At 62.4% G+C, this 113,335-nt stretch carries 110 protein-coding genes, 1 tRNA gene and 2 pseudogenes (1 of these 113 cut by a window edge); 67 read left to right on the top strand and 46 right to left on the bottom strand.

The window, feature by feature from the left end:
- From NKJ67_RS25695 to lpxB, 12 genes are all read left to right on the top strand, one after another.
- Positions 1-203 (top strand): hypothetical protein (locus NKJ67_RS25695; RefSeq protein WP_352583895.1); only part of this gene is annotated, 203 nt, incomplete at its 5' end.
- 10 nt (positions 204-213) lie between these two features.
- Positions 214-936 (top strand): UMP kinase, encoded by a 723-nt coding sequence (pyrH, locus tag NKJ67_RS25700; protein WP_013531760.1) that lies wholly within the window; start codon positions 214-216, stop codon positions 934-936.
- A gap of 98 nt (positions 937-1,034) precedes the next feature.
- The gene (frr, locus tag NKJ67_RS25705; protein WP_013531759.1) at positions 1,035-1,589 is read left to right on the top strand and encodes a ribosome recycling factor; all 555 of its coding nucleotides are present in this window, start codon (positions 1,035-1,037) and stop codon (positions 1,587-1,589) included.
- A 34-nt stretch (positions 1,590-1,623) separates the two neighbouring features.
- Positions 1,624-2,358, top strand: a complete 735-nt coding sequence (locus NKJ67_RS25710) for an isoprenyl transferase (RefSeq protein ID WP_127327351.1) — start codon at positions 1,624-1,626, stop codon at positions 2,356-2,358.
- Complete coding sequence (locus NKJ67_RS25715; RefSeq protein WP_292335562.1) at positions 2,355-3,170, top strand: phosphatidate cytidylyltransferase; 816 nt, start codon at positions 2,355-2,357, stop codon at positions 3,168-3,170. Before NKJ67_RS25710 ends, NKJ67_RS25715 begins: the two co-directional genes overlap by 4 nt.
- 104 nt (positions 3,171-3,274) lie before the next feature.
- Complete coding sequence (gene rseP / locus NKJ67_RS25720; RefSeq protein ID WP_352583898.1) at positions 3,275-4,417, top strand: RIP metalloprotease RseP; 1,143 nt, start codon at positions 3,275-3,277, stop codon at positions 4,415-4,417.
- A gap of 217 nt (positions 4,418-4,634) precedes the next feature.
- The gene (gene bamA / locus NKJ67_RS25725) at positions 4,635-7,001 is read left to right on the top strand and encodes an outer membrane protein assembly factor BamA (RefSeq protein WP_352583899.1); all 2,367 of its coding nucleotides are present in this window, start codon (positions 4,635-4,637) and stop codon (positions 6,999-7,001) included.
- A gap of 75 nt (positions 7,002-7,076) precedes the next feature.
- A complete protein-coding gene (gene lpxD, locus NKJ67_RS25730) occupies positions 7,077-8,135 on the top strand; it encodes a UDP-3-O-(3-hydroxymyristoyl)glucosamine N-acyltransferase (protein WP_352583901.1) in 1,059 nt (352 codons plus the stop codon).
- The gene (gene fabZ / locus NKJ67_RS25735) at positions 8,128-8,595 is read left to right on the top strand and encodes a 3-hydroxyacyl-ACP dehydratase FabZ (RefSeq protein WP_027036657.1); all 468 of its coding nucleotides are present in this window, start codon (positions 8,128-8,130) and stop codon (positions 8,593-8,595) included. The genes lpxD and fabZ overlap by 8 nt, the downstream gene beginning before the upstream one ends.
- A gap of 13 nt (positions 8,596-8,608) precedes the next feature.
- A complete protein-coding gene (gene lpxA / locus NKJ67_RS25740) occupies positions 8,609-9,442 on the top strand; it encodes an acyl-ACP--UDP-N-acetylglucosamine O-acyltransferase (RefSeq protein WP_352583904.1) in 834 nt (277 codons plus the stop codon).
- The gene (locus tag NKJ67_RS25745) at positions 9,414-10,331 is read left to right on the top strand and encodes an LpxI family protein (protein WP_128364800.1); all 918 of its coding nucleotides are present in this window, start codon (positions 9,414-9,416) and stop codon (positions 10,329-10,331) included. Before lpxA ends, NKJ67_RS25745 begins: the two co-directional genes overlap by 29 nt.
- Entirely contained in the window at positions 10,324-11,502 is a 1,179-nt protein-coding gene (gene lpxB, locus NKJ67_RS25750; RefSeq protein WP_292679463.1) for a lipid-A-disaccharide synthase, read from the top strand. The genes NKJ67_RS25745 and lpxB overlap by 8 nt, the downstream gene beginning before the upstream one ends.
- A 61-nt stretch (positions 11,503-11,563) precedes the next feature.
- Here lpxB and gltA read toward each other — a convergent pair whose 3' ends face one another.
- Together gltA and gltX are read right to left on the bottom strand one after the other, a co-directional pair.
- Positions 11,564-12,892 carry a citrate synthase gene (gene gltA / locus NKJ67_RS25755; protein WP_127270290.1) on the bottom strand — a complete coding sequence of 443 codons (1,329 nt, stop codon included), beginning with the start codon at positions 12,890-12,892 and terminating at the stop codon, positions 11,564-11,566.
- A gap of 185 nt (positions 12,893-13,077) precedes the next feature.
- Complete coding sequence (gltX, locus tag NKJ67_RS25760; RefSeq protein WP_352583907.1) at positions 13,078-14,502, bottom strand: glutamate--tRNA ligase; 1,425 nt, start codon at positions 14,500-14,502, stop codon at positions 13,078-13,080.
- 102 nt (positions 14,503-14,604) lie between these two features.
- Here gltX and NKJ67_RS25765 point away from each other — a divergent pair, with 102 nt between their 5' ends.
- On the top strand, positions 14,605-17,067 hold the full coding sequence (locus NKJ67_RS25765) for a ComEC/Rec2 family competence protein (RefSeq protein WP_256746396.1): 2,463 nt from the start codon (positions 14,605-14,607) through the stop codon (positions 17,065-17,067).
- On the opposite strand, the gene lexA is transcribed toward NKJ67_RS25765, so the two are convergent.
- From lexA to NKJ67_RS25785, 4 genes are all read right to left on the bottom strand, one after another.
- Positions 17,061-17,801 carry a transcriptional repressor LexA gene (gene lexA / locus NKJ67_RS25770; protein WP_127272195.1) on the bottom strand — a complete coding sequence of 247 codons (741 nt, stop codon included), beginning with the start codon at positions 17,799-17,801 and terminating at the stop codon, positions 17,061-17,063. The two genes, NKJ67_RS25765 and lexA, sit on opposite strands and share 7 nt — an antisense overlap.
- A 409-nt stretch (positions 17,802-18,210) precedes the next feature.
- Positions 18,211-19,458, bottom strand: coding sequence for a kynureninase (gene kynU / locus NKJ67_RS25775; RefSeq protein ID WP_256746395.1), 1,248 nt, complete (start codon positions 19,456-19,458; stop codon positions 18,211-18,213).
- Between the two features lie 70 nt (positions 19,459-19,528).
- Complete coding sequence (kynA, locus tag NKJ67_RS25780) at positions 19,529-20,365, bottom strand: tryptophan 2,3-dioxygenase (protein WP_127327362.1); 837 nt, start codon at positions 20,363-20,365, stop codon at positions 19,529-19,531.
- Positions 20,362-21,987: an AMP-binding protein gene (locus tag NKJ67_RS25785; RefSeq protein ID WP_352583910.1), complete on the bottom strand. Its 1,626-nt coding sequence runs from the start codon at positions 21,985-21,987 to the stop codon at positions 20,362-20,364. The genes kynA and NKJ67_RS25785 overlap by 4 nt, the downstream gene beginning before the upstream one ends.
- 312 nt (positions 21,988-22,299) lie before the next feature.
- On the opposite strand from NKJ67_RS25785, the gene NKJ67_RS25790 reads away from it, so the two are divergent.
- A complete protein-coding gene (locus NKJ67_RS25790; RefSeq protein ID WP_352583912.1) occupies positions 22,300-23,130 on the top strand; it encodes a hormone-sensitive lipase in 831 nt (276 codons plus the stop codon).
- A gap of 48 nt (positions 23,131-23,178) precedes the next feature.
- Here the strand turns inward: NKJ67_RS25790 and NKJ67_RS25795 are convergent, their stop codons facing one another.
- From NKJ67_RS25795 to NKJ67_RS25815, 5 genes are read right to left on the bottom strand one after another with little or no spacing between them, the layout of a single operon-like run.
- Positions 23,179-24,384 (bottom strand): molybdopterin molybdotransferase MoeA, encoded by a 1,206-nt coding sequence (locus NKJ67_RS25795; protein WP_292454991.1) that lies wholly within the window; start codon positions 24,382-24,384, stop codon positions 23,179-23,181.
- Positions 24,384-24,866 (bottom strand): cyclic pyranopterin monophosphate synthase MoaC, encoded by a 483-nt coding sequence (gene moaC / locus NKJ67_RS25800; protein ID WP_127271357.1) that lies wholly within the window; start codon positions 24,864-24,866, stop codon positions 24,384-24,386. The genes NKJ67_RS25795 and moaC overlap by 1 nt, the downstream gene beginning before the upstream one ends.
- A gap of 2 nt (positions 24,867-24,868) precedes the next feature.
- On the bottom strand, positions 24,869-25,681 hold the full coding sequence (trpC, locus tag NKJ67_RS25805; RefSeq protein ID WP_127380125.1) for an indole-3-glycerol phosphate synthase TrpC: 813 nt from the start codon (positions 25,679-25,681) through the stop codon (positions 24,869-24,871).
- A 10-nt stretch (positions 25,682-25,691) separates the two neighbouring features.
- Positions 25,692-26,702 carry an anthranilate phosphoribosyltransferase gene (gene trpD / locus NKJ67_RS25810; protein WP_127397779.1) on the bottom strand — a complete coding sequence of 337 codons (1,011 nt, stop codon included), beginning with the start codon at positions 26,700-26,702 and terminating at the stop codon, positions 25,692-25,694.
- A complete protein-coding gene (locus NKJ67_RS25815; RefSeq protein ID WP_352583915.1) occupies positions 26,699-28,591 on the bottom strand; it encodes a SurA N-terminal domain-containing protein in 1,893 nt (630 codons plus the stop codon). Before NKJ67_RS25815 ends, trpD begins: the two co-directional genes overlap by 4 nt.
- A 145-nt stretch (positions 28,592-28,736) precedes the next feature.
- Between NKJ67_RS25815 and tpiA the strand changes: the two genes are divergently transcribed.
- The 5 genes from tpiA (at position 28,737) to NKJ67_RS25840 (ending at position 33,805) form a co-directional block, all read left to right on the top strand.
- A complete protein-coding gene (tpiA, locus tag NKJ67_RS25820; protein WP_027036641.1) occupies positions 28,737-29,504 on the top strand; it encodes a triose-phosphate isomerase in 768 nt (255 codons plus the stop codon).
- A 170-nt stretch (positions 29,505-29,674) separates the two neighbouring features.
- On the top strand, positions 29,675-30,145 hold the full coding sequence (gene secG, locus NKJ67_RS25825; protein WP_128364538.1) for a preprotein translocase subunit SecG: 471 nt from the start codon (positions 29,675-29,677) through the stop codon (positions 30,143-30,145).
- Between the two features lie 211 nt (positions 30,146-30,356).
- Positions 30,357-31,475 carry a L,D-transpeptidase gene (locus tag NKJ67_RS25830; protein WP_352583918.1) on the top strand — a complete coding sequence of 373 codons (1,119 nt, stop codon included), beginning with the start codon at positions 30,357-30,359 and terminating at the stop codon, positions 31,473-31,475.
- A 137-nt stretch (positions 31,476-31,612) separates the two neighbouring features.
- The gene (pyrG, locus tag NKJ67_RS25835) at positions 31,613-33,250 is read left to right on the top strand and encodes a CTP synthase (RefSeq protein WP_127810447.1); all 1,638 of its coding nucleotides are present in this window, start codon (positions 31,613-31,615) and stop codon (positions 33,248-33,250) included.
- 18 nt (positions 33,251-33,268) lie between these two features.
- Complete coding sequence (locus tag NKJ67_RS25840) at positions 33,269-33,805, top strand: DUF1697 domain-containing protein (RefSeq protein ID WP_352583920.1); 537 nt, start codon at positions 33,269-33,271, stop codon at positions 33,803-33,805.
- A 36-nt stretch (positions 33,806-33,841) separates the two neighbouring features.
- Here the strand turns inward: NKJ67_RS25840 and NKJ67_RS25845 are convergent, their stop codons facing one another.
- Positions 33,842-35,299, bottom strand: coding sequence for an NCS1 family nucleobase:cation symporter-1 (locus tag NKJ67_RS25845; protein WP_127268714.1), 1,458 nt, complete (start codon positions 35,297-35,299; stop codon positions 33,842-33,844).
- A gap of 241 nt (positions 35,300-35,540) precedes the next feature.
- Positions 35,541-36,443 (bottom strand): LysR family transcriptional regulator, encoded by a 903-nt coding sequence (locus NKJ67_RS25850; RefSeq protein WP_127397238.1) that lies wholly within the window; start codon positions 36,441-36,443, stop codon positions 35,541-35,543.
- A gap of 229 nt (positions 36,444-36,672) precedes the next feature.
- Here NKJ67_RS25850 and NKJ67_RS25855 point away from each other — a divergent pair, with 229 nt between their 5' ends.
- The 8 genes from NKJ67_RS25855 to NKJ67_RS25890 all read left to right on the top strand — a co-directional run bounded on the left by NKJ67_RS25855 (position 36,673) and on the right by NKJ67_RS25890 (position 45,248).
- Positions 36,673-38,187 (top strand): leucyl aminopeptidase, encoded by a 1,515-nt coding sequence (locus tag NKJ67_RS25855; RefSeq protein WP_127319989.1) that lies wholly within the window; start codon positions 36,673-36,675, stop codon positions 38,185-38,187.
- Positions 38,188-38,241: 54 nt separating this feature from the next.
- Positions 38,242-39,147 (top strand): proline iminopeptidase-family hydrolase, encoded by a 906-nt coding sequence (locus NKJ67_RS25860; RefSeq protein ID WP_352583923.1) that lies wholly within the window; start codon positions 38,242-38,244, stop codon positions 39,145-39,147.
- 19 nt (positions 39,148-39,166) lie between these two features.
- A complete protein-coding gene (locus tag NKJ67_RS25865; protein ID WP_024503325.1) occupies positions 39,167-40,828 on the top strand; it encodes an ABC transporter substrate-binding protein in 1,662 nt (553 codons plus the stop codon).
- Positions 40,829-40,867: 39 nt separating this feature from the next.
- Positions 40,868-41,884, top strand: a complete 1,017-nt coding sequence (locus tag NKJ67_RS25870; protein ID WP_128309592.1) for an ABC transporter permease — start codon at positions 40,868-40,870, stop codon at positions 41,882-41,884.
- Positions 41,884-42,855 carry an ABC transporter permease gene (locus tag NKJ67_RS25875; RefSeq protein WP_023813929.1) on the top strand — a complete coding sequence of 324 codons (972 nt, stop codon included), beginning with the start codon at positions 41,884-41,886 and terminating at the stop codon, positions 42,853-42,855. The genes NKJ67_RS25870 and NKJ67_RS25875 overlap by 1 nt, the downstream gene beginning before the upstream one ends.
- On the top strand, positions 42,852-43,811 hold the full coding sequence (locus tag NKJ67_RS25880) for an ABC transporter ATP-binding protein (RefSeq protein ID WP_352583926.1): 960 nt from the start codon (positions 42,852-42,854) through the stop codon (positions 43,809-43,811). The genes NKJ67_RS25875 and NKJ67_RS25880 overlap by 4 nt, the downstream gene beginning before the upstream one ends.
- A gap of 8 nt (positions 43,812-43,819) precedes the next feature.
- Positions 43,820-44,806, top strand: a complete 987-nt coding sequence (locus tag NKJ67_RS25885; protein WP_127267732.1) for an ABC transporter ATP-binding protein — start codon at positions 43,820-43,822, stop codon at positions 44,804-44,806.
- A gap of 139 nt (positions 44,807-44,945) precedes the next feature.
- Positions 44,946-45,248, top strand: a complete 303-nt coding sequence (locus NKJ67_RS25890; protein ID WP_127267728.1) for a DUF982 domain-containing protein — start codon at positions 44,946-44,948, stop codon at positions 45,246-45,248.
- 107 nt (positions 45,249-45,355) lie between these two features.
- Here NKJ67_RS25890 and NKJ67_RS25895 read toward each other — a convergent pair whose 3' ends face one another.
- Genes NKJ67_RS25895 through NKJ67_RS25905 form a run of 3 tightly spaced genes read right to left on the bottom strand, consistent with a single transcriptional unit; the run spans position 45,356 to position 48,013 of the window.
- The gene (locus NKJ67_RS25895) at positions 45,356-46,159 is read right to left on the bottom strand and encodes a DUF1194 domain-containing protein (RefSeq protein ID WP_352583928.1); all 804 of its coding nucleotides are present in this window, start codon (positions 46,157-46,159) and stop codon (positions 45,356-45,358) included.
- Positions 46,160-46,200: 41 nt separating this feature from the next.
- On the bottom strand, positions 46,201-47,031 hold the full coding sequence (locus tag NKJ67_RS25900) for a hypothetical protein (RefSeq protein ID WP_352583930.1): 831 nt from the start codon (positions 47,029-47,031) through the stop codon (positions 46,201-46,203).
- Complete coding sequence (locus NKJ67_RS25905; protein ID WP_352583932.1) at positions 47,015-48,013, bottom strand: DMT family transporter; 999 nt, start codon at positions 48,011-48,013, stop codon at positions 47,015-47,017. Before NKJ67_RS25905 ends, NKJ67_RS25900 begins: the two co-directional genes overlap by 17 nt.
- A gap of 151 nt (positions 48,014-48,164) precedes the next feature.
- On the opposite strand from NKJ67_RS25905, the gene NKJ67_RS25910 reads away from it, so the two are divergent.
- On the top strand, positions 48,165-50,147 hold the full coding sequence (locus NKJ67_RS25910) for a BTAD domain-containing putative transcriptional regulator (RefSeq protein WP_352583934.1): 1,983 nt from the start codon (positions 48,165-48,167) through the stop codon (positions 50,145-50,147).
- Between the two features lie 326 nt (positions 50,148-50,473).
- Positions 50,474-51,019, top strand: a complete 546-nt coding sequence (locus NKJ67_RS25915; RefSeq protein WP_352583935.1) for a succinylglutamate desuccinylase/aspartoacylase family protein — start codon at positions 50,474-50,476, stop codon at positions 51,017-51,019.
- A 122-nt stretch (positions 51,020-51,141) separates the two neighbouring features.
- Here the strand turns inward: NKJ67_RS25915 and NKJ67_RS25920 are convergent, their stop codons facing one another.
- Positions 51,142-51,870, bottom strand: a complete 729-nt coding sequence (locus NKJ67_RS25920) for an SDR family NAD(P)-dependent oxidoreductase (protein ID WP_127268213.1) — start codon at positions 51,868-51,870, stop codon at positions 51,142-51,144.
- A 95-nt stretch (positions 51,871-51,965) separates the two neighbouring features.
- Here NKJ67_RS25920 and NKJ67_RS25925 point away from each other — a divergent pair, with 95 nt between their 5' ends.
- Together NKJ67_RS25925 and NKJ67_RS25930 are read left to right on the top strand one after the other, a co-directional pair.
- Positions 51,966-52,388, top strand: a complete 423-nt coding sequence (locus NKJ67_RS25925; protein WP_127268214.1) for a winged helix-turn-helix transcriptional regulator — start codon at positions 51,966-51,968, stop codon at positions 52,386-52,388.
- A 733-nt stretch (positions 52,389-53,121) separates the two neighbouring features.
- Positions 53,122-53,448: a DUF736 domain-containing protein gene (locus tag NKJ67_RS25930; protein WP_352583938.1), complete on the top strand. Its 327-nt coding sequence runs from the start codon at positions 53,122-53,124 to the stop codon at positions 53,446-53,448.
- A gap of 30 nt (positions 53,449-53,478) precedes the next feature.
- Here NKJ67_RS25930 and NKJ67_RS25935 read toward each other — a convergent pair whose 3' ends face one another.
- On the bottom strand, positions 53,479-54,855 hold the full coding sequence (locus tag NKJ67_RS25935) for an aminotransferase-like domain-containing protein (protein WP_127268216.1): 1,377 nt from the start codon (positions 54,853-54,855) through the stop codon (positions 53,479-53,481).
- A gap of 142 nt (positions 54,856-54,997) precedes the next feature.
- On the opposite strand from NKJ67_RS25935, the gene NKJ67_RS25940 reads away from it, so the two are divergent.
- The 8 genes from NKJ67_RS25940 to NKJ67_RS25975 are packed head-to-tail and all read left to right on the top strand — an operon-like array spanning position 54,998 to position 63,996.
- Positions 54,998-56,317 carry a hydroxymethylglutaryl-CoA reductase, degradative gene (locus tag NKJ67_RS25940; RefSeq protein ID WP_352584015.1) on the top strand — a complete coding sequence of 440 codons (1,320 nt, stop codon included), beginning with the start codon at positions 54,998-55,000 and terminating at the stop codon, positions 56,315-56,317.
- A 3-nt stretch (positions 56,318-56,320) separates the two neighbouring features.
- The gene (locus NKJ67_RS25945) at positions 56,321-57,085 is read left to right on the top strand and encodes an ABC transporter permease (protein ID WP_352583940.1); all 765 of its coding nucleotides are present in this window, start codon (positions 56,321-56,323) and stop codon (positions 57,083-57,085) included.
- Positions 57,082-57,327 carry a hypothetical protein gene (locus tag NKJ67_RS25950; RefSeq protein ID WP_352583942.1) on the top strand — a complete coding sequence of 82 codons (246 nt, stop codon included), beginning with the start codon at positions 57,082-57,084 and terminating at the stop codon, positions 57,325-57,327. The genes NKJ67_RS25945 and NKJ67_RS25950 overlap by 4 nt, the downstream gene beginning before the upstream one ends.
- A 37-nt stretch (positions 57,328-57,364) precedes the next feature.
- Positions 57,365-58,381 (top strand): sugar ABC transporter substrate-binding protein, encoded by a 1,017-nt coding sequence (locus NKJ67_RS25955; protein ID WP_164749005.1) that lies wholly within the window; start codon positions 57,365-57,367, stop codon positions 58,379-58,381.
- 13 nt (positions 58,382-58,394) lie between these two features.
- The gene (locus NKJ67_RS25960) at positions 58,395-60,509 is read left to right on the top strand and encodes an ABC transporter permease (RefSeq protein ID WP_352583944.1); all 2,115 of its coding nucleotides are present in this window, start codon (positions 58,395-58,397) and stop codon (positions 60,507-60,509) included.
- Positions 60,509-61,615, top strand: a complete 1,107-nt coding sequence (locus NKJ67_RS25965; protein WP_352583946.1) for a hypothetical protein — start codon at positions 60,509-60,511, stop codon at positions 61,613-61,615. The genes NKJ67_RS25960 and NKJ67_RS25965 overlap by 1 nt, the downstream gene beginning before the upstream one ends.
- Positions 61,608-63,122 carry a sugar ABC transporter ATP-binding protein gene (locus NKJ67_RS25970; RefSeq protein ID WP_352583948.1) on the top strand — a complete coding sequence of 505 codons (1,515 nt, stop codon included), beginning with the start codon at positions 61,608-61,610 and terminating at the stop codon, positions 63,120-63,122. Before NKJ67_RS25965 ends, NKJ67_RS25970 begins: the two co-directional genes overlap by 8 nt.
- Positions 63,106-63,996 (top strand): hydroxymethylglutaryl-CoA lyase, encoded by an 891-nt coding sequence (locus tag NKJ67_RS25975; RefSeq protein WP_352583950.1) that lies wholly within the window; start codon positions 63,106-63,108, stop codon positions 63,994-63,996. Before NKJ67_RS25970 ends, NKJ67_RS25975 begins: the two co-directional genes overlap by 17 nt.
- Positions 63,997-64,508: 512 nt before the next feature.
- Here NKJ67_RS25975 and NKJ67_RS25980 read toward each other — a convergent pair.
- On the bottom strand, positions 64,509-65,345 hold the full coding sequence (locus NKJ67_RS25980) for an IclR family transcriptional regulator (protein ID WP_256746366.1): 837 nt from the start codon (positions 65,343-65,345) through the stop codon (positions 64,509-64,511).
- A 290-nt stretch (positions 65,346-65,635) separates the two neighbouring features.
- Here NKJ67_RS25980 and NKJ67_RS25985 point away from each other — a divergent pair, with 290 nt between their 5' ends.
- The 9 genes and pseudogenes from NKJ67_RS25985 to NKJ67_RS35200 all read left to right on the top strand — a co-directional run.
- Positions 65,636-65,941: a hypothetical protein gene (locus tag NKJ67_RS25985; protein ID WP_352583952.1), complete on the top strand. Its 306-nt coding sequence runs from the start codon at positions 65,636-65,638 to the stop codon at positions 65,939-65,941.
- A gap of 6 nt (positions 65,942-65,947) precedes the next feature.
- Entirely contained in the window at positions 65,948-67,183 is a 1,236-nt protein-coding gene (locus NKJ67_RS25990; RefSeq protein ID WP_352584017.1) for an aldehyde dehydrogenase family protein, read from the top strand.
- Positions 67,184-67,359: 176 nt separating this feature from the next.
- Positions 67,360-68,568 carry an aspartate aminotransferase family protein gene (locus NKJ67_RS25995; protein WP_352584019.1) on the top strand — a complete coding sequence of 403 codons (1,209 nt, stop codon included), beginning with the start codon at positions 67,360-67,362 and terminating at the stop codon, positions 68,566-68,568.
- 62 nt (positions 68,569-68,630) lie between these two features.
- Complete coding sequence (locus NKJ67_RS26000) at positions 68,631-69,800, top strand: NAD(P)/FAD-dependent oxidoreductase (protein ID WP_352583954.1); 1,170 nt, start codon at positions 68,631-68,633, stop codon at positions 69,798-69,800.
- A 39-nt stretch (positions 69,801-69,839) separates the two neighbouring features.
- Positions 69,840-70,601, top strand: a complete 762-nt coding sequence (locus NKJ67_RS26005) for an amino acid ABC transporter ATP-binding protein (protein ID WP_128289153.1) — start codon at positions 69,840-69,842, stop codon at positions 70,599-70,601.
- Positions 70,598-71,242, top strand: a complete 645-nt coding sequence (locus NKJ67_RS26010) for an amino acid ABC transporter permease (protein WP_127270812.1) — start codon at positions 70,598-70,600, stop codon at positions 71,240-71,242. The genes NKJ67_RS26005 and NKJ67_RS26010 overlap by 4 nt, the downstream gene beginning before the upstream one ends.
- Positions 71,239-71,898, top strand: a complete 660-nt coding sequence (locus tag NKJ67_RS26015; RefSeq protein ID WP_127327393.1) for an amino acid ABC transporter permease — start codon at positions 71,239-71,241, stop codon at positions 71,896-71,898. The genes NKJ67_RS26010 and NKJ67_RS26015 overlap by 4 nt, the downstream gene beginning before the upstream one ends.
- Before the next feature lie 38 nt (positions 71,899-71,936).
- Entirely contained in the window at positions 71,937-72,752 is an 816-nt protein-coding gene (locus NKJ67_RS26020; RefSeq protein WP_352583957.1) for a substrate-binding periplasmic protein, read from the top strand.
- A gap of 376 nt (positions 72,753-73,128) precedes the next feature.
- Positions 73,129-73,327: pseudogene (locus NKJ67_RS35200) on the top strand (DUF932 domain-containing protein); the annotation flags it as partial.
- 76 nt (positions 73,328-73,403) lie between these two features.
- Here the strand turns inward: NKJ67_RS35200 and NKJ67_RS26025 are convergent.
- Positions 73,404-73,517 (bottom strand): annotated as a pseudogene (locus NKJ67_RS26025) (conjugal transfer protein TraD); the annotation flags it as partial.
- A gap of 167 nt (positions 73,518-73,684) precedes the next feature.
- Here NKJ67_RS26025 and NKJ67_RS26030 point away from each other — a divergent pair.
- Positions 73,685-73,966, top strand: coding sequence for a hypothetical protein (locus NKJ67_RS26030; RefSeq protein WP_352583959.1), 282 nt, complete (start codon positions 73,685-73,687; stop codon positions 73,964-73,966).
- A gap of 176 nt (positions 73,967-74,142) precedes the next feature.
- A complete protein-coding gene (gene dusA, locus NKJ67_RS26035; RefSeq protein ID WP_352583961.1) occupies positions 74,143-75,141 on the top strand; it encodes a tRNA dihydrouridine(20/20a) synthase DusA in 999 nt (332 codons plus the stop codon).
- Positions 75,142-75,151: 10 nt separating this feature from the next.
- Here the strand turns inward: dusA and NKJ67_RS26040 are convergent, their stop codons facing one another.
- Positions 75,152-75,856 carry a TIGR02281 family clan AA aspartic protease gene (locus NKJ67_RS26040; protein ID WP_352583963.1) on the bottom strand — a complete coding sequence of 235 codons (705 nt, stop codon included), beginning with the start codon at positions 75,854-75,856 and terminating at the stop codon, positions 75,152-75,154.
- A 7-nt stretch (positions 75,857-75,863) separates the two neighbouring features.
- The gene (locus NKJ67_RS26045) at positions 75,864-76,097 is read right to left on the bottom strand and encodes a DUF1289 domain-containing protein (protein WP_027036625.1); all 234 of its coding nucleotides are present in this window, start codon (positions 76,095-76,097) and stop codon (positions 75,864-75,866) included.
- 197 nt (positions 76,098-76,294) lie between these two features.
- Here NKJ67_RS26045 and NKJ67_RS26050 point away from each other — a divergent pair, with 197 nt between their 5' ends.
- Complete coding sequence (locus NKJ67_RS26050) at positions 76,295-77,293, top strand: nicotinate-nucleotide--dimethylbenzimidazole phosphoribosyltransferase (RefSeq protein WP_352583964.1); 999 nt, start codon at positions 76,295-76,297, stop codon at positions 77,291-77,293.
- Positions 77,294-77,305: 12 nt separating this feature from the next.
- On the opposite strand, the gene NKJ67_RS26055 is transcribed toward NKJ67_RS26050, so the two are convergent.
- Positions 77,306-78,826, bottom strand: coding sequence for a sensor histidine kinase (locus NKJ67_RS26055; RefSeq protein WP_352583966.1), 1,521 nt, complete (start codon positions 78,824-78,826; stop codon positions 77,306-77,308).
- 75 nt (positions 78,827-78,901) lie between these two features.
- Here NKJ67_RS26055 and NKJ67_RS26060 point away from each other — a divergent pair, with 75 nt between their 5' ends.
- From NKJ67_RS26060 to NKJ67_RS26075, 4 genes are all read left to right on the top strand, one after another.
- Complete coding sequence (locus tag NKJ67_RS26060; protein ID WP_127810427.1) at positions 78,902-79,522, top strand: thermonuclease family protein; 621 nt, start codon at positions 78,902-78,904, stop codon at positions 79,520-79,522.
- A gap of 43 nt (positions 79,523-79,565) precedes the next feature.
- Positions 79,566-80,177 carry a glutathione S-transferase gene (locus NKJ67_RS26065; RefSeq protein WP_256746358.1) on the top strand — a complete coding sequence of 204 codons (612 nt, stop codon included), beginning with the start codon at positions 79,566-79,568 and terminating at the stop codon, positions 80,175-80,177.
- The gene (locus NKJ67_RS26070; RefSeq protein ID WP_127270833.1) at positions 80,117-80,797 is read left to right on the top strand and encodes a uracil-DNA glycosylase family protein; all 681 of its coding nucleotides are present in this window, start codon (positions 80,117-80,119) and stop codon (positions 80,795-80,797) included. Before NKJ67_RS26065 ends, NKJ67_RS26070 begins: the two co-directional genes overlap by 61 nt.
- A 108-nt stretch (positions 80,798-80,905) precedes the next feature.
- Positions 80,906-81,397, top strand: coding sequence for an Lrp/AsnC family transcriptional regulator (locus NKJ67_RS26075; protein ID WP_006205209.1), 492 nt, complete (start codon positions 80,906-80,908; stop codon positions 81,395-81,397).
- Positions 81,398-81,417: 20 nt separating this feature from the next.
- Here the strand turns inward: NKJ67_RS26075 and NKJ67_RS26080 are convergent, their stop codons facing one another.
- From NKJ67_RS26080 to moaA, 12 genes are all read right to left on the bottom strand, one after another.
- Complete coding sequence (locus NKJ67_RS26080; RefSeq protein ID WP_352583969.1) at positions 81,418-81,987, bottom strand: DUF3299 domain-containing protein; 570 nt, start codon at positions 81,985-81,987, stop codon at positions 81,418-81,420.
- Between the two features lie 114 nt (positions 81,988-82,101).
- Positions 82,102-82,806 carry a DNA alkylation repair protein gene (locus tag NKJ67_RS26085; protein WP_352583971.1) on the bottom strand — a complete coding sequence of 235 codons (705 nt, stop codon included), beginning with the start codon at positions 82,804-82,806 and terminating at the stop codon, positions 82,102-82,104.
- A gap of 8 nt (positions 82,807-82,814) precedes the next feature.
- Positions 82,815-83,684, bottom strand: a complete 870-nt coding sequence (locus NKJ67_RS26090; RefSeq protein WP_352583973.1) for an NAD(P)-dependent oxidoreductase — start codon at positions 83,682-83,684, stop codon at positions 82,815-82,817.
- Positions 83,685-83,792: 108 nt separating this feature from the next.
- Entirely contained in the window at positions 83,793-84,614 is an 822-nt protein-coding gene (locus NKJ67_RS26095; RefSeq protein ID WP_127810422.1) for an ABC transporter permease, read from the bottom strand.
- A complete protein-coding gene (locus tag NKJ67_RS26100) occupies positions 84,611-85,330 on the bottom strand; it encodes an ABC transporter permease (RefSeq protein ID WP_127270845.1) in 720 nt (239 codons plus the stop codon). Before NKJ67_RS26100 ends, NKJ67_RS26095 begins: the two co-directional genes overlap by 4 nt.
- Before the next feature lie 77 nt (positions 85,331-85,407).
- Positions 85,408-86,193: an ABC transporter substrate-binding protein gene (locus NKJ67_RS26105; protein WP_027036615.1), complete on the bottom strand. Its 786-nt coding sequence runs from the start codon at positions 86,191-86,193 to the stop codon at positions 85,408-85,410.
- Between the two features lie 157 nt (positions 86,194-86,350).
- Positions 86,351-86,860: a molybdopterin-guanine dinucleotide biosynthesis protein B gene (mobB, locus tag NKJ67_RS26110; protein WP_127810421.1), complete on the bottom strand. Its 510-nt coding sequence runs from the start codon at positions 86,858-86,860 to the stop codon at positions 86,351-86,353.
- Positions 86,857-87,483 carry a molybdenum cofactor guanylyltransferase MobA gene (gene mobA / locus NKJ67_RS26115; protein ID WP_352583976.1) on the bottom strand — a complete coding sequence of 209 codons (627 nt, stop codon included), beginning with the start codon at positions 87,481-87,483 and terminating at the stop codon, positions 86,857-86,859. Before mobA ends, mobB begins: the two co-directional genes overlap by 4 nt.
- A 55-nt stretch (positions 87,484-87,538) precedes the next feature.
- The gene (locus NKJ67_RS26120) at positions 87,539-88,459 is read right to left on the bottom strand and encodes a DMT family transporter (RefSeq protein WP_352583978.1); all 921 of its coding nucleotides are present in this window, start codon (positions 88,457-88,459) and stop codon (positions 87,539-87,541) included.
- Positions 88,460-88,685: 226 nt separating this feature from the next.
- Positions 88,686-89,045, bottom strand: coding sequence for a hypothetical protein (locus NKJ67_RS26125; RefSeq protein WP_127269771.1), 360 nt, complete (start codon positions 89,043-89,045; stop codon positions 88,686-88,688).
- A 114-nt stretch (positions 89,046-89,159) separates the two neighbouring features.
- Entirely contained in the window at positions 89,160-89,594 is a 435-nt protein-coding gene (locus tag NKJ67_RS26130; protein ID WP_352583980.1) for a hypothetical protein, read from the bottom strand.
- Between the two features lie 88 nt (positions 89,595-89,682).
- A complete protein-coding gene (gene moaA / locus NKJ67_RS26135) occupies positions 89,683-90,678 on the bottom strand; it encodes a GTP 3',8-cyclase MoaA (protein ID WP_128308539.1) in 996 nt (331 codons plus the stop codon).
- Positions 90,679-90,877: 199 nt separating this feature from the next.
- On the opposite strand from moaA, the gene NKJ67_RS26140 reads away from it, so the two are divergent.
- Complete coding sequence (locus NKJ67_RS26140) at positions 90,878-91,231, top strand: gamma-butyrobetaine hydroxylase family protein (protein WP_352583982.1); 354 nt, start codon at positions 90,878-90,880, stop codon at positions 91,229-91,231.
- Positions 91,232-91,304: 73 nt separating this feature from the next.
- The gene (locus NKJ67_RS26145) at positions 91,305-91,916 is read left to right on the top strand and encodes a pyridoxamine 5'-phosphate oxidase family protein (RefSeq protein WP_127398717.1); all 612 of its coding nucleotides are present in this window, start codon (positions 91,305-91,307) and stop codon (positions 91,914-91,916) included.
- Between the two features lie 18 nt (positions 91,917-91,934).
- On the opposite strand, the gene NKJ67_RS26150 is transcribed toward NKJ67_RS26145, so the two are convergent.
- Positions 91,935-92,387 carry a MarR family winged helix-turn-helix transcriptional regulator gene (locus NKJ67_RS26150; RefSeq protein WP_023813960.1) on the bottom strand — a complete coding sequence of 151 codons (453 nt, stop codon included), beginning with the start codon at positions 92,385-92,387 and terminating at the stop codon, positions 91,935-91,937.
- A 47-nt stretch (positions 92,388-92,434) separates the two neighbouring features.
- Here NKJ67_RS26150 and NKJ67_RS26155 point away from each other — a divergent pair, with 47 nt between their 5' ends.
- A complete protein-coding gene (locus tag NKJ67_RS26155; protein ID WP_127322532.1) occupies positions 92,435-93,343 on the top strand; it encodes an alpha/beta hydrolase in 909 nt (302 codons plus the stop codon).
- Between the two features lie 13 nt (positions 93,344-93,356).
- Here the strand turns inward: NKJ67_RS26155 and NKJ67_RS26160 are convergent, their stop codons facing one another.
- Together NKJ67_RS26160 and NKJ67_RS26165 are read right to left on the bottom strand one after the other, a co-directional pair.
- The gene (locus NKJ67_RS26160) at positions 93,357-93,752 is read right to left on the bottom strand and encodes a rhodanese-like domain-containing protein (RefSeq protein WP_127270856.1); all 396 of its coding nucleotides are present in this window, start codon (positions 93,750-93,752) and stop codon (positions 93,357-93,359) included.
- A 55-nt stretch (positions 93,753-93,807) separates the two neighbouring features.
- On the bottom strand, positions 93,808-94,422 hold the full coding sequence (locus NKJ67_RS26165) for a TetR/AcrR family transcriptional regulator (RefSeq protein ID WP_128364804.1): 615 nt from the start codon (positions 94,420-94,422) through the stop codon (positions 93,808-93,810).
- 98 nt (positions 94,423-94,520) lie between these two features.
- Here NKJ67_RS26165 and NKJ67_RS26170 point away from each other — a divergent pair, with 98 nt between their 5' ends.
- The 3 genes from NKJ67_RS26170 to NKJ67_RS26180 all read left to right on the top strand — a co-directional run bounded on the left by NKJ67_RS26170 (position 94,521) and on the right by NKJ67_RS26180 (position 98,432).
- Positions 94,521-95,267 (top strand): 3-oxoacyl-ACP reductase family protein, encoded by a 747-nt coding sequence (locus tag NKJ67_RS26170; protein ID WP_352583985.1) that lies wholly within the window; start codon positions 94,521-94,523, stop codon positions 95,265-95,267.
- A gap of 209 nt (positions 95,268-95,476) precedes the next feature.
- Positions 95,477-97,369: a L,D-transpeptidase family protein gene (locus tag NKJ67_RS26175; protein WP_352583987.1), complete on the top strand. Its 1,893-nt coding sequence runs from the start codon at positions 95,477-95,479 to the stop codon at positions 97,367-97,369.
- Positions 97,370-97,541: 172 nt separating this feature from the next.
- Complete coding sequence (locus NKJ67_RS26180; protein ID WP_352583989.1) at positions 97,542-98,432, top strand: arginase family protein; 891 nt, start codon at positions 97,542-97,544, stop codon at positions 98,430-98,432.
- Between the two features lie 145 nt (positions 98,433-98,577).
- On the opposite strand, the gene NKJ67_RS26185 is transcribed toward NKJ67_RS26180, so the two are convergent.
- Together NKJ67_RS26185 and NKJ67_RS26190 are read right to left on the bottom strand one after the other, a co-directional pair.
- Positions 98,578-99,063 (bottom strand): hypothetical protein, encoded by a 486-nt coding sequence (locus NKJ67_RS26185; protein WP_352583991.1) that lies wholly within the window; start codon positions 99,061-99,063, stop codon positions 98,578-98,580.
- A 535-nt stretch (positions 99,064-99,598) separates the two neighbouring features.
- The gene (locus NKJ67_RS26190) at positions 99,599-99,856 is read right to left on the bottom strand and encodes a PepSY domain-containing protein (RefSeq protein WP_352583993.1); all 258 of its coding nucleotides are present in this window, start codon (positions 99,854-99,856) and stop codon (positions 99,599-99,601) included.
- Positions 99,857-100,530: 674 nt separating this feature from the next.
- Here NKJ67_RS26190 and NKJ67_RS26200 point away from each other — a divergent pair.
- On the top strand, positions 100,531-100,884 hold the full coding sequence (locus NKJ67_RS26200) for a hypothetical protein (RefSeq protein WP_292141927.1): 354 nt from the start codon (positions 100,531-100,533) through the stop codon (positions 100,882-100,884).
- A 46-nt stretch (positions 100,885-100,930) separates the two neighbouring features.
- Here NKJ67_RS26200 and NKJ67_RS26205 read toward each other — a convergent pair.
- Together NKJ67_RS26205 and NKJ67_RS26210 are read right to left on the bottom strand one after the other, a co-directional pair.
- Positions 100,931-101,005 (bottom strand) — tRNA-Val (locus NKJ67_RS26205).
- Between the two features lie 140 nt (positions 101,006-101,145).
- The gene (locus NKJ67_RS26210; RefSeq protein WP_352583997.1) at positions 101,146-101,829 is read right to left on the bottom strand and encodes a phosphoglycolate phosphatase; all 684 of its coding nucleotides are present in this window, start codon (positions 101,827-101,829) and stop codon (positions 101,146-101,148) included.
- Positions 101,830-102,463: 634 nt separating this feature from the next.
- Between NKJ67_RS26210 and rpiA the strand changes: the two genes are divergently transcribed.
- From rpiA to gor, 3 genes are all read left to right on the top strand, one after another.
- Positions 102,464-103,195: a ribose-5-phosphate isomerase RpiA gene (gene rpiA, locus NKJ67_RS26215; protein ID WP_027036598.1), complete on the top strand. Its 732-nt coding sequence runs from the start codon at positions 102,464-102,466 to the stop codon at positions 103,193-103,195.
- On the top strand, positions 103,182-103,784 hold the full coding sequence (locus NKJ67_RS26220; RefSeq protein ID WP_292562684.1) for a DUF2059 domain-containing protein: 603 nt from the start codon (positions 103,182-103,184) through the stop codon (positions 103,782-103,784). Before rpiA ends, NKJ67_RS26220 begins: the two co-directional genes overlap by 14 nt.
- 117 nt (positions 103,785-103,901) lie before the next feature.
- Positions 103,902-105,293, top strand: a complete 1,392-nt coding sequence (gene gor, locus NKJ67_RS26225) for a glutathione-disulfide reductase (RefSeq protein WP_128289169.1) — start codon at positions 103,902-103,904, stop codon at positions 105,291-105,293.
- Between the two features lie 60 nt (positions 105,294-105,353).
- Here gor and mgtE read toward each other — a convergent pair whose 3' ends face one another.
- Together mgtE and NKJ67_RS26235 are read right to left on the bottom strand one after the other, a co-directional pair.
- Positions 105,354-106,718, bottom strand: coding sequence for a magnesium transporter (gene mgtE, locus NKJ67_RS26230; RefSeq protein ID WP_352584000.1), 1,365 nt, complete (start codon positions 106,716-106,718; stop codon positions 105,354-105,356).
- Positions 106,719-106,991: 273 nt separating this feature from the next.
- Positions 106,992-108,896, bottom strand: a complete 1,905-nt coding sequence (locus NKJ67_RS26235) for an ABC transporter ATP-binding protein/permease (protein ID WP_352584002.1) — start codon at positions 108,894-108,896, stop codon at positions 106,992-106,994.
- Between the two features lie 602 nt (positions 108,897-109,498).
- Here NKJ67_RS26235 and NKJ67_RS26240 point away from each other — a divergent pair.
- Positions 109,499-109,936: a hypothetical protein gene (locus NKJ67_RS26240; RefSeq protein ID WP_127272122.1), complete on the top strand. Its 438-nt coding sequence runs from the start codon at positions 109,499-109,501 to the stop codon at positions 109,934-109,936.
- A gap of 37 nt (positions 109,937-109,973) precedes the next feature.
- Here NKJ67_RS26240 and NKJ67_RS26245 read toward each other — a convergent pair whose 3' ends face one another.
- Complete coding sequence (locus NKJ67_RS26245) at positions 109,974-110,654, bottom strand: DsbA family oxidoreductase (RefSeq protein WP_352584004.1); 681 nt, start codon at positions 110,652-110,654, stop codon at positions 109,974-109,976.
- A 17-nt stretch (positions 110,655-110,671) separates the two neighbouring features.
- On the bottom strand, positions 110,672-112,492 hold the full coding sequence (locus NKJ67_RS26250; RefSeq protein ID WP_352584006.1) for an extracellular solute-binding protein: 1,821 nt from the start codon (positions 112,490-112,492) through the stop codon (positions 110,672-110,674).
- Positions 112,493-112,724: 232 nt separating this feature from the next.
- Here NKJ67_RS26250 and NKJ67_RS26255 point away from each other — a divergent pair, with 232 nt between their 5' ends.
- Positions 112,725-113,335, top strand: partial view of an invasion associated locus B family protein gene (locus NKJ67_RS26255; protein WP_127270670.1) — the 5' portion only. Its footprint extends 19 nt past the window's final position; only the first 611 of its 630 coding nucleotides appear in the window; the start codon lies at positions 112,725-112,727; the stop codon falls past the right edge of the window.

Genomic DNA, 113,335 nt, shown 5'->3' on the forward strand with positions numbered 1-113,335 from the left:
TGGGCGGTCTTATAGCCGCGGGGGTTTTATTTAGATTCGTTCTTTTTGGTTTTCTTTTTGGCGTGGTTTATTTTAAAATCGGCCTACTTATTGGGGGGGGGGCCCGGTGCTACTGCGGGCCCCCCTTCGTGTATCGGAACGCCATTGTTTCGGTGGCGCGCCTGCGCGAGAGCAGCCACCCGGAACGCGCCACATGCAAATGAAGAGGCCCAGATGACGGTGAAGCCCCTCTACCGACGTGTCTTGCTGAAAGCGTCGGGCGAAGCGTTGATGGGCGAGCAGCATTTCGGCATCGACGTGTCAGTGGTGGATCGCATCGCCGGCGACATCGCCGAGGCGCGTGCATTGGGCATCGAGGTCGGCGTCGTCATCGGCGGCGGCAACATCTTTCGCGGCGTGGCCGTTGCCTCCAAGGGCGGCGACCGTGTTACCGGCGACCACATGGGCATGCTTGCCACGGTGATCAACTCGCTGGCGCTGCGCACGTCGTTGAACAAGATCGGCGTCGACGCCGTGGTGCTTTCGGCGATCGCCATGCCCGAACTTTGCGAGAGCTTTTCGCAGCGCCAGGCGACCGCCTACATGAACCAGGGCAAGGTGGTGATCTTTGCCGGCGGCACCGGCAATCCATTTTTCACCACTGATTCGGCCGCGGCCCTTCGCGCCGCTGAAATCGGCGCCGACGCGCTGTTCAAGGGCACTCAGGTCGACGGCGTCTACTCGGCGGACCCGAAGAAGGATCCGAATGCGACGCGTTTCGAGCGCATCAGCCATGGCGAAGTCATAAATCGCGGCCTTTCCATCATGGATACTGCTGCGATTGCACTTGCGCGCGAAAACAACATTCCGATAATCGTCTATTCGATCCACGAAAAAGGTGGTTTCGGCGATATTCTGAGGGGCGGCGGCCGCTGCACGGTCGTCGCGGACGATTGATCGGCGGCCTGACCCGAAAAGGGAAGCCGGTTTTCGAAAGTTCGATTCGAAGACGGCCCCGAAGCAGTGAGCCGCATTAGACGGTCGAGGAGATAAAGATGAGTGGTGAGTACGACGATCTCAAGCGGCGCATGGATGGGGCCATTGCCGCGTTCAAGCATGATCTGGCCTCGCTGCGGACCGGTCGCGCCTCCAGCAATCTGCTCGATGCGATCCAGGTGCAGGCCTACGGCACCACCATGCCGATCAATCAGGTCGCCAACGTCTCGGTGCCGGAGCCGCGCATGATCTCGGTATCGGTATGGGACAAGTCGATGGTTGGCGCGGTCGACCGCGCGATCCGCGAATCCAATTTGGGGTTCAACCCGATCGTAGACGGCACCAACCTCAGGATTCCACTTCCCGAACTTAACGAACAGCGCCGCAAGGAACTGGTCAAGATCTCGCACACCTACGCCGAGAATGCCCGTGTCGCCGCGCGCCATGTGCGCCGCGACGGCATGGACTTCCTGAAGAAGGCGGAGAAGGACGGCGACATCAGCGAAGACGATCAGCGCAAGCGCTCGGACCAGGTCCAGAAACTTACCGACGAGACGATCAGCACCATCGACCACCTGCTTTCCGATAAGGAAGCTGAAATCATGCAGGTTTAGGGTCATGGCCGCCGGCTGACCCGAAAGCGAGAACATGGCAACGCCCGCGCATGTCGCGATCATCATGGACGGAAACGGACGCTGGGCCAAGGCGCGCGGCATGCCCCGTCTTGCGGGCCACCGTGCCGGTGTCGAGGCGCTGCGCAAGACGGTGCGCGCGGCACCTGGGCTCGGCATTTCCTACCTGACCGTCTATGCTTTCTCGTCGGAGAACTGGTCGCGGCCGAAGTCCGAGGTCAGCGACCTGATGGGCCTCTTGAAAATGTTCATCCGCCGTGACCTTGCTGAACTGCACCAGAGCGGTGTGCGGGTTAGAATCATCGGTGACCGGGCAGGGCTGCAGTCTGATATCAGGGGACTGCTCGACGAGGCCGAAACGCTGACGGCCGCAAACGAATCGCTGACGCTGGTGATCGCCTTCAACTATGGCGGACGAGACGAAATCGTTCGTACGGCACAAAAGCTTGCGGCCGCCGTGGCGCGTGGCGAACTCGACGCCGAGGCGATATCAGCCGAAAGCTTTGCCGGCGCGCTCGATACGCAAGGCATTCCCGACCCGGAATTGGTCATTCGCACCAGCGGCGAGCTCCGGCTGTCGAACTTCCTCCTGTGGCAAGCCGCCTATAGCGAACTCGTCTTCCTGCCTTGCTACTGGCCCGACTTCAGCCGCGAGCACCTTGCGGAAGCTTTGCGTGAGTTTGCTGGCCGCGAACGCCGTTTCGGCGGACTTGGGGGCCATGACGTCGCTTCGCGACCGGCCGCGGGATGAGCAATCTTCAACTGCGTATCGTTTCGGCGATCGTGCTCGCCATCATCACTCTCGGCTTGACCTGGATCGGCGGTTTGCCGTTCCGGCTGCTGTGTGCCGTGATCGTAGCGGCGATCTTCTATGAATGGACCCGCATGTCGCGGCCAACCGGGGCAACGGGCCTTGGTTTCCTGCCGGAAGCACTGCTGGTTGTCTTCATTGGCGCCTTGATTGGCGGTCTGGCCGCCTCCTGGCTGCTGCCGCTTGTGGCGGCCATTGTTGCCGCAACGGCGATAGCCGCCTCGGTTCGCAAGACCGGACAATGGGATGCGAGCGGCCTTGCCTATGCCGCGGTTTCAGGCCTGTCGCTCGCCTTGCTGCGCGATGGCGATCGTTCAGGCCTCATTGCCATCCTGTTCCTGTTCGCTGTCGTCTGGGCCACCGATATCCTTGCCTATTTCGTTGGCCGAGCCGTTGGGGGGCCGAAACTGGCGCCCTCTATCTCGCCCGGCAAGACGCGCAGCGGCGCACTCGGCGGCGCTGTCGGCGGCGTCGTCGCCGGGCTGGTCCTCGCCGCAGCTGCCGGTGTCGGCAATCTGGTATTGCTCGGCCTGGTCGCGCTCGTGCTGTCGATTGTCTCGCAGGCAGGCGACCTGTTCGAATCCTGGATCAAGCGCCGCCATGGCCGCAAGGATTCGGGGGCGCTCATCCCGGGCCATGGCGGCGTCATGGATCGTGTCGACGGGCTTGTCGCAGCGGCATTCGCCCTATACGTCATCGGCTGGATTTCGGCGAACGCCGATCATCCGGCACAGGGTCTGTTTCCCGTTTGAGCGATGTCATTTCAGGGTCCTTTGCGCGGTGCGCCTTGGATTCGCCCGGATTGGTGTCACAGTCACGGCGCAGTCTGCGCCGTGGAAGAATTTGAGGGTTTGTCTTGAACGAGATTCTTCACGCGCTTTTCAGCACAGAAGGCTTTGTCCTCGGCACGCTGGTGCCATTCCTCTTCGTGCTGACCGTAGTCGTGTTCGTCCACGAAATGGGCCATTACCTTGTCGGGCGCTGGTGCGGCATCGGCGTCAGGGCCTTCTCGATCGGCTTCGGCCCGGAACTCTTCGGCTTCAACGACAGCCACGGCACGCGCTGGAAACTGTGTGCGATACCGCTTGGCGGCTATGTAAAATTCGTCGGCGACATGAACGCCACATCGAGCCAGCCCACGTCGGAAGAAATTGAAACGCTGACCGAGGACGAGCGCAAGGTCGCCTTTCACACGCAGCCGATCTGGAAGCGCGCGGCAACGGTGGTGGCCGGACCATTGTTCAATTTCCTGCTGACGATCGTCGTCTTTTCCGTGCTGTTCACCGCCTATGGCCGCTATGTCGCCGAGCCCATGGTGGCCGAGGTGACCGCCGACAGCCCGGCGGCGAAGGCCGGCATCCTTCCCGGCGACCGATTCGTCAGTGTCGACGGCAACAAGGTCGAAACCTTTGGCGACGTCCAGCGCCTGGTCTCGGGCCGTGCCGACGACGCAATCACCTTCGTCATGTTGCGCGACGGCCAGGAGGTCACTGTGACCGCGGCGCCGCGGCTGATGGAACAGGAAGACGCGCTCGGCAACAAGGTCAAGGTCGCCGTGATCGGTGTCGTCAACAACAAGGAACTCGGCCAGCCGAGGCTGATCACCTACACACCGGTCGGAGCGGTCGCGGCGGCGGTCGAGGAAACCGGTCACGTCATCCAGCGCACCGGGCAGTTCCTGCAGCGCTTTGTTGTCGGACGCGAAGACAAATGTCAGCTGGGCGGCCCGGTGAAGATCGCCGACATGGCGGGCAGGGCTGCGAAACTGGGATTCGAATGGCTGGTGCAGTTGGTTGCACTGCTATCCGTTGGCATCGGAATTCTGAACCTTTTGCCGATTCCCCCCCTCGACGGCGGTCACCTCTTGTTCTACGGGGTGGAGGCTGTCATTCGCCGTCCGGTGTCGGAACGGATGATGGAAATAGCCTATCGGGCCGGGTTGCTTCTGGTGCTGTGCTTCATGGGGTTCGTTTTTTGGAACGATCTGTTTGGGTGCTGAAATCATGAAGAAATTTGGCTTCTGCATGGACGATGTTGAGACGCCGTTTACCATGCAAGGGGATATGAGTGACGCGAAAGCCACGCCGCAGGGTTAAGTAAATACAAATTAACCAGAAGCCTTGCGTGTAGGGAAAATCCGGTTAATACGGTAGGGGAAATTACCGCACGTCCGGTTTTCTCGCCGTGGGGACTACGAGAAAAGGTTATTAAGCCCGATGAAGGCAGCATCCAAGTTTCTAAGCGCCGCGTCCGCGGTGACCCTGTCCGCGGCCATGGTCGTGCCAGGCGCGCTCGCAGTGCAGTTCGTTGCCACATCGGCGGCTGAAGCCGCTGTCGTCAGCAGAGTGGAAGTGAGCGGCAACCAGCGTATCGACGCTGAGACCATCCGCAATTACATCACCATCAAGCCGGGCAAGGCTTTCTCCAGTTCTGATATCGACGGTGCGGTCAAGGCACTGTTTGGCACTGGCCTGTTTTCGGACGTGCAGATCAACCAGGTCGGCTCGACGCTGGTGGTCAAGGTCGCCGAGTACCAGGTGGTCAACCAGGTGCTGTTCCAGAACAACAAGAAGCTCAAGGACAATGCGCTTGCGGCGGCGGTGCAGCTGAAGCCGCGCGGAACGTTCTCGCAGGCGACACTCGATGCCGACGTGGAATCGGTCAAGGCTGCCTACCGGCGCATTGGTCGCGACGATGTGGTCGTGACCACGCAGGTCATGCAGCTTGGCGACAATCGCGTAAATGTTGTCTTCAACATCGCTGAAGGCGATCGCACGCAGATCGCTGCGATCAATTTCGTCGGCAACAGCGCCTATTCCAGCCGCCGCCTGTCGGATATCATCAATACCAAGCGCTCGTCCTGGCTTTCCTTCGTCCTGCGCGACGACGTCTATGACGATGACAAGCTGCGCGCGGACGAGGAGCTGCTGCGCCGCTTTTATTACAATCACGGCTATGCCGACTTCCAGGTCGTGTCCGCTGTCGGCGAGCTCGACAGCGCGACTAACAAGTACACGGTCACCATCACCGTCCAGGAAGGCGACCGCTACACGTTCGGCGACGTCAGCGTCGAGAGCTCGATCCCTGAAGTCGACGGCAAGTCGCTGGAATCGGTGATCGAGACCCACAAGGGTGATGTCTACAACGCCAAGAACGTCGAGGACTCCATCATCGCGCTGACCGAGAAGGTGGCCGGTTCCGGCTATGCCTTCGCGCAAGTCACGCCGCGCGGCGACCGCAATTTCGAGAACCACACCATTTCGGTCGTCTATACGATCGACCAGGGCACCAAGGCCTATATCGAGCGCATCGAGATCCGCGGCAACGATCGCACGCGTGACTATGTCATTCGCCGCGAGTTCGACGTCAGCGAAGGCGACGCCTTCAACCAGGTGCTCATCCAGCGCGCGAAAAAGCGCCTGGAAAACTTGAATTACTTTGAGAAAGTCGACATCTCGACCGTGCCTGGCTCGCAGCCCGACCAGGTCGTGCTGGTGGTCGATGTGGTCGAGAAATCGACCGGCGAGTTCTCGGTGGGCGCTGGCTATTCGACCGGTGGCGACACGGCCGGTCCGTCGGTCGAAGGATCGGTGACCGAGCGCAACTTCCTCGGTCGTGGCCAGTTCATCAAGGTGTCGGCGGGCGGCGGCAAGAATTCACGCGACTACAGCCTGTCCTTCACTGAGCCTTATTTCCTCGGACGGCGCATCGCCGCCGGCTTCGACATCTATAAGTCGACGCGGGAGTACGACAACAATTACGATAGTGATACCACAGGTGCGACGATCCGTTTCGGCCTGCCGATCACCGACAGCATCACGACTCAGCTGGCGTACAACATCTCGCAGGAAAAATATGAAGTTGACGATGGTTGCTTGACCGACGGGGTTTATGTTCCTGGCAGCCCTTGCAATATCTCAACCGCAATTCTTGATGGCATCGATCAGAGCCCTTGGATCAAGTCGTCGGTCAGTCTCGGGCTGGTCTACAACACCATCGACGACATGAAGAACCCGCATGAGGGTATCTATGCCAACACGACCCTCGAAGTGGCTGGTCTCGGCGGTGATGCCAAGTTCGTGAAGATTACAGGACGCGGCAGCATCTACCAGACGCTGTCGGAGCAGTACGACTTGGTTGGCCTCATTTCGGGCGGCGCCGGCCATGTCGAGGGTTATGGCAGTGACGGCCTGCGTATCTTCGATCAGTTCCAGAGCTCCGATCGCATGATCCGTGGCTTCGCCTATGGCGGTATCGGGCCTGTGGATCCTCTCACGGGTGACCATCTCGGCGGCACGACCTATTTCAACGCGTCGGCGGAGGCCCAGTTCCCGCTGCCGGTGATTCCGGAGAGCTTTGGCTTGCGTGGCGCAGTCTTCGCGGACGCGGCAACGCTCTATGGCAGCAAGGTTACGAGCGTTGCTCAGGAGTCGACGGACATGCAACTGCGTGCCTCGGTCGGCCTCGGCCTGATGTGGGCGTCGCCCTTCGGTCCGATCCGTATCGACTATGCGATCCCGGTCAAGAAGGAAGCGCGCGACGACGTGCAGGAATTCAACTTCGGCATATCGACCCGCTTCTGATCGGCGGCCAACGATGCTCCCGGGTCCTCAGGGTCCGGGAGAAATGTTCCGACCTAGCTGGATATAGCTTCTGGAATGACCGATCCGGTGTTCTTCGCGCCATCACGCCGGTATACGGCGGGCGAAGTCGCGAATCTGACCGGCTCGGTGCTCGTCGATTCCGGCCACTCCGATATTTCGATCGAAGCACTCGCGCCTGCCAGCGAGGGCGGCGAGAATGCGCTCGTCTTTGTCGATGGTAAGCGTAATTCCGCGCTGATGCCGTCGTTGCGGGCAGCCGCGGTCCTGTGCCCGGCGGAATTTGCCGCCAAGGCGCCGGCCAGTGTTGCCGTTCTCATTCATCCGCGTCCGCAACAGGCCTTCGCGCTGATCGGGCGTCTGCTGTTTCCGAGGGCGGCGACACCAGGGCCGATGACCAGTGAAACCGGCGTCTCGCCGCACGCTCATGTCGATGCGACCGCCCATGTCGAAGCCGGTGCCGTCATCGAGGCCGGCGCGGTGATCGGGCCAGGTGCTTCGATCGGCAGCGGCACCGTCATCGCCCCGAATGCGGTGATTGGACAATCCTGCCAGATCGGCCGCGACGGCTATGTCGGTCCGGGCGCCAGCATCCAGTATGCCTTGATCGGCAATCGCGTCATCATTCATGGCGGCGCCAGGATAGGCCAGGATGGTTTTGGGTTCGTCGGCGGGGCCAAGGGGCCTGAGCGCGTGCCGCAGATCGGCCGTGTCGTTATCCAGGACGACGTCGAGATCGGCTCCAACACCACCGTCGATCGCGGCGCCATGTCCGATACGATCATCGGCCAGGGCACCAAGATCGACAATCTCGTGCAGATCGCCCATAACGTCCGCATCGGCCGCAATTGCATAATAGCCGGGCTTTCGGGTATTTCGGGTTCCGTGGTGGTGGGTGACAATGTCACCATGGGCGGCGGCGTCGGGCTTGCGGATCACCTGACCATTGGGACAGGGGCCAAGCTTGCCGCCAGAAGTGGATTTATGAGCAATGTCCCTGCAGGCGAGATCTGGGGCGGCTATCCGGCACAGCCGATGGCGGAAGCCATGCGGGAGATAGCCATGCTGCGCAAGCTCGCCAGGACCCGCAAACAGGGCGAGGGAGGCAATGGCTGACATGATCGCGTCGACGACGCTGGAGGCGGTCGACATTATGGGGCTGATGAAGCTCCTGCCGCACCGCTATCCGTTCCTGATGATCGATCGTATCGTCGACATCGATGGCGACGAATCCGCTGTTGGCATCAAGAACGTGACCATAAACGAGCCGCATTTTCAGGGTCATTTCCCTGAGCAGCCGGTCATGCCGGGTGTGCTCATCGTCGAGGCGATGGCGCAGACGGCCGGCGCCATCTGTATCCGCAGCCTGGGTACCGAAAAGCCGTCGCTGGTCTATTTCCTGACCATCGACAACGCCAAATTCCGCAAACCGGTGGTTCCCGGCGACCAGTTGAAGATCTATGTCAAGAAAATCAAGAAACGCGGCAACCTGCTCAAATTCGCTTGTGAAGCCATGGTCGACGGCGCCAAGGCGGCCGAGGCCGAGATTTCAGCCATGATGGTCACCAGCGACTGACGATCGAGTGCTTATGAAAATCAAGACATCCATTCATGCTTCCTCCATTGTCGAGGAAGGCGCCCAAATCGGCCAAGGTGCGCGCATCGGGCCGTTCTGCCATGTCGCTGCCGATGTGGTGATCGGCGACGACGTCGAACTGGTCAGTCATGTCTCGGTGATGGGCGCGACGTCGATCGGCGCCTCGACCAAGGTCTATCCGATGGCGACATTGGGCGCACCGCCGCAGAACACCAAGCACAAGGGCGGTCGCACCACCTTGGTCATCGGCAGGAACTGCACGATCCGCGAAGGCGTGACCATGCATCTCGGCACCGATTCCAGCCGCGGCGAGACGACGGTCGGCGACAATGGCAATTTCCTTGCCTACGCCCATATCGCCCATGATTGCGTCGTCGGCAACAATGCGACGTTCGCCAATGGTGCAACGCTGGGCGGCCACTGCGAGGTCGGCAACAATGTCTATATCGGCGGCCTGACCGCAGTGCATCAGTTTGTCCGCATCGGCGACAACGCCTTTCTCGGCGGCTGCTCCGCGATCGTCGGCGATGTCATCCCCTTTGCTATAGCGGTCGGCAACCGCGCCAGCCTACGCGGCCTCAACATCATCGGCCTCAAGCGCTCCGGCCTGCCAAGGTCCGAAATCCTTGTGCTGCGCAAGGCTTACAGGATGATCTTCGATCGTTCCCGCACCGTTGGCGAGAACATCGAATTCGCCAAGGCGGAGTTCGCGTCGTCGCCGACCGCCATGAAGATCATCGATTTCATCACCAGTCGCGGCAAGCGGCACTATGCTGTGCCGTCGCTCAAGGGCGGCGATGGCGACGATGTCGATGACGAAGACTGAGACAGCGGCTGCGCGTCTTGATCTTCCGCCGGGCTCCAGGGTCGGCATCATTGCCGGCGGCGGCAGTCTGCCGGTCGAAGTCGCGGCCGGTTCGGCTGAACAAGGTTATCCGCCCTTCGTCATCCTGATGGAAGGCGAGGTCGACCGCATCGCGGAACTCTCCCGATACGATCACGAAAGCCTCGCTCTGGAAGGTATAGGCTCGCTCGTCCCTTTGCTGCGGCGGCACCGGATCACCCATCTGGTGCTTGCAGGCGAGATCAAGCGCCGGCCGCGATTGCTTGCGCTGCGCCCCAGTCTCAGCCTGCTCGCGGTGATTCCTTTGGTCGTCATGGCGCTCGCGCGTGGCGACGATGGTCTTCTGAAGGTCTTGGCACGAGGCCTCGAAGCGCGCGGAGTAAAGGTCGTTGGCGCCCACGAAGTAGTGCCGAATCTTGTCGCCGCCGAAGGCGTGCTGACCAAGGCCGAACCGCGAAAATTGGACTGGCGCGATATTGAGGCAGGCCTTGCGGCAGCAAAGGCCATCGGGGCGCTGGATGTCGGCCAAGCGGCGATCGCGGTTGGTGGCCGGGCAATCGCGCTGGAAGGCATCGAAGGAACAGCCGGCCTGCTTGATCGTGCGAAGCTGCTGCGCGGCCACGGCCGTATTGCGGGCAAGACCCGCGGCGTCCTCGTCAAGTGCGCCAAGCCCGGTCAGGAACTGCGCGCCGATCTTCCATCCATCGGTCCGCAGACGGTCGAGGCAGCGCACGCGGCCGGACTCGCCGGCATTGCCGTCGAGGCGGGACGCTCGCTGATCCTCGAAGGTCCTGAAACCATCACGCGCGCCAATGCACTCGGCCTGTTCGTCCTTGGCCTGCGTGCCGCCACGGAGCCGCGCAATGGCTGACAGGGCATTGAAGATCGCAATCGTTGCCGGAGAGGAGTCTGGCGACCTGCTCGGTGCCGACATAGTGCGCTCGCTCAGCCAGGCTGTGGGGCGCGAGGTGCAACTCGTCGGCCTCGGCGGCCGTCATTTGCAGGCGCTGGGACTGGTCTCGCCATTCGATGCCGGCGAGATCGCCCTGATGGGGTTCAGCGCCGTTCTACGCGACCTGCCGCGCCTGATGCGGCGGATCAGCCAACTGGCCAAGACCGTTGCCGACGAAAAGCCGGACTGCATGGTCACCATCGACAGTCCGGACTTTTCGTTGCGCGTCGCCAAAAAGGTGCGTGCGGCCAACCCGTCGATTCCGATCATCCACTATGTCTGCCCGAGCGTGTGGGCGTGGCGGCCGGGCAGGGCGGTGGCGATGAAGCCCTATGTCGACCACATCCTCTGCATCCTGCCTTTCGAGGTCAAGGAGCTCGAGCGGCTCGGCGGGCCACCGGGCACCTATGTCGGGCATCGCCTGACCCACGATGCGGGTTTGCTGGCCGCAGCCAAGGCGCAGGAACTACCGCGCGACCTTTCTCCTGATCGCGTCAAGACCCTGCTCGTCCTGCCTGGTTCGCGGCGTGGCGAGGTACGGCGGCTGCTCGACCCGTTCGGCGAGACGATGTCGATTCTGCGTGCGCGTGGTCACCGCCTGCGGCTGCTGCTGCCGACCGTTCCGCATGTCGCCGACCTCGTCAAATCCTCCGTCAACCGCTGGGATGAAAAGCCTGAGATCATCGTCGATCCCCAGCGCAAATGGCAGGCTTTCGGCAAAGCCGATGCGGCGCTGATCGCGTCCGGGACGGTATCGCTGGAGCTGGCGCTGGCCGGAGTGCCGATGATTTCCTGCTACAGGCTCGACCCGGTTGCGCGCGTCTTGGCGCCGTACCTCGTTTCAGTCTGGTCGGCCCTGCTGCCCAATCTGATATCGGATCGAGCGCTTATTCCGGAATTCTACGACGGCTACATCAAGCCGAACAATCTGGCCCGGCAATTGGAAGCCCTGTTCGCCGACAGCGGCATGCGCGCCTGGCAGAAGAATGGATTTGCAGAGATCACGCGGCGCATGGCGACGGACAGACCGTCCGGCGAGATCGCCGCGCAGGTGGTGATGCGGTATATCAAGAGAGGGAATAGTCAGTAGGGAGTAGGGAAGTTGACCGTGCCTACTGCCTACTGCCTACTGCCCGATCCCTACTCCCAATTCACCGCTTGGCGATCGGCACGTAGTCACGCTCGGGTGCGCCGGTATAGAGCTGGCGCGGCCGGCCGATCTTCTGGCGCGGATCCTCGATCATCTCTTTCCACTGTGCGATCCAGCCGACGGTGCGGGCGACCGCGAACAGCACGGTGAACATGGTGGTGGGGAAACCCAGCGCCTTCAGCGTAATGCCGGAATAGAAGTCGACATTCGGGTAGAGCTTCTTCTCGATGAAATAGGGATCGGTCAGCGCGATCTTTTCCAGTTCCATGGCGATGTCGAGCAGCGGATCGTCCTTTATGCCGAGTTCGCCCAGAACCTCATGCGCCGTCTTCTGCATGATCTTGGCGCGCGGATCATAGTTCTTGTAGACGCGGTGGCCAAAGCCCATCAGCCGGAACGGGTCGTTCTTGTCCTTGGCGCGAGCGATGAACTCCGGGATATGATCGACATGGCCGATCTCGCCAAGCATGTTGAGCGCCGCTTCATTGGCGCCGCCATGCGCAGGGCCCCACAGGCAAGCGATGCCGGCGGCGATGCACGCGAACGGGTTGGCGCCCGACGAGCCGGCGAGACGAACGGTCGAGGTCGAGGCGTTCTGCTCGTGGTCGGCGTGCAGAATGAAGATGCGCTCCATGGCGCGCGCCAGCACCGGGTTGATCTTGTATTCCTCGCACGGCACGGCAAAGCACATGTGCAGGAAGTTGGCGGCGAAGTTCAGTTCGTTCTTCGGGTAAATGAAGGGCTGGCCGATGTGGTATTTGTAGGCCATCGCCGCGATCGTTGGCATCTTGGCGATCAGCCGCATGGAGGCAACCATGCGCTGGTAGGGGTCGGAGATGTCGGTGGAGTCGTGGTAGAAGGCCGACAGCGCGCCGACCACGCCGCACATCACCGCCATCGGGTGCGCGTCGCGGCGGAAGCCGGTGAAAAAGCGCGACATCTGCTCATGCACCATGGTGTGGCGCGTCACGCGGTAGTCGAAGTCGTCCTTCTGCGCCTTGGTCGGCAATTCACCGTAGAGCAGGAGATAGCAGACCTCGAGGAAGTCGCCATGTTCGGCCAACTGGTCGATCGGATAGCCGCGATGGAGGAGGATGCCGGCGTCGCCGTCGATGAAGGTGATTTCGGACTCGCAGCTTGCCGTCGAGGTGAAGCCCGGATCGTAAGTGAAGGCGCCGGTGGTTGAGTAGAGCGAGGCGATGTCGATGACATCAGGCCCGACCGAACCACTTCGCACCTTGAATTCATGGGTCTTGCCGGCGAATGCAAGCGTTGCCGTGGCCTCCTGGGTCTTGCCGCCCAAATCCATTTTTTTCGCAGCTTCGGTCATTGCAAACTCCTTCTTGTTTCCTCATGCCGGCAAAGGCAAAATTCTGCAGAGCGACACGTCGAAAATCACCGCAATGCGCGTATTCGCCACCGCATTTCAGGAGGTGCGTGCCAGATTGGGCCAAGGCCTAATGTTGCACTGCGAAACCCGCCTTTCAATGCCAATCTTCTTGGGCCAGTTTGCTCCTAATCGATTTGATCTGAGATGCGCGCCAGGCTTTCCTCGCGGCCGAGCACGGCGAGCACATCGAACACGCCCGGCGAGGTGCTTTTGCCGGTCAACGCAGCGCGCAAAGGCTGGGCCACCGCGCCGAGCTTGTGACTGCCGGCCGCTGCCACCTCGCGTATCGCCGCCTCCGCCGAGGCGGCTGTCCAGTCACTCGCAAGCCCGTTCAAAGCTTCGTGAGCACTGCGCAGGATCTTGCGGGCATCGTCGGTAAGCAGAAGGGCCGCCTTGTCGTCGATCGGCAGGGGGCGCGTGGCGAACAGGAAGGCCGCGCCATCGACGAGCTCGACCAGCGTCTTGGCGCGGTCCTTCAAGCCCGGAAGCGCTGCCAGCAACTGCGCCTTGGTGCTGTCGTTCAGGCGCGCGGCGATCGCCGGGCCACCTTCGAGATAGGGCAGGGTAGCGATGAAGATGTCGAACAGTTGGGCATCGCTCATGCGGCGCATATGCGCGCCGTTGATCGCCTCCAGCTTGGCGAAGTCGAAGCGCGCCGCGCCCTTGTTGACATCGCCGATATCGAACCAGGAAATCATATTCTTGATCGACATGATCTCGTCGTCGCCATGGCTCCAGCCAAGGCGCGCCAGGTAATTGAGCAGCGCCTCCGGCAGGTAGCCCATGGCGCGATAGGCCTCGACGCCAAGCGCGCCGTGCCGCTTCGACAGCTTGGCGCCATCGGCGCCGTGGATCAGCGGGATATGCGACATGGACGGCACGTTCCAGCCCATGGCGTTGTAGATCACGGTCTGGCGAGCGGCGTTGGTCAGATGATCGTCGCCGCGAATGATATGGGTGACTCCCATATCATGATCATCGACGACGACGGCATGCATGTAAGTGGGATTGCCGTCAGAACGCAGGATGATGAAGTCATCGAGATCCTTATTGGGAAAGCGCACCTCGCCCTGGACACGGTCATGGACGATGGTCTCGCCTTCGGTCGGCGCCTTGATACGAATGGCGCCCTTGACGCCTGCGGGCGCCTCAGAGGGGTCGCGGTCGCGCCAGCGGCCGTCATAGCGGGGCGGCAGCCCCTTGGCTCTGGCAGCCTCGCGCATGGCCTCCAGTTCGGCCGGCGTGGCATAGCAATAATACGCCTTGCCCATGCGCACGAGCTCCTCAGCCACCTCGCGGTGGCGCGGCGCACGCTCGAACTGCGACACCGGCTCGCCGTCCCAGCTCAGGCCAAGCCAGGAAAGCCCGTCGAGGATGGCAGCCGTCGCGGCTTCATTGGAGCGTTCGCGGTCGGTGTCCTCAATGCGCAGCAGCATCGTGCCGCCAGTGTGCTTCGCATACAGCCAGTTGAACAGCGCCGTGCGCGCGCCGCCTATGTGCAGATAGCCGGTGGGCGAAGGGGCAAAACGGGTGACGACCTTGTCGGACATGGAACTCTCGGAAACCATCTGAAGCGGGGTGCGGTTGCGCGGGCTTTCGCGCGCCCGGCGTTCATGTAGCATAGGGTGTCGAGGGCGCAAGGGGCAGACCCGATGGCTGGACGAGGCTGGGGCTCGGATCAGGGCGAGGACGCTGCCATCGGCGTCAGCGAACGGTCCCTGTTTGCGCCTCGGCCAGCCCCATTACCGCCGCCATCGCCCCTTGTGCCGGATCCCGGCAAGGCGCCCTTGCAAGCGGATGTCGCCGCCTCTGTTCCTGTTGCCGAAACCGGCAGGATCGTTCGCGTGCGCCGGCAAATCAGCCTGACATCACTGCCTCGCCTGCGCCACAGCGTGAACACGGCGGCGAGCCTGGAACTCGACCGGGGCGTGGCCTTCCTGCTGGTGCCGGTCTGCCTGGCGATCGGAGCGATCGGCTATTTTTCGCTGACGGCTGAACCCGACTTTGCGAGACCTGTCGCGGTTGTCATCTTGACGGGGATCTGTGCGCTGGTCTCGCGCTCATGGCCAAAGACCCATCTGTGTTTCATGGCGGCGCTTTTGTGCGCCCTAGGACTGCTTGCTGCCAAGGTCGAGACGTGGCGTGCGGGCACACAAATGTTGGGCTCGGAAATCTCGACGCAGGTGACCGGCCGCGTCGTCTCGCTCGACCGGATGGAAACTGGCCGCATCCGGCTGACCATCGACGTGACATCGACCGCAAGACCGAAACTGCGCTATGCGCCGGAACGGGTGCGGCTTTCGGCACGCAAGATCCCGGCTGACGTGACCGCAGGCTCCCTCATCACTGGATATGCCAAGCTTTTGCCGCCGACCGGGCCGGTGCGGCCGGACAGCTATGATTTCTCCTTCGACAGCTATTTTGCCGGCATCGGCGGCAGCGGGTTCTTTCTCGGCAACCCCAAGCTTGTCGTCAGCGATGATGGCGACATGCCGCTGCCGGCCCGAATTTCCTCTAGCGTGGAAAATGCCCGCGAGGCCATCGCCGACCATATCAGGGCGAGCGTCGGCGGCGCCGAAGGCGAGATCGCCGCGGCGCTGATCGTCGGCGTGCGCGCCGGCATTCCCGATGACATCAATGAGGCGATGCGACGTACCGGCATCTACCACATCATCTCGATTTCGGGACTGCACATGGCGCTGGTCGCAGGCACCATCATGGGCTTGCTGCGCGGCGCCTTCGCCTTGTTTCCCGACTTTTCCGCGCGTCGCCCGGTCAAGAAGTATGCCGCCGTCGCCGCACTGTTCTCGATCGCGGCCTATCTCATCATCTCTGGAGTCGTCGTTGCCGCCGAGCGCAGCTTCATCATGCTGGCGGTGATGCTGATTGCCGTGCTGTTCGATCGAGCAGCACTCACCATGCGCAATCTGGCGATCTCGGCGATCGCCGTCATCGTGGTGTCGCCGCATGAGGTGGTCGGCCCGAGTTTTCAGATGTCGTTCGCCGCGACCGCGGCTCTGGTCGGCGCCTATGCCGGCTGGGCCGATCACCGCGCGGGAAAAGCAAGACCGCCGCCCCCAAAGCGATCCATGCCCGGTTTCCTGACGCGAAAGTTCGTGCTCGCGGCAACCGGCCTTGCCATGACCTCCATCATCGCCGGCAGCGCCACGACGCTGTTTGCCATCTGGCATTTTCAGCGTGTGTCGCCGCTCAGCCTGTTCGCCAATCTGGCGGTTATGCCGATCGTTACCGTCGTCATGTTCCTGGCTGTCGCAAGCGCGCTGCTGATGCCTTTCGGATTGGATTGGCCGGCCCTCTACCTGATGGGCAAGGGTCTGACGGTGATGATCGCCATATCGGGTTGGATCTCCGAACGTTCGCCTGTCGATGGGGTTGGGCTGATTTCGCAGCAATCTGTCCTGCTGGTGACAATTGCCCTGGTCATCGCGACGATGGCGACAACTTGGCTGCGGCTCGCTGCTCTGCCATTCGCGCTGGCAGGCTTGCTGACCGTCTCGGATACGCGCACGCCGGATGTGCTGATCTCGGAAGACGCCCGGCTGGTGGCGTTGCCGATCGGTGGCGGCGAGCTTGCCGTCAGCCGGGAACGGCCGAACGAATTCACCGTCGACAACTGGAAACGCGCCCTGACATCAGAAACCATCGTCGTGCCAGAGGTGTTCGACAAGAGCGATGGGCAATTCGACGTCGCGGACGCCGTTGAGCTACCGCCGGGATCGCCGTTCTATTGCTCCTCAGGCGTTTGCGTGGCCAGGCATATGTCCGGTGCGATCATTGCCTATGTCGAGGACCGCAAGGACACCTGGAAAGCCTGCGGCTTCGCCGAGCTGATCGTCATCAATGACGCCACCGCCTATGACGCCTGTCACAATCCGCTGGTTCTCGTCATCACCAAGCGGCAACTGGCTCGCAAAGGCAGTGCCGCCGTCTTCTTCGATCGCCAGTCGGCGACCACGCCGGCGACAATCAGCTTCGCGGTGAACAGCCCATATCGGCCCTGGCACACGCAACGCAAATACTCTCGTGAGGCGAGGGGGCTGGCACCCTTCAAGAAACCCGAGAAGCCAGCGGCCAACCCGCAGCCGCCTCAGTAGCGGCGGATGAGGCCGACGAGCTTGCCTTGCACCTTGACCCTGTCTGGGCCGAAAATACGGGTTTCATAGGCCGGATTGGCGGCTTCGAGCGCAATCGAAGCGCCCTTGCGGCGGAACCGCTTCAGCGTCGCTTCCTCTTCATCGACCAGCGCCACGATGATCTCGCCGGGGTTCGCCGTGTCGGCATTGCGGATGATGACGGTGTCGCCGTCGAAGATACCGGCCTCGATCATCGAGTCGCCCTTGACCTCCAGCGCATAGTGGGCGCCGCCCATGATCATGTCCGGCGGCACGGAGATCGAATGCGTCTGATGCTGGATGGCATCGATCGGCACACCGGCGGCGATACGGCCCATGACCGGGATCGACACGGCGGAGACCGCATCGTCATCATTGCCGGGCGAGGGCATCCGCGAAGGCGCCGGCTTGATCTGCCGGCCAAGGGCACCACCCTGACCGAGACTGCCCTGGATGACGCTTGGCGAAAACTTCTTTGCCGCGTTGAGGCCGGGCGCGATGGAGTCCGGCAATCGCAGCACTTCCAGCGCCCGTGCCCGGTTGGGCAACCGGCGAATAAAGCCGCGCTCCTCAAGTGCGGTGATCAGCCGATGAATCCCGGATTTGGAGGCAAGGTCGAGCGCCTCCTTCATCTCGTCGAAGGATGGCGGAATGCCGCTCTCCTTCAGGCGTTCATGGATGAACATCAGCAGTTCATGTTGCTTGCGTGTCAGCATGGCGGCCCCCAGATTACCTGAAACCAGAATCGAAAAACAAACCCAGAACAAACACTATCTGTTCCAGTTGTGTTCTGCAACCGTTTAAAGTTTAATGAATTTGTTAAGGCTGCTGAAATTATTTGGGCTTGCCAGCGGGTCGCGATCGACAGGCGCCAACCACGGCAATGCGCCTGCTCACATTGAAACCATTATGGTTAATGACCTGTGGCTCATCCTCGACCCAAGGCTTGGCATCATCTGCCGATCGACCTCCACAAGGGACGCTATCAATCTTCGGGACGTTCGTTTGCCGTGAACGAAACGGAGCCAAAACGCCAACGTCTGTTGGCATTTGTGGCTGGAATTCAGCCCTCCGTCATCTGCCGGGCAGTGAGGGCGGCGACGGCAAATCGCGGAGATCGTTGCGTCAGGTAACGGCTTCCTTGACGGCGAAACGCTGGTCCTTCCATGCGCCCGTGCGCAGAATATCCTCCAGCACCTCAACCGCCAGCCACACATCCTTGTAGCCGACATAGAGCGGCGTGAAGCCGAAACGGATGGTCGATGGCGCGCGAAAATCACCGATGACGCCGCGCTCGATCAGCGCCCGCATGATTTGATAGCCGTGATCGTGAAGGAACGACACCTGGCTGCCGCGCCTGGTCGCGTCGCGGGTGGTCTCCAGCGTGAGGCCATAGGCGCCGCACTTTGCTTCGACGAGCTGGATGAACAGTTCCGTCAGCGCGACGCTCTTTTTTCGCAATGCCGCCATGTCGACGTCGTTCCAGATGACAAGCGCGCCTTTGAGCGCCCGCATCGACAGGACAGGCTGGGTGCCGCACAGAAAGCGGCGGATACCGGTGCCGGCAACATACCCCCGTTCGAAGGCAAAGGGCCGCGCATGGCCCCACCAGCCGCTGAGCGGCTGGCTGATATCGCCGTGATGGCGCTGCGCGACATAGATGAAGGCCGGTGCGCCCGGACCGCCGTTGAGGTACTTGTAAGTGCAGCCGATGGCGAAATCGGCATTTGCCTGATCGAGCTCGACGGGCAGGGCGCCGGCGGTGTGGCATAGATCCCAGACGATCAGCGCTCCGGCCGCATGAGCCTTGCGCGTCAGCGCCGCCATGTCGCGCAGTTCACCCGATTTGTAGTTGACGTGGTTGACCAGCACCACCGCGACGTTTTCGTCGATCAGCTCTTCGATGGTGGGCGCGTCGACGCCCGCGAGGCGCAGCAGGACGCCGTCCCGTGTCGAGGCCACGCCTTCGGCGATGTACAGGTCGGTGGGGAAACTGTCACCCTCGGCGACGATGACCGACCGGCCCGGCCGCATCTCCAGCGCCGCATGCAGCACCTTGTAGATGTTGGTCGACGTCGTGTCGCAGACGACGGTCTGGCCGGCCGCGGCTCCAATCAGGCGTCCGAGTTGATCGCCGAGTTCGATCGGCATCTCGAACCATCCGGCCGTATTCCAGGCTCGGATGAGGTCCTGGGCCCATTCCTGGGTTGCCGCCTGCTGCAGCTCGCCGAAAACGGCATGAGACGCTGCCCCCAGTGAATTGCCGTCGAGATAGATCACCCCCTCCGGCAGAATGAAACGGTCGCGCATGGCCCGCAGCGGATCTGTGGCATCCATCGCTTCGACTGCGGCGAGATCAGGAAATCCACTCATGGTCAGTCAGTCCCCGGTGTTCGCGAAGGGTGTTCCGCCGCCGCGCGTCGCTGTTTTCATTTCGACGATGTCAGAGCCGGGTGCGGACCGTCCACAGTTCCGGGAACAGCACCACCTCGAGCATCTTCTTCAGATACGAAGCACCCGACGTGCCGCCGGTGCCGCGTTTCAGACCGATGATGCGCTCAACCGTGGTGACGTGGTTGAAGCGCCAGCGGCGGAAATAATCCTCGAAGTCGACCAGCTTCTCTGCCAGTTCGTAGAACATCCAGTAGCGCTGCGGATCGCGGTAAATGGTTTGCCAGGCGACCAGCACCTCTTCATTCTCGGTTCGCGTCTCACGCCAGTCCGTGCGCCTGGCATCGGCACCGATGTCGAATCCGTTGCGCGCAAGCAGCAGCAGCGCTTCGTCGTAGAGCGATGGTTCGGTCAGGATCGCTTCCAGCTTTCCGCTCAGGTCGGGCCGGTGCTTGTGCGGCCCGAGCATTGCCAAGTTTCGGTTGCCGGCCATGAACTCGATGGCGCGATACTGCCAGGACTGGAAACCCGAGGACTGGCCGAGCGCGTCGCGGAACTCGGTGTATTCGCTCGGCGTCATCGTCCGCAGCACATCCCAGGCATTGTTCAGCTGCTCGAAGATCCGCGCAACGCGCGACAGCATCTTGAAGCTCGGCTCGAGCCGGTCGGCGCGGATGGAACGGATCGCGGCGCCGATCTCGTGCAGAGCGAGCTTCATCCAGAGTTCGGAGGTCTGATGCTGGATGATGAACAGCATCTCGTCATGCGCCGATGACAGCGGCGTTTGGGCCTCCAGCACTTTCTCCAGGTGCAGGTAGTCGCTGTAGGACATGCGCTCCTTGAACGACATCTGGGCGCCTTCGGACGCCGGATCGTATGGCTCGCTCAATCGATTTTCTCCGTGCGCAGCCGGAAGCGCTGGATCTTGCCGGTCTGGGTCTTGGGCAGGGCGGCGATGAATTTTACCGATCGCGGATATTTATAGGGCGCGATCATTGCCTTGACATGGTCCTGCAGGCGCTTGGTGGTGAGGGCGTCGGGCGCGACGCCCTGCGCTAGCACGACATGCGCCTCGACGATCTGGCCGCGTTCGGCGTCCTCGGCGCCAATGACAGCGCATTCGGCGACATCCGGATGCGACAGAAGTGCGGCCTCGACCTCGGGTCCGGCAATGTTGTAGCCGGCGCTGACGATCATGTCGTCGGAGCGGGCGGCGAAATGGAAGAAGCCGTCCTCGTCCTGCGTGAAGGTATCGCCGGTGAGGTTCCAGCCGTCGCGCACGTATTCCTTCTGCCTGTCATCGGCCATGTAGCGGCAGCCGGTCGGTCCGCGCACCGCAAGCCTGCCGGTCGCGCCGCGTGGCACCTCGCGCATCTCGTCATCGACGACGCGCGCCTCGTAGCCGCCCACCGGCTTTCCGGTCGACGCGGGCTTCATGTCGTCAAAACGGTTGGAGATGAAGATGTGCAGCATCTCGGTGGCTCCGATGCCGTCGAGGATCGGCTTTCCGGTCTTTTGTGTCCACTCTTCGAAAACGGGAGCAGGCAAGGTTTCGCCGGCCGAAACGGCGACGCGCAGCGATGACAGGTCCGCTCCTTCATCCATGGCCTTCAGCATGGCGCGGTAGGCAGTCGGCGCGGTGAAAGAGATCGTCGCTTTGTAGGTCTCGATGATGTGGATCATGTTGGGTGGCGTCGCCTGCTCCAGCAGCGTCGCCGCCGCACCGAAGCGCAGCGGGAAGATGGCGAGTCCGCCAAGGCCGAAGGTGAAGGCCAGCGGCGGCGAGCCGACGAAGATGTCGTCCGGCGTCACCTCCAGGATTTCGCGGGCGTAGGCGTCGGCGATGATCAGCAGGTCGCGGTGGAAATGCATCGTCGCCTTCGGAACGCCTGTTGTGCCCGAGGTGAAGCCGAGCAGGGCAACATCGTCGCGGCCGGTGTCGACTGCGGTGAACGTCACCGGCTTGTCGAGAGCGGCACGATCGAGTTCAGCATCATGGTTGGCGGTGCCGTCGAAACCGATGACCTGCTTGAGGAATGCGCTGTCCTTGGCGCAGGCGGTCATCTCGTCCATCAGCCTGGTGTCGCAGAGCGCGACGGTGATTTCCGCTTTGTCGACGATCTTGGCGAGTTCGCCGGCGCGCAGCATCGGCATGGTGTTGACGACCACGGCGCCAACCTTGGTGGCGGCCAGCCAGCAGGCGACCATGGCGGGGTTGTTGGCCGAACGGATCAGCACCCGGTTGCCGGGCTCGACCCCATAATTCTCGACCAGCGCGTGGGCCAGCCTGTTCGTCCAGTCGGACAGTTCCTTGTAGGTGCGGCGGCGGCCATTGCCGATCAGCGCGGTGTGGTCGCCCAGGCCTTTCTCGACCAGCCTGTCGGTCAGTTCGACACCGGCGTTGAGGCGTTCGGGATAGTCGAAGCCGTCGAGCAGGATTTCAGGCCATTGCTCCGGCGGCGGCAGGTGATCGCGCGTGAACGTGTCGATATGCGCTGAAGGCCCAAGCATGTCGCCGCTCTCCTGTTTGCTGGACGGCCAGTGCGCGAGGCGCCTTGGCCGGATGTCGTGGATGCTAAGGTCCTGCTCTGAGGAGGCTTCGTACTGCCCATCGCACCTGCTGAGATGCGCCCAGAAAGGGTGAACATCTGCAGGTTCGGGCAGCACAGCAGACCTCCCATTGTCGGCTGTTCGTGCGGGCAGGATCGCACCAGTCGAAATTTGTTTCAAGCCTAAAATGTTTTTGCCCTAGAGCATTGACGCATGGCGTGGCGGTGGCCATTGCTAGCGGAACAGCGATGCCGTTTTTGGGGAAGGGCGCAGATGTTCGAACGTCACATCGTCGATTGGGATGATGCCTATGCCAACGGTGCGAATATCGCCGGCAGCGACCGATGGCCGGCCGCGTGGGTGGAGCCTGCGCAAGCGTTTCGTGACGCACTCTCGGCGCAGGGCCGGGCACGGCTCGACATCACCTATGGCGATGGGCGACGCAATCGGCTCGATCTCTTCCTCCCCAGCGCCACGCCCAAAGGGTTGGTGGTGTTCATCCATGGCGGTTACTGGAAGGCGTTCGACAAGAGTTTCTGGTCGCATCTCGCCAATGGTGCGGTCAGCAGCGGCTTTGCCGTGGCGATGCCGTCCTACACGCTGTGCCCGGACTTACGCATCGCCGGCATCGTCCAGGAGATCGGCGTGGCGATCGGCAAGGCGGCGGCAATGGTCGACGGGCCGCTGATGCTGACCGGACATTCGGCCGGCGGCCATCTTGCCAGCCGGATGGTGACGACAACCACGCCTCTGGCGGACGATGTGGCGCGGCGCGTACGCCATGTCGTTTCGATTTCGGGTGTCCACGATCTGCGTCCGATCATGCGCACCGAGATGAACGCGACTCTGGCCATCGACGAAGATGAGGCGCTGGCTGAAAGCCCGGCGCTGCTGCGGCCCATGGATGGTGCCCGCATCACCTGTTGGGCCGGTGGCGGCGAGCGCGCCGAATTCCTGCGCCAGAATGCGCTGCTTGCCAACATCTGGACCGGCCTCGGCGCCACCACCGGCACCGTGGTCGAGCCTGACCGGCATCATTTCAGCATTGTCGACGGCCTTGCCGATCCGGCGCATCCGCTGACCCGCGCCTTGATATCGGAATAGCGCCGACGTCATTTTCTGTTTGTTATTAATGGTTTGTTCTGCGCTGCTTCAGCGCAGCATCAGTACGCTGCAAGCCTCGCCAGCAGCTGCTGCGGGGGCAAACGGCGCCCGCACGATCAGCCCGTTGGCGTCAGCCAGCATTCTCAGCATCGAGGAATCCTGGATGCCGAACGGGGTTGCCACCAGAGCTCCGTCATCTTCCCGGACCACCGCCCGCACATAGTCCTGGCGCAGATCATTGGCCGGCATGGCGGCACCCAACCGCGCCGGACGAATGTCCTGGCGATGATTGCGGCCGCCGAGCCGCGCCAGCAGCGGCTTCAGGAACAATTGCGAGCAGACCAGGCTTGCCACCGGATTGCCGGGCAAGCCGATGCACCTGATATCGCCGAGGCGGCCGAACATCAGCGGCTTGCCGGGGCGCATGGCGATCTTCCAGAAGCCGAGCGTCATGCCTTCGCCGGTCAGCACGTCGTGGATCAGGTCGTGATCGCCGACCGAGGCGCCACCAAGCGTCACGATGACATCCGCACCGGCCGCGACCGCTTTTTGCACCAGTTCGGCGATAGCCTCCTTGCGATCGGCGGCAATGCCGAGATCGAGCGCGCGGGCGCCGACCGAGTGTGCGGTGGCGGCGACGCCATAGGCATTCGATGAGATGATCTGGTCCGGTCCGAGATCGCTGCCGGGCGGCAGCAATTCGTCGCCGGTGGCGATGATGGCGACCAGCGGCCGCTTCACCACGCTGACCCGAGGATGGTTGGCTGATGCCACCAACGACAGCGCCGCCGGGTCGAGCAAGCGACCTTTTTCCAGCAGCATGTCGCCTGTTGAAAAATCGAGCCCGATGCGGCGGATATTGCGCCATTGCGCCGTTGGCTCGGTCACTTCGATTTCGCCGCCGCCGAGATCGCGGACATTCTCCTGGATGACGATGGTGTCGGCGCCTTCGGGCAGCGGCGCGCCGGTGAAGATGCGCACGGCCTGCGTCTGGCCGACCGTGCCGTCGAAGCCACGCCCAGCCGGCGCCATGCCGATCACCGACAGCCTGGATGGGACCGACGTGACGTCGGCGGCGCGCGCTGCATAGCCGTCCATGGCGGAAGCATTGAAAGGCGGCTGGGTGCGAAGTGCCACGACCGGTTCCGCCAGAACACGATCCACAGCCTCGAACAGGGGAACGCTTTCGCCGGCTAGAGGCGCCGCTCCATCAAGCAGGCGTTCAAGCGCCTCCGCGATAGGAACCAGCGCCATCAGGCGCTCGCCTTGTAGTCACCCGACTTGCCACCGGTCTTTTCGACCAGGCGGATGCCGGTGATGACCATGGCGCGGTCTACTGCTTTGGCCATGTCGTAGATGGTCAGGCAGGCGACCGAGGCAGCCGTCAGCGCTTCCATCTCGACACCCGTCTTGCCGGTGACGCGCGCCAGTGCGGTGACCTTCAGGCCCGGCAAAGCATGGTCGGGCTCGATGTCGACGGAAACCTTGGTCAAAAGCAGCGGGTGGCAGAGCGGGATCAGTTCATGCGTCTTCTTCGCCGCCATGATACCGGCGATGCGCGCGGTGCCGAGCACATCGCCCTTCTTGGCGTTGCCGGCGAGGATCATCTTCAGCGTCTCGGGCTGCATCGCGACAAAGCCTTCGGCGATCGCCGTGCGCGTTGTTTCGTCCTTGTCGCCGACGTCGACCATGTTGGCCTCGCCCTGCGCGCCGAGATGGGTAAGGCCCGATACCATCGTCAGATGGCCTCGGCCAAAGCCTTGCCTGTCAGAAGCAGGCGCGTCGCCGCGGTGACGTCCTGTTGCCGCATCAGGCTCTCGCCGACAAGAAAAGTGCCGATGTCGCTCTTTTGCAGCCTGAGGCAGTCGTCATGCGAGAAAATACCGCTCTCGCTGACCAGCAAGCGGTCGGCCGGAACCATCGTCGCCAGCCGCATGGAAGTGTCGAGGCTGGTCTCGAATGTGCGCAGATTGCGGTTGTTGATGCCGATCAGCCGCGACGACAGTTTTAGCGCGCGCTGCGTCTCGGTCTCGTCGTGCACTTCGACCAGTGCATCCATGCCGAGTTCGAAGGCCGTCGCCTCGAGCTCGCTGGCCAGGACGTCGTCGACACTGGCCATGATGATCAGGATGGCATCCGCGCCCCAGGCGCGGGCTTCGTAGACCTGATACGGATCGAACAGGAAATCCTTGCGCAGCGCCGGCAGCGCGACGGCGGCTCGCGCCCGGGTGAGAAATTCGGGCGCACCCTGGAAGGACGGTGCATCGGTCAGCACCGAAAGACAGGCAGCACCACCCTTGGCATAGGCCTGCGCCAGCGCCGGTGGATCGAAATCGGCACGGATCAGACCCTTGGAAGGGCTCGCCTTCTTGATCTCGGCGATTAGCGCGAAGGCGCCGGATTTGCGCTTCGCTTCCAGTGCGGCAAGAAAGCCGCGCGGTGCGTCGGCGTCTTTTGCCCGGGCCTTGATTTCGGCCAACGGCACGCGTGCCTTTGCTGCCGCGATCTCGTCGCGCTTGTAGGCCTCGATCTTGCGAAGAATGTCAGACACGCTCTATCCGTTATCCGTTCGAAATCTCGACCAGCCTGTCGAGCACTTGCAGGGCACGGCCGCTATCGATGGCTTGCGCCGCCGCCGCGATGCCGTCGCCAAGCGTCGTCGCCTTGCCGGCCACAACCAGTCCGGCACCGGCGTTCATCAGCACGGTGTCGCGATAGGCGCCGGCGGCGCCGCCCAGCATATCGCGCAAGGCCTTGGCGTTGTAGTCCGCATCGCCGCCACGCAATTCGTCCTTGCTGTGGCGCGGCAACCCAACCGCTTCAGGGGTCAGGGTGAAGCTGCGGATCTCGCCGCCGATCAGTTCGGCAACCTGCGTCTCGCCGGTGGTGGTGATCTCGTCATAGCCGTCGCCATGGGCGACCCAGACATGCTCGGCACCCAGCGCCTTCAGCGTCTCGGCAACCGGCAGGATCCATTCCGGCAGGAACACACCGACCAGCTGCCGCTTGACGCCGGCCGGATTGGAGAGCGGCCCGAGCAGGTTGAAGATGGTGCGGGTGCCGAGTTCGACGCGGGTCGGGCCGACATGCTTCATCGCCGGATGGTGCGCAGGCGCGAACATGAAGCCAACGCCTGCCTCGTGGATGCAGCGGCCGATGAATTCGGGCGAGATATCGATCTTGACGCCGAGCGCAACCAGCACGTCGGCTGCCCCCGTCAACGATGACAGGCCGCGATTGCCGTGTTTGGCAACCGGCACGCCGCTGCCGGCAACGACGAAGGCCGATGCCGTCGAAATGTTGACGCTGTGAGAATTGTCGCCGCCGGTGCCGACGATGTCGATGGCGTCGGTGGGCGCGTCGACGTGCAGCATCTTGCCCCGCATGGTTGCGACGGCGCCTGAAATCTCGCTCACCGTCTCGCCGCGCACACGCAGCGCCATCAGGAAACCGCCGATCTGGCCGGGGGTCGCGTCACCCGACATGATGATGTCGAAGGCCTCGCGCGCTTCCTCGAAGGAAAGCGCGCTACCGGTCGCGATCTTGGCGATATGGGTTTTCAGCGCGCTCATCTTGTCGAGGCTTGGGCGACGGCGGCCTGGTCGATGCGAACGTCGTACTGCGTCTGCAACTGCGCCACCAACTGGTCGAGCAGGTCATCCGACATGCCGGAGGTGAAGGATTTCTGCGCGTCGTCCGGCACCGAACTGGCATCGGCTCCGGCGGGCTCGAACACTTCGGCGACCTTGTACAGGATCTGCCCGTCTCCGGTGGGTGAGGGGACCAAGCCGGTGCCGCCTTCGCCGACACCGAACATCGCTGCCGCACCCTCCTTACCGAAGTCGACATCGTCAGCCTCACGCTTGACACCGCGCTTGGTCTGCTTTTCGAGCTTCAGTTCGCTGGCGATGACATCGAGCGTTGCGCCGGCCTTGAGCCGCTTTTCCAGTTCGTCAGCCTTGGCGGCCAGCCGCTTGCTTATTTCCGCCGCCGTCCAGTCGGCGACGACTTTCTGACGAACCTCATCCAGCGTGCGGTCGCGAGCCGGCGTGATGGACGCCACCTCATAGAAGACGAAGCCGTTGTCGGCTGTGGTCAAGGCATCGTTTTCCGTGTTGGGTTCGGCGTCGAAGACGGCTTTGATCAGCTCCGGCGATTGCGGCAGGTCCTTGACGATGCTTGCATCTGGCCGCAGTCCACTGCGATCGATGGCGTCGATGGTGACGACCTTAAGCTTCAGCTTGGCCGCGGCCTCCGCCAGCGAACTCCCGGCGGCGCGGGTGTCATCGTAATTGTCGCGCACGTCCAGAAGGATGCGGCTTGCCTCGCCCAGCGCCAGATCCTTGCGGATCTGATCGGACACCTCGGCCAGTGGCTTCACCACCTCGGGCTTGATCTCGGTGACGCGCAGCAGCACCGGACCGAAGGCGCCTTGCACGACCTGGCTGACTTCGTTGGCGTTGAGCGAAAAGGCCGCGTCGGCGACCGCCTTGTCGGCGATCTTGTCCTTGGCAAGCGTGCCGAGCAACGTGTCGGCCGGCGTCTTGCCTTCCGCCGTGACCAGCTTGTCGAAAGTGGCGCCGGCCCTGAGCGAATCGAGTGCGGCCTTGGCCGCATCCGGCGTCTTGAACACGAGCTGCTCGACGGTGCGCAGTTCCGGCGTGGTGTAACGCGCCTTGTTCTTGTTGTAGTCGTCGCTGACCTGGCTGTCGGTGACGGCGGTCGTATCCATGATGTCGACGGGTTCGAGGCGGACATAGGAAAATTTGCGGTATTCGGGTGCCGCATATGTCTTCTTGTTGGCTTCGAAATAGGCCGAGAGCACGCTATCGGACGGCGCCGCGATCGGCTCGACCAGTGCCTTGGGCAGCGTCAAATAGTCGATGGTGCGGTCTTCGCCGCGATAGAGCGCAACCGCCTTGAAGAAAGTGTCCGGAGCCTTGAGGCCATCCGAGACCGCCTCGACAATCTGCTGGCGCACGGCCACCTGGGCACGGTTCTTCAAATAGTCCTCGGGCCGCATGCCGATCTGCTGCAGCATATATTCGAACGTTCTGCGGTCGAACTGGCCGCCCGGGCCCTTGAAGGCTGGGTCCTCGCGTGTCAACTCGGCCAGCCGATCCTTGGAAAGTCCGAGGCCCAGCTTGCGGGCCTGTTCGTCGAGAACGGCACCAGAGACGAGCTGAGCCAACACCTGGTTGTCGACGCCGAGCGCCTTTGCCTGTTCGTGGCTGAGACGTTGGCCGAACTGTTGCGACATGACGGCGAGCTGGCGATCGTAGGCGAGACGGTATTCGTTGATCGATACTTTGGTGCCGCCGGCGGTTATCACCGAATCGTGGCCGGCAAGACCGCTCATCAGCTGTCCGGAAACGCCCCAGACCAAAAAGCTGAGCACCAGCAGCACCAACAGCCCCTTCGCGACCCAGGTGCCTGCCGCGCTTCTCAATATACCAAGCATTTTTACTTCCGATTTATGCGCATTTTCGCACGCGCCGAGTCTGAAACAAGCGCAATAGCGCCCTTCCGGCCCACTGTCGATTGCTTTGTGGCCTGATTTTGGTAGTGAGGGCCAGAGCCCCGATATCATCCGGAGAAGCAAACCCATGACGCCAGGAATTCGCCCGCTCGTCGCCGGCAACTGGAAAATGAACGGCACCAGCGCCTCGCTCAACGAGCTCCGGATGATCGGCAACGGTTTCATGAGCGGACTTGACGCGGAGACCGAAGCGCTGGTTTGCGTTCCCGCAACCCTGCTTGCTCACGCCGCGGAGATCCTGTCACGCACGCCGGTGCATGCCGGCGGTGAGGATTGCCATACCAAGGAGAGCGGCGCCTACACCGGCTGCATCTCGGCGGAAATGCTCAGGGATGCCGGTGCGAGCCATGTCATCGTCGGCCATTCCGAATGCCGCGAGCAACGCGGCGAAGATGACGCCACTGTCCAGGCCAAGGCATCCGCCGCATGGCGTGCCGGGCTTGTTGCCATCATTTGCGTCGGCGAAACGCATGAACAGCGTGAAGCGGGCGCCGCGCTGGACGTGCTGTCGCGGCAGGTCGATGGTTCGGTCCCGTCAAGCGCCACCCCGTCCAACACCATCATTGCCTATGAGCCGGTATGGGCGATCGGCACCGGCCTGACGCCGACGGCCGGCGATGTGGCCGCAGCACATGCACATATCCGCGAAAAGCTGTCGGAAAAGCTCGGCGGCGGAGCGGCGAAGATGCGCATTCTCTACGGCGGCTCGGTCAAGCCCTCCAACGCGGTCGAACTGCTCGGCGTCAGGAATGTCGACGGCGCGCTGGTCGGCGGCGCCAGCCTGAAAGCGGCGGATTTTCTCGGCATCGCCGAGGCTTATCGCAATATTGCCTGAAGACATTCGCTCCGCCGGACAGGGCTTCCGGTGCACGAAATCGTTGCAAAGGACGGGTTGCTTCCCATATTCCGGCCACGGGCTTGGAAATGCCGTCAAAGCATTGTATTGAGCCGCCTCCAATTCACCGGTCGTGTCCGCGGCCGGGCAAGGCCTCGCCAGGATAAACTATGGAAACCGTACTGATCGTCATCCATCTCATGGTCGTGCTCGCCCTTGTCGGCGTGGTGCTGCTGCAGCGTTCCGAAGGCGGTGGCCTCGGCATCGGTGGCGGATCCGGCTTCATGACCGCGCGTGGTGCGGCCAATGCCCTGACGCGTGCGACGGCGATCCTGGCGGCCGCCTTCTTCGCCACGTCACTGACTCTGTCGATCGTCGCCCGCTACGGCGAGAAGCCGATCGACATCCTCGACCGCGTGCCGGCGACGTCGGACGGTGCAGGCAAAGGCGTGCTCAACCAGTTGCCCGGCACGACCACCCCGGCGCCCGCCGGCAGCACCACGCCGACGCCGCCTTCCGGCAACGACGCTTCGGCTCCGGCGACTGCCCCGGCCACGGCGCCTGCCGCCGGTTCGACGCCGCCGGCGACCAACGGCACGGCTCCCGCCGCACCGGCGACCCCGCAGGTCCCGAACCAATAGTCTTCCACGCTTGAAACCGCGATCTGTGGTCGTTTGAACACAGTCGCGGCAAATGCAGCAAGATCACGAAGATTCGACGGGGTGAGGCGGGGCCTCGCGCTTGAGGCAGCCGCGCTTATTCGACTATAGATTGCGCGCGGCATTTCCGGCGCCCTTGGGGGGCGCTGGGCGACGCCGTGGGCAACAAGCATAGAACGATCGGATCTTCGCCATGCAGCTTCGCAGCTTCATTTTCCTGGGACTTTGCGCCGCACTCGGCATGAGTTCCCCAGCCTTCGCCGGCGTGCCGGCAAATATGGCCGCACAGCCTTCGGCTGAAACAACTTCTGCCATCAACGTCGCCGTCAAGAGTGATGCGTCGCAATTGAAGCTTCTCAAGAAGAAGAAAAACCCGACGCCCGACGACCTCGCCCAGATCAAGAAGATCGAGGCCAAGATCGTTGCCGACAAGGAAGCCGCCAAAGCCAAGGCGCTCGAAGCCAGGAAACTGGCGATGCGCGAGGCGGCAAAGGCCAAGGCCGACGCTGAACGGCAGGCGTTCCTGGCCAAGAAGGGCAAGAGCGCGCAGGCAACCCAGGTGGCTGATGCCAAGCCAGCCAAGAAGCTGGTTGCCAAGATCATCGAACCGATCGCGCCGATCCAGTCGGCCGAGCCGCTTCCGGCAGAGGCGATGAACATCGCCCTGACCGGCAACAATGGCGAATTGCGCAGCGAGGTCATCGGCCAGAAGCAGCCGAGCAGCGGCGGTTTGTTCGCCGGTCTCTTCGGCGGTAGCTCTTCCTCTTCGTCGATTTCATATCTTCCCGAGACACGGGCTCTCGACCAGGCTCTCGCCAAGAGGGAAGCCAAGAAGCAGTTCAAGGTGAAGCCGGAATTCGTGCCGCAGGACGTGGAATTCAGCGGTTACGCTGCCGGCACTATCGTTATCGACACCAGCGCGCGCCGCCTCTACCTCGTCGAATCGTCCTCCACTGCGCGCCGCTACGCCATCGCGGTCGGCCGCGACGGCCTGCAGTTCAAGGGTACGGTTGCAGTCGGTGACAAGCAGGAATGGCCGCGCTGGATCCCGACGCTGGACATGCAGAAGCGCGAGCCGAAGCATTACGGCCAGTATAAGGACGGTATGCCCGGCGGTGGCCAGAATCCGCTCGGCGCGCGCGCCATCTATCTCTATGACGGCAAGAAGGACACGCATCTGCGCATCCACGGCACCATTGCGCCGCAGTCGATCGGAACCAGCGCCTCGAATGGTTGCTTCCGCATGATCAACGAGCATGTCATGGACCTTTACAGCCGCGTCAGGGTTGGCACCAAGGTCGTCATCATCTGACGTTTTCGTCATCCTGCCGAAAGGGCCGGCTCAGCCGGCCCTTTTGTTTTGCCTTGTTCACGATCCAAGCGCCTTCTTGGGAAAAAAGCTTCGCGGCGGTTTTTTCTCTGGCGGAATCAATCCGGCCGCGTTAAGCGATGACTCCCATGGCGCGATATGTATTCATCACAGGCGGCGTGGTTTCCTCACTTGGAAAAGGCATTGCCGCAGCGGCCCTTGGGGCTCTCCTGCAGGCGCGAGGCTATCGCGCACGCATCAAAAAACTCGATCCCTACCTGAATGTCGATCCGGGCACGATGTCGCCGTACCAGCATGGCGAAGTCTTCGTCACCGACGATGGCGCGGAAACCGATCTTGATCTTGGCCATTACGAGCGCTTCACAGGCCGCTCCGCCAACCAGCAGGACAACATCACCACCGGCCGCATCTACAAGAACATCATCGAGCGCGAGCGGCGCGGCGACTATCTCGGCGCAACCGTGCAGGTCATCCCGCACGTCACCGATGAGATCAAGAATTTCGTTCTCAACGGCAATGACGACTATGATTTCGTGTTGTGCGAGATCGGCGGCACGGTCGGCGACATCGAGGCGATGCCATTCCTGGAAGCTATTCGCCAGCTCGGCAACGACCTGCCGCGCAACAACGCCGTCTACGTCCATCTGACGCTGATGCCCTACATCCCGACGGCAGGCGAGCTGAAGACCAAGCCGACTCAGCATTCGGTCAAGGAGCTGCGCGGCATCGGCATCGCGCCCGATATCCTGCTGGTCCGTGCCGACCGCGCCATTCCCAAGGAAGAGCGTAGGAAACTGTCGCTGTTTTGCAATGTGCGCGAAAGTGCCGTGATCCAGGCGCTCGACGTGCCGCATATCTACGATGTGCCGATGGCATACCATAGGGAAGGGCTCGATTCGGAAGTGCTGGCCGCCTTCGGCATCGATCCGGCGCCGAAGCCGCGCATGGAGCCTTGGCAGGCGGTATCCAACCGCATCCACAATCCGGAAGGCGAGGTCACCATCGCTGTGGTCGGCAAGTATACCGGCCTCAAGGACGCCTACAAATCTCTGATCGAGGCGCTCTCGCATGGCGGCCTTGCCAACCACGTCAAGGTCAAGCTCGACTGGATCGAATCGGAGATCTTCGAAAAAGAGGATCCGACGCCCTGGCTGGAAAAGGTGCATGGCATCCTGGTCCCAGGCGGCTTTGGCGAGCGCGGTGCGGAAGGCAAGATCCTGGCGGCGAAGTTCGCGCGTGAGCGCAAGGTGCCGTATTTCGGCATCTGCTTCGGCATGCAGATGGCCTGCATCGAGGCAGCGCGGTCGCTGGCCGGCGTCGAACATGCGTCTTCGACCGAGTTTGGTCCGACCGAGGAACCGGTGGTCGGCCTGATGACCGAATGGCTGAAAGGCAACATGCTGGAGAAGCGCCGCGAAACCGGCGATCTCGGCGGCACGATGCGGCTCGGCGCCTATCAGGCCGAGCTCGCCAAGGGCTCCAAGATCGCCGAGATTTATGGCGACACACAGATTTTCGAGCGCCATCGCCATCGCTACGAGGTCAATGTCGACTACAAGGAGCGGCTTGAGGATTGCGGCCTGGTGTTTGCCGGCATGTCGCCCGACGGCGTGTTGCCGGAAACGGTCGAATACCCAGACCATCCGTGGTTCATCGGCGTGCAGTATCACCCGGAACTGAAAAGCCGGCCGCTCGACCCGCATCCGCTGTTCGCCAGTTTCATCGAGGCGGCCGTGGAGCAGAGCCGGCTGGTGTAGCGATCAGGTCGGGCGGCAATGCAGACCTATGTCGCACTGCTTTACAGCATCATCCTGGCTGAGGGGCGACGGGTCGTCATGGCCGACCTCAAGGCCATGGCTGAAGAGCTCGGGCTGAACAACCCGCGCACGCTGGTGGCGACGGGCAATCTGGTCTTCGAGGCACCGGCAACTGATATCGCCGACCTCGAACAGTGGTTGGAGGCAGCCTTCGAAAAAACCTTCGGCCGCCATGTCGATATCATCGTGCGCGGTGCCGAGGACTGGTTGAAGCTTGCCGCCGGCAATCCGTTCCCGGCCGATTCGGCTAAAGCAGGCGATCAGGTGGCCGTACGGGTGATGCGTAAGCCTGCGCCCGAGGAGGCCGTGACGGCACTGCAGGCCTATGCCGCCGAGGACGAGAAAGTGACTTCGCTCGGCGGCGACATCTGGGTCGTCTTTTCGCGAGAGAGACCAAGCTCGCGGCTGCTTGCGGCAATGAACCACAAGCGCATGGGCATCGGCACGTCGCGCAACTGGAACACGGTGCGCAAATTGGCCGAGATGATCGGGTAGTTGGGGGCGGCTTTGCGCCGCCCCTATGGTGGCTCGTCAGGCTTTCGCAGTCTTGGCGCCTGCGCCCAAAGCGGCGGTGCGCAGCACGTAGTAGATAATGCCGGCGATCGCCACGCCGAAGAACCAGCCATAGACACCCCACCAGGACGGCAGCCAGTTGGTGAAGTTGGGCAGGATCGACGAGAAGATGGCGCCGATGCCTGCTGCGATGAATGCATTGACGTGCCAGCCGCCCTGGAAACGGAACTCGCCGTCCTCGCGGTAGAGCGCCTCGACGTCGACCTCGCCCTTCCGGATCAGGTAGTAGTCGACCATCATCACCCCGAAGATCGGCCCCATTGTCGCGCCGATGATGTTGACGAAGGAAGCGGCACTGCCTTCCCACGGCGCGAAGGGGTAAAGCAGCAGGGCAATCACGGCCGCGATATAGCCGCCCTTCTTGAAGTCGATCTGCCTGGGAAAGACGTTGGAGAAGTCGAAGGCCGGCGAGACGAAGTTTGCCACCACGTTGATGCCGAGGGTTGCCACGGCAAAGGTCAAGGCTGCGAGCGCTGCCAGGAACCAGCTGTCGAATTTCGCCGAGATCTGGTCGGGATGCAGCAGCACTTCGCCATAGACATCAAAGGCGGCAATGGTGGTGACGCCGGCGACCAGCGAGAACAGGATCAGGTTGATCGGCAGGCCCCAGATGTTGCCCTTGCGCAGCGATGCCTTGTCCGGCGCGTAACGGGCGAAATCGCAGAAGTTGAGATAGAGCGCCGAGAAATAGGTGACCCAGATCGCCGCCACCGCAAACAGCGAGGTCCACGATCCCGGCGTGCCCGGCACGCCCGCGTCCTTCGTCTTGTCCAGCAGCACGTCCATCGGGATATCGCTGGTGAAGGCAAATCTCCCGGATTTGACGCAGAGATAGATCGCCAGGATCAGCATCATCACCCAAACCGCGGGGCCGGCCCAGTCCTGGAAGCGGCGCACCGTTTCCATGCCGTTCTGGATGATCAGCAGTTGCAGCCCCCAGATGACCACGAAGCAGATCACCTCCAGGCCGGTATGGCCGAGGAAATGCGTGCTGGCGTTGAAATCGGCGAACCATTGTGTGCGGATCAGCAGCGCCACGATCGCGCCCGAGGCGGCGGCCGTCTGCGCGCCGTACCAGAAACAGGCGACGATGGCGCGCACCAGTGCCGGTATGTTGGCGCCCCAGATGCCGAAAGAGGCGCGGGCAAGCACGGGGTAGGGCACGCCCGTCTTCACGCCGGCATAGCCGACCATGTTCATCAGCACATAGATGATCAGCGATCCGATGCCGATGGCGATGATGAAATTGACGAAGCCGCCGCAAAACAGGAACAGACTGGCGGCAAGATAGTAGCCCCAAAGGCTGTGGACGTCCGATGTCCAGACGTTGAAGATCGAGAATGGTCCCCAGTTTCGAACTTTGGCCGGAGCCAGATCCTCGTTGTACAGATCAGGTGAAGCACCCTGTATCGTCATGGCAATGTTCCCCTTTTGCAGCACGCGCCCTCACGCGTTGGCCGCGTGCAGGTTAAGCCTGCCGCAGGGGAACCGACAAGCAACCTATTTGCCGGCTTTGGCCTTAAAGATATTCAATGAGAACTGCGATTATCGATGCAAGGTGATGGTGGGTCATCGCTGAACCTGGCACGGATGATTCGAAGTTCGACGCTGGGCTTCCAATGTGAAGCGGTGGCTGCCGACATCTTCGGTAGGGGCCCTAAGCGATGGCCATCACCTGCTTGTGGTCCGCGACTTCAGCGAGCAGCCAATCCTGAAACAGGCCGGTGCCTGGTTTGTTGCCGATGCTGCGACGCTGATGCAGGTAAATGCCGGCCGGATAGGTGTGGCGGACATGGAACGGCGCGACCAGTTTGCCTTGCTGCAGAAAATCTTGCGCCATGATCGTGTCCGCAAGCGCTATTCCGGCGCCATTGATCGCTTCGCGCATGATGAGCGTACAATCATCCAGTGTTGTGCTGGATTTTGGCGTCGTTTCCAGAACGCCTTCCTGCTCCAGCCAACGCTTCCATCTCATGGTTTCGCATTCATGGATCAGATGATGATTGACCAGATCGGCCGGCGATCGCAGCGGCACAGGCCCCTCCAAAAGCGAAGGCGCACAGACCGGGGTCAAAAGCAGCGGGATCAGCAGCGTCAAAGCCGGGCCGGCCTTGTAGACGAACTCGTCGACAATGGCCAAATCGAAGTTGGCGCGCTTGCCTGAAGTGGAGATCTCCAAATCCACCGACGGATGCAACCGGCGAAAGTTCGGCAACCGGTCCGCCAGCCAAAGGTTCAGAACAGTGGGCACGCACAAGACCCGGACCCGTTGGATCTTGCCGTGGCGCGAGCCGTCCGAGAGGCTGACGTCATCGGTGGCGCGCCAGATGGCTTCGAACGCCTCCGAGAGGCTGCGCGCATAGTAGGAGCCCCTGATGGTTGGCGTTATCTGGCGAAAACCGCGTTCGAACAGGTCCTGGCCAAGATTTCGTTCAAGCGCGCGGATGTGGCGGCTGACAGCCGAGGGTGTCAGATGCAGTTCTTCCGCCGCGTCCTTGACGCTGCCGAGGCGAGCGGCGGCCTCGAAAGCGCGCATGCCATTGAGTGAGGGAAGGGCCATTGGACGATCATGAATTGTCAGTTGAGTTTTTGTCAATCGACATGGGCAGAATTCGCGTTTGATCGCCTGCCCCGTTAGGGGATACCCAGAGGACAAGAGCAATTAAGTCGTCTCAAGCGACTGTTTGGGAACACCGGTACCATACCATCGACGGCTGAGACCGGCTTGACCAGTCTCACCGGAGCGAAGCTTTGCTCGGTATCGCCGCAATTGGAGAGAGCGCCAGCCTATGCCTCAATCGCCAGCGCCGGTCTTCGAAGCTGCGGAGGAGATTTCCGCGGAAACCTCCGTCGTCGTGATTTTGCAAACTGCCCAACCAGGCTTTGGTCCCCGGGCAGCGGCTCTGGACGCTGAGATGAGCGGGATTCTCTCTCGTGCATGCTCTGACCCGGCCGCCTTGGCCGAATCCGGCACCTGCATCGATCTTATTGCCCCGCAGGCAGTATCGACCAAGCGCGTGGTTGTCCTGGCCTTGGGCAAAGCCGAAGCCGTAACCACCCTCTCGTTGGCGCGCGCCGGCGGTCTGCTTGCCGCACATCTGGAAGGCAAGGGGGAATGCGCGGCCACTCTGGTCCTGGACCCCATCGCTGGCATTGAACTATCCGGCGCCGAAATCCTGGCGCGTGTCGCGCTTGGCATGCGGCTGCGCCGCTATCGTTTCGACATGCGCAACCGGCGGCAAGGAGCGGGAGCGGATCGAACCTTGCGGGTGAAACTGGTCGGAGCCGGCGGCCCGGATCTGACCGCGGCGCTGACGCGGATCAATGCAATCGCCGATGGCGTCGAATATGCACGCACCTTGGTCAACCTGCCGCCAAACCATCTCCACCCCGACAATTTCCATGATCATCTGGAGCCGCTGCGTGAAGCCGGCATCGACATCGAAATGCTCGATGCCGCGCAACTGAAGGAGCTCGGCATGAACGCGCTCCTCGCCGTTGGGTCGGGCTCGGCGCGTCCGCCACGGGTCGCTGTCCTGCGCTACCGCGGCAAGGGTGCTCCCGCCCAACCACTCGCTTTCGTCGGCAAAGGCGTCTGCTTCGATTCGGGAGGCCTCTGCATCAAGGGCGGAGCGCAGATGTTCGACATGAAAGCCGACATGGGCGGAGCGGCGGCTGTGGTCGGCCTGCTGATCGCGCTCGCCCGGCAAGGCAGCCCGGTACACGTTGTCGGTGTTCTCGGCATCGCCGAGAACATGCCATCGGGCACCGCGCTCAAACCGCGCGACATCATCACCACGGCCTCGGGACAGACAGTGGAAGTGTTCGACACGGATGCGGAGGGACGCCTGCTTCTGGCCGACTGCCTCTACTATGCAGCCACGCGCTTCAACCCTTCGGTGATCGTCGATCTGGCGACGCTGACCTATTCGGTGACGCGTGGCCTGGGGTCGATATTCGCAGGCCTATTCAGCACCGACGATGCCATCGCTTCACAGATGATCGCGGCCGGAGAAACGGTCGGCGAGCGGTTCTGGCGGCTGCCGCTCGACCGGGCCTATGATGAGGGTCTGCAATCGCCGTTCGCGGACCTCAGGCATCATGCCAAGGACATGGAAGACGGCGACGCTCCCTATGCGGCGGCGTTCCTGCGTCACTTCACGGAAGACCGCCCCTGGGTGCATCTCGACATCGCCAGCAAGGAACTGACCGACACTGACCGGCCCCTCGGCAGGCAAGGCGCCACGGCATTTGGCGTGCAGATGCTGGAAGAGTGGGTGCAGGTCACCCGCAACATGAGTTAGGCGCCCGCCGTCACGGACAAATACGAGATGCCTTCAACCGCACTGGAAACTGGGATGTCATCTGAGATCATCGGCATGGAAGGACGGGCGCCTTTCGGCGCCTACGAGACCTGGTATCGGGTCAGTGGCGAACTCGGTGGCGAAAAGGCGCCGGTGGTGATCCTGCATGGCGGCCCGGGCGTCGCTCACAACTATGTCGATGCCTACAAGCTTCTTGCGCGAAGGGATCGCGCCGTCATCCACTACGACCAGTTGGGCTGCGGCAATTCCACCTTGCTGCCTGAGAAAGGCGCCGATTTCTGGACACCTGGGCTGTTCATCGACGAGCTTGAAAACCTGGTCGACCATCTCGGCATTCGGACGGGCTTCCACGTGCTCGGCCAGAGCTGGGGCGGCATGCTGGGCGCCGAATATGCCGTGACGCGGCCGCAGGGCCTGAAGTCGCTGACCATCGCCAACTCACCGGCGTCCATGAAACTGTGGGTCGAAGAGGCCAACCGGTTGCGTGCGGATCTGCCTGCGGATGTGCAGGAGACCCTGACCCGACACGAGCAGGCCGGCACGACAAACGATGCGGCGTACCAGGCGGCGACGATGGCGTTCTACGAGCGGCATGTCTGCCAGGTCGTGCCTTTCCCGTCCGAAGTCACGGAAAGTTTCGCCCAGGTCGTGCGCAATCCGACCGTCTATAATCTGATGAATGGGCCAAACGAGTTCCACGTCATCGGAACGCTGAAGAACTGGAGCATCGTCGACCGTCTGCCGGCCATCGATGTTCCCACCCTGATCATCTCCGGACGTCACGACGAGGCCACGCCCGCGACCGTGCAGCCCTACAAGGACGGCATCAAGGGGTCTCGCTGGGAGATATTCGAGCATTCCAGCCACATGCCGCATGTCGAAGAGCAAGATGCGTGCATGCGGGTGGTGGGAGACTTCCTGGACCACAACGACAATTGAAGAAAAGGGGAATGAAGACATGAAGAAACTGCTTCTGGCGGCAACAGCCGCGGCATTGCTGGCCGGTACATGGCTGGCCCCGGCACAGGCCGAATATCTCAAGGAGCACCGAGGCGGCACCATCCGCCTGCTGGCCCGCTCCGCGGCCGGAACGCTCGATCCGCACATCAATTACACGGACCAGGGCTGGCAGATGTACCAGCCGATCTATGACGGCCTGGTAGCCTTCCGCAAGGCCGAGGGTATGGACGGCTTCACCATCGTTCCCGATCTGGCCGAGGCGTTGCCGCAGGTCAGCAATGACGGCAAGACCTTCACCTTCAAGCTGCGCAAGGGCATCAAGTTCTCCAGTGGCCAGGATCTTGGCGTGAAGGACGTCGTCGCTTCTTTCCAGCGCATCTTCAAGGTTTCCGGACCCACCTCCGGCACGTTCTATGCCGGCATCGTCGGTGCCGACAAATGCCTGGCCGACACCAAGAGCTGCACGCTGGAAGGCGGCGTTGTCGGCGACGAAGCGGCCGGCACCATCACCATCAACATCACCAAGCCGGATGCCGAGCTGCTCTACAAGCTCGCCTTGCCGCATGCCGTGGTCCTGCCGGCGGACACGCCCGCCGAAGACATGGGCTCCAAGCCCATTCCCAGCACCGGCGCGTACATGATCTCCGCCTTCGACCCGAACAAGGGCATGACGGTTTCCCGCAACCCCAATTTCAAGCAGTGGAGCGAAGAAGCCCAGCCGGACGGCTATCCGGATGTCGTCCAATATGATTTCGGCCTGTCCGAAGAGGCAGCCGTCACCGCGATCCAGAACGGCGAAGCGGACTGGATGTTCGACGCTCTGCCCAGCGATCGCCTGGGCGAACTGGGCAGCAAGTCCATGGACCAGCTGCACATCTCACCGCTTTCGGCTTGGTGGTACGCGCCGCTGAACAACCGTCTCGCACCCTTCGACAATGAAAAAGCCCGCCAGGCCGTTGCCTATGCGATCGATCGCAACACGCTGGTCAAGCTGTTCGGCGGCAAGGTGCTGGCCTCACCGGTCTGCCAGGTCCTGCCCCCGGACTTCCCCGGCCATGAAGACTATTGCCCCTTCACCAAGAATCCGGGTGCCAAATGGTCGGCTCCTGATCTCGACAAGGCAAAGCAGCTCGTCGAGGACTCCGGCACCAAGGGCCAGAAGGTGACGATCATCGTCGAGGACACCGCCATTTCGCGCTCAATCGGCGTCTATCTGCAGAGCGTGCTGACCAGCATCGGCTATGTCGCCGACGTCAAGCCGATCTCGTCTAATATCCAGTTCACCTACATTCAGAACACCAACAACAAGGTGCAGATGTCCGTCACCCAATGGTACAAGGACTATCCTGCGGCTTCGGACTTCCTGAACATCCTGTTCAGCTGCGCCTCCTTCCGTGAAGGTTCGGACGCCTCGATCAACATCGCCGGCTTCTGCGACAAGGAAATCGACGCCAAGATGCAAAAGGCATTGGACCTCGGCGTCACCGATCAGAAAGCCGCCGACAAAATGTGGGCTGAAATCGACAGGCAAGTCACCGACAAGGCACCCGCCGTTGGCCTCTTCACGCCGAAGCGGCTTGACTTTGTCAGCAAACGTCTCGGCAATTTCAAGTTCAACCGGCAGTTCAACTGGATGATCACCCAATCCTGGGTGCAGTGATGGCCTGGGTGCAGTAACGAACCGCGGAGGGGCACGTCCGTGTCGAACGTAGCTGTCGCCGCGCCGCGCAAGACGCGAGGGCCCTGGGCCGTCGCGTTTGCGAAGCTGGCAAGGGACAGGGCTGCCATGGCGTCGCTGGCCGTGTTCCTCCTCATCGTCCTTGCCTGCCTCAGTGCGCCTCTTTATGCAAAATGGGCAGGCGTGGACCCCTTCGCCTCGACGCTCGACGCCGTCGTCCAGATCGACGGTGCCGACGTTCCGGTGATGGAACAATCGACGGAAGGGCTGGGGCTTGGCTACACACCGCTCGGCCCGACCTGGCGGCTGGGCAATTATTTCCTCGGCGCCGACAGCCAGGGGCGCGATGTCATGGCCAGGATGCTCTATGGCGGGCTGAGCTCATTGCTGATCTCCGGAGCAGCCACCATCTTCACCCTGATCCTGGGCACGGCGGCGGGATTGATCGCCGGCTATTTCGGCGGCGTTACCGACACGGTGCTGTCGCGGTTCCTCGACATACTGTGGGCGTTCCCGATCTATCTGCTGGCGATTTCGCTCTCCATCGTCACCATCGCGCATGGCATCACGATCGGACCGATCCAGATCGAGTCCGGCAGTCTGTGGCTGCCTGTCATCATCATCGGCATCGTCTACGTGCCCTACGTGGCCCGCCCAATACGCGGGCAGGTTATGGCGCTGCGCAAAAGCGAGTTCGTGCTGGCCGCGATCAATCTGGGCGTGCCGGGGTGGCGCATCCTGTGGCGCGACATCCTGCCCAACGTCACCACCACGCTCATCGTCTTCGTGCCGCTGATGATGGCGCTGAACATGCTTACGGAATCAGCCCTTTCCTTCCTTTCGATCGGCGTGCAGCCGCCGGCCGCGAGCTGGGGCACCATCATCCAGGACGGACAGGCGCTGCTTTACACCAGGCCATTGGTGGCGCTGGTGCCGGGCTTGGCGATCGCGGTTTCCGTCATGGCGCTCAATGTCTTCGGCGACGGCCTGCGCGACGCGCTCGATCCGCGCTCCAAGGTTCGGCTGGGGCGCGACTGATGATCTACGCAATCCTGCGCCGGTTCGGCCAGATGCTGTTCGTGATGTTCGGCATCTCGGTCATCGTCTTCCTGATTTTCTTCGCAACGCCGGGCGCTGACCCGGCTGCGCGTATCGCCGGCCGCAATGCATCGCCCGAAGTGCTGGAGGCGGTACGCCACAGCTTCGGCTTCGACCGGCCGCTCTACGTGCAATATGTGACGATGATGGAGAAGATCTTCGTCACCGGCGATCTGACCTCCTTCGTCAATCGTGGCTGGAAGGTGGTGCCGGCGGTCATGGATTCGATCCCGGTCACGCTCTCGCTGGTGTTCGGAGCGGCGATCCTGTGGGTGGTGGTCTCCATCATCATCGGCATCGCCGCCGCCGCCACGCGCGGCAGCTGGCTGGACAAGCTGCTGATGGCGCTAGGGCTGCTCGGCATTTCCATGCCGGTCTATTGGTTGGGCGAAGTGATGAACCTGATCACCCAGAGCCGCTATCACGACAGCTGGGCGTTCTCCTGGGTGCCGCCGCTCGGCTACAAGAATTTCTCCGACGATCCGAAGGGCTGGTTCCTGACCCTGGTCATTCCGTGGATCACACTGTCCATTCTCTATATCGGTATTTACGGGCGCGTGCTGCGCGCGGCAATCATCGAATCCCTGCAGGAAGACTATATCCGCACGGCCCGGGCCAAGGGGCTGTCGGAGACCCGCATCCTGCTGCGCCATGCCTTGCGCACGTCGCTCATCGCATTCGTCACTCTGTTCGGCCTGGACTTCGGTGCGCTGGTCGGAGGCTCAGCCCTGCTGACGGAGGTGGTGTTCGGGCTGCACGGCATCGGCAAGCTCACTTATGACGCTCTGCAGAATCTCGATCTGCCGATGATCATGGCGACGGTGATGTATGCGTCCATGTTCGTGGTTATCGCCAATGCGGTCGTCGATTTCGTCTACATCCTTCTCGATCCGCGCCTGAGGACATCATGATACTGTCGGTGCGCGACCTCAGAGTTTCCTTCCGCACAAATGATGGCCTGGTGCGGGCCATCGATGGCGTTTCCTTCGACCTTAAGGAGAGCGAAATCCTCGGCGTCGTCGGTGAGTCCGGTTCCGGCAAGACCGTGTCGCTGCTGGCCGTCATGGGTCTCATCACCGATCCCAACGCCACCATCGAAGGGTCGATCCGCTACAAAGGCCGCGAACTCGTGGGACTGCCCGCGCGCGAGCTCAGGCGGCTGCGCGGCAACGAGATCGCGATGATCTTCCAGGATCCGATGACGGCGCTGACGCCTGTCTACACGATCGGCTGGCAGATCGCCGAACAGATTCGCGCGCATCGCAACATCAGCAAGTCCAAGGCGATGGAGCGCGTGGAGGAACTGCTGGCCGAGGTGAATTTTCCCAACCCGCACGAGGCGATGTCGCGCTACCCGCACCAACTGTCCGGAGGCATGCGTCAACGGGCGGTGATCGCAATGGCTTTGTCCTGCAATCCGGCGCTTCTGGTGGCTGACGAACCGACCACGGCGCTCGACGTCACCGTACAGGCCGGCATTCTCGATCTGGTGCGCAAGCTGCGCGCGACGCACAAGTCGGCGGTCGTCTTCATCACACATGACATGGGCGTGGTCTCCGAACTCGCCGACCGGGTCATGGTCATGTATGCCGGCCGCGTGGTGGAGCGCGGCAGTCGCATGGAACTGTTTTCCGATCCACGACACCCCTATACGCGCGCGCTGCTGGGTTCGATCCCGCCGCTGACCGGCGAAAAACCACGGCGCTTGCCGGCCATTCCCGGTTCGCCGCCGTCATTGCTGCGATTGCCGCAGGGCTGTGCGTTCGGTCCGCGGTGCCCGGTTCACTACGAGCCCTGCCAGGCCGGCAAGCCCGACCTCGCGAGCGGCACCCATGCCGCGGCATGCTTCAGGGTGGCACAGGCATGAGCGGACCGATGATCGACAAGAACCGCCCAATCCTCGAGACGCGTTCGCTGGGCAAGCGCTTTTCCATCGGCAGCCGTTTCTCCGCCGAAGGCAAGCGAACCGTTCATGCGGTCGACAATGTTTCCCTGACCGTGTGGCGCGGCGAGACGGTCGGGCTGGTCGGCGAATCCGGATGCGGCAAGTCCACGCTGGCGCGTTGCCTGGTGAGGCTCTACGACATATCGGACGGCGAGCTTCTGTTCGAAGGCAACGACATAACCTCCAAGTCGCTGTCCGAACTCAGGCCGCTGCGGCGCCGCCTGCAAATGGTTTTCCAGGACCCGTCGGCGTCGCTCAATCCGCGCCGGCGCGTCGGCGACCTGGTGGCCGAGCCGCTGCGCATCCATGGCAGGCTCTCGTCGAGCGAGATCACCAAACGCGTGGCGGAACTGTTCGACCTTGTCGGCTTGCTGCCGGATCACGTCATGCGGTTTCCGCACGAATTTTCCGGCGGACAACGCCAGCGCGTCGGCATCGCGCGGGCTATTGCCCTGAACCCGGACCTCGTGGTCCTGGACGAACCCGTCTCCGCGCTCGACGTGTCGGTGCAGGCACAAATCGTCAACCTGCTTGCCGATCTGCAGGAGAAGCTCAATCTCACGTACATCTTCATCGCCCACGACCTGTCGGTGGTGCGCCAGGTGTCGACCCGCATAGCGGTCATGTATCTCGGCTCGATCGTCGAAGAAGGGCCGGCGGAAGACGTGTTTGCAGCACCGGCCCATCCCTATAGCCAGGCGCTGATTTCGGCGGTTCCCGTCGTGGAGACGACGCCGGGTGGGACGCGCAAGCGCATCATCCTCACCGGCGACGTACCGAGCCCTCTGAACCCTCCAACGGGCTGCCGTTTCCATCCCCGATGCCCAATCGCGGCGGAGCGCTGCCGTTCGGAGCGGCCACAGTTACGGGAATACCGACCCGGTCGCAAAGTCGCCTGCCACTTCCCGACAATGTAGGCGACACTCACCACCGCACGGGTGATCGCCTTCGCCTGACAGATTTCTAAAAGATTCCATTCTTTATCTGGAACCAACCGGCTGTTGGCGCGTTTGGTGGGGTTCGATCGAGCGCATTGCGGTCGACCGGGAGGAAACGATGGATCAATTGCATTTCTTTTCGCCCGTGCGGATTTCGCGCGGGCAGGGACACCCTGCGGAAGAAATCGATAGTGTTGCCGAAGCCATGATGTTCTTGCGGAAATGGCCGACGGGACGGCGCGGTCCGGTTTATCAGTGCGCGCTGAATTGTTGCTCGGCCGCCTTGTCGGGCCAGATGTCGGCCGAGGAAGCAAGGAAAGCGTTCACCGGCTTTGCCCGCATCACGCGCCTTCTCGATGACGACATGGCGTTGCCGGTGCCCGGCGAAGGCGAGGCAAGGGTGCACGCGTTGCGGCGATAGGCTGTTGTCCTGACGGACCTACAAGGTCTCGCGCTGCAGCGGGGCGGGTCTTGTTGTGCAATGCGCTCGGTCTGGCGGGTCGAAAGTTCGTCTTGCGTGGCACACTTTCACAGCGGACGCTCGTCGTTCATGCTTACTTCAGTCACGAGCTTGCGGCGAAGCGCCATCGTGTAGTCGTCTGGCCCCTTCGGCGTCATGACGAAGGCCTGGGAACCGCCAATGACCGATCTGGCAAAATAGGATGCCAGAGGTTCGTCGGGATTCTCATCCTCCGTCGGGATGGCGATGGCATTGATCGTATATCCCTTGGCTATGGCTTTCGACCTGCTCGGCTGGACGGGAAGCCCGTCGTTGTTCTCGCCATTGGAGGAGATATCGATGACTTTCTTGGCCGCCTTTCCCGGAAACTGGTCGAGCAGGAGACTGCCGATGTCGATAGCCGAGGAAACGGATGTTCCGCCTCGCCCTCTGCGGATGAAGCCGGTATCGCCTTTCCTGCTGATCACCGCAGCCGCCGCTTTGGCATCTTCCAGTCCGCAGATGCTTGTCCACGGCAGCACGACGCGTGCGTGTCCGGGGCTTGACCATTCAAAATAGGCAACGCCGATGCAGCCGACATAATTCCGGCTGATGGCGGCGATGATCTCTGGCGAGGTGAGTGCCGCGGCATGTCCCTCGCGTTGCATATCGGCGATCTTCGGATCGATCGACGACGAGAAATCGACCGCGAACACGATAGCGACGTCAACGTTCGCGGCATGGGCAGAGATCGCCCAAAACATCGAAGCTGCAAGTATCCCTGTCACTCTCGAGATTGAACCGGCCGGCGTCAGAATGCCCCAACCTGTCGTCCGTACCCGTTCGCGAAAGGATAGGGGGCCGGCGTCCTGATGATACACGCTGCCAAACATGTCATTCTCCATCTCGACATCCGGTCGTTTCAAACGCGAGCTCAACATGTGGAAATCTGGCGGATCGCCTTGGTGCCCACGCCGAACAGCAGCAGATCGGCCTTGGTCCACAAGAGATAACAGCCGAGCAAGGTCAGTGGCATGGCGAGGGCCGCGAAGGAGCCGCCCGACCAGACCTCAGGCAAAGCACGGCCGAGGGCCACTGTCGTCGCCAGCATTGCAGGCAACCGGCTGGCGAGCACCGCACTGCGGAACGGATCGGGCCAAGCGGCCGGCCACATCGGAATTGGCGTGCCGGGCCTGTGGAAGGTGCTGCCGAATTTGCCGAGCGCATGCAGCAGGCCGGAGGTCGCCGCAAGCAATGGATCGCCGAGCAGCAACAGGGCAATGCCGAGCCCGATCGCCCCCAGGCCCGACAGGAAGTCGCCCAGACGGTTGAGGGCGGGATCGGGAGCATCCGGCCTTGCCCAGGCCCGGTGATAGGCCTCGCCGCCCCAGAAGAAGACCAGGGTGGTCAAGGTCAGCGCAACAGTGCCATGGCTGCCAGCGAAATATTCGATCACCGCCATGGTAACGCTGCTTCCCTCATGCAAGTCGACCGGCGCGGTGGCAATCTGGATGGCGAGACCGACAATGAGGCCGAGCGCGTTACCGCTGTTGTAATAGCCGCCCGGTCCCTTCATGCGGGCGCGAAGCGCCGATACCAAATGTGCGATAGGAAGAAGGATCGTCCGCGCGTCCATCACTGCGCCCCCACGATAAGTCCTGCCGCCATCGGCAAGGCCGCCGCCGCCTGGCTGATCGACGCCACCGGCCCCGTGTCGGGCGGCAGCCGGGGCCGGAATAGGTTTCGCATCACCGGCAAGGGTCATCACATTCCTCCACTGGACCTGAATTGTTGGGGTGACGATCGCCTGCCCAATTTGCGGCGGCAGCTGCAAAGGCAGGGGCCCCGTCGAAGGGTTGAACCGAAGCGGTTCGCAAGGACGTGCGTGCCTGCGGCGCTCGGTTCGACAGTGCCACGGACAGGATCGCACCCAGAATGATGGCGGCACCCAATGCGCTCGCGGACGAGCTCCGCTCGCCGAGAAAGATCGCCGCGCCCAGCGCTCCGAAAACGCTTTCTGCGCTGACGATCACGGCGGCGTGGCTGGCCGGCGTAAAGCGAAGGGCAACCGTCTGTATGCCGAAGGCAATCGCAGTGGAGAACACGCCGAGGATCGCCAGTTCCGGGCCAGCTGCGAATGCGGCGGCCAACGACAGATTGCCTTGCACTGCGCCGAGCGGCAGGGCGAAGGCGGCGGCGCCGAAGAACTGTGTCGCGGCTGCGGTGAACGGCCGCGCATGCACCTGCATGTGCCGGCCCAGCTCGACTGCCCAGAGCGCATAGCAGGCAGCCGAGAGGACAGCGGTGAGATCGCCACTGCTGAACCCGGCAATCCCATCCGACAACAGCAGGGCTCCAACAACGGTCAGCCCGGCGGCGACCGTGAGACTCGCTGTCGGACGTTCGCCTACGAGAAACCAGGCGGCCAGCGGTGTCATTACCGTTGCCGTGCTGACCAGGAAGCTCGCATTGGTGACGGAGGCGCCGAGATAGCAAAGCTGCTGGAGCGTGATGGAGATGGCAAACAGCGCGCACACCTTGGCCAAGCTGGAAAAATAGTCCGGCCCGAGCGGAAGCCGCCTCTCCATCAAGACAAAGGGCAACACAAGCAGGCCGCCGATCAGGCAGCGCAGACCCACCGCACTCAGCGCGTCGAGATGCACAAGCACCATCTTTTGCGAGACATTGCCGAAGCCCCACAAAGCGGCTGCGAATAGCAGCAGCAAATTGGCTCTTGTCCTGGACACGCGTCCCCCTCGAACCAAGCCTTTCGTTGACTTGGTCACTTTAATTTAGCAAAGCCTAAACAGCCTACCGTTACGGCAGCGCTTGAGCGCGAAGGCCGACTGTTGCGAAGCGTTAGTTTTGAGTTAGGATTTCGTCAGGCTGGGATAGCAAATGCAAAGTGAGGATAGGGGCGCTGCAAATAGAATCTCACTCTTCGGCGGTTTCCGGATTGAAAATGAAACGACCGGTCCGCTTCGGCTGACCGGGAAACGAGGGCCGGCAATCATCGCCTATCTGGCCCGGTGTCCGGGCATGGCGGCGACGCGGGAGAGGCTGGCTGACCTCCTATGGGGCGACAGCGACGGCGAACATTCGCGCAACAGCCTTCGGCAAGCTCTCAGTGTCCTGCGCCAGGATCTGGCGCGAGAAGGGGTGGATCTCATCCATTCCAGCGGTGAGCTGATCGCCCTGAGGCCAGAGGCCTTTCAAGTCGACGTGGAGAAGTTCGAAACGGGTCTCTCGGCCCGTTCCGCTCAGGACCTCGCGAAGGCCTTGGCGAACTACACCGGGCCCTTCCTCGACGGGCTTTATCTGGGAAGCAATGCGTTCGATGACTGGATCACATCGGAACGCGACAGGCTGCTCGGCCGCGCGCTTGAGTCCTTCGAAAAACTGGCCCGTCTCGTCGACCCCGATGCCGGGCTGATCCTGGCCGATCGTATTCTGACCATGGAACCGACACGGGAAGAATCCTATCGGCTCAAGATGGAATTGCTGCTCGCATGCGGGCAACGCGACAGGGCAATCAGGACATACGAAGCCTGCAGAAGCATGCTGAAGAAGGAGTTCGGCGTCGAAGCCGGCCCTGAAACGCGGGCGCTTTGGCAATCTCTGTTGCTTGCCGCCGATGACGCTTCAAATGTGCAGTCGACAAGTGGTGTTCCGGCCAGCCAGCGCCTTGGGCGTCCGTCCATCAGCGTTGCCGACTTCGTCAATCTGACTGGAAAGCAAGGCGACGACTTTTTCGCCAAGGGACTTGTCCAGGACATCACGACGGCCCTTTCCGAAGTGGCCGACTATGTCGTGCTCGCCGCGCTTCCGCCCGAGAAGAGCGGCCCGGGCGAAGAAGCCAAGACGCCAGGGATACTCCGGGCGCGATATATGCTCAGCGGCAGTGTCCAGAGATCCGGCAATGGGTTGAGGGTGAATGTCCAGCTCGTCGATGCCGCCGGCGGCCACCACGTCTGGGCCCAGAAGTTCGACGGCCACTCCGAGAACGCGCTCGAATTCCAGGACAGGATCGCACAGTCTGTTGTTCTTGCCGTGATCCTCGAACTTCAACTGACCAACTGGAAGGTTCGAGACAAAAGCCCGCCGGGTACCCCTGAAGTGCGCAGGCTGGTCAACGAAGCTCTCATGAAATATTTTGAGATGACTCGGGACTCACTTTTGGTCGGGATAGAGCTTGCCGAGAAGGCCTTCTCGCTAGGTCCCGACAACGCCCGTGCAAAGCGGACGCTCTCGATTGTAATATCCATGGGCGTGGCGTTTGGTGCGCTGCCTCGGGAGCGAGGGGTGATCGAGCGTGCGGTCGAGCTTGCGGAAGCCGCGGTGCGGGCGGTACCGGACGATGAAATTGCCCGATGTATCTTGTCGTTCGCTCTCGAAAGTTGCGGTCGTATCGACGAGGCGATCGCCGAATGCCGCCACGCGATCAGCCTCAACCCAAGCTACCCGACTGGCCACGGCGATATTTCGATGCTCTTTGCGTTGCGCGGACAAGTCGACGAAGCGGTGCGCGAGGCCAACGAAGCAATCCGGCTCGGAACGCACGATGTGATCGACTTCTGGCGCCACCACGGCCTGGTTGTGGCGCTCTTCGCTGGCGGAGACAACCAGCGGGCGCTCGAAGCCGCCCGCAAAGTGGTCAGGACAAAGCCGGGCTTCGTTCGCGGCGCTCTTTATTGGGCCGCGACCGCGTCGGCCACCGGAAACAACGAAGAAGCGTCCCGAGCCATCCACCATTGCCTGTCACAACTTCCGCATCTCAATCTGAGCAATGTCTGCCCTGGCTTTGTGCCGCGCTATGTGAAGGATCATCACCATTCCCGGTTCCTTGAGATGCTGTCGAGGGCTGGCCTCCCCGGCTCCTAGCCACATCATTGGCGTAGACACCGGCATACGAAGCTGGAGGCTTCCGTCCTCCGCCCAGGCATCGAAAGCAGATAACGCGTTGGCATTTCCGGCCAGGTCGACCTATAAGCTACCCTGCGATTGAGGTATTCGGCGCCGCACGCCGTCGCGCCGGCCAGGGCATTCGGCCGATTTGCGGCGGGGGCTGTCATGGCAGGCGATAGCGTTCACGCGACGCGTGCACAAACTTTATTGAAGCTGCAACATTATCAAAGGTTTAGGGTAGCCATAGCCCCCATGATGGATGGGGCAGATAGATAAGTAATATCAGATAGTTACTAGAGCCCGTGTGCAAAAATCGCACACGAAAGTTCACCTTCTCCGGCGGCTCGACCTTTGCCGAAGCAAGCGTCGAGCCGTGGTTGAAGCTCGCGGCGGCGTATCCCGACAAGCTGATACCGGTCGGCTGCATGGCAGCGACGGTCGAATTGCGCGGCTTCGTCGACATCGGCGACGAGATGGCCGCGACAGATGCGTCGGCGCTGCTGAATGTGCTGCGCCGCCGCGGCTATATCGCCGGTCAAGCACCCGCCGCGCCGCCGCTCTGCGACGTCACAGGCTTCGACGCCTGCGACGTGGTGCGCACGCCGGCGTTCGGCGTCATCGTCTACCGCGTCGAACTTGGCGAGCGGGTCACGTCCGGACAGCCGATCGCCGACATCGTCGCGCCCGCTGCGATTGGCGGCGATGCCCGTATCACCGTCCATGCGCGTACTGACGGCGTGGTCGTCACCCGCAGACTGAAGAAGCTGGTGGCGGCCAACCAAGTCATCGCCAAGGTAGCCGGCACCGAGCCGCTTTCCCATCGCAAGGGCTATCTTCTGGAGGATTGATAACATGTCGCTCGAAAGCTGCTCCGGTTTCGAGAAAACGACATGCATGCCTGTCACTGCGAGACACCGACCGGCATGAGCGCAACGGCGGCCGTCCAGGTTTCAGTGGTCGAAGGCGCACGTCACACCTGGGCCATGCCGCCATCGACGGCCAGTTCTGCGCCGGTTGTGAAACTGCTCTCGTCGCTGGCGAGGAAAACAACCGCGGCGGCCACCTCGTCAGGCCGGCCCATGCGCCCGAGAGGGATCATGCTGGAAAGCGCGTCTCGAATCTGTTGCGAGGCCCCGGCCATCATCGCCGTATCGGTCGGGCCGGGGCTGACGACGTTGACACGAATGCCTTTGGGAGCAAGTTCGTTGGCCCAGGTGCGGGTGAACGAGCGGACAGCGGCCTTGGTGGCGCCGTAGACGCCATATCCTTTGGTGCCGATGTCGCCTGCGATAGAGCCGATCAACACGATCGTTCCGCCTGGCTGCATGAGGTTGACGGCACCTTGTGCTGCGAAAACCAGGGAGCGCACATTCAGACCGAATGTCCTGTCGAAATGATCCTCCGAAATATCTTCAAGCGGGGCGTATTCGGAAAGGCCGGCATTCACAATGAGCACGTCGATACGCCCGCGTTCCGATCTGATCTGCTCGAATACACGTTCAAGATCCGCTCTGTTGCTTGCATCCGCCAGGACCGTCCGGATGCTGCCGGTGCCCGCCGCTTCCAAGGCGCCGTCCGCACCCTTGCGGCTGGTCGCATAGACCTGCGCTCCCTCACTGGCGAACCTTTGTGAAACTGCCCCGCCGATACCGCCGGCACCGCCGACAACCAGTGCGATCTTGTTTGCCAATCTGCTCATGTGAACTCCATCAAAAAGTGATGGCTCAAGATATATGCTCTATACCTACGGTCAATTACGCACTACAACTAGAGCAGATATCGAGGAGTATACCTATGTCCGCCGTGACTGAAGACTTGCCCGTCAAGGTCAGCCCGCCCCGTCGTCCTAAGCCCGTGTCCGTCGAGGCGTTGATAGATGTGCAAAAGGCGCGGCCGGCACTTGAGCAGATCGCCAACAAGTGGTCGGTCCTGATTCTGACCGTTCTGTGCACTAGGCCGTCGAGATTCAACGAGATCATGCGGCGCCTGGACGGCATCACGCACAAGGCGCTCGCCGATGCGCTGAAGCGTCTGGAACGTAACGGTCTCATTCGCCGTGAAGTGCTGACGACGACGACGCCGGTCGGTGTCGAATACACGATCACTTCGCTCGGCCACTCCCTTCGGCAACCGTTCGAGGCGCTTTACGAATGGTCGATGACCTACGGGCCGGAACTCGAGCGCGCGCAAGACGAATACGACCGCGTTCGAGACTGATCACGTCCCCGGCCAGGCAGGCTTCTATTGCTCTGACGACACCCTGATAAAGGCCAGGAACGCCAAGGTAACAGCCGTTCGTATCCAGTTCTCCCCCAAGTTAAGGCCTGGCCTTACACGGCAACTGCCGGTTTCGGATCCTGTCGCACTGAGTTTACCTGCGGCTGATCGAGCCAAACAACTACTCCCCAGAATGAGGAAATTACTATTATGGCGCATGGACTTCTACGACCCCGTGCGTGCCGCGCCTAATCTGGCGGCGTCCATTCTCTCCCATCGACCGCTGATGACGATTCAGCCCAAAGATTAGGGAAGTCGGACGTCCCTTCTTCACCGGTTGGAGTAGGACCAACACCGCCCTCGGGCGTGAGGAAGCGTCTTTGACCGAAATAGAGAAGCGCAGCGGAGCAAGCGACAATGGCCGGGACTGATCTTAGCCACTGTGGCATTCCTTCCGCGTATTCTTTCCAAGCTACGCCCACGGCGTCCTCGAATGGATTGGGTCTGACTGAAGACCGCCTTCGCTTCTCTTAGTCTCGATCGTCTTCCCGTAACGACGTCGCTGCGTTCTCTTCCCCTGGTCGCTGCGCGTCCATTCCTCGGCGGCCCAAGAAAGCCTCGCGCCGCCGTTACTTCGTTTCAGCCCCTTCGGGATGCAGACCGATCGTCTCCGGCCTCACGACCACCATCGAGAGATGGGTGCGGCCCGAGAAAAACAGATGGAACCACCACGATGGCTACGGTCGGCACATTCTCGCGCATCGCGAACGGCTTCTCCGGTTCGGTCAAGACCCTCAACCTCAACGTCAAGACTGTGACGTTCTCTCCGGTCGATGGCGACAACGAAAAGAGACCCGACTTCCGCATTTTCGCTGGCGCCCCGAGTTCGGGGCGGCCCTGGAAGAAGACCTCGCGCGAGGGCCGCGACTACCACTTCGTCAAGCTCGACGACCCCAACTTCCCCGCTCCGATCTACGCGAGCTTGGTCGAGACCGACACCGTGGGCGACTTCTCGCTCATCTGGTCACGACGCGCCGCGGAGTGGTCCGTCAAGCACTAAGCCCCGCCGCAAGGCGGGGCTTTGTCATGTTCAAGTCCGCCGATGCCTAAGCTCTGCCAGCATGAAGTCAAAAAAATGAGGATCCGAGGCCCAGGCGATGTTGACGCGGATGCCTGCCTTGGCAGGTTGGCGCTCCGGCGAAAACACGGTACCAGGTGCGATAAAAATCCCCTGGCGAGCGCCTTCCCGGGCGAGGGCGATGTCATCGACATACTCGGGAAGCTCCAGATAGACGTAGTATCCACCTGTCGGCTCGGCAAAGAGCTTAAGACCCATCTTCTGAAGGCGGGGAACGACCGTCTCGGTGGCCTGCTGCACACGCTGCGCCAAACGCTTGAGGTGGCGCCGATAGTGACCTTCACTGATCAATCCATGGATCAACCGCTCAATGTGTCCTGAGCTGTTGACTGTCGTCAGCATCTTCAACTCGGCAAGGGAAGCGATAAGGTCGGGGCGCGCGGCGATATAGCCGCAGCGCAGGCTGGCCGACAACGTCTTGGCAAAGGTGCGCACGCAGATGACGTTCCGCAACTGGTCGAGAGGCGCAAGGCCAACGCCACGGACCGTCGGCAGGTCGACGAACGGGTCGTCCTCGACCACCAGCATGTCGCAGCGCGCGGCGATCGTCAGGATCGAGTGAGCCGTCGGCAGGTTGGTCGAGCTGCCGGTTGGATTGTGCGCAAGCGATTGTGTGAAGAACAGCTTCGGACGCTCGCGCTCGGCCTTGCCGGCGAGATCGTCGAGGTCCGGACCGGTCGGCGTCCGCTTCACGCCGATCATGCGGATCTGCGCCAGCTTCAGCTTGGCGAAAAGCGGGTAATAGCCGGGGTCGTCGACCAGCACGGTATCGCCGGCGACGAGGAAGCGGCGTATGATCAGGTCCAGTGCGTGGTTGGCGCCGAATGTCAGCAGGATCTGGTCCGGGCTCGCCTGCACCTCGCGCTCCATGAGGTCGAAGGCGAGGCGCTCGCGCAGCGCCGGCAGGCCCATCGCCGAACCATAGCCGTCACTGCTGGACCTCTGGTGCCGGCCGAGCAGCCCGAGATGGCGCCGCACTTCCGATTCCTCCATCCATGAGGCGGGCGGCCGCCCGTCGCCGACGCGGATCGAAAAGCTCTCCTCCAACTGCGCATTGAGCAGCGAGGCGATGTCGACCGCTTCCGCGACATGGCGGGGACGCTCGCTCGGCGTCTGCCGGCGACGCTCGGCGACCATGAAGCCGGCGCCGGGCCGCGAAAACGCGATGCCCGCGGATACCAGCCGGTCATAGGCATCGACGATGGTGTTCTTGGAAACGTCGAATTGCTCGGCGGCCTTGCGTATCGACGGAAGCTTGGCGCCGACGGTAATCGAGCCGGTCTCGATGCGCCTTCTGATCTCTGCCGCCACGGCCTCGGCGCGCGTCATCCCAGAACATCCTCCGATGGGCTGCGTGCCCTGATATGGACTGGTACAGTTTGTCGCTGTTTCCTGTAGCTGTACCTTGATAGATGGTATCAGTTAAACGATAGCTGCCTCAACGACAAGCATTCGCAGGGAGGCGATCGTGATGGTGGCTGTCCAGGACAGCGGTGTCGAGCCGCGGCTGAATTCCCGCATCGAGAAATTCCGCGACCTGTCGCCGGCCGATCGCCTGGCGACGGTCGGCGACGCCGCTCGTCTTGGGCAGGCGGATCGCGATGCCTTGCGCGGCGGCGTCCTGCCGCTCGATCTCGCCAACGGCATGATCGAGAATGTGGTCGGCACCTTCGAGATTCCGCTCGGCGTCGCCACCAACTTCACCATCAACGGTCGCGATTACCTCATCCCGATGGCGGTGGAAGAGCCGTCGGTGGTCGCCGCCGCCTCCTACATGGCGCGCATCGCCCGCGGTTGCGGCGGCTTCGAGACATCGAGCACCGCACCGATCATGCGGGCACAGGTGCAGATACTCGGTCTGTCCGATCCGCACGGCGCACGCGCCAGGCTGCTGTCGGCCCGCGACCAGATCATCGCCGCCGCCAACGAGAAGGACCGGGTGCTGATCGGCCTCGGCGGCGGCTGCCGCGAGATCGAAGTGCAGGTGTTCGAGGAGACGCAAGTCGGACCGATGGTGGTGCTGCATCTGCTCGTCGACGTGCGCGACGCGATGGGCGCCAACACGGTCAATACCATGGCCGAGGCAGTCGCACCGATGATCGAGCGCATTTCGGGCGGCACCGTCCGGCTGCGCATCCTCTCCAACCTGGCCGACCTCAGGCTGGCGCGGGCGCGGGTGCGGCTGACGCCGAAGGCACTGGCGACGAAGGAGTTCACCGGCGAGCGTATCGTTGCCGGCATCGTCGAGGCCTGTTCGCTGGCGATCGTCGATCCTTACCGCGCGGCCACGCACAATAAGGGCATCATGAACGGCATCGATCCAGTCGTCGTCGCGACAGGCAACGACTGGCGGGCGATCGAGGCCGGCGCCCACGCCTGGGCGGCGCGCGGCGGCCGTTATACGTCGTTGAGCCGCTGGGAGACCGACGCCGCCGGAAACCTCGTGGGGACGCTGGAAATGCCGATGGCGCTGGGCATGGTCGGCGGCGCCACCAAGACGCACCCGGCCGCGCGCGCAGCGCTGAAACTCCTCGGCGTGACCACGGCGCAAGAGCTTGCCGAGGTCACCGTCGCGGTCGGGCTGGCGCAGAACATGGCGGCGCTCAGGGCGCTGGCCACCGAAGGCATCCAGCGCGGACACATGGCGCTGCATGCCCGCAATATCGCCATCGTGGCGGGCGCGAGCGGCGCGAATATCGATACGGTGGCAAAGGAACTTGCGGCGGATCACGATGTGCGCGTCGATCGCGCCAGGGAAATCCTGCTCAGACTGGGCAAAGAGGAGACCTGAGCGGTGAGCGAGGCGGCCGCACACGGAAATCAGGCTCGGCTTTCCAGCCTGCTCAAAAGCCAGGAAGGCATCGTGCTGGTGCTGGCGGTGCTGGCCTTCGTGCTGTTCTCGTTGCTGCTGCCGTCCTTCTTCAGCCCCGGCAACATCCTAGCCCTGATCAGAAGCGTCTCGATTCTCGGCATCCTGGCGCTGGGAATGGCACTGGTCGTCATCGCCAGGGGCATCGATGTCTCGATGATCGCAACGATGGTGGTGTCGGTGTCCTGGGCCTTCGTGATCGCCCGCTCGGGCTATTCGCTGGAATTCGCGCTGCTGATCGGCGCGCTGTTCGCGGTGGTCGCCGGCGTGCTGATCGGGATGCTGATCGCTTTCGGCGAGGTCGCGCCGATCTTCGCGACGCTTGCCGCCGGCTCCGTCATCTACGGCCTTGGCCGAACCTTCTTCTTCACGCTGGAGATGCAGAATGTGCCGCCAGGCGCCGAATGGTTCTCGCTGATCGGGCAGGGCCGCATCCTCGGCGTCCCGGTGACGGTGGTGGTCTTTGCCATGCTTTGCCTGGCGCTGCATCTGGTGCTCAGCCGCACGCGGTTCGGCTGGCAGACCTATGCCATGGGCAACAATCCGGGCGCCGCCAGGATCACCGGCATTTCCAACCGGCCGATGATCGTCGCGCAATATGCGATCAGCGCGCTGATCGCCTACGGCGCCGGGCTGTGCTTGCCTCGTCGGCGTCGGCGATCAACGCCCGGCTTTTCAATTCGACGATGATCTACGACATCCTTCTGGTCGTCGTGTTGGGCGGCATCGGCCTGAATGGCGGCCACGGCAAGGTTCGCAACGTCATTCTGGGCACGATCTTCGTCGGCATCCTGCTCAACGGCATGACGATCATGAACATCGCCTACACGATCCAGAACCTGGTCAAGGGCGTGGTCCTGCTTCTGGCCATCGTCATCGACTCGCTCGTCAACCCACGCGACGAGCAGACGTCCCAGCAAGGGGATCTCTGACACCAATTTCAACGCCAAAATGCAATGGGAGGAAACCATGCGACTTCTGAAAACGACAAAGTGGCTGGCCGCGGCCTGCATCGCGCTTGCCGGTATCGTCACCGCCAGCGCCCAGGACAAGGGCCTGGAAAATCCGCGCTCGACGACGTTCCACAAGACGCTGGAAGGCAAGAAGGTCGTCTTCCTGCCGCTGTCGATGGGTTTCGACCTGACCGAAGGCTGGGCGGCGGTGATGCGCCAGCAGGCCAAGCGCCTCAAGTATGATTTCGAGATCCGCGACCCCGCCTGGAGCACCGACGCGGGAACCCGCGCGCTGCAGTCGCTGATCAGCGAGAAGCCGGACCTGATCGTCGCGCACAATCCCGACATCCAGTCCTACGCCCGGTTGCTGGCTCAGGCGCAGGCCGCCGGCATCAAAGTTGTGCAGATCAACCTGGAATCGAACACCCAGACCGATTCGTATGTCGGCGCCGACTGGACCGAGATCGGCGAACAGGCGGCGCAGGCCGTGGTCGACAAATGCAGCCCCGGCAAGGGTGCTTCGACCAAGGTCGCTATCGACACCGGCGTGCCGACGGCGGCATCCGACGTGTTCCAACTCGACGGCATCTACCGTGTCTTGAACCAGCATCCCGACATCCAGGTCGTTTCGCAGCAGGCCACCGAATACAATCCGGAAAAGGCGCGCTCGATCATGGAGACCGTGCTGCAACAGCATCCGGATCTTTGCGGCGCCATCGGCATCTGGGACAATCAGGACACCGGCACGGCGTCTGCGATCCAGCAGGCCGGCAAGGGCGACCAGGTCTTCCTCGTCACAAGCGGCGGCGGCAACAGGGTCGGCTGCGAGAATGTCGAGAAGGGCCTGTTCAATCTCTACATCAGCTACAACGTGCCGCTGCAGGGCGAAATCCTGAATGCGGAGATCGCAAGGCTGCTGCTCTCCGACGGTACCGCCGGCGAGACCAAGACGCTCTATTTCAATCCGCTGACGCAGATCACCAAGGCCAACGTCAACCAGCGCAATTGCTGGACGCTGGACGATCTGAAGTAGGGAATCCTGACTTATGGCCACCAGCGATGCGCTTTCACGGCTGCGGTACCGGCTTTTGCCGGACCGCCTGTTCGGCGAATTGCTGACCAAGAGCTGGATCGACAACGTCATTCCGGCATTGGCGCTGGTGGTCACGATCCTCGTCATGACGTGGATCATCCCTGGCTATTTCTCGGTCGGCAACCTTACCGATCTCGCCCGCCAGGTGTCGGAATTCGGCCTGATCGCACTGGCGCTCACCATCGTCATCCTCTCGGGCGGCATCGACCTCTCGGTCGGCTCGATGTTCGCGCTATGCGTGCTTGCCGCCCTGGTATCGATGAACGTTGCCGGCCTGCCGGTCGGCGTGGCATTGATCGCGACGCTAGCCACGGGCCTCGCCTGCGGGCTGCTCAACGGGGTGCTGATCGGCTATCTCAGGCTGCGCGCCTTCATAACCACTCTGGTGACGCTGGTCATCTACCGGGCGCTCTACGACATCATCTTTCCCCGGCTTGCCAGCGCGATCGTCGGCTCGATGCCGGTCTCCCCGACCTGGGACCTGATCGGCTTCGGCACCTTCTACGGCCTGCCCGTCTCCTTCGCCATTTTCGCCGTCATCGCCCTTGGCGCGCATATCGTCCTGTCAAGGCTAAGGCCAGGATGGCGGTTGCGCGCCGTCGGCGGTGCGCGCCGCTCCGCCTACAAAGCCGGCATCAACGTCAAGCTGACGGTTTGCCTCGCCTATGTCGCATCGGGCCTGCTGACCGCGATCGCTGCCTTTCTGTTTTCCGCCCGGCTCGGCAGCACCGGCGCCGACACCGGCATAGGGCTTGAGATTTCCGTATTGACCGCCGTGGTGCTTGGCGGCGTTTCGCTGGGTGGCGGCCGCGGTTCGGTCGGCAATGCGGTGATCGGCTCCATCCTGGTGCTGATCCTGACCAGCGGCCTCATCCGCCTGTCGATGCCCGGCTCGGTCAACCAGCTGATCCTCGGTCTGGTGCTGATCGCCGCCGTGCTGTTCGACGCCAAATGGGTGAAGAACCGCGGCAAGCTGTTGAGCAAAGTCTATGTCTCGCCGACCTATCTGAAGCTGCCGAATTTGACGCCGCCGACCGGAACCGACGTGCTTGCCGTCAATGACAGGCTTGGCGCGGCGGAGCTCATAGGGCTTGGCGCGGTCGAAGGTCCCGAGGACGTCGTCCTCGACCGCGACGACAATCTCTATACCGGTACGCGGCACGGTACGATCGTCCGTTTCCTCGCGCCCGACTATGCGCGCAGCGAGGTCTTCGTCCGTATCGGCGGTCATCCGCTGGGGCTGGCCTTCGCGCCGAATGGCGACCTGCTCACCTGCGTCGGCGGCATGGGCGTCTACCGCGTCTCGCCGGACGGGACGGTGGCGAAGGTCACCGACGAAACCAATCGCAGCCTGCTGTCGGTGATCGACGATTCGCGGCTGAGGCTTCCCGACGATCTCGACATCGCGCCGGACGGGCGCATCTTCTTCAGTGAAGCGACGATCCGCTACGAGATGTCTGAATGGGCGGTCGATGCGCTGGAGGGCAGGGGCAACGGCCGGCTGATCTGCCATGATCCGAGGACCGGCTCGACCCGCACCATATTGCGCGGCCTGATCTTTCCCAACGGCGTCACCATTTGCCGCGACGGCCAGTCGCTGCTCTTTGCCGAGACATGGGCGTGCCGCATCAGCCGCTACTGGTTCGACGGACCGGACAAGGGCAAGCGTGAAATCTTCCTCGACAATTTGCCGGGCTACCCCGACAATCTCAACCGCGGCTCCGACGGAACGTACTGGATCGCGCTGCTCGGCATGCGCACCAGAACCTTCGATCTCGCCATGCGCAAGCCGGATTTTCGCCGCCGCATGGCCAAGCGGATCGCCGCCGACGAATGGCTGTTCCCCAACATCAATCGCGGCTGCGTGCTGCGCGTGTCGGAAACCGGCGAGATCATCGACGCGTTGTGGGACGAGGCCGGCGAAAACCATCCCTCGATCACCTCGACCTGCGAGCACAAGGGCTGGCTCTATCTGGGCGGCGTCTCCAACAACCGCATCGGCCGCGTTCGCATCGAAGGCGCCGATCCGCAATGGACGGCGCATGACGATTACTGGGGGAAGCGCTGATGGCGGGGTTCGGCACGTTCGTCCGCCGGCTGTTTTCGGCTGATGATGCCGGCATCAGCGTGCCGGCCATGGACGGCGTCTTCAAACCGGACAACCGCCTGGAAGAGGCGGAGCGGCTGCTGTCGCTTCCCGCCATCGACAATCTCGTTGCGTCGCCAGCGAGACTGCTGTGCAGCAGCGGCAACACGCTCTTCCGGATTGACCTTGGGAGAGCGGGCGCTTCGGCGGTCGCAATAGCGGAGTTCGCGGCGCCGATCAGCTTTGTCGCATCCGCGCCCGATGGCCGCCTTGCCGTCGGCATCGAGGGTGAGGGCCTGCAAATCGGGCAGCCGGGCACCTGGAGGCGCATCGGCTTGCCAGGCGGCGTGGCGTCCTGCCTCACCGCCGGGCTCTTTACCGTGGATGGCTCGCTCTACCTGTGTGTCGGCTCGCGCAAGCATCCGGCGCGCGACTGGAAGCGCGATCTGATGGAGGGCGGCAGCAGCGGCGTCGTGCTCGCCATCGATCCGGACAGCGGCTCCCAGCGTGAGCTTGCAACCGGATTGGCATTTCCCAACGGCGCGGTCATGCTCGGCAACGGCCGTCTGGCGATCAGCGAAAGCTGGCGCCATCGTATCGTCGCCCTCGATCCGAAATCCCCCCATCCGGTGGCGATCCTGGAAGATCTGCCGGCCTATCCGTCGCGCCTGTCGCCCGCTTTCGATGGCGGCTTCTGGATGGCGCTGTTCGCGCCGCGCCGCCAGCTTCTCGAACTGGTGCTGCGCGAGGACGATTATCGCCGCGAGATGATGGCGACGATCGATCCCGGCGAATGGATCGGGCCGGAACTCGCCGGATCGGCGCGGCCGGACCAGCCGCTGAGCCAGGGCTCGGTCCGGCAGATGGGCGTGCTGAAGCCGTGGGCGCCATCGCGCTCCTACGGCCTCGTCGCGCGCTGCGACGACGGCGGCCGGCCCAGCGAAAGCTGGCACAGCCGCGCCGACGGCAGCATGCATGGCGTCACCTCCGTCTGTGAGCATGGCGGCAGCGTCTACGCCGCCTCGCGCGGCTCCGGCACGCTGCTGCGCCTGCCCGGCGCGACATCCGGTGGAGCCCGGCATGGCTGATCCCCACGCCACCGAGATCGTCCGGTTCCGCAAGGCCACCAAGGCGTTCGCCGGCAACGCGGCGGTGCGCGACGTCGATTTCACGCTGCGGCAAGGCGAGGTCCATGCGCTGCTCGGCGAGAACGGTGCGGGGAAGTCGACGTTGACCAAGGTGCTGGCCGGGCTCTATCCGCTGACGTCGGGCGAGATGCTGATTGACGGCAAACCGGTTGGCTTTTCCTCGCCCGCCGATGCCATGAAGCACGGCATCGCCATGGTGTTCCAGGAAACCAATCTCATCCCGTCGATGAATGTCGCCCAGAACATCTTCCTCGGCGAGGAGAGCTTCTTCAACCGGTTGCGCGGCATCAACATCAAGGCGCAGCAGCATCTGCAGCGGCTGAACTTCCATGTCGAGCCGACCGCGCTGGTGTCGACGCTCGGCGCCGCCAAGAAGCAGATGGTCGAGATCGCCCGCGCGGTTCACCACAAGGCCCGCATCTTCATCTTCGACGAGCCGACGACGACGCTGACGCCGGAGGAAAAGCAGCACTTCTTCGCCCTGGTCGAGCGGCTGAAAGGCGAGGGCGCTTCCATCATCTTCATTTCACACGCGCTGGAAGAGGCGCTGTCGATCGCCGACCGCATCAGTGTGCTGCGCGACGGCGCGCTGATCGTCACCGACGATGCGCGCAATCTCACCCGCGAGAAAATCGTCCAGGCGATGGTTGGCCGGCAACTGACCGATACGCTCTATGGCGACGATGCCGCCAAACGCGTCGCGCGCCGACCGGGCGAAAAGGTGCTGGCGCTCGAGAACGTCTCGATGGGTAAGGCGGTGCGCAGCGCCACGCTGTCGGTCTTTGCCGGCCAGGTGACCGGGCTGTTCGGCCTGGTCGGTGCCGGCCGCACCGAAATGATGAAGATCGCGGCGGGCGTTTTGAAGCGTGACTTCTTCCATGGTGGCCGCATCACTTTGCGCGGCGAGGTGGTGCACTTCCGCGTGCCACGGCAGGCCGTGCGGCGCGGCGTCGCCTATATCACCGAGGACCGCAAGCTCGACGGCCTATTCGATACGATGGACATCGCCCAGAACGTATTCCTCGGCAAGCTGGCCAAGGGCTCCAATCCGGTCTCGGTAATCGGCCTTGGCGAAGCGCGCCGGCAATCGGCCGAATGGATCGAGACGATGAAGGTCCGCACGATCGGCGCCAATGCTCGGGTGGTCGAGCTTTCCGGCGGCAATCAGCAGAAAGTGGTCATCGCCAAATCGCTAATCCAGGCGCCGTCGCTGATCATCTTCGACGAGCCGACGCGCGGCGTCGATGTCGGCGCCATCGCCGAGATCCATCAGATTATCGAGCGGCTTGCCGATGCGGGCGCGGCCGTCGTCGTTATCTCGTCCTATCTGCCTGAAATCCTCAATCTGTCGGACCGCATCCTGGTGGCGCGCCAGGGCCGTATCGTCGAGGAGATGACCATCGACGAGGCCTCCGAAGAAAAAATCATGTATGCCGCCGTCCATTGAATCGCCCGGTGGGGATCGGCAGGCCACGATCGTCGAAGTCGGTCCGCGCGACGGCCTGCAGAACGAAAAGCGGCTGGTCTCGACCGGGCAGAAGCTGCGTCTGATAGGCATGCTGGCCGATTGCGGCTTCGCCCGCATCGAGGCGACGGCTTTCGTCTCGCCGAAATGGGTGCCGCAGATGGCCGATCATGATGAGGTCATGCGGCGCGCTGTGCGGCGCCCGGGGCTTATGCTGTCCGCGCTGGTGCCCAACGAGCAAGGTGCGCGGGCCGCGATCTCGGCCGGCGCGCAGGAACTCGCGGTCTTCACCAGCGCCTCCGAGACGTTTTCGAAACGAAACACCAATTGTACCATCGAGGAAGGGCTGGCTCGTTTTGTGCCAGTGATCGCGCTGGCCGCCGAGCATTCCTTGCCGGTGCGGGGCTATGTCTCCTGTGCCGTCGATTGTCCCTATGAAGGCCCGATCGAACCCGGCGCGGCCGCGAGAGTCGTCGCGCGCCTGCGCGATCTCGGCTGCGCCGAAATCGCCGTTGCCGACACGATCGGCAGGGCGACACCCGAGCGCGTGCATGCCATGGTGCTGGCAACCCTCGAAGAAGCAGAGGCTGCGCGGCTGGCCGGGCATTTCCACGACACCGGCGGCATGGCGCTCGCCAACGTCGATGCTGCCTGGGACCTCGGGCTCAGGGTGTTCGATGCCGCTGCCGGCGGGCTAGGCGGCTGTCCCTACGCGCCCGGTGCGGCCGGCAATCTTCGCAGCGGCGCGCTGGTGGCGCACCTTGCGTCGAAAGGGATTTCCACCGGCATAAATCGCGAATTGCTGGCCGGCATCGAAACCATGCTTGCCGAGGGTAAGTTTTTCGCCGAGCCATAAAACCACGACAACCCCGCAGCAAGTTTGCCTGAAATCAGTGCCGTCCCGATCTTCGGGGCTGGCGTCTCGGAAAATGCGACACGAGCTATTATTGCTGCCTTGGCTGCCCGCTCGGCTTTAGCAAAATTTGACGAGGCATCGAATTTCTGGCGCGCGTGCCGCCCTTGTTGTGAACGTCAGTACCAATGCCCCGATCGCCTTCACACCGAATGGAGAGTGTCGGCGATCGTTCCCATCAGGTTCTGCATGTCCATCCGCATCGACTGATTGATCGCTTTCGGCCAGGTCGACAGCTTCACGCCGGCGAAATCGCGCTGGTGGTCGATGTAGATTATCTGCCATCCGAGCAGCTACTCTGAATGCAATGGGCGAGCCTCCAAGTTTAAGGTTTTCTATTGGGTGGTTCTCAGAGGGATGGAGCCGGACATTCACTTCCGTCGAGAACATATCGCGAACTACAGGTTCAAAGCGCAACATCTCTTCGCGCGATGACCGGCCTCTCAAGCACCGACCTATCGCTGATCCGCTGCAGCACTCTTTGCGGCCATAGCCGATCCGTTGTAGGCGTGCATCTGCGCCAGCTTCGCCATGCGCTGGGCGGCTTCTGCGAGCGCCGAGCAATGCTGCTTGAAGTTTTGCTCTATGATCTGACCGTAGGGTCCCGTAAGTCCCACCGCGTACATCACCTCACCGCTCGTCGGCCTTATCGGAAATGCGATCGAGCCCAGGCCCGGAACATGCTCGGCCAGGTCCATGGCATAGCCCTGCTGCCGAACCTCCGCCAATTCCCTGGTCAACTCCGCGATCTTCGTTTTAGTCCGATCGGTATAGCTGCGCAGCTCGGTCGCCAGGATCCTGTTCACGGTCTCCTGCGGATGAAACGCAAGGATCGCCTTGGCCGAAGCGGTCGCATTTACAGGCATGGCCATACCCGGCATGACATAGGTCCGGACCGGAGTATCGGGCGCGACGCAGGTGACCGAGCGCACCTCGGTACCGTCGAACTTCGACAGGAACGCCGACTGGCCGGTGCGGTCGGCCAAATCCTGAAGCGGCCGCTGCGCGAGCGTCGTCAGCCAGCCGCTATCCGGAGACATCTGTAGCAGCTGCAGCAAGCGATCGCCGAGGCGGTATGTCCGATTGCGAACGCTCTCGGCGGTGATCATCCCGCTTTCGATCAAGGCATGCAGCAGCCTGTTGATCGTGGTTTTGGGCAGTCCAAGCGTCGTTTCGAGCTCGATCGCCGTCAAGCCATGCTCGAACGGCGCGACCGTTTCCATGATCGAGATGTAGCGCTCGAGGGGACTGTCCTTGGCGCTCGGCTTCTTCGATTTCGTATTCAAGGGCACCTACGCCGATCTGACAATTGCGACTGCAAGAAGGTTATCGTTCAAAACAGACATGAGGGGCAAGGTCGGTCTCTCGTTATCCCGCTGCGCGTCGAGTCCGAGGGGCTCCGTAGAATAGCCGAACGGCCGCACGCCCTCGACTGTCGGGCTCCGCCAGGTAACCCGAACCCGAAATCTCCTCACGAACAATACCGAAATTCGGTATTATTTCCATTTTATGGTCCCCTCGATTGACTCGCAAGCCAAATCCTGATTATCGGGATAAATACCGATTTTCGGAGGAACTTGAAATGGCTGAACTCCCGCGTGTGACCTACTCGAACATCGGGGTGGATTTTTCCCCTGTTCACGCTCACCTCGATGCAATGATCCCGGATTTCGAGAAGAACACACTGGGTCGCGAGTGGTCGACGCCGTTTGCGACTGGCGCTCGGAAAGAGATCCTGAGCCCTATCGACAAGAAGATCTCTCTCGGCAAGTTCCCGGTTTCAACCCCGTCAGACGTCAAGTCCGCGATCCAGGCAGCCCGGGCCGGCGCGAAGACCTGGAACCGTTCGACGCTGGACGATCGCCTTGCATTCGGCGCCCGCTGGTGAGAGGCACTGGCGGAGCGGAAATATGACCTCGGTTTGGCGGCGCTCTACGAGATCGGAAAGTCCCGCATCGAGGCAGTCGGCGAAGCCGAGGAATGCCTCGACATGGTCGAGTACTACGCATCGGAGATGAAGGCGAACAACGGGTTCGTCCGGCCCATGAACGTGTTGGTCGAAAACGAGACTGCTACGAGCGTCATGAAGCCCTATGGCGTCTTCGCGGTCATCGCTCCTTTCAACTTTCCGCTCGCCTTGTCGATCGGCATGGTCTCGGGTGCGCTGTTGACAGGCAATGCGGTGGTCTACAAGCCGTCGCCGGGTTGCGCGCTGACCGGACTGCTGATTGCCGAAACGCTTCGCAAAGCGGGATTGCCCGAAGGTGTTTTCAACATCGTGCTTGGCGATGGAGAGGTGGGGCGCCTTCTTGCCACCGATAACGGCATCGACGGCGTTGCATTCACGGGCTCCCATAAGACCGGCATGAGCATCTTCCGTCATATGGCAACGCTGCCCCACATGAAGCCCGTCATCGCCGAAATGGGTGGCAAGAACCCCGCCTACGTGACGAGCAAGGCCGACCTCGACCGCGCGGCGCAGGGGGTGGCGCGCTCCGCTTTTGGCCTGCAAGGCCAGAAGTGCTCCGCATGCTCGGTCGTGTATGTCGACGAGAAGGTCAAGGCGGAATTCATCGAGAAACTGGTAGCATTCGCCGGAAAGCTGGTGGTCGGAGATCCTCGTAAGGCCGAGACCTTTATGGGCCCTGTCTATGGCGACGCCACGGTCGGCCGTTTCCAGGCAGCGCTGTCGGAAGTCGAGGGCAAAGGCAAGGTGCATTTTGGGGGCGCCGCCCTGGGCCAGGGCTTTGCGAACAACTACGTCCTGCCGACGGTGGTCGAACTTGATGGTCCGGGCCGGCTGACCCGCGACGAACTCTTCATGCCTTTCGTGGTCGTCCGCGGTTTTGATAGTCTCGATGCCGCGATCGAAGAGGGCAACGACATCGCCTACGGATTGTCGGCCGGCATCTTTACCAACGACCAAAAAGAGTTGCGTCACTTCCTCGACACCGCCGAAGCGGGGGTTCTCTATGCCAACCGTGCGACCGGCGCAACAACGGGTGCATGGCCAGGCGCGCAGCCATTCTGCGGCTGGAAAGGCACCGGGGTCAGCGGCAAGGGCGGTCTCGGCTCCTGGTTCCTGCCACAGTACCTGCGCGAGCAGAGCCACACGATCATGACCAAGTGATCGAAAGAGGTCGCGCCCTTCGTCGCGGCCATCCAAGGCTGTCTCCTTCATCGGTTTACAAGATTATGCGCCACTATCCAGATTCAATGCCGAAGTCCCGCGAGATGTTCGAACGGGCCCGCAAGGTCATGCCGTGAGGAAACACCCGGACAACGGTCTTCATCGACCCGTTTCCGATCTATGCCCAGCGCGGCGAGGGCTGCCGCGTCTGGGACGTCGATGGAAACGTCTACTACGACTGCATCAACAATTTCACGGCCATGATCCATGGCTACGGCCATCCCGCCGTCACGGCCGCGGTGGTGGACCAGATGCCCCGGGGATCGGCTTTCGGAGCGCCCACCGAGAGCGAACTTGATCTTGCTGAACTGTTGGTGGAGCGCCTTCCGTCAGTCGAGCAGGTTCGCTTCGCCAACTCCGGCACGGAAGGCGTCATGATGGCGATCAAGGCGGCTCGGGCGTTCACCGAGCGGCCGAAGATCGTCAAGATCGAAGGTGCCTACCATGGCTCCTACGACTTCGCGGAAGTCAGCCTGGACAGTTCGCCCGCCAACTGGGGCGACATGCCTGCCTCAACGGCATACGCGAAAGGCACGCCGAAGGGAGTTCTCGATGATGTCATCGCGGTGCCGTTCAATGATACGGAGGCGCTGCGTGCCGTCTTCGACGCGCATGGCGACACGATAGCGGGTGTTCTGATCGACCCGATGCCGAACCGCGCCGGACTTATTCCCGCGCGAAAGGATTATCTCGACGCGATGGTCGAGATCGCTCATGCCGCCGGCTCGCTGGTGATCTTCGACGAGGTGATCTCGCTCCGCCTTGGCTATTCGGGGGCGCAGGGCCTGTGGAGCATCACGCCCGATCTGACGGCTCTCGGCAAGATCATCGGCGGAGGATTCCCGGTCGGCGCCGTCGGCGGCCGCGCCGACGTGATGGCGGTGTTCGATCCAACACGAGGCAAGCCTGCATTGCCGCATGGCGGCACCTTCACCGCGAACCCGGTGACGATGCGAGCCGGTCTGGCGGCGATGCGCGCGTTGACCCCGGCTAGCTTCGCGCATCTGGACGCTATCGGCAGCCTGCTTCGCGAGGGCATCACGGCCTCGCTTGCTCGCCATGGCCTCAACGGGCAGTGCGTCGGTCTCGGCTCGCTCTTCAAAGTTCATTTCACGGCGTTGCCGATCACGGACTACCGGTCAGTCTATCCGGGTGCGTCCGAACGCATGAAACTCGACCTGTTCCACAAGGGTCTGCTCGACCGCGGCGTGCTTTCGGCGAGTTACGGACTCTTCGCGCTTTCCACCTCCATGACCGAGGAAGACGCACGCGAGATCCTTTCCGCAATCGACGGCGCCCTCGCAGCAATCGCTCCGAAGCAATGACGTAGCGCGTCCAGCGCCGGATCCATCCGGCACGGGACGACGCAGCAACAGATGGAAGTCACATGACAGCTTCTCCTCACGTCGTCGTCATCGGTGCGGGTACCCTCGGTATGTGTTCTGCGCACGCGCTCGCGGAACAGGGCGCTCGCGTCACCGTCATCGACGCACAATCCATTGCGTCAGGATCCAGCGGCCGCTCGGTCGGGGTCGTTGGGACACAGCTCACGGATCCGTTCGAGATACAGCTGCGCATGCAATCGGTGCAGCGCGTCCGCCGGTGGCAAGAGCGCCTCGGTCTCGGCTTCAGCCCTATCGGCTACCTGCGTCTGGCGCGCACCTCCGAGCAGATGGAACTGTTCGCCCGCTCGGTGGAGATCCAGCGCAATGCCGGCTTCAGATCCAGGGTCTACCAGGCGAACGAGCTTCAGCAACTCGTGCCGCACTTGAGTTCAGATGGGCTCGAAGGCGGCATCTTCGGGCCGGACGACGGCTTCCTCGATCCCCACGAAATGTGCACGCTGCTGGCGCAACAGGTGAAGAAGCTCGGCTCCGAGGTTTTCCAGTTCCGCAAGCTGCTTGGTGCCGCGCGGACATCCGGTGGCTATCGGTTGGACACCAGCAAGGGGCCGATCGGCTGCGACTTCGTCGTGAATGCGGCAGGCGCCTGGGCGCCACGCGTTGCCGAGATGCTCGGACAGACGCTGCACATCCACCCCGAGCGCCACGAGGCGCTGACAATCCACTTGGACGCGCCGCTCCCGTACACAATGCCGATGGTCATGGATCTGGTGAACGGGCAGGGCACCGGACTCAACTTTCGGCACGAGAAAGCGGGCGAGCTCATCGCCGAGATACACAAGGTAAGTTCGCCGTCGCCCGAAGATCCGGACAACTACAACGAGCAGTGCGAGGAAGGGTCCAAGGTCATGCTGGCCGAGATGCTGATCGAACGCCTGCCTGATCTGCCAGGCGCCCGGCTCGGCCGGGGCTGGGCAGGCCTCTACCCTGTCACCGCCGACCACCGTCCCTATGTCGGACCAGTCGATCAGTCGGAGCCCGGTCTGATCACCGCGGCCGGTGCGGGCGGCTACGGGATTCAGCTTGCGCCGGTGATTGGGCTGATCGTCGCAGACTGGGTGCTCAAGGGCTCTCCCGCATCGATCCCAGGCACCGAAAGTCTCGCTCCAACTCCGGAAAGAAACGTTCCGGGCACACATACTGCGGCGGCTTGACCAGTGGGACACCGGCGTTAGCGCAAGGACAAAGAAGCCATGCCCGAGGCAGAAAATATCGTACGCATCAAGAACATCAACGTGATCTATGGCGGCCATCACGCCGTGAAGAACGTCTCGCTCGACATCACGCGCGGCGAGGTCGTGGCGATCGTCGGACCCAGCGGCGCGGGGAAGAGCACGCTGCTGCGTGCGATCAACATGCTCGAACAGCCGTCATCCGGCACCCTTGAAGTGGGTGCCATCCGGTTTTCGGTCGACCGCAATCTGTCCGCCGGAGAGCTGCTGAGTCTCCGACGTTCCACCGGGATGGTTTTCCAGTCCTTCAACCTGTTTCCGCACATGACCGTGCAGCGCAACATTTCGCTGCCGCAGATGCGGGTTCTGGGGCGCACCAAGGAGCAGGCGGACGCGCGCACCGCCCAATTGCTCGAACGCGTACACCTTACGGACAAGGCGCAAGCCTATCCGGCGCGCCTGTCGGGTGGCCAGCAGCAGCGTATCGCGATCGCACGCGCCCTGGCTCTTGACCCCAAGGTGATGCTCTTCGACGAACCCACGAGCGCCCTGGATCCCGAACTCGGGCTTGAGGTGTTGGCCGTGATGCGCGAGCTCGCCCAGGAAGGCATGACAATGATCATCGTCACGCACGAGATCGCCTTTGCCGCAGACGTCGCCGACCGCGTAATCGTCATGGCTAATGGAGAGATCATTGAGCAGGGTCCGCCTGATGCCGTGATCCGCAATCCGTCGTCGCCCCGCACGCGGCAGTTCTTCCGTGCCGTGGTCGATCGCAGATGATCGACCTGCTGGTTTCACTGCTCAGAGGCGTTCCGGCCACGCTGCTGGTGACCTTCGGCGCTTTCGGAGTCGGGGCCATCGCAGCCATGCCGCTGGTGCTGATGCGACGTTCCCGGTTGCTTCTGCTAAGCGCGCCGGCGCGCCTATACATCGACGTTGTCCGAGGAATCCCGCCGATCGTCTGGCTGTTCATTATTTTCTTCGGATTGGGCAGCGGAGTGATCGTTCTCAGTTCATATCAGGCTGCCATCCTGGGCATGGGGTTGGTATCAACGGCCTATCTCGCCGAAATCTATAGGGGTGGCTTCCTGGCCCTCTCGAAGGGCCAGCGGGAGGCGTCCACGGCGCTCGGTATGTCGCGCCTGGATACGCTGCGCTATATCCTGGCGCCGCAGGTCCTGCGCGTCTCGGTTCCACCCATGGCGACCTTCCTTGTTAGCCTGCTCAAAGACACGACCGTGGCCTCCACGATCGGTGTCCGCGACGTGATGATGTACGCATCGCAGCAGGCTCAAGGCGGCGGCGGCAGCTTCGCGCCGTTCATTTTCGCCGCGCTTCTCTACATCGTGCTGTCCATACCCGTTGTCGTGTTGGCACGCGCCGTGGACGGGCGGCTGCGCTCAAGGGGGCAAGCGAAATGAGCGAGATGCTGGCTAACTGGCTGGACTGGTCGCCCCAGCTTTTCCAAGGAGCTATTGTCAGTCTTCAGTTGGCGGGCCTGGCGCTGCTGTTCGGATTGCCTACCGGCCTCGTTCTTGCGCTTGCCTCTTCCTCTGGAAACAGGCTCGTCCGCTATTTCGCGGTGGTATTGGTCGAGATCGGGCGTGGTGCGCCTGCACTCGTCGTCCTGCAGATGGTCTACTATGGATTGCCTGCTTCCGGGATGACCGTAAGTGCCTTCACCTCTGGCGTGATTGCGTTGGCGCTAACGACAGGCGCCTACACCAGCGAGATCCTTCGCGCCGGTCTGAACGCGGTTCCGCATTGTGAGATCGAGGCGGGCTGGGCGCTCGGCATGACCCGCCGGGACATCCTGCGCTTCGTAGTGATCCCCCAAGGAATCCTGTTCGCAATACCCGCACTGATGGGCTTTGCCATTCTCATCTTCCAGGCGACGGCCCTTACATACACGATCGCCATCCCCGAACTTCTGGCGCGCGCCTATCGCGTGGGTGCGGCCACCTACCTCTACCTCGATGTCCTGATCTTGGCGGGCCTGTTCTATCTCGCCATCACCGTCCCGTTCGGGTGGCTGGTCTCGTACACCGAACGTAGGCTGGGCAGCCATCTCGGCTGACCTGCAATCAAAAACCATCAATGTCAGAGGAGAGCACAGTGAAAAATTGGAGTAAGATTATCTCGGCCGCGGCCATTGCTACGGCCTTGGGTGCCAGCGTCGCGTCCGCACAGGATTGCAAGCCGCAGCACGTTTTCGAAACCGTGTCAGCGGGCAAACTCACAGTCGCGCTTACCAACACCGCTCCGTATTCGCTCGAAAAAGACAGCGGCATCGCGGGTATCGACGGCGATCTCGTGAAGCGTTTTGCCAAGGAGAACTGCCTGGAGATCGCTTATGAGATCTTCACATATCCAGGCGCGGTTTCCGCAGTTCAGTCGCGGCGCGCGGACATCGCGCTTGGCGGCTTCTATCGTACCGCCGCCCGCGCGAAGGTCGTCGCTCTGTCTACGCCGGTCTATCTCGACCAACTGTCCGTCACCTCGACCAACGGCATTGATACTGTCGATGGTCTGCTGGGCAAGAAGGTCGGCACCGTTGAAGGATATTTATGGGTCCAGGACATGGAGAAGCTTTACGAAGGCTCCAAGACCTATCCGTCGTCGCTGAACCTCGCGCAGGACCTTCATGCCGGTCGTATTGAGGCGGCGCTCGACGGCTTCGGCTCCGCTGTCATTCAGAACGAAGGACAGAATTATAAGGTAAATGTGCTGAAACAAGATCCGCGCATCGATGCGACCATGAACCCGTCGCAGACCGCCTTCCTGCTGGACAAGAGCAACGAGGATCTTGCGAAGGCCGTTGACACGTCCCTAGAAGCTTACCGCAAGGATGGCGCGATCGCGGAAGCGCTCAAGGCTTACGGGCTGGATCCGTCAGCCGCAGATGTCGGTGGCGCCCGCGTCATTGAGTAAGCCGCTGGTATGAAGGGCCGCTCCGCCTGTGCCTCCCGTTTTTAGGAAGAAAACCGGGCGAGGCGGGCGGCCTGGACGTTTGCTGCGCGGCTGCGATCCGAGCGTGTGCTAAATGCCTGCCGTCGACTACGTCGCCGCCGATGCCTACATCAATTCGGACGCCGGCAGGATCATGGCCTCGCCGGGCGACCAGATGTCGATTGAACCGCAGGATCCAGCCTGACGAATGGGACGTGGCAGTGCTGGTCGATTGGCCTCAGCGCGAGACACTGGCGACTGTCAGCTCGTCGACCTCATCCAAGGCGAGGAGCTTCCCTCGCTTTACGCCCGTTCCTGCTGTGCAGAGCAGTGCCGCTGGCTCGCACCTTGGCTATAGAGCTTCTATCAACGCGCAGTGTGCATGATCGCATCTGTGGGGCGCGGGAGGTTTCGAGGGGAACACGATCTGGCATTTGAAGTTTGCTCCTAGGGCAGCGCCTGCTTTGACGAGCTTCGCCAACTCAAGTCTTGCGCCCTTCCGAGAGAAGATTGTCGCCGGTAGTGACGAAGAGCGCGAAAACTTATTGCGCAAGCGCTTGACTGCGGCGCTGGCGCACCGGCGGAAGTCTGCTGTTCGGGCTTCGTGCTGGCCGTTGCTCGCGCCAACCGTGGCTAAGTTCGCCGTCCCATCCACTCTTCACGCCGTTCAGCATCGAACGCCTGCCGACCCTTCGCGGCCCATAGATCTCGTGCATGCTCGCCTTCAGCGCTCTGCAATTTGTCGGCCGCCTATCCCGCTGGTTGCCTTTGCCAACGAGGCCAAGCCTCTTCAGGGCGATCCGCGCGAGATCAACCGGTTCGACCTTGACGGGCAGCCCGTGCACCGCAGCGGCATGAGCCAGAATGAGTTTTACGAAACCGATGTCGATGCCTAGCGTCATCGGTCCAGCACCTTGGGCAGCCCGGTCACGGCCGAAACGAATGAGCCGTTCGCGATCGAGAGCCGCGATGTTGCACTTGCCGAGATGTCTCTGGAGCATAGCAAGGGCCGCGGCCTTGGAGCGGCGAGGGGACTTGCCTACATCGCACATGTCGTCGATATGAAGGTCGATGAGTTCGCCGAAGGTTTTCAGGCGCGCTGTCGAGACTTTGTCGGTGTCTCACCGCGATCGACTTGGCGCTCGATTTCGTCGCCCAGCGGCGTGCGTCGTCTCGGCGCAGGAAGGTTTCGCTGACGTAGCGACCTTTGCGACGGACCTGGACACGCCAGGACCCGGACGAGAGCTTTGTGTAGGTGGCCATTTTTTCGTGTGCGGTCCGTGTGCACTGAGAGCGTGGCGAAAAAGGGTCGTATTCTGGCGTAAATTCGTGTGCACTCGGCAGGTTCTAACGATTTGATGTTAAAGAAAAAATGCTGAAAAATCAAGATCATAAAGTGGCCGTGGCCCCGATGATGGACTGGACGGACCGGCATTGCCGGTTCCTCCACCGCCAGCTGACAAGCCATGCGCTGCTTTACACCGAGATGGTGGTGGCCGACGCGGTCATCCATGGCGCGCGCGAGCGGCTGCTCGGCTTCGATGCGGTGGAACATCCGGTCGCGCTGCAGCTCGGTGGCTCGGATCGTGAAAAGCTCGCCGAGGCTGCCCGCATTGGCGAGGCCTTTGGCTATGACGAGATCAACCTCAATGTCGGCTGTCCGTCAGACCGCGTCCAGTCGGGCACGTTCGGTGCCTGCCTGATGAAAGTGCCGGACCTCGTCGCCGGCTGCATCGCGGCGATGAAAGCGGCGGTGAATATCCCCGTGACCGTTAAATGCCGTATCGGCGTCGACGAGCAGGATCCGGAGCCGGCCCTGGATGCGCTGGCGGATGGGGTTTTCGATGCCGGCGCCGACGCGTTGTGGGTGCATGCACGCAAGGCGTGGCTGGAAGGGCTGAGTCCCAAGGAAAACCGAGACATCCCGCCGCTCGATTACAGCAGAGTCTATCGACTGAAGGCAAAGAAGAATAACAAATTCATAGGTATAAATGGTGGAATTCAGTCGATTGAAGAGGCGCAGAAGCATCTCGGTCATGTTGATGGCGCGATGCTTGGCCGCGCCGCCTACCACACGCCCGGCATTCTGGCCGGCGTCGATGCCGCTTTCTACGGCGTCCAGTCCGAGCCGTTCGATTTCGCCGCGCTGATCGATACGATGGCGGACTATGCGGCACGCCATATCGAGCAGGGTGGGCGGCTTGGCCATGTCACCCGCCATATGGTCGGACTGTTCCATGGCCTGCCCGGTGCACGCCGCTACCGGCAAATCCTGTCCACGGGCGCGACAAAACCCGGCGCCGGCCCGGACGTGCTGAAGACGGCTTACGCGGCCGTCGAGTTCGGTGGCGCAGCAGCCGAAGCGGCTTGAGCTTCGGGGATCAATCCCTGAGGATCATGCGGTCGCCGCGCACGTCAAAACCCGACAATGAACCGATGAAGTTCATGCCGAGCAGGCTCTGGCTGAGCATGCCGGGTGCGGCGATCATCACTGACATATCCCTGCGCATGATGCCGCCGATCGCAATCTGATCGGTTTTCACGGCCGCGGCGCGCGCCATGCCGTTGGCGGTCGAAACTGGTATGGTGTAGTTGAGCGCCGCTGGATTGAATCCGGCGGCCTGCGCATCCTGCGACGTCAGCACGGTGCTGGTCGCGCCGGTATCCACCACGGCCCGGACCGGGTTGCCATTGATCAGGATGCGCGCTTCGAAATGGCCGTTGTCCGCCTTGTCGAGCGTCACCGTGGCGTGGCCGTCCTCGACGCCAAGCGCAAGCGGGCTGCCGGGAACAAGGCCGGCGGTCACCCGGCTGGCGACATCCTGCAACTCATAGCGATACTGGTAACCGGCGATCAGCGCGAGTGCGATCGCCGCCCAGGCGCCGAGATTGCGGGCCATGGCGCCCAGGGGTCGGCCCGGGCGAAGCAGGCCGGCGCCGATAAGGGCGCCAAAGGCACCGAGCCAGATCAGCCGGCTGAAATCGTTGTTCTCGACGCCGAGCGTGCTGCCGGCGGAATCATTGAGCATAAGCAGGACTGCTCCCACCCCGATCGCGGCCATCAAAATCCAGAACAACCGGCTCATCCGCACCTCACGATAGCGCGTCGCGTTCGCGCGCCATACGGGTGCGGCGCGTTTCCCGGCGCGGCCGGCGTTCGACCGTCTCCAGCCGGGCCGGCAATTGCGCCATGACGCTGCGGCGCGTTTCCGTCGTCATCCCGATCCAGGCGCCGATTTCCTCGCGCGTGCGACCGCAACCGAAACAGAATCCGGTTTTCATGTCGATCGAACAGACCAGGATGCACGGGGATTCGATGGCCGTCATGACTTTCTCTTGGGCTTCCATCCGGAATCCCTTGTTCCACCTCCACATGGTGCAACGGCAAAGCCAATGCAAGCCCTCGCGATTGCGCCCTTCGGGGCCGGCTTTGCGGCAAATGCAGGCCCATCATCCCAGAGGTTGTGCCAACCCCGCAAGGCGGCTATGCCGCTCACCAACTCCAGGGAATGATCGATAACAAGATGACCAGCGCACTGCCTTTCGACGATTTTCGCAACCTGTTGGCCAACCTGCCGGAGGCCGACACGGCAGCCGAGACCCGCGTGCGCACGCTGTTTGCCAAGGCCGATAAACCAGGCAATTCGCTTGGCCGCATCGAGGACATCGCCGCCTGGCTGGCCGCCTGGAGCGGACGGGCTCCGCCCGCGGTGACAAGACCGCTGATGGCGGTCTTTGCCGGCAATCACGGCGTCACGCGCCACGGCATTTCGCCATGGCCGGTAGCGGCGACCGCCAACGCGGTCGAACTTTGCGCCGCGGGAGGTGCCGCGATCAACCAGATCTGCATTGCCTACGATCTCGGGCTGAAGGTTTTCGATCTTGCCCTGCATATCCCGACCGCCGACATCACCGAAGAGGCCGCGCTGGACGAGCGTGGCTGTGCCGCCACCATGGCCTTCGGCATGGAAGCGATCGCCGGCGGCACCGACCTTTTGTGTCTCGGCGATCTCGGCGTCGGCAACTCGACCGTCGCCGCCGCCCTGTTTGCGGCACTGTTCGGGGGCAGGGGCGCCGATTGGGTCGGCCCGGGGTCGGGCGCCGATGCGGCGATGCAGGCACGCAAAGCCGACGTGGTCGATGCGGCGCTGGCTTTTCATGGCGGCCATCTCGGCGACCCGCTCGAGGCGCTGCGCCGGGTCGGCGGCCGTGAATTCGCGGCGATCGCCGGCGCCATCCTTGCCGCGCGCATGCAGAAGATCCCGGTGCTGCTAGACGGATTGGCCGCGACGGCAGCCGCAGCGGTACTGCATGGCGTCAATCCCACGGCGCTCGAGCATTGCCTTCTGGCCAGCCTGTCGCCGGAACCCGCGCATGCACGCGCCGCCCAACGGCTAGGGCTGCGCCCGTTGCTTGATTTGGATATCAGCCATGGCGAAGGGGCAGGGGCCGCCCTTGCTGCGGGGCTGGTCAAGGCCGCCGCGCTGACCAGTTCGGGCATGGCAGCTGCGGTACGTGGCTAGAGTCTTGCCGGATTACCGTCGTCGAGCCGCCACCGCCGCGGTCGGCAGTGCCGGCAGTTCCTCCATCACCCGGCTGAGCGGGAAGATCGCGATCGCCTCGGTCCCTTCGCGCAGCTTGGAATGAAGTTCGAACTCGCCGCCATGCATGGCGAGCAGCCCTTGCACGATCGGCAGGCCAAGCCCGGTGCCTTGCTCGGCGCTCTTGATGGCAATGGAGCCCTGGCCGAAGGCGGAAAGCACGATCGGGATCTCGTCTTCCGGTATGCCCGGTCCGTTGTCCTTGATTGAAATGTATTGTCCGCCGCCCGCCGTCCAACCAACGCGGACACGGATTTCACCGCCGGTAGCGGTGAATTTTATCGCATTCGACAGAAGGTTGAGCGTGATCTGTCGCACCGCACGCTCATCAGCGAAAAGGCGCGGTAGCTCGTGCTCGAAATCCTGGACGACCCGGATATCCTTGTTGCGCGCCCTCAACTCCATCATGTGACAGCAGTCCTCGACGATACCAAGCAGCATCACCGGTTCTTCATTGAGCTGGTAGCGGCCGGCCTCGATGCGCGAAAGGTCGAGGATCTCGTTGATCAGGTCGAGCAGATGCTGGCCAGATTCGTGCACGTCATGGGCATAGTCGCGATAGGTGGGATTGCTCATCGGCCCCAGCACCTCGTTCGACATCACCTCGGAAAAACCGAGAATGGCGTTGAGCGGCGTGCGCAATTCGTGGCTCATCGAAGCGAGGAACCGCGATTTCGCCAGATTGGCGTCTTCGGCCCGCCGCCGCGCCTCGTCCGACATCGATTTCGCCGTCTCCAGTTCAGCGATCAGCGCATCCTTTTCGGAGCGGAACGACAACATCATCAGGGACGAGTGGTTGAGATGACGGGCCACATAGGCGAAGAACGGCAGAGAAACGACCAGCAGCGCGGCCATGATCGCCTCGACCGGCATCCATAGCTTGGCGCCGGCATAAGCGTAGAGCGCCACGGGAACGGCAAAGGTCGCCAACAGCGCCCCACGCAGAGACGAGGTCATCACCGCGGTCGCCGCCATGGCGAACAACAGCACCACGGCCTTGACGATGTGGAACGGATCGACCTCGCAGACGCTGCAGCCAAGCCACACGAACCATGCCCAGCCGAGACCGCACAGGAAATGGCCGATCAGGAATTCCCGTCCTGCTTGCGAAGGGTTGAGCTCGGAAGCTTCGGTGCGCTCGATGCGCCGCGCCATGAAGGCAACGATAGTGTAGCAGGTCAGGGTGAACAGCGCCCAGAGCCCGATCTCGTTGCCGATTCCGACCAGCCGGCCGGCCGCCGCGATCGCCAGAACAAGAAGCGGGATGGCGATGGCGCCGCTGGTCATCGCGCGGGCATGGAGCTTCAGCAGTTCACGATCGAAATCGGGATTGCCGGCCTGCTGCGAAAGACGGTCACGCGTCTTGCGCACCGCGCGCGCCACATCGCTGTTGCGATGAGGTTTCCTGCGGTCCACAATGAACTTGTCCGCTGTGTTCGAGCGTTGCAAGGGCATCAAAACTTCAATTTATGCGAGCAGCGGTTTCCAAGTGTTAAGCTACGTTCGAATGATTAACCAACCGTTTGCCATATGAGCCGCTCATGGTCGCCAAGACCGCGCCGGAGATACGTTGCGCGCCCCAGAAGCCTGTGGCGCCGGCTGGTGGATTACGGGCTTGCCGTCATCATCCTCGGACTGCTGATCCTGCTGGCGGCCCGCCTCGACCGGGTGGAGACACGCAAGACACAGGGCCTGGCAATCATCAACGACGGCGATTCGATCACGCTAGGCACCGAGCGTATCCGCATGCGCGGCATCGATGCTCCGGAATATACGCAGACCTGCCGCAAGAACGGTACTGACTATTCCTGCGGCACGCTTGCGCGCCAGTCGCTGGTTCGCCTGATCGCCGGCAAGCCCGTCTCCTGTACCGGCTGGCAGCGTGATCGTTATGGCCGGCTGCTCGGCGACTGCACCGCCGGCGGCAAGGATCTCAACCGCGCGCAGGTCGAGGCGGGCTGGGCGGTTGCGTATGGCGACTTCGAGAGCGAGGAGGCCGTCGCCCGGGCGGGAAAAGCCGGCATCTGGGCGGGAACGTTCGATCAGCCGCAGGATTGGCGAGACAGCCATCACGGCGAAGTCGTCGAGAAGAAGCACGGCACACTGGCGTCGATCGGCGATGCCGTCCGCGAGATTTTTCGCTTCTGGTGATGCGCGTCCTGAAAGCCGAACCGAGAACGAACAGGAGGATGGAATGAAACTCTTCGACGGTGGCCGAGCGCCCAACCCAAGGCGGGTCCGCGTTTTCCTGGCCGAGAAAGGCATCGAAGTTCCACAGGTGCCCATCGACATGGGGGCGCTGGAACACAGGCAACAGGCGGTCAGCTCGCGCAATCCCTTGCAGCGCCTGCCGGTGCTGGAACTCGACGACGGCACCGTCATCACGGAATCCGTCGCCATCTGCCGTTATTTCGAGGAACTGCATCCCGAACCGGCCCTGTTCGGGCGTGGCGCACTCGGCAAGGCGCAGGTCGAGATGTGGCAGAGGCGGATGGAATTCAATTTGCTCAGCTGCGTCACGCAGGCCTTCCGGCACACCCATCCGGCCATGAAGGAATGGGAAATCCCGCAGGTCTCCGAATGGGGCGAGGCCAACAAGCCGAAGGCCGTGGCGTTCCTCAGGCTGCTGGATGGAGAACTGGGCAGCCGGGAGTTCATCGCCGGTGACAGCTATTCGATCGCCGACATCACCGGCCTGATCGCTGTGGACTTCATGAAGCCGGCACGCATCAAGGTGCCGGATGATTGCGCGAATGTGTTGCGCTGGCATCAGGCCGTCTCCAGCCGGCCGAGCGCATCAGCCTGAGAATGACTGCCGAACTCGAAAACCTCGTCGCCAAGGTCCGCGCCTGTCGCATCTGCGTGGAAAATCCGGCCGGTAAGCCGTTGCCGCATGAGCCACGACCTGTGCTGCGCCCATCGTCCAGCGCCCGTATCCTGATCGCCAGCCAGGCGCCGGGGACCAAGGTGCATCTGTCGGGCATGCCGTTCACCGACGCCTCCGGCGATCGCTTGCGCAGTTGGCTTGGCGTGACGAGCGACGAATTCTACGACATCGAAAAATTCGCCATCGTGCCGATGGGTTTCTGCTTTCCCGGCCAGGATGCCAAGGGGGGAGACCTGCCGCCGAGGCGCGAATGCGCGGCGGCCTGGCGCGCACCCTTGATGGCCTCGATGCCACGGATCGATCTGGTGCTGACAATCGGCATCTATGCGCAGTCCTGGCATATGGGTGCGGCGCGCCGGCCCTCGCTGACGGAAACGGTCATGGACTGGCGCTCCATCTGGGAGAATTCCGTCGGTCCGAAAGTGTTGCCGCTGCCGCATCCCTCGTGGCGCAACACCGGCTGGCTGAAGAAGAATCCATGGTTTGAAATGGATTTGCTGCCTTTTCTGCGTTCGGAAATCCGCTATCGCCTCGGCTGACCTTTCAGCAAGAAATCACTCGCTTTTTGCCCGATCAGCAGAATTCCTTTCTTGTGAAAGGCCTGGATAAGGCAGAGTATAGGCATTCTATTCCTTTGGGAGCACGATATGGATCGCCTCGATAGAAAAATCCTCCGCCTCTTGCAGGAGGACGCGACACTCGCGGTCGCCGACGTCGCCAAGAAAGTCGGGCTGTCGACGACGCCTTGCTGGAGGCGCATCCAGAAGCTCGAGGAGGAGGGCGTCATCAAGCGGCGCGTTGCCATTCTCGACCATGAAAAGGTCAATGTGCGCGTCACCGTCTTCGTGTCGATCCGCACCAATTCGCACAGCCATGAATGGCTGCGGCGTTTCTCGGAAGTGATCCAGGAGTTTCCCGAGGTGGTCGAGTTCTACCGCATGAGCGGCGACGTCGACTATCTCCTGCGCGTCGTGGTGCCCGACATCGCCGCCTATGACGCCTTCTACAAGCGGCTGATCGCCAAGATCGAAATCCGTGACGTTTCGTCATCCTTCGCCATGGAGCAGATCAAGTACACGACCGAAATCCCGCTCGACTACATGGTGCTGGACAAGGAATCGGGTGCCAACGCCGCCTGAGCTGCAGCAGGTTGTCCTGCTTAGTTCTTCTTTTTGTTGAGGAAACTCCAGGGAGAATTGACCGGCAGGGTGACGGTGTCCGGCACGCTGCCGACAGCGACCACATCTGCCTTGCGGACGCTGTAGCCAGACTGGATGACACTGACGCCGTCGAGGATGAACAGCTGGCTCTTCTCCATGTCCGGCTTCAGCGCGCCGGTGACCGCGACAGGCTGATACGCCTCGGACATCTTGTAGGGACGAGCCGGCGTGACCAAGACAATCTGGTTGGGCGGGGGCGTCGGCATGTGGCTGCACGCACCCGTCCAGGGCACCAGCAGGAACTGATAGACAAGATCGCCATCGCGATCGACCGGCAATGCATAGCCGGCTAGCTGAATGCTTTTGTCCTGCAGGTTGAGGGACAGCGTCTCGCCGTGGTCGGGCAATTTTGCCGCGATCATCGGCAGCCCGACGTTTTCGGCGGCGGATTGCGTAGCCGGACGCAGATCCTTCCAGAATATGTGCGCGGTCTCGGCCGAGGCATCTGTGGCCGCGGACACAAACAATGCCGCTGCCAACGCCAGGATTGATTTGGGAGGATTGCTCATTGGCCGCGTCCCTTTGAAGCTCAAGTAAAGACGCCGCTGTCAGCGACGTCAACGCTCCCGCCGCATCACATGTCGGAGAGATCCAGACATGCCGGAAAGCGGGTTTCCGCGCCGTCAGCCTTTCCTTGCGGCGATCCGCGCCAGCGTCTTGGCATTGGACAGCTCCCTTACCGCGTCCTTGCCGATCCAGCGCGCCGTCCTGTCGGTCGACTGCGCCAGCCGTTCGGCGACAGCCAGGGCAGCGCCGTGCATGTCCATCGATCGTTTGCCGATCGACCGAAGCGCCCAGTTCACGGCCTTCTTCACGAAATTGCGGCTGTCGTTCGCATGCGTTTCGATGATCGGCAGGAAGGAGAGGAAGGTCGCCCCTGGCTCCTTCTTCCGGTGGACGACGGACCAGGCCATCATGGCGAAGGCCGTGCGCCGAACGAACTCCCGCTCATCGGCCGCAAACTCGGCGATCAGTTCTTTCCAGGCGTCCGTATCGACAAAGAGATCCGAGACGCCGTCGACGATGTCCCAGGAGTCGAAACTAGCCGCCCATCGTCTTGCATCTTCAGCAGAAAACCGTTTCGAGTCAGCCGTGAGGGAGGCGATGAACTGCGCCTCCATGATGCCGGTGTCCCATAGCTCGAAGGCGCGCTCGTGGTTGCGTTTGATCTTCCTGGCGATCTGCCGCTGCATGCCGTGCGTGATACCAAGTGCACGGTCGATCTTGATGCCGTAGCGCAACATGCCGAGGCGGTTCTCCTCCGATCCGATAGCGCGCAGATGGGCGACGATTTCTGCAGCACTGGATTGAGGCGAGAGCTCTGGCACCGCGGAACCTATTTTTCGAGACGGGCGAGCAGCGAGGACGTGTCCCAGCGCTTGCCGCCCATCGCCTGCACATCCTTGTAGAACTGGTCGACGAGTGCGGTGACCGGCAATCTGGCGCCATTGCGGTCGGCCTCGGCCAGGCAGATGCCGAGATCCTTGCGCATCCAGTCGACGGCGAAGCCGAAATCATATTTGCCGGCGTTCATCGTCTTGTGGCGGTTCTCCATCTGCCAGGAGCCGGCGGCACCCTTGGAAATCACCTCGATCACCTGCTCGATGTCGAGCCCGGCCTTCTTGCCGAAATGGATGCCTTCGGCCAGGCCCTGGACGAGGCCGGCTATGGTGATCTGGTTGATCATCTTGGTGAGCTGGCCGGCACCGGCCGACCCCATCAAGCCGACCATGCGGGCAAAAGCGTCGATGACAGGCTTCGCTCTGTCGAAAGCGTCCTGCTCGCCGCCGACCATGACGGTCAGCACGCCGTTCTCGGCGCCGGCCTGGCCGCCCGAGACAGGCGCGTCGAGAAACGAAAAACCACCGACTTGCGCCGCCGCCGCCAGCTCGCGAGCGACCTCGGCCGAGGCCGTGGTGTTGTCGATGAAGACCGAACCCTTCTTCATCGATTTGAAGGCGCCTTCCGGACCGGTCGTCACCGAACGCAAATCGTCGTCATTGCCGACACAGGAGAAGACAAAATCCTTGCTATCGGCGGCCTGTGCTGGCGTCGCCGCAAGGCTACCGCCATGCTGGCCAACCCATTGCTCGGCCTTGGCCTTGGTGCGGTTGTAGACGGTGACGTCATGGCCGCCCTTGTTCTTCAAGTGCCCGGCCATCGGATAGCCCATCACGCCAAGACCGAGAAATGCAACAGATGCCATGAGCTTGCCCTTCAGAAACGGAATTTGCTGCGAGACGTCTAGGCTCTGCGCGCAATTCGTCAAGATGCGCAGGGCAGGATCGACTGGTGCAGCTGAATTTGAAAATAGTCAGCGTTTCAGGTGAACGGTGATCCGGCGCTCGATCCATTCGACGCCATGACGCAATATCTCGACCATCACCAGATAGACGAGCGCGACCCAGATATAGGCCTGGATGTCGAACGAGTTGGCGAAGGCGAGCTTGGCATTGCCCATCAGATCATAGACCGTGATGATGGCGACGATGGCGGAAGCCTTGACCATCAGGATCAGTTCGTTGCCATAGGGCCGCAAGGCGACGATCAAGGCTTGCGGCAGGATGATCTTGCGCAAGGTTTGCAGTTTGTGCAGGCCAAGCGATGCCGCCCCTTCCCATTGCCCTCTTGGCACGCTCTCGATGGCGCCGCGCAGAATCTCGGCCTGATAGGCGGCGGTGTTGAGCGCAAAGGCAAAGACGCCGCAATTGAACGCGTCCTTGAAAAAGTCCCAGAGGCCGATCGACTGGAGCTCGACCCTGAACGAGCCCAATCCGTAATAGACGAGATAAGTCTGCACCAGCAGCGGCGTGCCGCGGAAGAAATAGACGTAGCAATAGGCGAGGCCGGACAGGATCCGGTTCTTGGACATGCGCCCATAAGCGACGGGCACCGACAGAATCGCGCCGAGCACCATTGATATAGAAACCAGCGCGAGCGTAACCCCAAGCCCGCTCAAATAGGCGGGCGCATATTTGGCGAAGAAAGCGGGATTCCAGGCAAGGAAGAGATAGCTGACGATGCCAATGCCGAACAAAATCCATAGGCAGACCAGCGCGTAACCGGCGATACGCCTGCGCGGCCAGCCGCGCGCCCGTGGCGGCGGACGTTCGACCATTGTGGCCGTGGCGCTCATCGCTGCGCCTCCTGCCGGCCAAGCGAGCGCAGAATAGCGCTGGTGGCGAAGGACGACAGGACGGCCAGGCCAAGAAAGACCAGCGAGGCGACACCGAAGAACAGGAAAGCATGCTTGGTGACGCGGGCGGCAATGCTGGCATTGCGCAGCGTCTCGGCCAGGCCGACGACCGACACCAGCGACGTGTCCTTGAGCAGGCTGAGCCAGCAGTTCTCCAGGCCGGGGAACGCGATGCGCAGCAGCTGCGGCACGATCACCTTGCGCATGGTCAGCCAGTTCGAAAGACCGATGGCATAGCCGCCTTCATACTGGCCTTTGGGAATGGCGCGGAAGGCGGAAAGAAAAACCTCGCTGGCATAGGACGAGAAGATCAGCGCAAGCACGATCATGCCGGCGACGAAGCTGTTGACGTCGATGGTGGTGTCCGGCCGGAAATACCTGACGAGATGCTGCAGCAGGATCGGCATGCCGAAGAAGAACAGGAAAAGCGTCACCAACTCCGGCAGGCCGCGAAAGACCGTGGTGTAGATGTTGGCGGCAAGGCGCAGCGAGGGTTCTTCGGACTGCTTGGCGAGGGCAATGAAAAAGCCGATCGTCAATCCGATGGGCAGCGTGGCAAGCGCAAGCGCAATGGTGATCAGTGCGCCATAGGCAATATCGTCAAGCCAGCCTTCGGGTCCCCAACTGAGAAGTGTCCATATGCTCTGGGCTGGCATCGACCGGTCTTATCTCCACGGCATTCCTGAGATGAATAGAAAGACGGCGGGGAAATTCCCCGCCGTCTTGACCTTTATCAGGACTCGGCGCCATAGACGTCGAACTTGAAGTACTTGTCGTTGATTTCCTTGTATTTTCCATTGGCGCGAATGGCGTCGATGGCAGAGTTGAGCTTGTTGACCAGGTCGGTTTCGCCCTTGCGCACGGCAATGCCGGCGCCAGGCCCGAAGATCTCGACCGGCTGCGGCGACGGCTGGCCGAGGATCTTGCAGCAGGCGCCATCAGGCGAATCCAGAAACTGCTGCAGCACGACGATATCGTCCTCGATGGCGTCGAGACGACCATTGGCAAGATCTGCCTGCTCCTCGGGGCTGCTCGGATAGCCCTTCACGGTGCTGTCGGTGTAGGTCTTCGAGGCATAGTTGAAGTGCGTCGTGGTGGTGGCGACGCCGATGGTCTTGCCGGCGAGATCTTCCTTGGTCACGCCTTTCAGCGTGCTGTCCTTCGGCACGGCGAGCGCCGACGGCGTGTTGTAGTATTTGTGCGAGAAATCGACCTTTTCCATCCGCTCCGGCGTGATCGACATCGAGGCGACGATGGCGTCGAACTTGCCGGCCTGAAGGGCGGGAATGATGCCGTCCCAATCCTGGGCGACGAAGGTGCACTTTACCTTCATCTCATCACAAAGCGCCTTGGCGATGTCGATGTCGAAGCCTACGAGTTGGCCATCGGCGGTAAGGTTGTTGAAGGGTGGGTAGGCGCCTTCGGTGCCGATCCTCAGGGTCTTTTCCTGGGCCTGGGCGACGCCGAGCGTCAGCAGCGCGGCCGATGCGGCAAGCGCGATACGCAGTGAAATACGCATGATGGTCCTCTCTTTATGGTCCCGGCCGTCGTTCCGAACGGCTCTGTGGGGCGGTGCTTTTGACCGCCCGCTGGCGCGATACTCCCACTCTTTCCAAGAAAAAAGCAACTGCAAAACCGTAAAAATGGGCAAGGCTATTCTGCCGTTGCGTCAGCGCTCAAGCAACGAGCCCGGTGGTACGCTCGATGAAGTCGGCTATCGATTTTGCATCGTCGAGATCGAATACCGGCAGCTGCGCGCCTTCAATCGCAAAATCGGCGGCGACAGCGACGATGTTGGGATCCTCCGCTGAAAGCGGCGTACGGTCCTTCGCGTCCAGCCGGCGGGTTTCGATCTTGTCGTGGGCTTCGCGCTTGTAGCCCTCGACCAGCACCAGGTCGCAAGGGGCAAGCCGCGACAGGACAGTCTCCAATGTCGGCTCATCCTCGCCGCGCAACTCGTGCATCAGTGCCCAGCGAACGCCGGAGACGATCGCGACTTCGGTGGCGCCGGCCTGCCGGTGGCGAAAACTGTCGGCACCCGGTTTGTCGATGTCGAAATCATGATGGGCGTGTTTCACCGTCGACACCTTCCAGCCGCGCCGGACAAGTTCGGTGACCAGCCTTTCGGTCAAAGTCGTCTTGCCGGAATTCTTCCAGCCGGTGATGCCGAAGACGCGTCTGTTCATGGCTTGATGCTCTGCAACAGACGCTCGGCAGACACAAGATCGTCCGGCTCGTTGATGTTGAAGAAAGGGTCGACCCCCGCCGACGGCGGAACCGTGAACTCCACCTCGATAAAACCGTGCCGGTCGATGAAAGCCGAAACCCGCCTGATATCCTCGTCGACCAGAAAGTGCCGCAAGGCGTCGCGGCAGCCGAGCGGCCAGAGCGCGAAGGTCGGGTGCCGCTTGCCGGCCGAGCAGGCTACGGCAATCGAACCGGGACTTTGATCGGCGGCCGCTGCCAGGCGCTCGACAAGGTTCAACGGCAGGAAAGGCGTGTCGCCGGCAGCACTGACGATCGCTTTGCAAGACGTATTGGCCGCGGCCCATTCGAGGCCGGTCAGGATTCCGGCGAGCGGCCCGGCAAAGCCGGGCACGCTGTCGGCAAGCACCGGCAGTCCAAAGCGCAGGAATCGCGCAGGGGCGCCATTGGCGCTGAGCGCCAGCGATTCTATTTGCGGGGTGAAGCGCGACACGACCTGGTCAAGCAGGCAGCCATCGCCAAGCGGCAACAGGCTCTTGTCGCCGCCGCCCATCCGTCTCGACTGGCCACCGGCCAGGATGATCCCCGCAATGTCTCGCTTCATGCCACGAAGCCTGTACGCCAGCCGTCGGAAATCACAAGAACCTTCAATGATCTGGCTAGATTCCGTCAGGCACCATGGTCGGCCCCGTGCTTTCGGCGACGATCTTTCGCCGGCCGACCACGCGCTCGCGGTAGAGCGCATAAAGGCCGGAGCCGATGATGATGGTGGCGCCGACGATCATCGGCGGATCGGGGATATCGGCAAAGATGAACAGGCCAAGCAGGATCGACCAGATCAGGGCCGTATAGCGGAACGGCGCGATGAAGGAGATGTCGCCCGCCCGCATCGCCATGATGATGAACTGGTAGCCGATCACCACCAGCACCGCGGCCAGGGCCAGCAGGGCTGTGCTGTCCCCCGTCATCGGCGTCCAGCCGCCCATTGCCGGCAACAGCGCCGCACCAACGATGGTCATGGCAAGCGCGGTTGCCGTCGACACCAGCAATGTCGGAATGGCCTCCGGGATTCGCTTGGTGGCGAGATCGCGCACCGCACAACAGGCAACGCTGGCCAGCGCCGCCAGCGAGTAGATGCTGAACCCTTCGAAGCCAGGCCGCACGATAATCAGCACGCCGGCAAATCCGATGGCGATGGCCAGCCAGCGCCGCCAGCCGACAGCCTCGCCAAAGACGAGTGCGGCCCCCATCGTCACCGCCAGTGGCAGCGCCTGCAGCACCGCCGAAACATTGGCGATCGGCAAATGGGCGAGGGCGACGAGAAAACTCACCGTGGCACCGGCCTCGCTGATCACGCGCAGGGCCACCAGAGGCTGCAGCATCGAACCCGGGCGGGCGAGCGCGCCGCGCTGCCAGGCGAGCAAGCCGACGAAAAGCGAAGCGAAAGCCCCACGGATCAACATGACCTGCGCCATGTTCATCGATTGTGACGAGTATTTGGTGATGGCATCGTTGAGGCAGAAGCCGGCCATCGCCACCATCATGAACAACGCGCCGCGAATATTTGGTGACAGGGGCAAGACGGCTACCGGTTCTGCTAATGCATGTCGCCCAAAAGTGGACCTCGGTTTTGGGGAAACGACACGCATAAGAAACAAAGACCTAAAGCGCGTCGCCTGAATCCGTTCAAACGCGACGCGCTTTAGGCAGCAAGCCTGTAACAGCCGGGCGTGAAACAGCAACAGCAAAGGGCTGGGCCACAGCCTTGTTTGTGGCCCAGAAGATCACCTGCAATGGCGGCAGAACTTACTTCTTCGGCGTCAGCACCTCGGTGCCATTGCCTTCCTTGCCGGCGATGGTCCACAGACCATGCAACGAGCCGTCGTCCGTCATCTTGTAGACGACGAGGCCGATATCCTTGCCCATGACATAGCCGGCCGAGAAGGCATCATCGTTGCGCATGCAGATGCCGTCGGAAGATGAGCCACCGGTTTCCCAATGGATCGCGCAGGTCGTCCCGCTGGTCAGCGTGATGGTTGCCTCGCCGCCATAGGCAGAGCCGTCGAAGTTGGTGCCGGCGACCGTATAAGTGCCGCCGATCGACTGCGCCGCAGCGGGCACGGCCGCGAGACCAAGCAAGGCTAGAGAAAGAACGAGTTTGCGCATGGTGTATTCCCCCTGTGAGCAAAGATCCGCTTCCAGGGAAGGCTAGGCTGGAACAAGCTAGCCGTAAATCCGGCTGCGGTTCGCGAACAAGACTTTTTCTGGGGTCCGAACCTTTCACGACCCCTTGAGACTGCCGGCAATGGCGCCGACCAGCGGGTCGTATTTCGACTTCAGGGCCGGAGGGTAGTCGACCCAGACCGTGCGGATGATACCGTCTCTCCCAAACAGACGTCGCTCGTAAAACATCTTTCCATCCTTAACGCCCGACAGCACCGCCCAATCCCTGCCGGCCTTGCCATAGGTCACCTTGTAGCCGGCTTCATCGCTGGCCTTCTCGGCCGCCACAAAGCCCTTCGGCGTATCGTTGTCTATGTTGAGGATGCCGGAGCAGATCAGGCTGGCGCCATCGGCGCTCAGCCATTGCTGTCCGTCGCCATTATCGGGCTCCGGCTGGCGATCGGTGAAGATCTCGTCGGGAAAGGTGCAGACGGTGCCGAAGCGCTCGTTCACATAAGTGAACGGCGCGGCGACCGCACTGCTTGCTGCCATTGTCGCAATCGCCAGGAATGAAGAGTGCAGCCGCATGCTCGCCTCGAGTCATGATCCGAAGCGATCTTGCATGAATTTCACGAAAAGATCAGCCGCCGGTGACGCTCATATGGCGTGACACCGATGGGCGGCTGGTGCGGCGGTCGATGATGAAGTCGTGGCCCTTGGGCTTGCGGCCGATGGCTTCGTCTATTGCATCGGCGACCAGCTCGTTGCCTTCGGAGGCGCGCAAGGGCGCGCGCAGGTCGGCGGCATCTTCCTGGCCCAGGCACATATAGAGGGTGCCGGTGCAGGTCAGCCGGACGCGGTTGCAGCTTTCGCAGAAATTATGCGTCATCGGCGTGATGAAGCCGAGCCGTCCGCCAGTCTCGGCGACCTGGACATAGCGGGCCGGGCCGCCGGTCTTGAAGGGAATGTCGGTCAGCGTGAACTGGCGTTCCAGCGACGCGCGCAGCAGCGACAGCGGCAGATACTGGTCGGTGCGGTCGGCATCGATCTCGCCCATCGGCATGGTTTCGATGACCGTCAGGTCCATGCCGCGGCCATGCGCCCAGCGCATCATATCGGGCAGCTCGGCGTCGTTGAAATCCTTCAATGCCACCGCGTTGAGCTTGACCTTCAGCCCCGCGGCCTGCGCGGCATCGATGCCTTGCATGACCTTGTCGAGATGGCCCCAGCGGGTGATCTTGTGGAACTTGTCGGCATCGAGCGTATCGAGCGACACGTTGATGCGCTTGACGCCGCAATCGGCGAGTTCGGCGGCAAAGCGCGACAGCTGCGAGCCGTTGGTGGTCAGCGTCAGCTCTTCCAGCGCGCCGCTGGCGAGATGCCGCGAGAGCTGGCGCACCAGATGCATGATGTTCTTGCGCACCAGCGGCTCACCGCCGGTCAGGCGCAATCGCCTGACGCCCTTTTCGATGAAAACCGTGCACAGCCGGTCGAGCTCTTCCAGCGACAGCAGGTCCTTCTTCGGCAGGAAGGCCATGTCCTCGGCCATGCAATAGGTGCAGCGGAAATCGCAGCGGTCGGTGACCGACACGCGGAGATAGCTGATCGTGCGGCCGAAAGGATCAATCATGTCCATGCTTCAAGCGCTTCCTGTGGCCGTGAACGGCTTCGTTATATACCGCTATGTGATACGATCCGGCCTGCCATTCAAGATAGCGCCTCTCGATCTTTGGTAACATCTCTCAGCCGACATCGCATGTCGGTCGGTATCATCAGGCCTTTTCCCGTTTAGCGAAGCGGCGTAGGGAAGGGCGGATGAGACGGGATCGAACAGCATGACCGCACCGAAAGAGCTCAGGGTCTCCAAGGACCGCAAACTTCTGTCTGTCACCTTTCCCGACCACCATCCATTCGAATTACCGGCGGAACTGCTGCGCGTCGCCTCGCCATCGGCCGAGGTGCAGGGCCATTCGCCGGATCAGCGGGTAACGGTCCCCGGCAAGCGCAATGTGGCGATCCTCAAGATCGAGCCAGTCGGCAACTACGCCGTGCGCATCACCTTCGACGATTTCCACGACACCGGCATCTTCACCTGGAATTACCTGCATACGCTCGGCCACGAGAAGGATGCGCGCTGGGAAGCCTATCTCGCGGAGCTTGCGGAAAAGGGCCTGAGCCGGGACCACTAGATTGATTCCGCTCGCTGTCGTCAAAACGTCATCGAGATGGCGTAGCGCCGGCAAAGGTTTGGAGGCGAGAAAAATGTCCGTCATCACCACGGTCGAGCAGCTTGAGGCGCTCTATGGGGTTCCAGGCGAGGCCTCGCTGGTCAAGGAACTCGACCAAATCATTCCCGAATATGCCGCCTTTATCGAAGCCTCGCCCTTTGTCGCGCTGGCGACCAGCGGGCCGGAGGGGCTTGATTGCTCGCCGCGCGGCGATCTCGCCGGCTTTGTGCGCATCCATGATCCGAAAACCCTGATGATGCCGGACCGTCGCGGCAACAACCGCGCCGATTCGCTGAAAAACATCATCCGCGACCCACGCGTCGGCCTGCTGTTCCTGGTGCCGGGCTCCGGCACGACGCTGCGTGTCAATGGCCGCGCTCATATCACCACGGATACAGCGCTGTGCGCGTCATTCACGGTGGATGGCAAGGCGGCGCGATCGGTGACCGTCATCGACATCGATTCGGTCTATTTCCAATGCGCCCGGGCCATCGTCCGCTCCGAGCTCTGGAACGCAGCAAGGCATGTCGACCCGAAGTCGCTGCCGACGCCCGGACAGATCCTGGAGATCACCAGCCGCAGGAACATCGACGGCGAAACCTACGACAAGGAATGGCCGGAGCGGGCGAAGAAGACGATGTGGTAGGTCCGGGCTGAAAGGCCGTCACGCCTCTTTCAGCACATCATAGATCTTGCGCATCTGCTCGCCGATCATGTCGCATTGCTCCGGCGTCGACTGGCTCATCGCCTTCTCGATCAGCGCCATATGCACTTTCAGCGCCTGCATCAACAGCGCCTCGCCGGCCTCGGTGAGCGCGAGCCGCAGGATGCGCTTGTCCTTCTCGTCGCCTTCGCGGCGCAGCAGGCCACGCGCTTCCAGCTGCGGCAAAAGCATGGTGATGTTGGAGCGGCCGACGAGCAGCTTGCGGGCAAGATCGTGCTGCGACATTCCGGGGTGGCGATAGAGGTTCATCAGCACGTCGAGCTGCGCCGGTTTCAAATCGAGCGGCGCAAGCTTGACCGCCAGCGTGCGCTCCAGCACATGGCAGGCGCGCGCCACCGCGACCCAGTTGCGGAAACGCGGGTTATCCCAAGGCAGCTCTTGTTTATTGTTCATCTTTGAACTATTATGTTCATGCTTGAACGTATGGATGGATTTTCACTATGGCATCATTCGGGCTGAAGGTCATCCGGAGCGTGTTCGGTGCGGCAGAGCGTGTCGCGCCGCGGCTTAGCGGACGCGCGGCGTTCGAATTGTTCTGCCGCACCCCGAATGTCAAGGCGCTCAGCGATGGCGAGCGCCGTGCTGTCGACCGTGCGGCCGGGTTCATGACCGAGGCGCGTCATCACCGGCTGAAGACCGCGACCGGCTGCGTCATGGTGCACGAGTTCCGCCCGGAGCCGGGCAGGGCGGCCGCCGGCACGGTGCTCGTCGTCCATGGCTGGCGCTCGCGCACTGAATATATGCGCGCCTTGATCGAAGGTTATCGCGCCGCCGGCCACCGGGTCGTTTCGCTTGACCTGCCCGGCCACGGCCAGTCGCAGGGCCGGCGCCTGAACATGGTCAATGCGGTGGATGCGGTGCGGGTTGCCGGCGAATGGTTCGGCCCCTTCGTGGCAGCGGTCGGCCATTCCTTCGGCGGCGCCGTCGCCGCCAACGCCATCGCCGGTTCGGTCAAGAACATCCCGCCACTGGCGGCCGGACGCCTGGTGCTGATCGCGGCGCCAAGTTCCCTGCCGGCGATCTTTGCCGACTTCAGCCGCATGCTCAATGTCGGCCCGCGCTCGCAAGCCGCCATGGCGGACCGGGTCGAGCATCTTTCCGGCCGACCCCTGCACGAATTCACCGGCGACCGTCAGCTCGCCCAGGCGCCGGTGCCGACCCTGGTCATCCATGCGCAGGACGACCGCGAAGTCTCGGCCGATCATGCAAGGCGCTATGCCGGCGCCGGCGGCCATGTGCGGCTCTACTGGGCCGACGGGCTCGGCCACCGCCGCATTCTCGCCGACAAGGGCGTGGTCGAACGCGCGGTTGGCTTCGTGGCGAATCGCGAGCCATTGCTGCTGCACTGAGCGGCGGTCGAGATTATTTCTTCTTCTCGCCGGGTTCGACCGGCAGTCCGGCGGCCTTCCAGGCGGTGTAGCCGCCAAGGATGTGCTTGACCGGCGAAAGCCCCATGTCCTGCGCCGTCTTTGTGGCCAGCGCCGAGCGCCAGCCGCCGGCGCAGAAGAACACGAAGTTCTTGCCCGAGGCGAAGAAGGGCTTGTGGTAAGGGCTTTCGGGGTCGATCCAGAACTCCAGCATGCCGCGCGTGACATGCTTGGCGCCGGGAATCTTGCCGTCGCGTTCCACTTCGCGTGGATCGCGCAGATCGACGAAGATGGTGTCTTCATCGTCGATCAGCCCGGCCGCCTCCTCCGGCGAAACCACCTCGATCACGGCGTTCGCCTCGTCCAGCAGCTCGCGATAACCCTTTTTCACGCTCTCATCCCTCCCGGCCTTGCTGGCGGATTTCGAGCACACCAGCCGGCGTTTGTCACGCCGCGCTGCCGCCGGCCAGCGTCCTCCAGGCCGCCATGGCCCCGGCTACCGTCGCCAGCAGGGCATTATGCGAGGCGCCGTCGCGCGCCTGGATCGACATGCCGTGCTGGACCGTGGCGAAGAAAGTCGCGGCAGCACTAGAGTCGAAATCCGCCGGCAATTCGCCTTCGGCAACGCCGCGCTCCAGACGCTTCTGCAGGGCAGTGTGGTTTTCGGCGCGACGACGGCGCAGGTCGTCGCAGATGGCGCCGCGGCTCGAATCCTGATGCAGTGCGCCCAGCGTGATCAGGCAGCCCTGCGGACGATCGCTCTGCGCATAGGCCCTCGCCGTCAGGCTCAGGAATTGTTCGATCGCCTGCCGCGCAGTCGGAGCTTCCTCCAGCGCCAGCCAGATGTCGGCACCCTCGGTGTGCGAGTAAAAATCCGTCGCCTCCAGGAACAGCGCCTCCTTGCTGCCGAAGGCAGCGTAGAGGCTGGGCGAGTTGATGCCCATGGCGGCGGTCAGCTCGCTCATCGATGCGCCTTCGTAACCACGGGCCCAGAACACCTCCATCGCGCGGCGCAGGGCTGCGGTTCGATCGAAAGTGCGGGGGCGGCCTCGTTCCGACATGATGCTCTTTTCTGTGTTGATCGATACATAATTAAGTTGACGCCGACGGGCAAGGCTGACAGGTATTTATGTATCGATCGTTACAAAAGGAGAAATCGATGTCATCCAACCAACTGGGCGGCAAGGCCGCCCTCGTCACCGGCGGCAGTCGCGGCATCGGTGCGGCGATTGCGCGACGGCTCGCGGCCAACGGCGCCAGTGTCGCGCTGACTTATGTGCATGGCGAGGAGCAGGCCCGCTCGGTTGTCGCCGAAATCGAGGCCAAGGGCGGCCGCGCCATCGCGATCAAGGCCGACAACCGCGATGCGGTCGCCATAGACAAGGCCGTTGACGACGCCGTGGCCGCATTCGGCCGGCTCGACATCCTGGTCAACAGCGCAGGGATCTGGCGGACCGCGCCGATCGATTCGCTGTCGCTCGCCGATTTCGATGAAACCATGGAGGTCAATCTCAGAGCTCCGTTCATCGCCTCGAAGGCGGCGGCCGCGCATATGGGCGAGGGCGGCAGGATCATCTCGATCGGCAGCAATCTTGCCGAGCGGGTCACCGACACCAGTCTCGGCGCCTATTCGACCAGCAAGGCGGCGCTGGTCGGCCTGACCAAGGCGCTGGCGCGCGACCTCGGCCCGCGCGGCATCACCGCCAACGTCGTCCATCCCGGTTCGACCGACACCGACATGAACCCGGCCGACGGCCCGCATGCCGAGCATCAGCGCCGGAAAATGGCAACACCGCGTTTCGGCAAGGCCGATGACATTGCCGGCATGGTCGCCTGGCTTGCAGGCCCTGAAGGCCGCTTCGTAACCGGCGCTGCCCTGACCATCGATGGCGGCGCCAACGCCTGATCCCGAGAGATTTCCGGCTGGGGCGGAACAACCCTCCGCTCCAGCCGTCACGATCTTGTGAAACCGTTCTGCAACATGCTTTCCAAAATTTATGAAAGCTTAACGAAATCGGTATGAATCAGTATAGTCGCGTCTTAGATCCGCCATGCGGTGAGCGGGACGATCTAGCGTGCGGAACGGGAACCGGTTGCGGCCGGAGCGGGTGATTCATGAAATTCCTCGGAAACAAAGCAACCGTGATGCCGCTGGTGGCGATCGCGGCAACGCTGGCTTTCGGTGTACCCCAGGCAGGCGCGCAGGGGCTGTTCGACATGCTTTTCGGCGGCGGCGTAAAGCATGCGCCGAAAGGCGAGTTTCCGCCCCCGCCGCCGAAGCACAAACCAAAGCCGAAGGCTCCGGCCAGCGGTGGCGGTGGCGGCGCGAGAATCAGCAGCCCATCCTATTACACCTACAAGGCGGACCGGCTGGTTCGCGTCGACTTCTCGGCGCTGGCCCCGACGCCAGAGCCGGCGACGCCACAGGATGCGGCTTTCGTGCCGTCGGCAACGGGCGCTGCGTTTCGTGAAGCGGTTGCCAGCTTGGCTGACTACGAACTCTTAGCCGAGCCCGACATCGCCAAGGCGCTGATCGCGTACTACTCGGCCAATCCGGATTTCATCTGGATAAGCGGAACCAGCCTCAACAGCCGCGCGCAGGATGCGGTTCGGGTGCTTGGCGAGGCTTCAAGCTATGGCCTCACGCCCGCCGACTATACGGTCGAAGTGCCCGCTGCCGGCGCATCGACGACTGACGCCAATGCGCAACTGAAAGAACTCGTCCGTTTCGAGATGGCGCTTTCCGCGCGTGTGCTGCGCTATGCCCATGACGCCCAGAACGGCCGCGTCGATCCCAACCGCATGACCGGCTACTATGATTTCCCGGCCAAGCCGCTCGACTTGCAAGGCGTGCTGAGGACGCTGGCGCATACCCAGCAGGTGCGCACCTATCTCGAATCGCGGCATCCGCAGAATGCGGAATACCAGGCGCTGCGCGTCGAACTCGAATCTCTGCAGGCCAGTGCGGAAAACGAAATCGTCGTCGACCCCAAACTGTTGCTGAAGCCGGGCGAAACCAGCCCCGAACTGCCGAAGCTGCTGACCTTGATCGCGCGCAATCTCGATGACGAGATGGGCGGCGCCTATGGCGAGATCCTGTCCAGGCTGGCCACCAGCGAAGTCTATGATCCGGAACTGGTCCCGGTCATCAAGGCCGTGCAGCAAAAGGCAGGCATGAAGGGCGACGGCGTCATCGGCCCGCGCACCGTCGCGACGCTGGCCGGAACATCCAAGGCCGACAAGCTGCTGAAGGTGGAAGTAGCGCTCGAGGAACTGCGCTGGCTGCCCTCCGATCTTGGCAGCCCGCGCGTCTTCATCAACCAGCCGGCCTTCACCGCGAGCTACATCGACAATGGCGAGGAAAAGCTCAAGACGCGTGTCGTCGTTGGCCGGACCACCAACCAGACCTCCTTCTTCTACGACCAGATCAAGCAGGTCGATTTCCATCCCTATTGGGGCGTGCCGCAATCGATCATCGTCAACGAGATGCTGCCGAGATTGCGCAACGATCCGGGCTATCTCGACCGGTCCGGCTATGAGGTGACGGATTCGCGCGGCAAGCGCATTCCTTCGTCGGCGGTCAACTGGGGCGCCTATGGCTCGAACATCCCCTACAGCGTGCGCCAGCAGCCGAGCGAGGCCAACGCGCTGGGCGAGTTGAAGATCCTGTTCCCCAACAAGCATGCGATCTACATGCACGACACGCCGCAGAAATCGTTCTTCCAGCGGGATATGCGCGCGCTCAGCCATGGCTGCGTGCGGCTGCAGGACCCGCGCGGCATGGCGGCGGCGGTGCTTGGCACCTCCGTGGACTATATCGCCGAGAAGCTGAAGCACGGCCACTCGACCGAGAATGTGACACGCACGATCCCGGTCTATGTCGCCTATTTCACCGCCTGGCCCGATCTGTCCGGCAAGGTCGAATATTTCGGCGACGTCTACGACCGCGACTCGCGCCTGAAGCAGGCCCTGGACGCTACGGAGGCGGTTCGCTCGCCTTCGAGTTGATCCAGGGCTTTCGGTAGGCCGTTAACTCATAAAAACGGCATGACCGAAAGCGGAAAGGCGGCCGAGAGGGAACGAGGAGCGGCGGCTACCGTTATCGAACAAGCTCAAAACGCAACTGTGATCCTGTTTCGGCAGGGACGAACGATGTTGAGCGCTCGAAGCGGAGGCGCCTGTGTCGAGCCATTATGCGATTCTCGAAGCCCCCTCCACGCTGGGCCTGGCGACCGACGGTGTGGAGCGCTTGCCTGGCCGGCTCCTGGACCTTGGCCTTGCGGAGCGCATCCAGGCGCGCCGCGCCGGGCGGCTGGCTGTGCCTCCGAAGGACCCGACGCCCGATCCCGAGACCGGCACCCTGAACGCCAGGGCAATTGCGCAGTGGTCGCCCAAGCTCGCCGACGCCGTGGAAGCGGTGCTTGACGCAGGCGGGTTTCCAGTGGTGCTGGGCGGGGATTGCACGATCGTGCTGGGCTCGGCGCTCGCGTTTCGACGGCGCGGCCGCTACGGCTTGCTCTTCATTGACGGCAACGCCGATTTCTTCCAGCCAGAGGCGGAACCCAATGGTGAGGGTGCCTCGATGGACCTCGCCTTCGTCACCGGCTACGGTCCGTCGCTCCTGACCGACATCGAAGGTCGCGGTCCTCTGGTCCGCCCTGAAGACGCTGTCGCCTTCGCGTATCGCGATCACAAGGATCAGGAGGAGTACGGAAGCCAGCCGCTCCCCGAAGAGCTCAAGGTGCTTGACCTTCCCGCTGTGCGCGCCACGGGCATCGAGGCCGCCGCACGCGAAGCGGTCGATCACCTGACGAGAGCGGAATTGGACGGCTTCTTCATCCATCTCGACGCCGACTGTCTCGACGACGTCATCATGCCGGCTGTCGATTTTCGCGTGCCAGGCGGGTTGTCGTGGGACGAGTTAACGGCCGCGCTCCGGCTTGCCTTGGCGAGCGGCAAGGCAGTCGGCCTCGAGATCACCATCTACAATCCGCGCCTTGATGAGGACGGCAGCGCCGGACGCGGCCTGGCCGACGTACTGGCCGCTGCGCTCGGAACAGCAGCGCCATGACGATGACGAGCCATGCCTGCTCTCGGGCGCAGCAAGAAGCGACCGATTTGAGGTCGTTTTTCTACTGCCTTCATATTGCGGCGGAATCTGTTTCAAGGTTCCGCATGAGCCGATCGGCGTGGCTCCGCGATTATGAGTCTGCAAGCTAGTAGCGCTCGAACAGTGGCCGCCGGAAGCCGGCGTCGCGCCCGGCGATCAGCCAGTAGAGCAACCCGGCGACAAGGCCGGCAGCGGCGATGATGCCGATGTCGACCCAACGCTCCGGGTCCATATCCTCCGGCGCGCTCGGCCAGATCAAGGCGAAGCCGCCGACCGCGGCGCCGGCGCCGAAAACCATGTGCAGCAGGACATTGCGCAGCGAGAAGAACTCGGCGATCAGCGCGAAGATCAGCGTCTGCTGCGCGGTCACCACGATGGTCAGGAAATAGACGAACATGCCGAGCGGCGGCACCAGCAGCACCGCGATCGGCGAAACGCCCATGACGTCGAAATAGCTGGGCGCGTTGGGCAAGGAACTGAGCACGCCATAGATCACCGCGATGGCGATCAGGCCGACCAGCACCGACACGAAGTAGCCGGCCAACATCATCAATATGCGCTTCATCACATGCTTTGCCGTCGCCATCCCCATCCCCCAATGCGGCGCCTGGAGCAATTCCAGGAAAAGTGTGAACGGTTTTCCGTCCGGAATTGCGTCAAAACAAAGAGTTAGAGTAGTTCACCGTTCCATGAAACGGTGAACTGCTCTGGCGCGACAGTCAGCCATCAAAGCGAGACAGACGCAAGGGGAGGCGACGGTTGGCAAGGGCAATCGCTTCGGCCAAGTCCGACTTGTGGCGGAAACCATCAATCACCGAGATCGGCGCCGCCCCTCATCGCCCTGCCGGGCGTTCGTTGTTCGAAAAGCCAAGCAGTTGGCTTTTCGTCCGCTGCGCGGACCACGCCTCGACTCCCCGTATAGTGACGGGGAGAAGGGGCTGGCCGCAACGCCGGCGCCATCCTTGCCTTGCAAAGGATGGTGATTGGCGAAACCATCGATGCCAGCGTCCCTCTCCCCGTCACTATACGGGGAGAGGATGCCGGCAGGCAGGTGAGGGGCGGCGCTAGCGCGGAAAGGCCGATGACACAGCCAAGAAAGGCCAGTGGATTCGCGTCGGAACGTTCCCCTATTTCGGCTCCGCCGTCACAGGATCGTAGGTGATTTCGACCTTCGCCTTGTCCGCCGTGTAATAGGTGACGGTGTAGGCGCCGCTGTCCCAGTCGACCCCGTCCACATAGCGAAAGCCGTCGCGCTGCTCGACCTTGGCGATGATCTCCGACAGCTTCTTGGAATTGGGCGGCGGCAGCGGCTTGTCGTCCGCGGCCAGGGCCGGCGCGCCGGCGAGAAGAACGGCGACGCTTGTCGCCAGCAGAAATCTGGACATGGCTTTCCCTCAAGTTTCGTCGGACAGAAACTCGCTGGCGCGCCGGTTTGTTCCGCAGCTGGAACAGATGACGATTTGGTCTGCCGATTTGCAGCTGCCCGAATGAGGGGCCGCCGCCCGCTTGACTTACGCAGCGCGTCGTTGAGCGGGGTGGAGACCTGAACGGGCTCGACGAGGGTCGACGGCGGTCACGATGCTGTGGTGGTGATCGCAATAGACGCGATCCGCCGAAGTTGGCGCAGCACAGAAACGATAACCGCCGGGTACTGACCGGTCTTCGCTCACCGGGAAGCGGCACTGATAGACGCCTAGCTGAATGAGGGGGACGTCTTTCGAAATCGGTCTGATATTTTCAGGCATGGTTTTTCAGGTTCCTGGTTCATAGCCATTGCCGGCTGACGGCCGCTGTGCGACCGCGTCAAAGCGAGCTTCTCTCGTTTTGGAGGGCTGTGGATCACCATATGGTGTTGGTCGCGGCGTCAATGAAGCCCCGAAACCCTGCTTTCGCAAGCCAATCATTGCGACTTAAGGCCACACTTGCCGCTGGAACGGCGGGCTGCGGAAGCGAATACATTTTGTCAGCAGACAGTGTGGTCGCGTCCCGGAGCATCTCTTCGAACCGTTGCGCCGGTGCTATGGTGTGCCTGCATGATCAGACAGCAGGGATATGAGCCATGCCCGAAGTCACCCGCCGTACACTTCTTGCGTTCACCGCCGTGGCCTCTGCCATTGAACCGAAATTTGCCGAAGCGGAAGGGGCCTCACCCGAATTGCGGGCGCTGATCGGAGCCCATGAAGCCAGCTATGTCGGGCTTCACAGGGTTGTTCATCAAGCGGGCAGCAGCAGCCACGAACGCAAGAGGGCAGACCGGATCGAACAGGAAGCCTTGCTGGCCATCTGCTCCTATCCGGCGATCAGCCGAGGCGACCGCCAGGCCAAGGCCGATTACCTGTTGACCGCTGAGGCTCGGGGTGAACTCGACCTGGAAGAGCACATGCAGGCCATCTTGCACTCGATGAAGCGCTGATCGCGGCTCGTGCATCTCCAGACATCGCCGACTTCCGTAAGGATTTTGGTGGGCGATGCAGGGATTGAACCTGCGACCCCACCCGTGTGAAGGGTGTGCTCTCCCGCTGAGCTAATCGCCCGCTCGTTGCCCGAAGGCCAAGCGAGCCGCGATATAAGGGAGGCAGGTGCGGGAAGTCAAGGCGGTGTCCAGCGTTCTGATAAGGATCAGATTTGCTGCCCTCACAGCCCTGTCTGCGACGCGGCGCCGGCCGCCTTTCGGTCAGTTTCCAGCCGCGGCGATCAGCCTTTGCGCCAGATCGAGCGTCAGGGCGTCGAAATGCGAAATCACCGCCGAGGGTTCGAATTCGCGCACATGGCGGTCGGTGTAGCCGAAATCGACCGCCACCACGGGGATGCCGGCGGCTTTTGCCGTGTCGATGTCGGTTTGCGAATCGCCGACCATCAGCGCGCGGTGCGGGTCGCCGCCGGCCAGCTTGATGGTCTCGATCAAATGGCGCGGGTCGGGCTTGCGGAAGGCGAACGTGTCCTGGCCGGCGATGGCCGCGAAATGTTTGCTCAGGCCGAGCGCCTCGATCAGCGCCAGCGAGTTGGCTTCGTATTTGTTGGTGCAGATGGCGAGGATATAGCCGTCCTCCTCGAAGCGCGCGATCGCCTCGACGACACCGGGGTAGGGGCGCGACTTGCCGGGGATGTTGAGTGTGTAGTGGTCGAGGAAAAGTTTCAGCAGCCGGTCGTGCTCCTCGACGGCAAGCGATCGCTGATGGGCGGCGTGCGCCCGCTCGATCATCACCCGGCCGCCGTGACCGACAAAACGCCTGAAGCCGGCTTCGTCGACCGCGGCGATCTCGCTGGCGGCAAGGCTATGGTTCAGGCTGTCGAGCAGGTCCGGCGCTGTGTCGATCAGCGTACCGTCGAGGTCGAACACGATGATTGGTCGGGTCATGGTCTGTCCTGGGCAGGTGTGCAATGGGCAGGCGATAGCGGCTGCGGCGCGTCAAGGCAAGCTGACTGGGGGCAAGCCGGCTTGGCAATCGCTTCAGACCGGTGACAGTTTCAACGTGTGGCGGGACCACCAATTGTGGAAGCCGGCGCTGCCCCTCATCGCCCTGCCGGGCACTTCTCCCCGTATAGTGACGGGGAGAAGTGGCTGGCCGCAATGACGGCGCCCTTCTTGCAACGCTGGTGATTGACGAAACCACCGATGAGAGCGTCCCTCTCCCCGTCATTATACGGGGAGAGGATGCCGGCAGGCAGGTGAGGGGCGGCGCCAGCGTCAGGAAAAGGGTGACGGGGCGAATTCCAAAACCTGAACCGATTGTCCTGGGCGAGCGCGCCGGGCAAGCAGGCCCCATCGGACCGGACATTTCGCGGCGAGCTTCCAGAAATGAAAAACCCGCCACAGCGGCGGATCGTTGGCGCAAATCAGCACCATAACCAAAAATGTAGCATAGCTGCCCTCACCGGTCAAGGAAATAATTCCTATACTGGCATCACCTGGAGAAGCGCCGCCTGGGGCTTTGACCGGACCGGCAAAAATGCTACGAGCCCGGCAGCGAATTTCCGGGGCAACAACCGACATGGATGCAAGGCAATTGAAGGTCGAAGCCGCGCGGGCTGCACTTGCCCATGTGAGCGACGGCATGCGGCTCGGCATCGGCACCGGCACCACGGCCGAAGAGTTCGTGCGGCTGCTTGCCGAAAAGGTCGCCACCGGCATGACCGTCATCGGCGTGCCGACTTCGGAGCGCACCGCGTTGCTGTGCCGCGAGCTTGGCGTGCCGCTGTCGACGCTGGAGGAAACGCCAGAGCTCGATCTCACCGTCGACGGCGCCGACGAAGTCGACCCGGAACTGACCCTGGTCAAGGGCGGCGGCGGCGCGCTGCTGCGCGAGAAGATCGTCGCCGCGGCGTCCCAGCGCATGATCGTCATCGCCGACCGCTCCAAGATGGTCGAGACGCTCGGCCGTTTTCCGCTGCCGATCGAGGTCAATCCATTCGGCCTGCGCGCCACTGAAATCGCGGTTGCCGCGGCGGCTGAAAAGCTCGGTCTTTCCGGGCCGGTCACATTGAGGATGACGGGCGGCCAGGCTTTTGTTACAGACGGCGGCCATTTTATCCTCGATGCATCTTTTGGCCGCATTCCGGATACAAGAGCGCTTTCGAATGCTCTGCACGCCATTCCGGGCGTGGTCGAGCATGGTCTTTTCATCGGGCTGGCTTCAGCGGCCATCATCGCCGGCGGCGACGGTATCCAAACCGTCCATGCCGCCCGAAAACCAGGGAGTTCTACCGATCATGATGTTGCATAACCGGGTTCGCAGCCTTTCCATCCTTCTGGCGGCCTCGGCCGTTTTCGCCTTTTCTTCGCCGGCGTTTTCGCAGGATGTCACGGAATCGCACCTGAAGGCCGCCCGCGCGGCGGTCGCTGCGATCCACGCAACCGACCCGTTCGACAACATCCTGCCGCAGGCAGCCGCAGCGCTCGAATCGCAGCTGATCCAGAAGAACCCGGACATGCAGGAACTGATCGGCAAGACGATCAGCGAGAAGGCGCTGGCGCTGGCCTCGCGCCGCGCCGACCTCGAGAAGGAAGCCGCACTCGCCTACGCAAAAGTGTTCTCCGAAAAGGAACTGACCGACATCGCCGCCTTCTACAATTCCGATTCGGGCAAGAAGCTGCTCGATAGCGGCCCGACGGTGACCCGCGAACTGGTCAAGGCAGCCGACATCTGGCAGAACGGCCTCGGCCGCGATCTCGCCCAGCAGGTCGGCGAAACGCTGGCCGCAGCCGCCAAGGCAAAGGCGCAGGCTGCACCTGCCGCGCCCGCCGCCGGAGCCGCCGCTCCGGCCGATGGCGCAGCGCCCGCCGATGGCGCGGCCCCTGCGGACAACAACTGACCCCGCATTTTCAAATGGCCTTGCGGCCTCCCGCGAAAGCCCGGCCTGTCCGGGCTTTTCTTTTGACGGTTTGCGGCCTACCTGTCTGACACATTTCTGAAGCCTGGGAGCCGCGTCATGGCTGGTTACGACTACGATCTTTTCGTCATCGGCGGCGGTTCGGGCGGGGTAAGGGCGGCGCGTGTCGCCGCGGCTCTCGGCAAGCGTGTCGGCATCGCCGAGGAATACCGCTATGGCGGCACCTGCGTCATCCGCGGCTGCGTGCCGAAAAAGCTCTATGTCTATGCCTCGCAATTTCCCGAGCATTTCGCCGACGCCGCCGGCTATGGCTGGACGGTGCCGGAAGCCAGTTTCGACTGGCAGACGCTGGTCGCCAACAAGGATCGCGAGATCAGCCGGCTGGAGGCCATCTACGTCAGGAACGTCGAGGGCGCCGGCGGCGAGACCTTCCACTCGCGCGCCATGATCGTCGATCCGCATGTCGTGCATCTTCTGGGTGAGGATCGCACCATCACGGCAGACCAGATCCTGATCGCCACCGGCGGCCGCCCGGCGGCGCATCCGGCGCTGCCCGGCCATGAACATTGCATCTTTTCCAACGAGGCTTTCGACCTCAAGGAATTGCCCAAGGCGATCATGATCGAGGGCGGCGGTTATATCGCCGTCGAGTTCGCCAACATCTTTCACGGTCTCGGCGTCGACACCACGCTGGTCTATCGCGGCAAGGAGATCCTGAGCCGGTTCGACATGGACCTGCGGCGCATGCTGCACGAGACGATGGAAAAGAAGGGGATAAGGATCCTCTGCCATTCCGTGTCCGAATGGATCCGCAAGCGGCCGGACGGCCGGCTCGACGCGCTCGTCAGCGGCGGCGAGGTGCTGACCGTCGACCAGGTGATGCTGGCCATCGGCCGCATTCCCAACACCGAGAATATGGGCCTGGAAGGCATCGGACTGGAGATGACCAAGACTGGCGCCATCGCCGTCGACCAATATTCCCGCACCAACATCGACAACGTCTGGGCGATCGGCGACGTCACCAACCGCGTGCAGCTGACGCCGGTGGCGATCCATGAGGCGATGTGCTTCATCGAAACCGCCTTCAAGGGAAATCCGACCGCGCCCGATCACGAGACGATCGCGACCGCTGTCTTTTCACAGCCGGAGATCGGCACTGTCGGACTGTCGGAGGACGACGCCGTCAAGCGCTTCCCCGACATCGAGATCTACCGCGCGACATTCCGGCCGATGCGGCACACCCTGTCCGGGCGCGACGAGAAGATGCTGATAAAGCTGGTGGTCGATGGCGCGTCGAAAAAAGTGCTTGGCGCCCACATATTGGGGCCGGATGCAGGCGAGATGGCGCAGCTGCTCGGCATCCCGCTGAAGGCCGGCCTGACCAAGGACGATTTCGACCGTACGATGGCCGTGCATCCGACAGCGGCGGAAGAACTGGTCACCATGTACAAGCCGACCTATCGCGTGAAGGACGGCGAGCGCGTCGATTGACGGCAAATCCGGGTTGAGGAACTCCGCCGCGGCAAGGTCATGCCACGGCGGAGATAGTAGCTACAGAAGCGTGCCGCGCAGGATCACCAGCGCCACCGAGAAATAGATCACCAGTCCGGTGACATCGACCAGCGTGGCGACGAACGGCGCCGATGCGCTGGCCGGGTCGAAGCCGATACGTTTCAAGGCGAACGGCAGCATCGACCCCGACAGCGAACCGAAGGTGACGATGCCGACCAGTGCAGCTCCCACCGTGGTGGCGATCAGCGGCCAGTGCGGGCCATAGTCGTAGAAGCCCATATATTGCCAAAGCGCAATGCGGCAGACGCCGACCATGCCGAGCATGGCGCCCAGCACCAAGCCGGTGGGCAGCTCACGCAGCGCCACCCGCCACCAGTCGCCAAGACCGATCTCGCGCAGCGCCAGCGCGCGGATGACCAGCGAGGTCGCCTGCGAGCCGGAATTGCCGCCGGAGCTCATGATCAGCGGGATGAACAGCGTCAGTACGATCGCCTTCTCCAGCTCGCCCTCATAGCTCTGCATGGCGTTGGCCGTCAGCATCTCCGAGATGAACAGCGCGCACAGCCAGCCGCCGCGTTTCCTGATCATGGCGAGGAAGCTCATCTTCATGTACGGCTCGTCCAGCGCCTCCATGCCGCCGAAACGGTGCGCGTCCTCGGTCGTCTCCGCGACCATCGTGTCGATGATGTCGTCGATGGTGACGATGCCGAGGATCTTGCCATGGTCGACGACCGGAAGGGCGAGCAGATCGTATTTGGAGATCGTCTGCGCCAGGGTTTCGCGATCGGTCAGCGGGCCGACCGTCACCGGAAGGTGATCCGGCGCCACCGTCATGATCGGATCGTCAGGCTCACCGGTGATCAGCCGGCGCAGGCCCGTCGAGCGCACAAGCAGGTGCGTCTGCGGATCGACGATATAGATCGCGTAGACGGTCTCGCGCGTCCGCTCGACCTTGCGGATGTAGTCGAGCGTCTGCCCGACGGTCCAGTCCGACGGCACGCTGACGAACTCCGTCGTCATGATCGATGCGGCGCTGCCTTCGGGATAGCCGAGGATGGAGAGCAGCGTTGCGCGCAGCGGCGGCGCAAGCCCGCCAAGCAGCTCGGAACGGGCCGGCTCTTCCAGCTCGCGCAGGATGTCGGCGGCGCGGTCGACCGACATGGCGGTGAGCAGCTTGCCCGCCTTGGCGCGCGGCAGCGCCTCCATGAGTTCGGACGCGCCGTCGAGTTCCGGCTGGTCGAAGATCTCGACCAGACGTTCGAACGTCACTTCACAGAGCAGTTCCGTCGCGTTCTCTCGAGGCTCCCTGTTCAGGGCTTCGACAATGTCGGCGACGTGATCGTTGGCTAGGATACGGGCAATCGCGACGGCTTCGTCGCTTGCCACTGTGGTAAATTCGTTCATGGCTCACTCCTTGCCGTCCGGCAGGACATGAACCATGTGAGGTCACGTCAGGGCGGACGGCTGTTGCGTTCGACTGTGACTGTCGCCAGGCATGGCGCGGTGACCTTTCCGCTTGCGGGTTCGCGTTTTTACTATCTGCAAGCGGGCGCAACATAGGAGCGCGCCTTGCCGTGTCAATCGCGGTGAGGAGGGAAAATGCCGACGAGCGGCCAAGATCGCGAGACTGTGATCGCCGACCCCCGTTCGCCTCGGCAGACCGGGGTGGAATAACCGTTATTTCTGCTTCAGCCGGCGCGAGAAGCGCAGCCACTTGTCTTCGACCGGCCTTGGGACCGGCCTTGGCTGCACGAGAATGGTGGTGAGTTCGGCGGGCAGGGTCGGAACCAGCGGCTTCTTGGTGGCGACGCCGTCGGCGATCGCGACGATGCTGTGATAGAATTCGCTGCCGGTCATCGATCTCGGCGCAACCGCCTCGTGCATGACGCTGATCACGGTGACATCGGGGCAATTGTCCTTGATGGCCTGGTGGAAGGCGACCTTGCCATCGGGGTCGAGCGCGCCGGTCGCCTCGTCGAGGAACAGCAGCCCCGGCTGCTGCAGCACGATGCGAGCCACCACCAGCTTCTGCTTCTGGCCGCCCGACAGCACCTGGTCCCAGCTTTTGCCTTCGCGGCTTTCGTCGGCCATGTGCTCGATGAAGTCGCCAAGCCCGGCCTTGTGCAGCGCCGACGCCACCTGCGCGTCGCCATGGTCGTGCTCGGAGCCCGGCAGGCAGACCAGTTGCTTCAGCGACACAGGCTGCAGCTTGACCTCCTGGGCGGCATAGAAACTCTTCACGCCTTCGGGGAAGACGATGGTGCCGCGGCCATAGGGCCACAGGCCGTTGATCGCCTTGATCAGCGAGGTCTTGCCGCAGCCGGACTCGCCCTTCAGGAAAGTCCATTCGCCGCGCCGGAAGCGCAAATTGGCGGCGCTGAGGAAGGGCGTCGCATCCTCGCCTTGATGCGCCAGTTCGAGCTTCTGGATGGTCAGGCCGAAAACCGGGTTCTGGCTGGTGTAGTGGAAATCGGAGCGGCCGGTCTGGCTGTAGAATTCCTGCGGATGCTGGACATTCTCGATCGCGTTGGCCAACTCGGTGACACGCTGGCTGTTGGCGCGCAGCGTGGCGATGGCGGGCATGACGTGGATGAACCACGAACACTGGCCGATCAGAGAATTGACCAGCTCGGAGCCGGTTATATAGCCCTTCAGATCGAGGCGGTTGTGGATGAACGGCACGAGGCCCGGTCCATAGGCGACAATGCGCGCGCCGATGAAATTATAGATCAGCTCGAACGACATATAGACGGTGTTGACGATGTTCAGCCGCGTCCAGGTGCCGTCGATATCGACATAGAGCCGGCCATGCATGGTCCTTTGCACGCCTTCGCCCTGAGACGCCGCGACATGGAAGGAGCGGCGCAGGAACGTCGTCAGCTCGCCGCGATAGCTGCCTTCGGCCTTCTGCATCCTGACGTTGAGGCGCTCGAGCAGGCCGCCGAGCTTGACGGCGATCCATGTGTTCAGCGGCACATAGGTGGCGACGGCCAGGAAGGCCAGGATGGCGCTGCCATAGCTGCCGAGGAACTCCAGCCCCTTCACCTCGACGGAGTTTTCGAGCAGCTTCTGGCCGACGAAGAAGAGCGAGGTGGCGACGGCCAGTACGCCCATGGCGAGCCCGATGGCGCCCCCGGTCATGTCCTTGATGGATTCCTGGACACGCTGGTCGATGTTGTCGGGGGCCGGTGCGCCGCTGCCGGTCGATGCATGCTGGGCATGGAAATGCGTATGGTTGCCATCCAGCAGCGCTTCATTGAAGCGGCTGTCCAGCCAACCGCGCCATTTGCGGTGCAATGTCGCCGAGACAAGATTGCGGACGCCGGTGAAGCCAGCGTCCTTGAGTACCACCAGCAGCACCAGGACGCCGGCATTGATCAGCAGCGAGCGAAGCGGCGTGGTGTTGGCGGCGTCATGGAAGAAGGCGATCGAATTGACCAGTTCGCCGGAGGCTTCGGCGAACCAGACACCGGCCTTGCTGGACAGCGCCGTGAGCACCGCGATCACCAGCGTCAGCGTCCAGGCTTCCTTCCAGCGGTCGGAAACCCAGTAGGCCCGCATCAGGCCCCAGAAGCTGCGCATCGACGACACCGGCGTCAGAAGCGATCGCCCTGCGGCATCGCGAGGTGTTTTTTCCGGTACTGACTCTTGCGATGGTCTACCGACCCGAATCACGATCCCGCCCAAACCTTTTTTCTTTTGTTACGGATGGTAACACCAATTGATCATTTTCCATTAATTTAAAACCGGCCCGACCGGATTGCCCCGGCAGCCGTTGCCGTGAGGCAACAGATTACACGCTGAAATATAGCGACAACGGTCGGCAATAATCAAAATATCGATATTGATTTCAGATACTTGATCTTCAATAAAATGCCGTCGATGGAGCTTCCCCTGGGGAAGGCTTTCACACGGTTTCGTGAACTCGAAATCGTGTCGAGCGATCGGTTTTCTCACTGCGGACGGCCCAGAGAGCTCGAAAATTTGCGGTTCGTGACTCGCCAGGAATGCCGTGGTCGTTCTTGCCGGGGGCAGGAAGTGACGGGAGAATCGATCGAGCGGCGCGTTCCGTCTTGTCCGGTCAGCTGAGGGACTGCGTTTGACAATTCATCCGCTTGGGGTTGAACCTTGCCCGCCATCGTCGACACTCATGCATGTCCGGTTCTCCAACAAGGAAGCTCCCAATGCTTGCACGCGCGGCCGCAATCCTGTCCCTCTTCGCCTGGCTGCCCCTCGTACCTTTGGCGCATGCCGGCGCGCAGAGCATCCCGGCCAGCGCCGAAGGCCAGATCGAGTTCAACACGCCGTCCGGCAACATCGGCTGCATCTACACGGCCAAAGGCGGCACCGGCACCTATGAGCCAAAGGATGGCGGCCCGGAGCTGAGTTGCTCGCGCGTCGAGCCGAGCTACGTCACGATTATCCTGGGTCCGAAGGGGCCAGCCACGCTGATCAAGAACCCGGGCGAGCAGGGCTGCTGCAGCGATGTCGACAAGCTTGGCTACGGCAACAGCTGGAGCGCCGGGCCGTTCTCGTGCCAGTCGTCAACCAAGGGACTGACCTGCACCGCCACGAACGGCCATGGATTTTTCATCAGCAAGGCCAAAGCGACGGTGAAGTAACGTTTGCTGCTGTCGCGGAGAGGAGAGGGCGGTCGGCTCAGCCGGCCTTGTCCAGTTCGCCGCGCGCCTTGGCGGCGGCCACCTGGCGAATGGCATCGGCCAGCGTGTCGGCATCCTGTGCGCCCATGACCGCGTATTTGTCCTCGAGCAGGAAGCACGGCACGCCAGAAATGCCCATGCGCGACGCGGTGGCGATCTCGGTGCGCACCGCCTCGACATCGGCCTCGGTCGGCAAAAGCGTGGCGACCACGGACGCATCCATGCCGGCCTCGCGCGCCGCCTCGACCAGGACGGCATGGTCGCCGATGTCAGCGCCTTCCTCGAAATTCAGCTGGAACAGCCGGCGTACAAGCCTGTTCTGAATGGCCTCGCCGGCGGCACCTGCCCAACGGATCAGCCGATGCGCATCCAGCGTGTTCGGCGCCACCTTGATGGCGTCGAAGGCAAAGGAAATGTCTTCCGCTTCGCCCAGCGGCTCGATGCGGGCGTGAATCTCGCGGATGCGCTCATCACTGCCGAATTTTGCCAGCATGTATTCGCGGCGGTCCTTGCCTTCAGGCGGAATGGTCGGATCGAGCTGGAACGGCCGCCAGCGGACATGCACGTCGACATCGCTGACGGCGGCGATTGCCCTGTCGAGCCGCTTCTGGCCGATGAAGCACCAGGGGCAGACGACATCGGACACCACATCGACGGTGATGGCGTTCAATTCGCTCATCTCGATCTCCTGATCCCTCAGTTGGGTTTGCGCCACCATGTTGGCAGCTGATACCCGAATATGGGCGTCTTTTGCGGATGTTCCAGGTAGTTCCAGTAGGCAATCCATTGCTGCGTGTTGTGCTGCATCGGCACCATGTAGTTGCCGGAGATCAGCAGCCGGTCGAGAACGCGAACGGCGGCAACATAATCCTCCTTGGAGCGGGCGCGCAGCATCGCCTCGATCGCCGCGTCCACAGCCGGATCGGCGACGCCGGCGAGATTGAACGAGCCTTCCGCCCTGGCCGCGGCGGAACTCCAGCGCCCGCTCTGCTCGATGCCGGGCGACAACGAATTGTTGAAGCCGCTCGATCCGATCAGGACCTCGAAATCGAAGCGCTGCTTGCGCGACTGGATCTGGTCGCCGTCGAGGCTGCGAATGGTGAGATCGATACCGATCTTCTCCAGCGTGCGCTGGTAGATGCCGGCAAGGCGCTCCTCGTCCTGCGATGCGGTCAGGATTTCGAAGCTGAAGGGTTTGCCTTCGGGATCGAGCATCGTTCCATTCTGCACGTGGTAGCCGACACTTTTCAAAAGATCGAAGGCTGCCTTCAGCACGCGGCGGTCCTGGCCCGATCCGTCGGTCACCGGCGGCCGCCATGTACCGTCCATGACATCGGCCGGGACGCGGCCGGGGTAGGGCGCCAGAAGCGCTTTCTCCCTGTCGTCGGCCGGATGGCCGATCGCGGAAAGCTCGGAATTCTGCCAGTAACTCATCGTGCGCGTGTATTTGCCGCCGAACAGGTTCTTGTTGGCCCATTCAAAGTCGTAGAGCATGCCGAGCGCGCGCCGCACGACAGGGTTGGCGAATTTCGGCAACCGCGTGTTGAACAGGAAACCGGTCACCACGGGCGGAATGCCGGTGTCGAAGGTTTCGGCGACGACGTCGCCCTTGTGGAAGGCCGGAAAATCGAGATCGCGCTCGCGCTTCACCGGATCACTGTCGTCGTCGATGGCGCAAAGGCCTTTCTTGAACGCTTCGAGCTTGGCGTTGGCGTTGAGGAAATACTCGATGGTGATCTGGTCGTAATTGTCGAAACCGCGCTTGGCCGGGACGTCCTTGCCCCAGTAGTCCGGGTTGCGCTTGAACACGATGCGCTGGCCGGGCTGCACCTGCGCGATCCTATAAGGGCCGCTGCCGATCACCGGCTTGAGCGTCGTCCTGTCGAAAGTCTCCTTGTCGAAGGCGTGCTTCGGGATGATCGGGGTCAGCGCGATGATCAGCGGGAATTCGCGATCGGCCTTGTCGTTGAAGGTGAAGCGCACGCTGTGATCGCCGGTCTTTTCGAGCTTGGCGACCCTGGCCATGCGATCGCTGTAAGGCGGGCGGCCTTTCTCGGTGTAGACGTCATAGCTGAACAGCACGTCCTCCGGCGTCACCGGCTGACCGTCCGACCATTTGGCCTTCGGATTGAGATGGAATTCGATGCTCTTGCGCTCCGGGTCCATGTCGGCGCTGTCGGCCAACAAACCGTAGAGCGTGAAAGCCTCGTCGGCATTGCGCTGCATCAACGGCTCGAAGACCAGATTGCCGAAGATCGTATCCATCATGCCGCGCGCCGTCGTGCGCAGGCTCTTGAGGATGAAAGGGTTCAGATTGTCGAAGCTGCCGACGACGCAATAGGAAATCGAGCCACCCTTCGGCGCGTCGGGATTGACGTAGTCGAAATGCCTGTAGTCGGGCGGTAGCGCCGGCACGCCCTGCATGGCGATAGCGTGCTTCGGCTCCGATGCGGCCGGCTGATGCGAAAGGGCGAGAAACGATATCCCGGTGATCAGCCAAACAACAACGCGGCCCATGAACGTCTCCTTACTGGGTCGGCTTGATGATTCGGTGTGCACCCTAGCATGAGGCGGCTGCGCGCCGGCCAACCGCGCGTTCAACAATTGCTGACGCCGGGCTGGATTCGGCATCGCTTGCAGTGTAACACGCCCTCCGAAGTCATTCTGTTGCCTCATTTCGGCAACAGGTAGCTGGACCACACGGCACGAAGAAGCCGGTCCCGGGATCATTTGAGAGGAAGTGCACGACATGACGAGCCTGAACAGCAACGCGTACCGCCTGTCGGTCATGGCCGCTGGCGTGGTCGGCTTTCTCGGCGCAGGACTTCCCGCTGCTTCCGCACAGCAGCAACAGCAGATTCCGCAAGGCTGGTTCAAGGCCTGCACCAAGCAGGAAGACGTCGACATCTGCAATGTCCAGAACATCACCACCGCCGGCAACGGCCAGCTGGTCACTGGCGTCAGCCTGATCGAGCTGAAGGGCAAGGTGAACCGCAAGGTGTTCCAGGTGACGGTCCCGACCGGCCGTCTGGTGCCTCCCGGCATCGGCCTGCAGATCGACACCGGCAAGGCGCAGAAGCTCGACTATGTGATCTGCTTCCCGGATCGTTGCGTGGCGGAAGTGCCGCTGACCGATCAGCTCGTCGCCGCCTTCAAGAAGGGCCAGGCGATTACCCTGACCTCCGTCAATTTCCAGAACCAGCCCAATCCGATCAAGGTCGCCCTGCAGGGCTTCAGCGGCGCCTATGACGGACCGGCGCTGCAGCAGTCGGACATCGAGGACCGGCAAAAGAAGCTTCAGGACTTCGTCGCCAAGAACAACCAGGATTTCGCCAAGAAGCTCAAGGAAGAGCAGGACAA

The sequence above is a fragment of the Mesorhizobium sp. M0088 genome (assembly GCF_040322895.1).
Lineage (GTDB): Bacteria > Pseudomonadota > Alphaproteobacteria > Rhizobiales > Rhizobiaceae > Mesorhizobium.

Coding starts and splice junctions, on each gene's coding strand:
- NKJ67_RS25910 (WP_352583934.1), top strand. CDS start 48,165: ATGCAAAGTGAGGATAGGGGCGCTGCAAATAGAATCTCACTCTTCGGC.
- lexA (WP_127272195.1), bottom strand. CDS start 17,801: ATGCTGACACGCAAGCAACATGAACTGCTGATGTTCATCCATGAACGC.
- NKJ67_RS26165 (WP_128364804.1), bottom strand. CDS start 94,422: ATGTCGGAACGAGGCCGCCCCCGCACTTTCGATCGAACCGCAGCCCTG.
- NKJ67_RS25955 (WP_164749005.1), top strand. CDS start 57,365: ATGCGACTTCTGAAAACGACAAAGTGGCTGGCCGCGGCCTGCATCGCG.
- NKJ67_RS26235 (WP_352584002.1), bottom strand. CDS start 108,896: ATGCGCAGCTTCTGGGGCCTGATGCGGGCCTACTGGGTTTCCGACCGC.
- NKJ67_RS26150 (WP_023813960.1), bottom strand. CDS start 92,387: ATGAACAATAAACAAGAGCTGCCTTGGGATAACCCGCGTTTCCGCAAC.
- NKJ67_RS26090 (WP_352583973.1), bottom strand. CDS start 83,684: ATGGCATCTGTTGCATTTCTCGGTCTTGGCGTGATGGGCTATCCGATG.
- dusA (WP_352583961.1), top strand. CDS start 74,143: ATGCTGAAAAATCAAGATCATAAAGTGGCCGTGGCCCCGATGATGGAC.
- NKJ67_RS26050 (WP_352583964.1), top strand. CDS start 76,295: ATGACCAGCGCACTGCCTTTCGACGATTTTCGCAACCTGTTGGCCAAC.
- gltX (WP_352583907.1), bottom strand. CDS start 14,502: ATGTCCGACAAGGTCGTCACCCGTTTTGCCCCTTCGCCCACCGGCTAT.
- NKJ67_RS26210 (WP_352583997.1), bottom strand. CDS start 101,829: ATGACCCGACCAATCATCGTGTTCGACCTCGACGGTACGCTGATCGAC.
- NKJ67_RS26250 (WP_352584006.1), bottom strand. CDS start 112,492: ATGGGCCGCGTTGTTGTTTGGCTGATCACCGGGATATCGTTTCTCGCC.
- NKJ67_RS26040 (WP_352583963.1), bottom strand. CDS start 75,856: ATGAGCCGGTTGTTCTGGATTTTGATGGCCGCGATCGGGGTGGGAGCA.
- lpxB (WP_292679463.1), top strand. CDS start 10,324: ATGGCTGACAGGGCATTGAAGATCGCAATCGTTGCCGGAGAGGAGTCT.
- NKJ67_RS25925 (WP_127268214.1), top strand. CDS start 51,966: ATGTCCGCCGTGACTGAAGACTTGCCCGTCAAGGTCAGCCCGCCCCGT.
- NKJ67_RS26010 (WP_127270812.1), top strand. CDS start 70,598: ATGATCGACCTGCTGGTTTCACTGCTCAGAGGCGTTCCGGCCACGCTG.
- NKJ67_RS26245 (WP_352584004.1), bottom strand. CDS start 110,654: ATGAGCGAATTGAACGCCATCACCGTCGATGTGGTGTCCGATGTCGTC.
- NKJ67_RS25765 (WP_256746396.1), top strand. CDS start 14,605: ATGGCTGGACGAGGCTGGGGCTCGGATCAGGGCGAGGACGCTGCCATC.
- NKJ67_RS25970 (WP_352583948.1), top strand. CDS start 61,608: ATGGCTGATCCCCACGCCACCGAGATCGTCCGGTTCCGCAAGGCCACC.
- NKJ67_RS25975 (WP_352583950.1), top strand. CDS start 63,106: ATGCCGCCGTCCATTGAATCGCCCGGTGGGGATCGGCAGGCCACGATC.
- NKJ67_RS25815 (WP_352583915.1), bottom strand. CDS start 28,591: ATGCTTGGTATATTGAGAAGCGCGGCAGGCACCTGGGTCGCGAAGGGG.
- gltA (WP_127270290.1), bottom strand. CDS start 12,892: ATGACCGAAGCTGCGAAAAAAATGGATTTGGGCGGCAAGACCCAGGAG.
- NKJ67_RS26240 (WP_127272122.1), top strand. CDS start 109,499: ATGCTTGCACGCGCGGCCGCAATCCTGTCCCTCTTCGCCTGGCTGCCC.
- NKJ67_RS25790 (WP_352583912.1), top strand. CDS start 22,300: ATGTTCGAACGTCACATCGTCGATTGGGATGATGCCTATGCCAACGGT.
- NKJ67_RS25965 (WP_352583946.1), top strand. CDS start 60,509: ATGGCGGGGTTCGGCACGTTCGTCCGCCGGCTGTTTTCGGCTGATGAT.
- NKJ67_RS26125 (WP_127269771.1), bottom strand. CDS start 89,045: ATGCGCAAACTCGTTCTTTCTCTAGCCTTGCTTGGTCTCGCGGCCGTG.
- NKJ67_RS25840 (WP_352583920.1), top strand. CDS start 33,269: ATGCAGACCTATGTCGCACTGCTTTACAGCATCATCCTGGCTGAGGGG.
- moaA (WP_128308539.1), bottom strand. CDS start 90,678: ATGGACATGATTGATCCTTTCGGCCGCACGATCAGCTATCTCCGCGTG.
- mobA (WP_352583976.1), bottom strand. CDS start 87,483: ATGAAGCGAGACATTGCGGGGATCATCCTGGCCGGTGGCCAGTCGAGA.
- NKJ67_RS25860 (WP_352583923.1), top strand. CDS start 38,242: ATGTCATCTGAGATCATCGGCATGGAAGGACGGGCGCCTTTCGGCGCC.
- NKJ67_RS25960 (WP_352583944.1), top strand. CDS start 58,395: ATGGCCACCAGCGATGCGCTTTCACGGCTGCGGTACCGGCTTTTGCCG.
- NKJ67_RS26005 (WP_128289153.1), top strand. CDS start 69,840: ATGCCCGAGGCAGAAAATATCGTACGCATCAAGAACATCAACGTGATC.
- NKJ67_RS26060 (WP_127810427.1), top strand. CDS start 78,902: ATGAGCCGCTCATGGTCGCCAAGACCGCGCCGGAGATACGTTGCGCGC.
- kynU (WP_256746395.1), bottom strand. CDS start 19,458: ATGAGTGGATTTCCTGATCTCGCCGCAGTCGAAGCGATGGATGCCACA.
- NKJ67_RS25920 (WP_127268213.1), bottom strand. CDS start 51,870: ATGAGCAGATTGGCAAACAAGATCGCACTGGTTGTCGGCGGTGCCGGC.
- NKJ67_RS26055 (WP_352583966.1), bottom strand. CDS start 78,826: ATGCCCTTGCAACGCTCGAACACAGCGGACAAGTTCATTGTGGACCGC.
- gor (WP_128289169.1), top strand. CDS start 103,902: ATGGCTGGTTACGACTACGATCTTTTCGTCATCGGCGGCGGTTCGGGC.
- secG (WP_128364538.1), top strand. CDS start 29,675: ATGGAAACCGTACTGATCGTCATCCATCTCATGGTCGTGCTCGCCCTT.
- NKJ67_RS26155 (WP_127322532.1), top strand. CDS start 92,435: ATGGCATCATTCGGGCTGAAGGTCATCCGGAGCGTGTTCGGTGCGGCA.
- NKJ67_RS25940 (WP_352584015.1), top strand. CDS start 54,998: ATGGTGGCTGTCCAGGACAGCGGTGTCGAGCCGCGGCTGAATTCCCGC.
- NKJ67_RS25850 (WP_127397238.1), bottom strand. CDS start 36,443: ATGGCCCTTCCCTCACTCAATGGCATGCGCGCTTTCGAGGCCGCCGCT.
- rpiA (WP_027036598.1), top strand. CDS start 102,464: ATGGATGCAAGGCAATTGAAGGTCGAAGCCGCGCGGGCTGCACTTGCC.
- frr (WP_013531759.1), top strand. CDS start 1,035: ATGAGTGGTGAGTACGACGATCTCAAGCGGCGCATGGATGGGGCCATT.
- NKJ67_RS25710 (WP_127327351.1), top strand. CDS start 1,624: ATGGCAACGCCCGCGCATGTCGCGATCATCATGGACGGAAACGGACGC.
- NKJ67_RS26105 (WP_027036615.1), bottom strand. CDS start 86,193: ATGCGTATTTCACTGCGTATCGCGCTTGCCGCATCGGCCGCGCTGCTG.
- NKJ67_RS26130 (WP_352583980.1), bottom strand. CDS start 89,594: ATGGCAGCAAGCAGTGCGGTCGCCGCGCCGTTCACTTATGTGAACGAG.
- NKJ67_RS25890 (WP_127267728.1), top strand. CDS start 44,946: ATGGATCAATTGCATTTCTTTTCGCCCGTGCGGATTTCGCGCGGGCAG.
- NKJ67_RS25875 (WP_023813929.1), top strand. CDS start 41,884: ATGATCTACGCAATCCTGCGCCGGTTCGGCCAGATGCTGTTCGTGATG.
- NKJ67_RS26095 (WP_127810422.1), bottom strand. CDS start 84,614: ATGAGCGCCACGGCCACAATGGTCGAACGTCCGCCGCCACGGGCGCGC.
- mgtE (WP_352584000.1), bottom strand. CDS start 106,718: ATGAACGAATTTACCACAGTGGCAAGCGACGAAGCCGTCGCGATTGCC.
- NKJ67_RS25795 (WP_292454991.1), bottom strand. CDS start 24,384: ATGGCGCTGGTTCCTATCGCGGAGGCGCTTGAACGCCTGCTTGATGGA.
- NKJ67_RS25865 (WP_024503325.1), top strand. CDS start 39,167: ATGAAGAAACTGCTTCTGGCGGCAACAGCCGCGGCATTGCTGGCCGGT.
- NKJ67_RS26170 (WP_352583985.1), top strand. CDS start 94,521: ATGTCATCCAACCAACTGGGCGGCAAGGCCGCCCTCGTCACCGGCGGC.
- NKJ67_RS25895 (WP_352583928.1), bottom strand. CDS start 46,159: ATGTTTGGCAGCGTGTATCATCAGGACGCCGGCCCCCTATCCTTTCGC.
- bamA (WP_352583899.1), top strand. CDS start 4,635: ATGAAGGCAGCATCCAAGTTTCTAAGCGCCGCGTCCGCGGTGACCCTG.
- mobB (WP_127810421.1), bottom strand. CDS start 86,860: ATGAACAGACGCGTCTTCGGCATCACCGGCTGGAAGAATTCCGGCAAG.
- NKJ67_RS25950 (WP_352583942.1), top strand. CDS start 57,082: ATGATCTACGACATCCTTCTGGTCGTCGTGTTGGGCGGCATCGGCCTG.
- NKJ67_RS25715 (WP_292335562.1), top strand. CDS start 2,355: ATGAGCAATCTTCAACTGCGTATCGTTTCGGCGATCGTGCTCGCCATC.
- NKJ67_RS25885 (WP_127267732.1), top strand. CDS start 43,820: ATGATCGACAAGAACCGCCCAATCCTCGAGACGCGTTCGCTGGGCAAG.
- NKJ67_RS26015 (WP_127327393.1), top strand. CDS start 71,239: ATGAGCGAGATGCTGGCTAACTGGCTGGACTGGTCGCCCCAGCTTTTC.
- NKJ67_RS25785 (WP_352583910.1), bottom strand. CDS start 21,987: ATGCTTGGGCCTTCAGCGCATATCGACACGTTCACGCGCGATCACCTG.
- lpxA (WP_352583904.1), top strand. CDS start 8,609: ATGAAAATCAAGACATCCATTCATGCTTCCTCCATTGTCGAGGAAGGC.
- NKJ67_RS26145 (WP_127398717.1), top strand. CDS start 91,305: ATGTCCGTCATCACCACGGTCGAGCAGCTTGAGGCGCTCTATGGGGTT.
- moaC (WP_127271357.1), bottom strand. CDS start 24,866: ATGGTATCGGGCCTTACCCATCTCGGCGCGCAGGGCGAGGCCAACATG.
- lpxD (WP_352583901.1), top strand. CDS start 7,077: ATGACCGATCCGGTGTTCTTCGCGCCATCACGCCGGTATACGGCGGGC.
- NKJ67_RS26220 (WP_292562684.1), top strand. CDS start 103,182: ATGATGTTGCATAACCGGGTTCGCAGCCTTTCCATCCTTCTGGCGGCC.
- NKJ67_RS25745 (WP_128364800.1), top strand. CDS start 9,414: ATGGCGACGATGTCGATGACGAAGACTGAGACAGCGGCTGCGCGTCTT.
- NKJ67_RS25935 (WP_127268216.1), bottom strand. CDS start 54,855: ATGACGCGCGCCGAGGCCGTGGCGGCAGAGATCAGAAGGCGCATCGAG.
- NKJ67_RS26065 (WP_256746358.1), top strand. CDS start 79,566: ATGAAACTCTTCGACGGTGGCCGAGCGCCCAACCCAAGGCGGGTCCGC.
- NKJ67_RS26045 (WP_027036625.1), bottom strand. CDS start 76,097: ATGACGGCCATCGAATCCCCGTGCATCCTGGTCTGTTCGATCGACATG.
- NKJ67_RS25930 (WP_352583938.1), top strand. CDS start 53,122: ATGGCTACGGTCGGCACATTCTCGCGCATCGCGAACGGCTTCTCCGGT.
- fabZ (WP_027036657.1), top strand. CDS start 8,128: ATGGCTGACATGATCGCGTCGACGACGCTGGAGGCGGTCGACATTATG.
- NKJ67_RS26140 (WP_352583982.1), top strand. CDS start 90,878: ATGACCGCACCGAAAGAGCTCAGGGTCTCCAAGGACCGCAAACTTCTG.
- NKJ67_RS25985 (WP_352583952.1), top strand. CDS start 65,636: ATGGCTGAACTCCCGCGTGTGACCTACTCGAACATCGGGGTGGATTTT.
- NKJ67_RS25855 (WP_127319989.1), top strand. CDS start 36,673: ATGCCTCAATCGCCAGCGCCGGTCTTCGAAGCTGCGGAGGAGATTTCC.
- NKJ67_RS26175 (WP_352583987.1), top strand. CDS start 95,477: ATGAAATTCCTCGGAAACAAAGCAACCGTGATGCCGCTGGTGGCGATC.
- NKJ67_RS26075 (WP_006205209.1), top strand. CDS start 80,906: ATGGATCGCCTCGATAGAAAAATCCTCCGCCTCTTGCAGGAGGACGCG.
- tpiA (WP_027036641.1), top strand. CDS start 28,737: ATGACGCCAGGAATTCGCCCGCTCGTCGCCGGCAACTGGAAAATGAAC.
- NKJ67_RS26200 (WP_292141927.1), top strand. CDS start 100,531: ATGCCCGAAGTCACCCGCCGTACACTTCTTGCGTTCACCGCCGTGGCC.
- trpD (WP_127397779.1), bottom strand. CDS start 26,702: ATGAGCGCGCTGAAAACCCATATCGCCAAGATCGCGACCGGTAGCGCG.
- NKJ67_RS26080 (WP_352583969.1), bottom strand. CDS start 81,987: ATGAGCAATCCTCCCAAATCAATCCTGGCGTTGGCAGCGGCATTGTTT.
- NKJ67_RS25880 (WP_352583926.1), top strand. CDS start 42,852: ATGATACTGTCGGTGCGCGACCTCAGAGTTTCCTTCCGCACAAATGAT.
- NKJ67_RS25830 (WP_352583918.1), top strand. CDS start 30,357: ATGCAGCTTCGCAGCTTCATTTTCCTGGGACTTTGCGCCGCACTCGGC.
- NKJ67_RS26190 (WP_352583993.1), bottom strand. CDS start 99,856: ATGTCCAGATTTCTGCTGGCGACAAGCGTCGCCGTTCTTCTCGCCGGC.
- NKJ67_RS26000 (WP_352583954.1), top strand. CDS start 68,631: ATGACAGCTTCTCCTCACGTCGTCGTCATCGGTGCGGGTACCCTCGGT.
- pyrH (WP_013531760.1), top strand. CDS start 214: ATGACGGTGAAGCCCCTCTACCGACGTGTCTTGCTGAAAGCGTCGGGC.
- NKJ67_RS25845 (WP_127268714.1), bottom strand. CDS start 35,299: ATGACGATACAGGGTGCTTCACCTGATCTGTACAACGAGGATCTGGCT.
- NKJ67_RS26100 (WP_127270845.1), bottom strand. CDS start 85,330: ATGCCAGCCCAGAGCATATGGACACTTCTCAGTTGGGGACCCGAAGGC.
- NKJ67_RS26185 (WP_352583991.1), bottom strand. CDS start 99,063: ATGGGGATGGCGACGGCAAAGCATGTGATGAAGCGCATATTGATGATG.
- pyrG (WP_127810447.1), top strand. CDS start 31,613: ATGACTCCCATGGCGCGATATGTATTCATCACAGGCGGCGTGGTTTCC.
- NKJ67_RS25900 (WP_352583930.1), bottom strand. CDS start 47,031: ATGACCCTTGCCGGTGATGCGAAACCTATTCCGGCCCCGGCTGCCGCC.